88 protein-coding genes are annotated in these 111,759 nt (G+C 75.1%); 33 read left to right on the top strand and 55 right to left on the bottom strand.

From position 1 onward, the window contains the following. The first annotated feature begins 224 nt into the window (after positions 1-224). Both ACFVHB_RS03585 and ACFVHB_RS03580 read left to right on the top strand, forming a co-directional pair. On the top strand, positions 225-806 hold the full coding sequence (locus ACFVHB_RS03585; protein ID WP_380314601.1) for a hypothetical protein: 582 nt from the start codon (positions 225-227) through the stop codon (positions 804-806). A gap of 190 nt (positions 807-996) precedes the next feature. Then, positions 997-1,566 carry a hypothetical protein gene (locus ACFVHB_RS03580; RefSeq protein ID WP_380314600.1) on the top strand — a complete coding sequence of 190 codons (570 nt, stop codon included), beginning with the start codon at positions 997-999 and terminating at the stop codon, positions 1,564-1,566. A 96-nt stretch (positions 1,567-1,662) separates the two neighbouring features. Here the strand turns inward: ACFVHB_RS03580 and ACFVHB_RS03575 are convergent, their stop codons facing one another. Both ACFVHB_RS03575 and ACFVHB_RS03570 read right to left on the bottom strand, forming a co-directional pair. Beyond that, positions 1,663-2,022 carry a hypothetical protein gene (locus ACFVHB_RS03575; protein ID WP_380314599.1) on the bottom strand — a complete coding sequence of 120 codons (360 nt, stop codon included), beginning with the start codon at positions 2,020-2,022 and terminating at the stop codon, positions 1,663-1,665. 5 nt (positions 2,023-2,027) lie between these two features. Further along, entirely contained in the window at positions 2,028-2,966 is a 939-nt protein-coding gene (locus ACFVHB_RS03570; protein ID WP_380314598.1) for a hypothetical protein, read from the bottom strand. Positions 2,967-3,854: 888 nt separating this feature from the next. Between ACFVHB_RS03570 and ACFVHB_RS03565 the strand changes: the two genes are divergently transcribed. Further along, on the top strand, positions 3,855-5,597 hold the full coding sequence (locus ACFVHB_RS03565) for a glycosyl hydrolase family 18 protein (RefSeq protein WP_380314597.1): 1,743 nt from the start codon (positions 3,855-3,857) through the stop codon (positions 5,595-5,597). A gap of 438 nt (positions 5,598-6,035) precedes the next feature. On the opposite strand, the gene ACFVHB_RS03560 is transcribed toward ACFVHB_RS03565, so the two are convergent. The 6 genes from ACFVHB_RS03560 to ACFVHB_RS03535 all read right to left on the bottom strand — a co-directional run bounded on the left by ACFVHB_RS03560 (position 6,036) and on the right by ACFVHB_RS03535 (position 11,981). Further along, on the bottom strand, positions 6,036-7,349 hold the full coding sequence (locus tag ACFVHB_RS03560) for a multidrug effflux MFS transporter (protein WP_380314596.1): 1,314 nt from the start codon (positions 7,347-7,349) through the stop codon (positions 6,036-6,038). Between the two features lie 248 nt (positions 7,350-7,597). Then, a complete protein-coding gene (locus ACFVHB_RS03555; RefSeq protein WP_380314595.1) occupies positions 7,598-8,080 on the bottom strand; it encodes a hypothetical protein in 483 nt (160 codons plus the stop codon). A gap of 276 nt (positions 8,081-8,356) precedes the next feature. Next, positions 8,357-9,256, bottom strand: a complete 900-nt coding sequence (locus tag ACFVHB_RS03550; RefSeq protein ID WP_380314594.1) for an alkaline phosphatase family protein — start codon at positions 9,254-9,256, stop codon at positions 8,357-8,359. 225 nt (positions 9,257-9,481) lie between these two features. Then, positions 9,482-10,258, bottom strand: coding sequence for an ATP-grasp domain-containing protein (locus tag ACFVHB_RS03545; RefSeq protein ID WP_380314593.1), 777 nt, complete (start codon positions 10,256-10,258; stop codon positions 9,482-9,484). A gap of 26 nt (positions 10,259-10,284) precedes the next feature. Beyond that, a complete protein-coding gene (locus ACFVHB_RS03540; RefSeq protein WP_380314592.1) occupies positions 10,285-10,662 on the bottom strand; it encodes an ADP-ribosylation/crystallin J1 in 378 nt (125 codons plus the stop codon). 128 nt (positions 10,663-10,790) lie between these two features. Next, entirely contained in the window at positions 10,791-11,981 is a 1,191-nt protein-coding gene (locus tag ACFVHB_RS03535; RefSeq protein ID WP_380314591.1) for an acyl-CoA dehydrogenase family protein, read from the bottom strand. A 115-nt stretch (positions 11,982-12,096) separates the two neighbouring features. Here ACFVHB_RS03535 and ACFVHB_RS03530 point away from each other — a divergent pair, with 115 nt between their 5' ends. Beyond that, a complete protein-coding gene (locus ACFVHB_RS03530) occupies positions 12,097-12,717 on the top strand; it encodes a GNAT family N-acetyltransferase (RefSeq protein ID WP_380314590.1) in 621 nt (206 codons plus the stop codon). 40 nt (positions 12,718-12,757) lie between these two features. Then, the gene (locus ACFVHB_RS03525) at positions 12,758-13,078 is read left to right on the top strand and encodes a hypothetical protein (RefSeq protein WP_380314589.1); all 321 of its coding nucleotides are present in this window, start codon (positions 12,758-12,760) and stop codon (positions 13,076-13,078) included. Between the two features lie 72 nt (positions 13,079-13,150). On the opposite strand, the gene ACFVHB_RS03520 is transcribed toward ACFVHB_RS03525, so the two are convergent. Next, positions 13,151-13,459: an AzlD domain-containing protein gene (locus ACFVHB_RS03520; protein ID WP_380314588.1), complete on the bottom strand. Its 309-nt coding sequence runs from the start codon at positions 13,457-13,459 to the stop codon at positions 13,151-13,153. Beyond that, positions 13,459-14,244: an AzlC family ABC transporter permease gene (locus ACFVHB_RS03515; RefSeq protein ID WP_380314587.1), complete on the bottom strand. Its 786-nt coding sequence runs from the start codon at positions 14,242-14,244 to the stop codon at positions 13,459-13,461. Before ACFVHB_RS03515 ends, ACFVHB_RS03520 begins: the two co-directional genes overlap by 1 nt. Positions 14,245-14,313: 69 nt before the next feature. On the opposite strand from ACFVHB_RS03515, the gene ACFVHB_RS03510 reads away from it, so the two are divergent. Next, entirely contained in the window at positions 14,314-14,964 is a 651-nt protein-coding gene (locus tag ACFVHB_RS03510) for a helix-turn-helix domain-containing protein (RefSeq protein WP_380314586.1), read from the top strand. Between the two features lie 41 nt (positions 14,965-15,005). Here the strand turns inward: ACFVHB_RS03510 and ACFVHB_RS03505 are convergent, their stop codons facing one another. Next, positions 15,006-16,871, bottom strand: a complete 1,866-nt coding sequence (locus ACFVHB_RS03505) for a cholesterol oxidase substrate-binding domain-containing protein (RefSeq protein WP_380314585.1) — start codon at positions 16,869-16,871, stop codon at positions 15,006-15,008. A gap of 571 nt (positions 16,872-17,442) precedes the next feature. On the opposite strand from ACFVHB_RS03505, the gene ACFVHB_RS03500 reads away from it, so the two are divergent. Next, positions 17,443-18,855: a class II fumarate hydratase gene (locus ACFVHB_RS03500; RefSeq protein ID WP_380314584.1), complete on the top strand. Its 1,413-nt coding sequence runs from the start codon at positions 17,443-17,445 to the stop codon at positions 18,853-18,855. A 245-nt stretch (positions 18,856-19,100) separates the two neighbouring features. On the opposite strand, the gene ACFVHB_RS03495 is transcribed toward ACFVHB_RS03500, so the two are convergent. Further along, positions 19,101-19,571, bottom strand: a complete 471-nt coding sequence (locus ACFVHB_RS03495) for an SPW repeat protein (protein ID WP_360190117.1) — start codon at positions 19,569-19,571, stop codon at positions 19,101-19,103. A gap of 196 nt (positions 19,572-19,767) precedes the next feature. On the opposite strand from ACFVHB_RS03495, the gene ACFVHB_RS03490 reads away from it, so the two are divergent. Further along, positions 19,768-20,310, top strand: a complete 543-nt coding sequence (locus tag ACFVHB_RS03490; RefSeq protein WP_380314583.1) for a PadR family transcriptional regulator — start codon at positions 19,768-19,770, stop codon at positions 20,308-20,310. 254 nt (positions 20,311-20,564) lie between these two features. Further along, entirely contained in the window at positions 20,565-22,265 is a 1,701-nt protein-coding gene (locus ACFVHB_RS03485) for an acyl-CoA dehydrogenase family protein (protein WP_380314582.1), read from the top strand. Positions 22,266-22,447: 182 nt separating this feature from the next. Here ACFVHB_RS03485 and ACFVHB_RS03480 read toward each other — a convergent pair whose 3' ends face one another. From ACFVHB_RS03480 to ACFVHB_RS03470, 3 genes are all read right to left on the bottom strand, one after another. Then, a complete protein-coding gene (locus ACFVHB_RS03480) occupies positions 22,448-23,830 on the bottom strand; it encodes a M28 family metallopeptidase (protein ID WP_380314581.1) in 1,383 nt (460 codons plus the stop codon). A 266-nt stretch (positions 23,831-24,096) separates the two neighbouring features. Further along, complete coding sequence (locus ACFVHB_RS03475; RefSeq protein WP_380314580.1) at positions 24,097-26,451, bottom strand: sensor histidine kinase; 2,355 nt, start codon at positions 26,449-26,451, stop codon at positions 24,097-24,099. 56 nt (positions 26,452-26,507) lie between these two features. Next, positions 26,508-27,179, bottom strand: coding sequence for a response regulator (locus tag ACFVHB_RS03470; protein ID WP_380314579.1), 672 nt, complete (start codon positions 27,177-27,179; stop codon positions 26,508-26,510). A 351-nt stretch (positions 27,180-27,530) separates the two neighbouring features. On the opposite strand from ACFVHB_RS03470, the gene ACFVHB_RS03465 reads away from it, so the two are divergent. Then, positions 27,531-29,810, top strand: a complete 2,280-nt coding sequence (locus ACFVHB_RS03465) for an ATP-binding protein (RefSeq protein ID WP_380314578.1) — start codon at positions 27,531-27,533, stop codon at positions 29,808-29,810. 116 nt (positions 29,811-29,926) lie between these two features. On the opposite strand, the gene ACFVHB_RS03460 is transcribed toward ACFVHB_RS03465, so the two are convergent. From ACFVHB_RS03460 to ACFVHB_RS03405, 12 genes are all read right to left on the bottom strand, one after another. Continuing rightward, positions 29,927-30,145 (bottom strand): hypothetical protein, encoded by a 219-nt coding sequence (locus ACFVHB_RS03460; protein WP_380314577.1) that lies wholly within the window; start codon positions 30,143-30,145, stop codon positions 29,927-29,929. Between the two features lie 186 nt (positions 30,146-30,331). Then, entirely contained in the window at positions 30,332-31,537 is a 1,206-nt protein-coding gene (locus tag ACFVHB_RS03455) for an NAD(P)-dependent alcohol dehydrogenase (RefSeq protein WP_380314576.1), read from the bottom strand. Continuing rightward, positions 31,530-32,099, bottom strand: coding sequence for a VOC family protein (locus tag ACFVHB_RS03450; RefSeq protein ID WP_380314575.1), 570 nt, complete (start codon positions 32,097-32,099; stop codon positions 31,530-31,532). The genes ACFVHB_RS03455 and ACFVHB_RS03450 overlap by 8 nt, the downstream gene beginning before the upstream one ends. 14 nt (positions 32,100-32,113) lie before the next feature. Then, entirely contained in the window at positions 32,114-33,118 is a 1,005-nt protein-coding gene (locus ACFVHB_RS03445) for an SDR family oxidoreductase (RefSeq protein ID WP_380314574.1), read from the bottom strand. Next, the gene (locus ACFVHB_RS03440; protein ID WP_380314573.1) at positions 33,115-33,915 is read right to left on the bottom strand and encodes a cupin domain-containing protein; all 801 of its coding nucleotides are present in this window, start codon (positions 33,913-33,915) and stop codon (positions 33,115-33,117) included. Before ACFVHB_RS03440 ends, ACFVHB_RS03445 begins: the two co-directional genes overlap by 4 nt. Then, a complete protein-coding gene (locus ACFVHB_RS03435) occupies positions 33,912-35,126 on the bottom strand; it encodes a zinc-binding dehydrogenase (protein ID WP_380314572.1) in 1,215 nt (404 codons plus the stop codon). The genes ACFVHB_RS03440 and ACFVHB_RS03435 overlap by 4 nt, the downstream gene beginning before the upstream one ends. Beyond that, the gene (locus tag ACFVHB_RS03430; protein ID WP_380314571.1) at positions 35,123-35,533 is read right to left on the bottom strand and encodes a hypothetical protein; all 411 of its coding nucleotides are present in this window, start codon (positions 35,531-35,533) and stop codon (positions 35,123-35,125) included. Before ACFVHB_RS03430 ends, ACFVHB_RS03435 begins: the two co-directional genes overlap by 4 nt. Then, positions 35,530-36,129, bottom strand: a complete 600-nt coding sequence (locus tag ACFVHB_RS03425) for a hypothetical protein (RefSeq protein ID WP_380314570.1) — start codon at positions 36,127-36,129, stop codon at positions 35,530-35,532. Before ACFVHB_RS03425 ends, ACFVHB_RS03430 begins: the two co-directional genes overlap by 4 nt. Positions 36,130-36,324: 195 nt before the next feature. Continuing rightward, positions 36,325-37,446, bottom strand: a complete 1,122-nt coding sequence (locus ACFVHB_RS03420) for a hypothetical protein (protein WP_380314569.1) — start codon at positions 37,444-37,446, stop codon at positions 36,325-36,327. 262 nt (positions 37,447-37,708) lie between these two features. Then, a complete protein-coding gene (locus ACFVHB_RS03415) occupies positions 37,709-38,095 on the bottom strand; it encodes a hypothetical protein (RefSeq protein ID WP_380314568.1) in 387 nt (128 codons plus the stop codon). Continuing rightward, positions 38,092-38,853: a cupin domain-containing protein gene (locus ACFVHB_RS03410; RefSeq protein ID WP_380314567.1), complete on the bottom strand. Its 762-nt coding sequence runs from the start codon at positions 38,851-38,853 to the stop codon at positions 38,092-38,094. The genes ACFVHB_RS03415 and ACFVHB_RS03410 overlap by 4 nt, the downstream gene beginning before the upstream one ends. Then, positions 38,846-40,219, bottom strand: coding sequence for a sedoheptulose 7-phosphate cyclase (locus tag ACFVHB_RS03405; protein WP_380314566.1), 1,374 nt, complete (start codon positions 40,217-40,219; stop codon positions 38,846-38,848). The genes ACFVHB_RS03410 and ACFVHB_RS03405 overlap by 8 nt, the downstream gene beginning before the upstream one ends. A 347-nt stretch (positions 40,220-40,566) precedes the next feature. Here ACFVHB_RS03405 and ACFVHB_RS03400 point away from each other — a divergent pair, with 347 nt between their 5' ends. From ACFVHB_RS03400 to fahA, 5 genes are all read left to right on the top strand, one after another. Next, the gene (locus tag ACFVHB_RS03400) at positions 40,567-41,916 is read left to right on the top strand and encodes a phosphoribosyltransferase family protein (RefSeq protein ID WP_380314565.1); all 1,350 of its coding nucleotides are present in this window, start codon (positions 40,567-40,569) and stop codon (positions 41,914-41,916) included. Positions 41,917-42,307: 391 nt separating this feature from the next. After that, positions 42,308-43,522 (top strand): 4-hydroxyphenylpyruvate dioxygenase, encoded by a 1,215-nt coding sequence (gene hppD, locus ACFVHB_RS03395; RefSeq protein WP_380314564.1) that lies wholly within the window; start codon positions 42,308-42,310, stop codon positions 43,520-43,522. Between the two features lie 66 nt (positions 43,523-43,588). Beyond that, positions 43,589-44,791, top strand: coding sequence for a homogentisate 1,2-dioxygenase (locus ACFVHB_RS03390; RefSeq protein ID WP_380314563.1), 1,203 nt, complete (start codon positions 43,589-43,591; stop codon positions 44,789-44,791). Next, positions 44,788-45,645 carry a hypothetical protein gene (locus tag ACFVHB_RS03385; protein WP_380314562.1) on the top strand — a complete coding sequence of 286 codons (858 nt, stop codon included), beginning with the start codon at positions 44,788-44,790 and terminating at the stop codon, positions 45,643-45,645. The genes ACFVHB_RS03390 and ACFVHB_RS03385 overlap by 4 nt, the downstream gene beginning before the upstream one ends. Further along, entirely contained in the window at positions 45,642-46,868 is a 1,227-nt protein-coding gene (gene fahA, locus ACFVHB_RS03380) for a fumarylacetoacetase (protein WP_380314561.1), read from the top strand. The genes ACFVHB_RS03385 and fahA overlap by 4 nt, the downstream gene beginning before the upstream one ends. A 165-nt stretch (positions 46,869-47,033) precedes the next feature. Here the strand turns inward: fahA and ACFVHB_RS03375 are convergent, their stop codons facing one another. From ACFVHB_RS03375 to ACFVHB_RS03365, 3 genes are read right to left on the bottom strand one after another with little or no spacing between them, the layout of a single operon-like run. Beyond that, positions 47,034-47,642 (bottom strand): hypothetical protein, encoded by a 609-nt coding sequence (locus tag ACFVHB_RS03375; RefSeq protein WP_380314560.1) that lies wholly within the window; start codon positions 47,640-47,642, stop codon positions 47,034-47,036. Further along, a complete protein-coding gene (locus tag ACFVHB_RS03370; RefSeq protein ID WP_380314559.1) occupies positions 47,639-48,040 on the bottom strand; it encodes a hypothetical protein in 402 nt (133 codons plus the stop codon). The genes ACFVHB_RS03375 and ACFVHB_RS03370 overlap by 4 nt, the downstream gene beginning before the upstream one ends. Next, entirely contained in the window at positions 48,037-53,064 is a 5,028-nt protein-coding gene (locus tag ACFVHB_RS03365) for a caspase family protein (protein ID WP_380314558.1), read from the bottom strand. The genes ACFVHB_RS03370 and ACFVHB_RS03365 overlap by 4 nt, the downstream gene beginning before the upstream one ends. A gap of 154 nt (positions 53,065-53,218) precedes the next feature. Here ACFVHB_RS03365 and ACFVHB_RS03360 point away from each other — a divergent pair, with 154 nt between their 5' ends. Together ACFVHB_RS03360 and ACFVHB_RS03355 are read left to right on the top strand one after the other, a co-directional pair. Next, positions 53,219-54,253: an enoyl-CoA hydratase/isomerase family protein gene (locus ACFVHB_RS03360; protein WP_380314557.1), complete on the top strand. Its 1,035-nt coding sequence runs from the start codon at positions 53,219-53,221 to the stop codon at positions 54,251-54,253. A 97-nt stretch (positions 54,254-54,350) separates the two neighbouring features. After that, positions 54,351-55,130, top strand: coding sequence for an enoyl-CoA hydratase (locus ACFVHB_RS03355; RefSeq protein ID WP_380314556.1), 780 nt, complete (start codon positions 54,351-54,353; stop codon positions 55,128-55,130). A 266-nt stretch (positions 55,131-55,396) separates the two neighbouring features. On the opposite strand, the gene ACFVHB_RS03350 is transcribed toward ACFVHB_RS03355, so the two are convergent. Beyond that, positions 55,397-57,358 (bottom strand): NAD-binding protein, encoded by a 1,962-nt coding sequence (locus tag ACFVHB_RS03350; RefSeq protein ID WP_380314555.1) that lies wholly within the window; start codon positions 57,356-57,358, stop codon positions 55,397-55,399. A gap of 137 nt (positions 57,359-57,495) precedes the next feature. On the opposite strand from ACFVHB_RS03350, the gene ACFVHB_RS03345 reads away from it, so the two are divergent. Beyond that, entirely contained in the window at positions 57,496-58,146 is a 651-nt protein-coding gene (locus ACFVHB_RS03345; protein WP_380314554.1) for an HdeD family acid-resistance protein, read from the top strand. A 103-nt stretch (positions 58,147-58,249) separates the two neighbouring features. Here the strand turns inward: ACFVHB_RS03345 and ACFVHB_RS03340 are convergent, their stop codons facing one another. Both ACFVHB_RS03340 and ACFVHB_RS03335 read right to left on the bottom strand, forming a co-directional pair. Next, complete coding sequence (locus ACFVHB_RS03340) at positions 58,250-59,008, bottom strand: DUF6461 domain-containing protein (RefSeq protein WP_380314553.1); 759 nt, start codon at positions 59,006-59,008, stop codon at positions 58,250-58,252. Positions 59,009-59,078: 70 nt separating this feature from the next. Next, entirely contained in the window at positions 59,079-60,527 is a 1,449-nt protein-coding gene (locus ACFVHB_RS03335) for a CoA transferase (protein WP_380314552.1), read from the bottom strand. A 196-nt stretch (positions 60,528-60,723) separates the two neighbouring features. On the opposite strand from ACFVHB_RS03335, the gene ACFVHB_RS03330 reads away from it, so the two are divergent. Beyond that, on the top strand, positions 60,724-61,467 hold the full coding sequence (locus ACFVHB_RS03330; RefSeq protein ID WP_380314551.1) for an MBL fold metallo-hydrolase: 744 nt from the start codon (positions 60,724-60,726) through the stop codon (positions 61,465-61,467). Positions 61,468-61,582: 115 nt separating this feature from the next. On the opposite strand, the gene ACFVHB_RS03325 is transcribed toward ACFVHB_RS03330, so the two are convergent. Both ACFVHB_RS03325 and ACFVHB_RS03320 read right to left on the bottom strand, forming a co-directional pair. Continuing rightward, a complete protein-coding gene (locus tag ACFVHB_RS03325) occupies positions 61,583-62,875 on the bottom strand; it encodes a cytochrome P450 (RefSeq protein WP_380314550.1) in 1,293 nt (430 codons plus the stop codon). Between the two features lie 184 nt (positions 62,876-63,059). Beyond that, complete coding sequence (locus ACFVHB_RS03320) at positions 63,060-64,337, bottom strand: ATP-binding protein (RefSeq protein WP_380314549.1); 1,278 nt, start codon at positions 64,335-64,337, stop codon at positions 63,060-63,062. 409 nt (positions 64,338-64,746) lie between these two features. Here ACFVHB_RS03320 and ACFVHB_RS03315 point away from each other — a divergent pair, with 409 nt between their 5' ends. Beyond that, positions 64,747-65,679 (top strand): hypothetical protein, encoded by a 933-nt coding sequence (locus tag ACFVHB_RS03315; RefSeq protein ID WP_380314548.1) that lies wholly within the window; start codon positions 64,747-64,749, stop codon positions 65,677-65,679. A gap of 265 nt (positions 65,680-65,944) precedes the next feature. On the opposite strand, the gene ACFVHB_RS03310 is transcribed toward ACFVHB_RS03315, so the two are convergent. Further along, positions 65,945-66,367: a zf-HC2 domain-containing protein gene (locus tag ACFVHB_RS03310; protein WP_380314547.1), complete on the bottom strand. Its 423-nt coding sequence runs from the start codon at positions 66,365-66,367 to the stop codon at positions 65,945-65,947. A gap of 175 nt (positions 66,368-66,542) precedes the next feature. Here ACFVHB_RS03310 and ACFVHB_RS03305 point away from each other — a divergent pair, with 175 nt between their 5' ends. The 4 genes from ACFVHB_RS03305 to ACFVHB_RS03290 all read left to right on the top strand — a co-directional run bounded on the left by ACFVHB_RS03305 (position 66,543) and on the right by ACFVHB_RS03290 (position 71,653). Next, a complete protein-coding gene (locus ACFVHB_RS03305) occupies positions 66,543-67,133 on the top strand; it encodes a sigma-70 family RNA polymerase sigma factor (protein ID WP_380314546.1) in 591 nt (196 codons plus the stop codon). Between the two features lie 430 nt (positions 67,134-67,563). Next, entirely contained in the window at positions 67,564-69,078 is a 1,515-nt protein-coding gene (locus tag ACFVHB_RS03300; RefSeq protein ID WP_380314545.1) for an MFS transporter, read from the top strand. A 49-nt stretch (positions 69,079-69,127) separates the two neighbouring features. Then, a complete protein-coding gene (locus tag ACFVHB_RS03295) occupies positions 69,128-70,483 on the top strand; it encodes a cytochrome P450 (protein WP_380314544.1) in 1,356 nt (451 codons plus the stop codon). A 90-nt stretch (positions 70,484-70,573) separates the two neighbouring features. Then, complete coding sequence (locus ACFVHB_RS03290) at positions 70,574-71,653, top strand: L-tyrosine/L-tryptophan isonitrile synthase family protein (RefSeq protein WP_380314543.1); 1,080 nt, start codon at positions 70,574-70,576, stop codon at positions 71,651-71,653. On the opposite strand, the gene ACFVHB_RS03285 is transcribed toward ACFVHB_RS03290, so the two are convergent. The 4 genes from ACFVHB_RS03285 to ACFVHB_RS03270 all read right to left on the bottom strand — a co-directional run bounded on the left by ACFVHB_RS03285 (position 71,638) and on the right by ACFVHB_RS03270 (position 75,411). Next, positions 71,638-72,567 carry an ABC transporter ATP-binding protein gene (locus ACFVHB_RS03285; RefSeq protein ID WP_380314542.1) on the bottom strand — a complete coding sequence of 310 codons (930 nt, stop codon included), beginning with the start codon at positions 72,565-72,567 and terminating at the stop codon, positions 71,638-71,640. The two genes, ACFVHB_RS03290 and ACFVHB_RS03285, sit on opposite strands and share 16 nt — an antisense overlap. Beyond that, entirely contained in the window at positions 72,564-73,649 is a 1,086-nt protein-coding gene (locus ACFVHB_RS03280) for a FecCD family ABC transporter permease (RefSeq protein WP_380314541.1), read from the bottom strand. Before ACFVHB_RS03280 ends, ACFVHB_RS03285 begins: the two co-directional genes overlap by 4 nt. Positions 73,650-73,652: 3 nt before the next feature. Further along, entirely contained in the window at positions 73,653-74,744 is a 1,092-nt protein-coding gene (locus ACFVHB_RS03275; RefSeq protein ID WP_380314540.1) for an ABC transporter substrate-binding protein, read from the bottom strand. A 199-nt stretch (positions 74,745-74,943) separates the two neighbouring features. Next, complete coding sequence (locus ACFVHB_RS03270; protein WP_380314539.1) at positions 74,944-75,411, bottom strand: hypothetical protein; 468 nt, start codon at positions 75,409-75,411, stop codon at positions 74,944-74,946. A gap of 140 nt (positions 75,412-75,551) precedes the next feature. On the opposite strand from ACFVHB_RS03270, the gene ACFVHB_RS03265 reads away from it, so the two are divergent. Together ACFVHB_RS03265 and ACFVHB_RS03260 are read left to right on the top strand one after the other, a co-directional pair. Then, positions 75,552-76,325 carry a helical backbone metal receptor gene (locus ACFVHB_RS03265; protein WP_380314538.1) on the top strand — a complete coding sequence of 258 codons (774 nt, stop codon included), beginning with the start codon at positions 75,552-75,554 and terminating at the stop codon, positions 76,323-76,325. Positions 76,326-76,467: 142 nt separating this feature from the next. Further along, positions 76,468-77,481 (top strand): transglycosylase SLT domain-containing protein, encoded by a 1,014-nt coding sequence (locus ACFVHB_RS03260; protein ID WP_380314537.1) that lies wholly within the window; start codon positions 76,468-76,470, stop codon positions 77,479-77,481. Between the two features lie 98 nt (positions 77,482-77,579). On the opposite strand, the gene ACFVHB_RS03255 is transcribed toward ACFVHB_RS03260, so the two are convergent. From ACFVHB_RS03255 to ACFVHB_RS03240, 4 genes are all read right to left on the bottom strand, one after another. Further along, the gene (locus tag ACFVHB_RS03255; RefSeq protein WP_380314536.1) at positions 77,580-79,955 is read right to left on the bottom strand and encodes a hypothetical protein; all 2,376 of its coding nucleotides are present in this window, start codon (positions 79,953-79,955) and stop codon (positions 77,580-77,582) included. Between the two features lie 209 nt (positions 79,956-80,164). Continuing rightward, complete coding sequence (locus ACFVHB_RS03250) at positions 80,165-81,709, bottom strand: lipase maturation factor family protein (RefSeq protein ID WP_380314729.1); 1,545 nt, start codon at positions 81,707-81,709, stop codon at positions 80,165-80,167. Positions 81,710-81,941: 232 nt separating this feature from the next. Continuing rightward, positions 81,942-82,400, bottom strand: a complete 459-nt coding sequence (locus ACFVHB_RS03245) for a MarR family winged helix-turn-helix transcriptional regulator (RefSeq protein ID WP_380314535.1) — start codon at positions 82,398-82,400, stop codon at positions 81,942-81,944. A gap of 115 nt (positions 82,401-82,515) precedes the next feature. Next, positions 82,516-84,516, bottom strand: coding sequence for a hypothetical protein (locus ACFVHB_RS03240; RefSeq protein ID WP_380314534.1), 2,001 nt, complete (start codon positions 84,514-84,516; stop codon positions 82,516-82,518). Between the two features lie 92 nt (positions 84,517-84,608). On the opposite strand from ACFVHB_RS03240, the gene ACFVHB_RS03235 reads away from it, so the two are divergent. Further along, entirely contained in the window at positions 84,609-85,754 is a 1,146-nt protein-coding gene (locus ACFVHB_RS03235) for an RNA-guided endonuclease InsQ/TnpB family protein (protein ID WP_380314533.1), read from the top strand. A 34-nt stretch (positions 85,755-85,788) separates the two neighbouring features. On the opposite strand, the gene ACFVHB_RS03230 is transcribed toward ACFVHB_RS03235, so the two are convergent. From ACFVHB_RS03230 to ACFVHB_RS03210, 5 genes are all read right to left on the bottom strand, one after another. Next, on the bottom strand, positions 85,789-89,970 hold the full coding sequence (locus ACFVHB_RS03230; RefSeq protein ID WP_380314532.1) for a DUF5682 family protein: 4,182 nt from the start codon (positions 89,968-89,970) through the stop codon (positions 85,789-85,791). A 4-nt stretch (positions 89,971-89,974) separates the two neighbouring features. Then, complete coding sequence (locus tag ACFVHB_RS03225) at positions 89,975-91,162, bottom strand: AAA family ATPase (RefSeq protein ID WP_380314531.1); 1,188 nt, start codon at positions 91,160-91,162, stop codon at positions 89,975-89,977. After that, positions 91,159-96,570 (bottom strand): hypothetical protein, encoded by a 5,412-nt coding sequence (locus ACFVHB_RS03220; protein WP_380314530.1) that lies wholly within the window; start codon positions 96,568-96,570, stop codon positions 91,159-91,161. Before ACFVHB_RS03220 ends, ACFVHB_RS03225 begins: the two co-directional genes overlap by 4 nt. Further along, positions 96,567-97,442, bottom strand: a complete 876-nt coding sequence (locus ACFVHB_RS03215) for a DUF4132 domain-containing protein (RefSeq protein ID WP_380314529.1) — start codon at positions 97,440-97,442, stop codon at positions 96,567-96,569. The genes ACFVHB_RS03220 and ACFVHB_RS03215 overlap by 4 nt, the downstream gene beginning before the upstream one ends. A 168-nt stretch (positions 97,443-97,610) precedes the next feature. Next, on the bottom strand, positions 97,611-98,339 hold the full coding sequence (locus tag ACFVHB_RS03210; protein ID WP_380314528.1) for a DUF4386 domain-containing protein: 729 nt from the start codon (positions 98,337-98,339) through the stop codon (positions 97,611-97,613). Positions 98,340-98,537: 198 nt separating this feature from the next. Between ACFVHB_RS03210 and ACFVHB_RS03205 the strand changes: the two genes are divergently transcribed. Further along, on the top strand, positions 98,538-99,308 hold the full coding sequence (locus ACFVHB_RS03205; RefSeq protein ID WP_380314527.1) for a TetR/AcrR family transcriptional regulator: 771 nt from the start codon (positions 98,538-98,540) through the stop codon (positions 99,306-99,308). Positions 99,309-99,418: 110 nt separating this feature from the next. Here ACFVHB_RS03205 and ACFVHB_RS03200 read toward each other — a convergent pair whose 3' ends face one another. The 3 genes from ACFVHB_RS03200 to ACFVHB_RS03190 all read right to left on the bottom strand — a co-directional run bounded on the left by ACFVHB_RS03200 (position 99,419) and on the right by ACFVHB_RS03190 (position 102,722). Next, positions 99,419-100,579 (bottom strand): PQQ-dependent sugar dehydrogenase, encoded by a 1,161-nt coding sequence (locus ACFVHB_RS03200; RefSeq protein WP_380314526.1) that lies wholly within the window; start codon positions 100,577-100,579, stop codon positions 99,419-99,421. Between the two features lie 170 nt (positions 100,580-100,749). Continuing rightward, a complete protein-coding gene (locus ACFVHB_RS03195; protein WP_380314525.1) occupies positions 100,750-101,550 on the bottom strand; it encodes an ABC transporter ATP-binding protein in 801 nt (266 codons plus the stop codon). 131 nt (positions 101,551-101,681) lie between these two features. Next, on the bottom strand, positions 101,682-102,722 hold the full coding sequence (locus ACFVHB_RS03190; protein WP_380314524.1) for an ABC transporter substrate-binding protein: 1,041 nt from the start codon (positions 102,720-102,722) through the stop codon (positions 101,682-101,684). Between the two features lie 196 nt (positions 102,723-102,918). Here ACFVHB_RS03190 and fhuB point away from each other — a divergent pair, with 196 nt between their 5' ends. Both fhuB and fes read left to right on the top strand, forming a co-directional pair. Beyond that, positions 102,919-105,093 (top strand): Fe(3+)-hydroxamate ABC transporter permease FhuB, encoded by a 2,175-nt coding sequence (fhuB, locus tag ACFVHB_RS03185; protein WP_380314523.1) that lies wholly within the window; start codon positions 102,919-102,921, stop codon positions 105,091-105,093. A 19-nt stretch (positions 105,094-105,112) separates the two neighbouring features. Next, on the top strand, positions 105,113-106,330 hold the full coding sequence (gene fes / locus ACFVHB_RS03180; protein ID WP_380314522.1) for an enterochelin esterase: 1,218 nt from the start codon (positions 105,113-105,115) through the stop codon (positions 106,328-106,330). Positions 106,331-106,345: 15 nt separating this feature from the next. On the opposite strand, the gene ACFVHB_RS03175 is transcribed toward fes, so the two are convergent. Then, a complete protein-coding gene (locus ACFVHB_RS03175; RefSeq protein ID WP_380314521.1) occupies positions 106,346-106,909 on the bottom strand; it encodes a hypothetical protein in 564 nt (187 codons plus the stop codon). 196 nt (positions 106,910-107,105) lie between these two features. Between ACFVHB_RS03175 and ACFVHB_RS03170 the strand changes: the two genes are divergently transcribed. Beyond that, complete coding sequence (locus tag ACFVHB_RS03170) at positions 107,106-107,438, top strand: hypothetical protein (protein ID WP_380314520.1); 333 nt, start codon at positions 107,106-107,108, stop codon at positions 107,436-107,438. 93 nt (positions 107,439-107,531) lie between these two features. Then, positions 107,532-107,810 carry a GNAT family N-acetyltransferase gene (locus tag ACFVHB_RS03165; protein WP_380314519.1) on the top strand — a complete coding sequence of 93 codons (279 nt, stop codon included), beginning with the start codon at positions 107,532-107,534 and terminating at the stop codon, positions 107,808-107,810. Positions 107,811-107,830: 20 nt separating this feature from the next. Here the strand turns inward: ACFVHB_RS03165 and ACFVHB_RS03160 are convergent, their stop codons facing one another. Further along, a complete protein-coding gene (locus ACFVHB_RS03160; protein ID WP_380314518.1) occupies positions 107,831-108,772 on the bottom strand; it encodes an alpha/beta hydrolase family protein in 942 nt (313 codons plus the stop codon). Positions 108,773-109,063: 291 nt separating this feature from the next. Between ACFVHB_RS03160 and ACFVHB_RS03155 the strand changes: the two genes are divergently transcribed. Beyond that, positions 109,064-109,654: a TetR/AcrR family transcriptional regulator gene (locus ACFVHB_RS03155; RefSeq protein WP_380314517.1), complete on the top strand. Its 591-nt coding sequence runs from the start codon at positions 109,064-109,066 to the stop codon at positions 109,652-109,654. An 87-nt stretch (positions 109,655-109,741) separates the two neighbouring features. On the opposite strand, the gene ACFVHB_RS03150 is transcribed toward ACFVHB_RS03155, so the two are convergent. Further along, positions 109,742-111,532 (bottom strand): ABC transporter ATP-binding protein, encoded by a 1,791-nt coding sequence (locus ACFVHB_RS03150; RefSeq protein WP_380314516.1) that lies wholly within the window; start codon positions 111,530-111,532, stop codon positions 109,742-109,744. Between the last annotated feature and the right edge of the window lie 227 nt (positions 111,533-111,759).

Here is a 111,759-nt window from a genome sequence, read left to right as displayed (position 1 = left end):
CCCACGGGGGTGGACTGCGCCGGAGGGGCGGGCCACAAATTTACTTACCACAACTTTCACCCCACCTATATCAACTTGTGTTCGGTAATTGTCGTTTGCTGAAAGTTGTTCGCCGCCACCTCGGAACCGAGGCCGCGCGGGATCCGGGATCGCCTCCGCACCCCGCGAGCCGCCGCCCTCCCGGGATCTTCCCTTGAGCGGCGCGAACATGACAGTGTGGCGGGATGCGCACTCGTCTCCTCGCCGCCACCCTCACGGCATTCGCCGCGGTGAGCCTCGCCGCCTGCTCCAGCTCGGGCTCCGGCACCGCCACGGCCGGCGCCACCGGCTCCCCCGTCGCGTCCGCGGCCTCCACCGCGCCCGCCGCCACCACCGCGAGCACCCCCGCCGCCGGCGCCACCACGGCACCGGCACCGGGTGCCTCCGCCCCGGCCACCCCCAACGGGCCCGCCTCCGGCACCACCTCGCCCGGCGCCGCGGACGCCCCGAACACCCCGGCGCCGCCCAAGCCCGCGCCGCCCACCGACGCCGGGCTGCCCGCCAAGCCGGGCGACGAGGCCACCGCCAAGCTGGTCGCCGCGCTGGAGGCGATCGACCCGGCGATCGTCGGCGGAAAGCCGGAGCAGGCCGTCGACCGGGCCCGCAACCAGTGCCAGTCGATGTACCAGTTCCCCAAGGACCGGGCCAAGTTGGTCGAGCTGGCCAATCAGCGGTTCACCGACGCCGGCCACCCGCAGGGCTTCGGCACCGAGAAGGCCGAGAAGATCATCGACGCCCTGCGCGCCACCCTCTGCCCGCCGGCCTGAGCAGGCCACCGAGCGGCCGGCGTCCTGAGCGCCGGGCGGACCGCGGCCGCGCGCGACGACGTGCGCGCGGCCGCGTCACTCATTGTTCGAATGCCCCTGCGGCAGTGGATCTGACAGGGTGTACGGTCGGCAGCGGGTGAGCCGGGAAGTCTGGTCGGCATGTCGATGCCGCCTGCCCGAGGGAAACGCCGTGACCGCCGAACCGTTCGCCGCCACTTCGTCCAACGCCTCGCCGGCCCATCCGGCCCACCCGGACCGCCTCGGCCCGCTGGTCCGGGCCGACGGCCGGTGGACCATCGGCGACCCCGAGGGCAAGGCCCACCTCGTCCTCACCCCCGAGGGGCTGGAGCACCACGTCACCGGCAAGGAGTCGCATCCGGTGCCGTGGGGGCGACTGATGGAGCTGAACGTGGCGGTCACCGTCGACTCGTTCTTCAGCAGCCCCCTCGGCGGCCTCTTCAGCAAGACCGCCGGCATCACCACCAACGGCTCCTGCCTGCGCGCCATGGTCCGGCACCCGTACGACATGTGGTCGCCGCACTTCACCCATCACCACGAGTTCTACTCCGCGCGCGAGATCACCCTGCTGCAGTCGCTGCTGGTCATCGTCGTCCACCGGGGGCGCGCCGACCTGTTGGGTGACGACGCCTGGCTGACCACCGCCGTCCGCCGACTGGCGGCGCACCGCCCCCGCTCCAGGTGGCGCAGCGGGGACGACGGCATGGCGCTCGTGGAGTCGCTGGTCGCCCAGGCGCCGTGACCGGCCCGGACGGACGTCGCGGCGTACGGGTGTCAGGGCGGACAGGCGTCAGGGCGGACGGGCTTCGCGGCGGGCGGGCGCCCGCGCGGCCACCGTTCAGGCGAAGCGTGAGCTGCGCACCGGGCCGGCGGAGCGGCAGCGGTCGCGCGGGCCGGTCAGCCAGCGGGGCGCGACCGCGCGGGCGAAGGCGACCAGCGCCTCGTCCGGGTCGGCCGGGGTCTCGCCGTCGCCGGGGTCCGGGGTCGGGTCGGCGGAGCGGATGTCGGCCGCCAGCTCCTCGGCGGTCCGCTCGTCCGGCTCGCCACCGAGCGGCTCCCAGGGCGCGAGGATCGTCTGGCCGAGCAGGCCGCAGACGTCGGCCGCGACGCCGGGCGCCTCCGTCCAGCAGGTGGCGTGCTCGTAGAGCACCTCGCCCGGTGCGCGCTCGTTCAGGCGGGAGAGCAGTTCGTCGTCCACCTCGCTCAGGCCACCACCACGGTGTTCGCCGTGCCCGGCCGGTAGGGCTGGACGGGCAGGCCGAGCAGGCCGGCGGCGGCCAGGCCGAGCGCGCGGTCGGCGCGGCCGGGCAGCAGGGAGACGGAGTGCGGGCGCGTCCCGGTCGCCTCCAGGATCAGCCGCAGCCGCTCCAGGCCCTCGCGGCAGAGCGCGTAGCCGTCCTGGAGGAAGGCGTAGCGGCCGGTCATGCCCGCGTCCCAGCCGTACGGGGAGAGGGTGGCGAGCAGGCCGCCGGTGAGGGTGAAGTGCCAGGCGCGCAGGGCCTGGTGGTGGAGCGGGTCGGGGCCGCCGGGCTGCGCGGTGGCGGCGACGGCCGCGGCGCGGTCGAGCGAGCGGCGCAGCCGGTCGGCGGCGGGCTGCCACTGGCCGGCGTCGGCGGGGAGGCGGTCGAAGGCGGTGCGGGCCGCGGTGGCGTCGCCGGCCATCAGGGTGTTGTAGGCGAGCAGGTAGCGCTCGGGCCAGTCGCGGAGCAGCGCGTCGTGGTCGCGCAGCAGGGTGACGGCCTCGCCGTGGCGCTCCTCGTCCTCCAGGGCGATGGCGAGTTCGGCGATGATCGGCAGCCGCTGGTCGGCCCGGCCGCGGACCTTGGCGAGCAGGCCGCGCGGCGGGGCTCCGGCGGCGCGCAGGGCCTCGGTGAGGGCGGGGACGGCGAGGAAGGAGGCGCCGCGCCCGACGCAGGCGTAGCCGTACTCGTACAGCGCGCCGGGGTGGGCGGGCTTGGCGGCCAGGGTGCGGGCGGCCTCGACGAGGTCGTCGAATCCGCCGTCGGCGGCCAGCCGTTCGACCAGCGGGGCCACCTGGGCGGCCGGCAGGTCACGTGCGACCGAGCGCAGTTCACGCATCGCGGCGCCCGGGTCACCGGACTCCACGAGGCTCCAGGCGGTGTCCAGCGAGGTCGTCGTCACAGGGGTTTCCTCCGGGGCGGGTTGTTGTCGAGGGGAACGAAGGCGGTGGGCGGTGTGGGCCGCGGGCGTGCGGGCGTGCGGGCGCCGGGGCGCGCGGCGCCGGTGCGCCGGCGAGGGCGCGCGGCGCTGACGCGCGGTCGTGCGGTCGCGCACGTCGTGGCGACCGCGGTCGCGGCGGCAGACGCTGCCGTGGCCGTGGCGGCGGCGGTGGTGAACGTGACCGGGCGCGGAACCGGGGGTGGCGGGCGCCGGGCGACGGCCCGGCCGCGGCGGCGGAGCCGGGTGCGGGCGCCCGGTGAGGGGTGGCACGGGGCCGGCCGCCGGTCGTCGGCGGCGGGTGGGGCTCACCTGTTCGGGCGGTGGCCGCCCTTCCTGTTGAGGTCGCGCATGGGGAGGATCATGTCCGAATGCCACCGCGCGCCGCAAGCCGATTGTTCGTCTCGTTCGTCCGGCGACCGCCGGACCGGTGCGCCGACGAACTGTCAGGAGTCTTGACAGAGGAGTGGTCTAGTCCAAACATAAGCATGTCGATCCGACCGGGATGCACTGTGGGGGTGTGACCACCGGCGGCTGAGGCACTGCCCTGCCCTGTTCCGCTCCGCCCCCGTCGCCGTTCTCGTCCCCCGTTCCCGCCCCGTCCTCGCCCTCGCGCTGCCGTCGTCCCGCACGGCGCCCGCGTGCCCGGGCACCGTCGACCGGCCGTTCCGCCCGCTCCATCGCGCCGCCCGTGCCACTCCGGCCACCCGCGCCACCCGCGCCACCACGCCCGCCGGGACCTGTCCGCCAGTCGGGCCGGAACGGGCTCCGCGTGGCCGCGGGAGGTCGGCGCGCCCGCACCCAGAGTTCAGTTCACCAACGTCCTGCCCCACCACGTCTGTTGGAGAATCCATGCGTCTACGCAGAACGATCCAGGCCGCCCTGACCGCCTGCGCCACCCTGCTGGCGTCGGCCGGACTGGTCGCCGCCGGGACGAGCCAGGCCGAGGCCGCCACCCCGTTGCCGAGCCGGGTCTTCGCCCCGTACTTCGAGTCCTGGACCGGCCAGAGCCCGGCCGCGTTGGCCGCCCAGTCCGGCGCCAAGCACCTGACGATGGCGTTCCTGCAGACCGCCACCAAGGGCTCGTGCACGCCGTACTGGAACGGCGACACCGCACTGCCGGTCGCCTCCTCCTCGTTCGGCGCCGACATCGCCACCATCCGCGCGAACGGCGGCGACGTCATCCCGTCCTTCGGCGGCTACACCGCCGACAACACCGGCACCGAACTGGCCGACAGCTGCACGGACGTGAACCAGATCGCGGCCGCGTTCGAGAACGTCGTCACCACCTACGACATCAGCCGGATCGACCTCGACATCGAGGACAACTCACTGACCAACACGGCCGGCATCGACCGCCGCAACAAGGCGATCAAGCTGGTGCAGGACTGGGCCGCCGCCAACGGCCGCTCGATCCAGTTCTCCTACACTCTGCCGACCACCACCGGTGGCCTGGCCGCCAGTGGGTTGGCGGTGCTGAAGAACGCGGTCAGCAACAACGCGCGCATCGACGTCGTGAACCTGATGACCTTCGACTACTACGACAACGCCGCCCACGACATGGCCGCCGACACCCAGACCGCGGCGACCGGCCTCTACAACCAGCTGGCCAAGCTGTACCCGACCAGGACCCCGGCCCAGCTGTGGGGTTCGATCGGCATCACCGAGATGGTCGGCATCGACGACTTCGGCGCGGCCGAGACCTTCACCGTCGCGAACGCCACCACGGTGTACAACTGGGCGGTCTCGAAGGGCATCAACACGCTCTCCTTCTGGGCCCTGCAGCGTGACAACGGCGGCTGCCCGGGCACCGGCGGTCGGGACGACTGCTCCGGGATCAGCCAGGGCACCTGGGACTTCAGCCACATCTTCGCGCCCTTCACCAGCAGCACCCCGGTAGGCAACGACTTCTCGGTCGCGGCGAGCCCGAACTCCGGTACGGTGACGGCTGGTTCGTCCACCAGCGCGACCATCACCACCGCCGTGACGGCCGGCTCGGCGCAGAGCGTCAGCCTCGCCGTCACCGGCGCACCCGCGGGCGTCACCGCCACCGTCACCCCCGGCAGCGTCACCGCCGGCGGCACCGCCACCCTCACCATCACCACCACCGCGGCCACGACGCCCGGCAGTTACCCGCTCACCGTCACCGGCAACGCCCCCTCCGGCAGCCACACCGCCAACTACACCCTGACGGTCACCGGGGGCACCCCGCCCGGCGGCCTCGTGAACGGCGGCCTGGAGACCGGCGGCCTCGCCCCGTGGACCTGCCAGAGCGGCGGCGCGGTGGTCTCCGCCCCGGCCCACTCCGGCTCCTACGCCCTGCAGGCGGCGGCCGGCGCCGGCCAGACCGGCCAGTGCGCGCAGACCGTGACGCTCCAGCCCAACCACGCCTACACGTTGAGCGGTTGGGTCCAGGGCAACTACGCCTACCTGGGCGTGAGCGGCGGGGCCACCGCGAGCACCTGGGCCAACGCCTCCGGGTGGACCAAGCTGTCCGTCCCGTTCACCACCGGCGCCTCGGGCGCCGTCACGGTGTACCTGCACGGCTGGTACGGCCAGGGCAACGTCTACGGCGACGACTTCGCCATCGCCTGACCGGCGGCGGCCCCGCTCCGGGCGGCCCGCTCCCCCGCCGGGGGTGTCGTGACGAGCTCGTCACGGCACCCCCGGCGGCACGTCCCGGAAGCGCGATTCCGGCGGCGACCGCCCGGCGTGGGAACGGGGAACGGCCGCGGGCGGTCCGGTTCGTGCTGCCCGCCCTCCGTGCGCTGCTACCGCCCCTGCCGCGACCCGGGTGACCGGTGACCGACCGGCCCGGCGCACAACTGGCGGCACGACACCGGCTCGCCCGGATCTGTCGGCACGAGCCCGCCCGGCTGCCCGACGCCGCCGCGGTCGCCGCCCGGCTCGGCGAGGACTGAGCCTCGCGGGCGGACCGGCGCACGGGGTGGACGGGCGGACCGGCGCACCGCCTCCACCGCACCCCAGCCGCCCTCCGCCTCCCTTCCCTCCCCCTCCCCCTCCCCCTGCCCGCTAGCCGGCCGGGGCGGCGGTCGGCGCCGGGGCCGGCGAGGGCGCGGCGGGGCGGCGAGGACGGCAGAGCGCCAGGTAGCAGACGGTGGCGAGCAGCGCGCAGGCCAGGACGACGACGGCCAGCAGGACCGCCGACGGTCTGCCGCCCAGGCTGCTGAGCGGGGCGACGACGGCGCCGCAGAGGAAGTTGCCGGTGCCGATCAGGGCGGAGGCCGAGCCGGCGGCCTGCGGGGCGACCAGGCTGAGCGCGTGCGCGGCGGTGTTCGGCAGCACCACCCCGAGGCTGCCCATCAGGACGAACAGCGCCGGGCAGACGCCGAGCAGGCCGAAGTCCCAGACGGCGGTCACCAGGACGAGGGCCACCCCGGCGACGACCGCCGTGCCGAGCCCGGCGAGCATCAGCGCGACCGGGGTGAAGCGGCGGGCGAGCACCCGCCCGTTGAGCTGGGTGACCGCGACGATGGCCAGGGAGTTGACGCCGAACAGCAGGCTGTAGGTCTGCGGCGACACGTGGTAGACGTGCTGGAGCACCGTGGAGGAGCCGCTGATGTAGCCGAACAGCGAGCCGAAGGCGAAGCTGCTGGTCAGGACGAGGCCGAGGAACGGCAGGTCACGCAGTAGCCCGCCCATGGTGCGCAGGGTGCCGGTGAACCCGCCGCGGTGGCGGTCGGCGGCCGGCAGGGTCTCGCGCAGAGCGGCGAAGGCGATCAGGGCGAGCAGCAGGCCGAGGGCGGTGAGGGCGCCGAAGGTGCCCCGCCAGGAGGTGACGCGCAGCAGCTGGGCGCCGATCAGCGGGGCCAGGATCGGGGCGAGGCCGGATATCAGGCTGATCGAGGCGAGGAAGCGGAGCATCGCGACGCCCGCGAACCGGTCGCGGGCGACGGCGCGGCCGATGACGATGCCCGCCGCGCCCGCGGCGCCTTGGAGGAACCGGGCGGCGATCAGCACGGGCAGGTTGGGCGCGAGGACGCAGACGACGCTGGCCAGGGTGTAGACGGTGAGGCCGGCGAGCAGCGGCGGCCGGCGGCCGAACCGGTCGCTGAGCGGCCCGAGGACCAGCTGGCCGGCGGCGACGCCGAACATCGAGAAGGTCAGGGTGAGCTGGACGGCGGCCGGTTCGGCGCCGAGGTCGTCGGCGATCGCCGGCAGGCCGGGCAGGTAGAGGTCGGTGGTCAGCGGGCCGAGGGCGACCAGGCCGCCGAGCACGGCGGTGGTGACACGGCCGGGCGTGGCGGCGCCGGCCCGGCCGGAACCGGCGGGGGTGGCGGGTGCGGTCGACGTCTCACCGGCGGGGCCGGCGGTCGGGCCAGGCATGGGGCTCCTCACGGGACGGTCGCTGGGTTTCCTCGCTCCGTCCTACCCCAGCGGCCCGGCCCGGCGACACCCGGGAACGGCCACGCGGCCCATCGCCGGACGGGCGCGGAGCCGCCCCGCGCGCGTCCGCGTCCCGCGCCCCCGGTGCCGTGGTGCCCGACGTGCCGCAGTGCCCGGGCCGGCCGCAACACCGGGCTGGCCGCAGCACCGGCCTGCCTCAGCGCTTGGCCTGCCTCGCTTGGCCTGCCTCAGTGCTTGGTCTGCTGCGCGGCGCGCATGGCGGCCTGGACGGCGGCGCCGTCCTGCCAGGCGTACAGCTGGTTGCCGGTCAGGGTGACGCTGTAGTGCCCGCAGGTACCGGTGACCTTGGCGGCGACCCCCTCCGGGAACCAGCCCGCCTTGAGCGTGGCCGGCATCGGGTGGACGTTCTTGCTCGGGGTGACCGCGGTGCAGCCCGCGGGCAGCCGGCCGTCCGGCAGGGTGGCGCGCAGCAGGCGGTCATCGCCGGTGGTGGACATCAGGTACCGGACGGAGGAGGCGTTGTCGGGCAGCCAGGCCGGCATCGAGCGGCGGTCGGCCTTGGCGTCGGTGCCGGTGGCGTAGCTGGCCTGCTCCCGGTGGCGCCCGTCGTACCAGTCGGAGACCCGTGGGCCGACCGCGACGGCTGCGACGGCGACGGCCATGCCCGTGCCCGCGACTCCGAGGGCGACCTTGCTCACGATGCCGCTCATACCCCGCCCTGCCCTTTCCTGTCCGGTGCCCCCACTGCCGGTGGCCCGTGCTGGTGCGCTGCTGCTCCCCCGGGTGCCGTCCGGTCCGCGTTGCTCGGGCCCGCGTCCGTCCGGTTCTCCGGGGTGACTCCATCCTGACCCGGCGTGGCCTGCCGGGGCGTCACCTCGAGGTCGTGACCGTTCCTCCGTCCGCAGGGGTACGGTCTCCACCTTCAGGTGTACGGCGGGCACCCCGGAGTCGGGGTCGCCCGACCGCTCCCCGGGCGACGGGGCCGGTCAGACGGCCGGAACAGCCGCCGAGACGGCCGCCGGAACGGGCTCGGCCACCGGGAACGGGCGGCCGTCCAGCGTCCAGTGCGGGTCGATGGGCCGTCCGAGGGCCGCGTACACCTGGGCGGCGACGTCCGGATGGCGGATCTCCCCGACCGGCGGGGCGGCGGGGATGCCCGGGCCGGCGCAGGCCACCCAGGCGGTGCGCTCCTCGACGGTGCGGCCCCCGTGGCCGCCCGCGTCGACGTGGCCGTGGTCGGTGACGACGATGACCGTCCACGCCTCCTGGGCGTAGTCGGCCCGGCCGCGCACCGCGTCGAGCAGCCGGCCGAGGCGCTCGTCGGCCGTGCGCATGGACGCCCGGTACTCCTCACCGCAGCCGAGGAAGTGGGCGGTCTCGTCGACGGCGCCGAGGTAGACGAAGGACGCCTCCGGGTCGGCGGTGGAGAGGACGTGCACGGCCTCCCGGGTGACCTCCTCGTCCACGGTCTCCCAGGCCTCGGGGGTGTCCTCGGCGGGGGCGATGTACGCGAGCCGGCCGGGCGCGCGGAACAGCGGACCACCGGACTCGTTGATCATCAGCGGGTCCCAGCCGGCGGCGACGAAGGTGCGGCGGCGGTCCCCGCGGGCGAGGCGGGTGGCGAAGTCGGGGAAGACGTCGAGCCGGTTGCCGCCCAGGTGGTTGCCCCAGACGCCGTGCTTGGCGGGCTCGACCCCGGTCACGATGGTGGCCCAGCACGGCCCGGACATGGTGGGCGTGGAGTCGGCCACCGTGACGGGCGCCAGGAACCCGGCCTCGGCCACCTCCGCGAGCCGCGGCATCGGGACCTGGTCCAGCAGGTCGTACCGGACGCCGTCGATCCCGACGACGAGGACCCGGGGTCGGGGCGGCGGAGGTGTGAGCATGGGTTCCCTTTCACGAGGTGCGGCCGGCCGCGCCTCGTGGGCGCCGCCGACCGCGACATGCTGCACGGCCCGGGGTACCGGCCGGTGTCGCCCGGCGGAACGGCGGGTGTCCGAGCGGCGTCGGCGGCGCCTCGGAGGACGTCGGAGGGGCGACGACTAACAGATGACAGATTTCAGCGAACAGATGTTGAAAGCTGTCATCTGTTCTCTGTCATCTGTTAGTCGTCAGCTGTCGCCTGCGCGGACGAACCGGCGGTCCGCCACCCGCAGTGCGGCGGCCGGGCCGGCGGCGCGCAGGACCACGTCCAGGACGCGCGCCGGGTCGGCGGCGTAGGAGTGCGCGAACCACGGCAGGTTCGCCTCGACGACGGCCCAGCGTTCGGCCGGGTCGTAGGGGTCGAGCAGCGGGCCGACGTCGAGGGCGACCGCGCTGGGGAGCGTCGTGCCGAGGGCGTCCCACAGGCGGCGGGCGAAGTCGGTGGCGTGGGCGACGAGCGGACCGGGGTCGAGGCGGCCGAAGCGGGCGTACCGGCTGCCGGTGACCACCTCACCGTCGAGGACGAACAGCCGGTACTCGGCGCCGAACGTCACCGGGTCGCTGACCAGGACGGGCGTGTCGGGACCGATCCGTTCGCCGTGGCGCGGGAGCCGGATGCCGTCCGGGTAGACGGCCGGCGGGAGGGACTTGTCGGAGGGCGGCTTCACGAAGGCCGGGCGGGTGAGCGTCCAGGCCTCGGCGAGCGTGGTGAGCTCGATCCGCCGCCCGGTGAACTCCTCGGGGAGCCGGGCGAGCCAGTCGTCCTCGGGTTCGAGCAGGCCAAGGCCGAGCGGCCCGGCGATCCGGGCGGCGGCGAGCGGGCCGCCGTACCAGTGAACGGGGCGCCCGGCCAGCCGGTCGACGGTGGCGGGGCCGGTGAGGACGGCGGTCTCCAGCCCGCGCGCGGCGGCGGCCCCGGCGAGCAGGGCCGTGGTGCTGGTCTGCTGCGCCGAGGTGAGCAGCACCGGACCGCCACCCCTCGGCGAGCGCGTCACCGCGGCGGCCGGAACTCGTGGACGACCTCGATGCGGCCGACGATGTGGCGGTTGAACTCGTCCAACTCCTCCGCGGGCACCCAGAGTTCGAGGATGGTCCGGCCGCCGGCCTGTTGCACCGGGTAGCGGGCCAGGAAGGCGGTGTCCACCTCGAACCGGGTGACGTAACCGACGCCGGAGGCGGGGACGTTCCAGTCGCGGGCGATCCGGATCGCGTAGTCCTCGTTGAGGACCGGGTAGAAGATCGGCTGGTCGGGCAGCCGGGGCGGCCAGGCGCGCCAGTCGGCGGCCTCGACCAGGGCCAACTCCTCGGGCCCGGTGGGCCGCCAGAGGGTGGTGGTGGTCGAGGTGCCGGACTGCGGCTGACTGGTCATGGGAGGGACGGTAGCCGGGCCTGGCTCGGCCCGGCCACCGGGTTTCGGGCAGGTCGCCGGCCCCCGGCCCGGTCGCCGGGCCCGGCCGGTCACCGGGTCTCCGGCCTGCCGCGCGGGCGCGGTGGCCGTCAGCGGTAGGCGGACTCGCCGGTGATCGCCTCGCCGAGGACGAGGGTGTGGATCTCGCTGGTGCCCTCGTACGTCAGCACCGATTCCAGGTTGTTGGCGTGCCGCAGCACCGGGTACTCGGTGGTGATGCCGTTGGCTCCGAGCACCGTGCGGGCGCTGCGGGCGATCTCCAGGGCGGCGCGCACGTTGTTGAGCTTGCCGAAGCTGATGTGCGCCGGGCGGGCCGCGCCCTCGTCCTTGAGCCGGCCGATCCGCAGCGCGACCAGGTAGGCCTTCTCGACCTCCAGCATCATCTCGACCAGCTTCTGCTGCGTGAGTTGGAAGCCGGCGATCGGGCGGTCGAACTGGATGCGGCTCTTCGCGTAGTCGAGGGCGGCGGTGTAGCAGTCGCGGGCGGCGCCGACGGTGCCCCAGAGGATGCCGTAGCGGGCCTCGTTGAGCGAGGAGAGCGGTCCGCGCAGGCCGGTGACGCCCGGCAGGACGGCGTCGGCGGGCAGCACGACCTCGTCGAAGGACAGCTCGCTGGTGACGGAGGCGCGCAGCGACAGCTTGCCGTGCACGTCGGTGGCGGTGAAGCCGGGGGTGCCGGGCTCGACCAGGAAGCCGCGGACGCCGTCCTCGGTCTGCGCCCAGACGACGGCGACGTCGGCGATGCTGCCGTTGGTGATCCACATCTTGGAGCCGGAGAGCACCCAGTCGGCGTTCTCGCCGGCGCCCTTGCGGCGGGCGCGGGTGCGCATGTTGGCCGGGTCGGAGCCGAAGTCGGGCTCGGTGAGGGCGAAGCAGCCGATGAGCCGGCCGGCGGCCATCCCGGGGAGCCAGCGCTGCTTCTGCTCCTCGGAGCCGAAGGCGTGGATCGCGCGCATGGCCAGCGAGCCCTGGACGGAGACGAAGCTGCGCAGCCCGGAGTCGGCGGCCTCCAGCTCCATGCAGGCGACGCCGTAGGCGACGGCGGTGGAGCCGGCGCAGCCGTAGCCGTCCAGGTGCATGCCGAGCACGCCGAGGGCGCCCAGCTCGGGGCCGAGTTCGCGGGCGGGGAAGACGCCGCGCTCGAACCAGTCGGCGAGGTGGGGGCGGATCCGTTCCTCGGTGAACTTCCGAACGGTGTCGCGGATCAGCCGTTCCTCGTCGGTGAGCATGTCGCCGACGGCGAGCAGGTCGGCGGGGTCGATCCGGGTCGGCTTCGCCATTGAAGCTCCTTGTCGTCCTTGTGGTCTTCGATCTTCTAGTCTTCGATCTTCGGCAGGCACGGCGAGTATGGCGCACGGGGCCGGGCTACGGGTGGTCGGGGACGAGGGAGTGAGCATGTACACAGTCGAGCGGTTGACGGCGGACGAACTGGCGGACGCGGCCGGGCGGCTGGCGGACCTACTGGTGGACACCGTCGACGGCGGTTCCTCCCTCGGCTTCCTCGCGCCGCTCGACCACGCCGACGCGGCGGCCTGGTGGCGGGCCCTGGTTCCGGAGGTCGCGGCCGGACGGCTGCTGCTCTGGGTGGCCCGCCCGGGCGGCCGGGGCGGTGCGGACGCGAACGGGCCGGACGGAACGAACGGAACGGACGGAACGGACGGCACCGGGGTGGCCGGCCGGATCGCCGGAACGGTGCAGCTGCGCCCCGCGGTGCCCGCCAACGGCCGGCACCGCGGCGAGGTGGCGAAGCTGATGGTGCACCGGGCGGACCGGGGGCAGCGGCTGGCCGGATCGCTGCTGGCCGCCCTGGAGGCGGAGGCGGCCGGGCGCGGGATCCGGCTGCTGGTGCTGGACACCGAGACGGGGAGCCCGGCCGAGCGGATGTACGGGGCGGCGGGCTGGACGAGGGTCGGCACCGTGCCCGACTACGCGACCGACCCGGCGGGCGTCCCGCACCCGACGACCATCTTCTTCAAGGCCCTGGGCTCCCGGGAACCCGGCGCGTCGATAGGATGATCGCTTCCGCAGGCGGCGGCAGCTGAACCGGGGGTGGGCCATGGCGCGTTGGGCACTGGTCGTCCAGGAGACCACGGGTCTCGGCAACGACCGGATCTGGGGCACCAACGTGCTCGCCGAGATCGAGGGCACCCGCGAGGAGGCCCTCGCCGAACTGAAGCGGCTCGTCCCGTCGTACACGCCGCAGCACCCGTTCAACAGCCGGCAGCGCACGCTGCTCCGGGACGGCGACACCTATCTGTTGATCTCCAAGGGCAGCATGCGCGACTACCACTGCGTGTTCAAGGTCTGGGAGCTGCTGTGGGACAGCAAGCGGCCCGAGATCCAGCAGGAGCGCCTGGCCGGCGGCGCCACCGGCTGAACCCCGCCGGCCCGTTCGGGCGTCTCGGCGGCCGACGGACGGCGGACGGCGGCCGACAGGCGGCGGGTGGCCTCAGGCGACCCCGCAGAGCCGGAGCACGGCCGTGGTCGCGGCGCCCGCCACCACCACGACCGGGAACGGCGCGCGGCGCAGCGCGAGCAGACCGGCGACCAGGACGCCCGACGGGCGCGCCCAGCCGGCGAAGTCGTGCCCCTGGGTGAGGGCGCCGGTGGCGACCAGGGCGACCAGCAGCACGGCTGCGGCCACGGCGAGCAGGTGGCGCAGCCGGTCGGAGAGGGTGAGGCGGTGTCCGAGGGCCGGGCCGGCGATCCGGAAGGCGTAGGTGCCGGCGGCGAGCAGGAGGACGGCGAGCAGTGGCATCAGTGGACCTCTTCGGTGATCGGGGCGGTCGGCCCGCCGCCCGGGGCCGTTCCGCCCACGGGCCGCTGCCCGTTCACCGGGACCGCCTCGGGGGTCGGCTCCGGAGCCCGCCCGCCGGCCGCGCCACGGCCGGCGACCACCAGCCCGAGGAGTGCGAGCAGGACGGGCAGCCCGGCCGGCAGGAACGGCGTGGCGGCGACCGCGACGACGGCGCCGGCCAGGGCGGCGGCGCGGGTGCGGCGGTCGGTGAGCGAGGGCAGGACGAGGGCGAGCAGGACGGCGGGGAAGGCGGCGTCGAGTCCGAGCGCGTCGGTGTCGCCGATCAGGCCGCCTGCGAGGGCGCCGAGGACGACGGAGGCGTTCCAGATCGCGAACAGGGCGACGCCGCAGACCCAGTACGCGGCCCGGCGGCTGCGCCGGTCGGGCTGGAGCAGGGCGAAGGCGGCGGTTTCGTCGGTCAGCAGCTGGGCGCCCAGCAGGCGTCGCCACCAGGGGCCTTCGAGCACGTCGGCGACGGTGAAGCCGAACGGCAGCAGGCGGGCGTTGAGGACCAGCCCGGTGGCGACGGCGGCCAGCGCGCCTCCGCCGGAGAGGACCAGGCCGACGGCCGCGAACTGCGCGCCACCGGCGAAGACGAGGAGGGACATGGCGATCGGCACCCAGATCGGCAGGCCGCCGGAGACACTGATGGCGCCGAAGGAGACGCCCACCAGCGCGTCGGCGAGGCAGACCAGGGCGATGTTCCGGAGGGTGACACGGTCGACTGTTCGGAGTAGCGAACGCATGTCCAGTAGAGTGAACCCGAGAGCTTCCGTTCGTCAAGGCGAACGGATGGACCAGTGGAGCGAACGCGGATGACAGTGAACGACGGCGGGGCGGGCCCGGTGGCGGACGCCCCCGGCACCGGCGCCCCGGGCACGCCGAGCACCCCGGGCACGCCCGGCACCCCCGGGTCCGGCTCGGAGCTGATCGGCCTGATCTCGGCCTCGATCCGGCGCGAGCGCGAGCGGGTCGGCCTGTCGATGGCCGAGCTGGCCCGGCGGGCGGGTATCGCCAAGTCCACGCTCTCCCAGCTGGAGGCGGGCGCGGGCAACCCCAGCGTGGAGACGCTCTGGGCGCTCGGAGTGGCGCTCGACGTGCCGTTCAGCCGGCTGGTCGACCCGCCGCGGCCGGTGGTGCGGGTGATCCGGACCGGCGAGGGTCCGGTCACGCACTCCGAGCAGGCCGACTACGCCGCCACCCTGCTGGCCTCCTGCCCGCCGAACGCCCGCCGCGACATCTACCGGATCGAGGCGCAGCCGGGCGAGGCCCGCGCGTCCGATCCGCACATGCCGGGCACGGTCGAGCACGTGCTGATCGGCGCCGGACGCGCGCTGGCCGGGCCCGCGGAGGCGCCGGTGGAGCTGGGCCCGGGCGACTACGTCAGCTACCCGGGCGACGCCCCGCACGTGTTCCGCGCCCTGGAGCCCGGCACGCTGGCGGTGCTCGTGATGGAGCACGTCTGAGCCGGCGGACGACTGCCCCGGACCAACGGATTGACGATGGATCAGATCTTCAACAGCCGGTCCAGGAAAGGGTTTCCGAACACCCGGTAGGGGTCGTGGCGGTCCAGGACGGCGACCGCCTCGTCCCAGCCGGGGCCACCGCCGTCCCGGTGGCTGGCGGGGATGACGCGGTCGAGCACGTCCGGGTCGGCCCAGGCGGCCTCGTCGGTGTAGGCCCAGCCCTTGGACCACTCGACCCGGACCCCGGCCCGGGTGCCGTCGAAGGTGCACAGCAGGAACTGTTCGAGCTCACGGGCGAAGCGGTGCAGCCCGGGTGTGCCGGGGAGGGCGAGGACGTCGAGCCAGACGGCGGTGTCCCACTCGGGGCGGTCGGGGCGCGGGCGCAGCGCGGAGAGCAGGGGCGGCCGGGCGCCGGGGACGCCGCACCAGGCGGGGTCGTCCAGGCCGGTGACCCGGATCTCCACCGCGCCGTTCACCGGGAACTCGCCGCGCGCCTGGTGGTCGGCGAGCGACTTCCGGTAGTGGTCGGCGAACTCGGCGACGACCCACTGGAGGTCGGCGCGCCGGGCCAGGACGGCGTAGCCGTTGGCGGTGACCCGCAGGGTGGTGGGCCGGACGTACTGCAGCAGGGTGCGGGAGGGGCCCCACAGGTCGGAGCGCAGGCCGCCGGCCAGCAGGTGGGTGAGCACGTCGCCGGTGAGCAGGTCGCGGAGCACGCCGCCGGAGAGCAGGACGTCGGTGAGGTCACCGGTGAGTCCCACCTTGGTGATCAGGTACTGGAGTTGGCCGAAGAGCGGGGCCGATGCCCAAGCGCCGGAGACGATTTGGCCGGCGAGCCGGGCGACCGGTTCCGGGATGCTGTCCGAGAACGGGTAGTTGTACGGTTCGTCGACGGCGCGGGAGGCGAGCGGCCGGTTCGGGGCGACGCTCCAGGTCTTCAGCCAGGGGTACTCGGTGTAGGCGAACCAGATCGCCTCGGCGCGGCCGTCGCGGGCGACGAAGTCGGCGAGGGTGCGGGGGCGGCCGAGCGGGCCCGTACTGCCCGGGCGGGCGAAGAGTTCGCTCGCCGGGACGTCCAGCCGGCTGACGCAGCGCAGCGGCCGGTCGGCGCCGGCCCGGAGCACCACCTCGGTCACGAAGGCCCGGCCGAGGTGGACCAGGAAGGCGGCGCTGTCGGCCTCGGCGCGGTCGAAGGTGCGCAGCGCGTAGCGGCCGGTGGCGGGGTCGTGGACGACCGCGGTCAGTCGGGTGACCTGGTTGCTGAGGGAACCGTAGCCGTGGCCGTCCGGGCGGGCCTCGCCGGTGGCCGGGACGGCGGTGCCGTGGCCGCCGATGGCGAGCACCCCGCCGACGGTCAGTTCGCCGGGCGCGGGGCAGTTGGTGACGCCGAGGCCGCGCGCGGCGAGGTGGGTGAGCAGGGCATCCATGGTGGCGCCGGTCTGGACCCGGACGGTGGTCGGCGAGTCGGCGGTGATCGCGGTGAGGTGGCGGGTGGTGTCCAGCAGCACGACGCGGGCGGCCTCGGGGGTGCCGTCGGCGACGGTGAGCGGGGCCCAGGTGTGCCGGTACCCCTGGGCGCGCAGCCGCCAGCCGTTGGCGCGGGCCCAGTCGGCGAGCAGCGGCACCTCCTCGGGAGTGCGCGGGGCGCAGGTCCAGAGCTGGTCGGCGCGGACCTCGCCGGACCAGTTCTGGTAGACGCGCTGGTAGAGCTCGGTGCCGGCGGGCAGGCCGGGTGGCACCGGGGTGGCGGCCCGGGCGTGGTCCGGTCCGATGGTGCCGCGGAGCAGCCAGCCGGCCCCGCCGAGCGCCGCGGCGGCGCCGAGGAGGCGGCGGCGGCTGAGGCCCGTCGGACGGTCGTCGCCGTCACGCCCGAGGTCGTCCCGGTCGTCCCGCTGCCCTGCCGCCATGCCCGCCCCTGTGTTCCCTCGGTGGCCCGGTGGTCGTCCGTCGACCGCCCGGGCGTCCGGCCGGCCGGCCCTGCCCGTCGGGCAGTCCGCGCGTCTCGCCGTCTGACCGTCGGGGCGGCTGGCCGCCGTCCGACCCGGAGCTCTCCCCCGGTCGGGCCGAGCGTACGGAGCGGTCGGTTCGGGGACGGGGCGCCACCTCGCGATCTTCGCTCGAACGAGTGAATCTTGCCCGGACTGGCGGTGGGCTCGCCGGGTGAGAATGATCACCGCTCCGGGGCTGGACGACCATCGTCCCGGGCGGCCCGGCCGTCCGCTTCGACGCCGCCGCGCCCGGACGAACCACCACGGACGGGCGGATCCACCCGGACGGACGGGGCCGACGAGAAGGCCGGCCACGCCGACCAGGCCGACCGGAGAACAGGCCGGGCCGACGACCGGAAGGCGGGCCGGGCCGACCGAAAACGGGCCGGGCCGACCGGAAATACGGCGGGCCCGCGCGCGGCTGTCGTGATCGAAGACCGCTAACGACGATCGACGCCGGCGTCAGGCCGGCCGGGAGGTGCAGGGCGCGATGGGCGACGAGCAGGGGACCGGGGCCGGGCAGGACTACCGCATCGAGCACGACTCGATGGGCGAGGTCCGGGTGCCCGCCGCGGCGAAGTGGCAGGCGCAGACGCAGCGGGCGGTGGAGAACTTCCCGGTGTCCGGCCAGCGGCTGGAGCGCGCGCACATCGCGGCGCTGGCCCGGATCAAGGCGGCGGCCGCCCGGGTGAACGCCCGGCTCGGGGTCCTCGACGACGAGACCGCCGCGGCGATCGCGGCCGCCGCCGAGGAGGTCGCGCAGGGCCGCTGGGACGCCGAGTTCCCCGTCGACGTGTTCCAGACCGGTTCGGGCACCTCGTCCAACATGAACACCAACGAGGTGATCGCGACGCTGGCCGGCGAACGGCTGGGCCGGCCCGTCCACCCGAACGACCACGTCAACGCGAGCCAGTCCTCCAACGACGTGTTCCCGTCCTCGATCCACATCGCCGCCACCGCCGCCGTCACCCACGACCTGATCCCGGCGCTGGAGCACCTGGCGGAGGCGCTGGAGCGCAAGGCGGCGGAGTTCGCCCACGTGGTGAAGTCGGGCCGGACGCACCTGATGGACGCCACCCCGGTGACCCTCGGCCAGGAGTTCGCCGGGTACGCGGCGCAGGTCCGGCACGGGCGCGAGCGGCTGCTGGCGACGCTCCCCCGGGTGGCCGAACTGCCGCTCGGCGGCACGGCGGTGGGCACCGGCATCAACACCCCCGCCGGGTTCTCGGCGGCCGTGATCGAGGAGCTCGCCCGGACCACCGACCTGCCGCTGACCGAGGCCCGCGACCACTTCGAGGCGCAGGGCGCCCGGGACGGCCTGGTCGAGCTGAGCGGGCAGCTGCGCACCATCGCGGTCGGCTTCACCAAGATCGCCAACGACCTGCGCTGGATGGGCTCGGGCCCGCGGACCGGCCTCGGCGAGATCAACCTGCCGGACCTCCAGCCGGGCTCGTCGATCATGCCCGGCAAGGTCAACCCGGTGCTGCCCGAGGTGGTGCTGATGGTCGCGGCGCAGGTCATGGGGAACGACGCCACCGTGACGGTCGCGGGCGCGAGCGGCAACTTCGAGCTGAACGTGATGCTCCCGGTGATCGCCCGCAACCTGCTGGAGTCGGTGCGGCTGCTGGCCAACAGCGCCCGGCTGCTGGCCGACCGGACGGTGGACGGCATCACCGCGAACGTCGAACGCGCCCGGGAGTACGCGGAGTCCTCGCCGTCGGTGGTCACCCCGCTGAACCGGTACATCGGCTACGAGGAGGCGGCCAAGGTCGCCAAGCAGGCGCTGGCGGAGCGCAAGACCATCCGTCAGGTGGTGCTGGAGCGCGGTTACCTGGAGCAGGGGCGGCTCACCCTGGAGCAGCTGGACGAGGCGCTGGACGTGCTGCGGATGACCCGGCCGTAGTGCCCGGCCCGCGCCCGGGGTGGGGACCGCCGGTCTCCGGGAGCCCACCGGGCCGGGCCAGGCGCCCGGAGCCGGCCGCGCCGCGCACCCGAGACGCCGGCCGGGACGTACGCCGGGGTCCAGGCCGGGCCGTCCACCAGAGACGTACGCCGGGGTCCGGGCCGGGACGTGCGCCGGGGCGCGGAGGGCGGCCTCGCCGCTCCGCGCCCCGGTTTCGGGCTGTCCCAGGGTGCCGGCCCGGAACGTCAGCCCTTGGCCCGGCCTGCCCGGCCGCGCCGCATCGACGCTCCGTTCGACGTCATGGTGGCCATGGAGATCGCGGCGAGCCCCAGCAGGAACATCACGCCGCCCGCGATCAGGCAGGTGACGATGTTCTTGCCGCGGTCGACCTCTCCGGAGACCACCCAGGGGGAGATGATCGTCCACGCGCCGAGCAGCGTTGCCGCCCAGGCCCGTGCGTGGGTGCGCTCGTAGGCCGAGCCGTAGCCGGCCATCAGCAGGCAGTAGGCGAGGCCGACGATCAGGCAGGTGACGGTCAGCGTGCTGAATGCCGTGAAGCCGACGATCCATGGCGAGGCCGCCAGGAACAGGCCCGCGAGAACGGCCAGGGCCTCGACGGCCTGGGCACGCGGGGTCAGGGTGAGCCGCTCGTACTGCTCCCGGAGTTCGACGATGTCCGGATGGTGCTCCATGCCCATCGGGATCTGGGTAGACACCGATACCACCTCCTAGGTCTGGAACATGGAGGGCGCAAGCCCAGTACCATTCTGGCGCCGATCTGCTGTTTTGCACCTTTTCGCCCCGGAAGCTACCCTGCCCGCCCGCCGCCCGGCGGGGGTTCGCGGTGAGCTGCGTCTCACCCCGCCCGGGCGCCCTTGCCTATGCAACTCGTTGCATAGCAGGATGCGGGTCATGGCACTGGAGCACGCGATCCTCGTCTCACTGCTGGAGCAGCCGGGCTCCGGCTACGAGCTGGCACGGCGATTCGACCGCTCCATCGGGCGCTTCTGGACCGCCACCCACCAGCAGATCTACCGGGTGCTGCGGCGGATGGAGGCGGACGGCTGGATCTCCGCCGAGGAGGTCGCCCAGGACGGCCGGCCGGACAAGAAGGTGTACTCGGCCGCCGCGCCGGGTCGCGCCGCACTGGCCGACTGGCTGCGCGAACCGGTCGAACCGGAGACCGTCCGGCACGAACTGGCGGTCAAGATCCGCGCCGCCGCGTTCGACGACCCGGCCGCACTGATCTCCGAGGTCGAGCGCCACCGCGAGAGCCACGCCGCCCTGCTCGCCCGCTACCTGCACGGCGAGCAGCGCGACTTCCCGGACCTCACCGCGCTCGACGCCCGGCAGCAGCTGCAGCACGTGGTGCTGCGCGGGGGCATCGAGTACGAGCGGATGACCCTCGCCTGGCTGGACGACGTGCTCGCCACCCTGCACCGCCTCGCCCGCTGACGCCTCCACGACGCTCCCGCGACGCCCGGCGCCGGCGCCCGACCCGCTCGATCCCGTTCGACCCCCTCGATCCCGTTCGACCCCGCTGGACCCGTCTCGACCAGTCCGACCCGTTCGACCGGCACGACACGCTCGACGCGTTCGGTCCGCTCGACGCGTTCGGTCCGCTCGACGCGTTCGGTCCGCTCGACATCGATCGACACCGATCGACACCGTCCGACCCTCTCGACACCCTCGACCCCCGGGAGCCCGTGATGCTCTTCAACCCGCGTACGTACGACCCCGCGCAGTTCGACGAGCCGACCCGCCGACTGCTGCGCGCGACCGTGGACTGGTTCGAGTCCCGCGGCAAGAAGGCGCTGATCGACACCTACATCGACCGCACCTGGTACGCCGACTTCCTCGAATTCGCCGCCAAGGAAGGTCTGTTCGCGGAGTTCCTGACGCCGTCCTCGGCCGACCCGGCCAAGCGCTGGGACACCGCCCGGATCGCCGAGCTGAACGAGATCCTCGGCTTCTACGGCCTCGGCTACTGGTACACCTGGCAGGTCACCATCCTCGGCCTCGGACCGGTCTGGCAGAGCGAGAACGAGGCCGTCCGCGCCCGCGCCGCCCAGCTCCTGACGGAGGGTCACGTGATGGCGTTCGGGCTCTCCGAGCGCAGCCACGGCGCCGACATCTACTCGACCGACATGATCCTCACCCCGGACGGCGAGGGCGGCTTCACCGCCACCGGCTCCAAGTACTACATCGGCAACGGCAACGTCGCCGGCCTGGTCTCGGTGTTCGGCCGCCGCTCGGACGTCGAGGGCCCGGACGGCTACGTGTTCTTCGCCGCCGACAGCCGGCACGAGGCGTACCACCTGGTCAAGAACGTGGTGAACGCGCAGATGTACGTCAGCGAGTTCCGCCTGGAGGACTACCCGGTGCGCGCCGAGGACGTGCTGCACACCGGCAAGGCCGCCTTCGACGCCGCGCTGAACACCGTCAACGTCGGCAAGTTCAACCTCTGCACGGCGTCGGTCGGCATCTGCGAGCACGCCATGTACGAGGCGGTCACGCACGCCCACAACCGGGTGCTGTACGGCAAGAAGGTCACCGACTTCCCGCACGTGCGGCGGGAGTTGACCGACGCCTACGCCCGCCTGGTGGCGATGAAGCTGTTCGCCGACCGTTCGGTGGACTACTTCCGCACCGCCTCGCCCGAGGACCGCCGCTACCTGCTCTTCAACCCGATGACCAAGATGAAGGTCACCACCGAGGGCGAGAAGGTCATCGACCTGATGTGGGACGTCATCGCGGCCAAGGGCTTCGAGGCGGACACCTACTTCGACAAGGCGGCGAAGGACATCCGCGGCCTTCCGAAGCTGGAGGGCACCGTCCACGTCAACCTGGCGCTGATCCTCAAGTTCATGGCCAACTACCTGTTCAACCCGGCCGACTACGCGCCGGTGCCGACCCGCCTGGACGCGGCCGACGACGAGTTCCTGTTCCGTCAGGGCCCGGCCCGCGGCCTCGGCGCGATCCGCTTCCACGACTGGCGCACCGCGTACGACGCGCACGCGCACGTCCCCAACGTCGCCCGGTTCCGGGAGCAGGCCGACGGCTTCTGCGAGCTGCTGCTCCAGCACGCTCCGAGCGCGGAGCAGCAGGCCGACCTGGACTTCCTGCTGGAGATCGGCCAGTTGTTCGCGCTGATCGTCTACGGCCAGCTGGTGCTGGAGCAGGCCGAGCTGACCGGTCTGGAGACGGACGTCCTGGACCAGATCTTCGACGCCCTGGTGCGGGACTTCTCCGCGCACGCCACCGAGCTGCACGGCAAGGCCTCCACGACCGAGGCGCAGGCCGCCTGGGCGCTGGCGCACGTCCGTCGCCCGGTCGCGGACGGCGAGCGGGCGGCGAAGGTGTGGGCCCGCGTCGAGGCGCTCTCCGGCGCGTACGAGATGCAGCCGTAACGGCAGGCACTGCGGACAGGGGGTGCCGGCGGCGGCCGGCACCCCCTTCTCCCTTCTTCCCCGGGGCCTCGTCCGGGTGTCACCGGGGCCTCGGGCGTCCGGGCTTCGCGTCCGCGGGCCTCGAGCATCGGGGCTTCGGGCCCCAGGCCTCGGGCACCCGGGCGTCGGCTTCGCGGGTCTGCTCAGAAGGTGAGCTTCCAGCTGTCGACGTAGCCGGTGTCCTGCGCCGCCACATCCTGGACCTTGAGCTTCCAGGTGCCGTTGGCGGGCACCGCCGAGGCGTTGACGGTGTAGGTGGTCTGGACGTTGTCGGCCGAGTCGTTCCCGCTGGAGTTCTTCAGCCGGAAGGTGGTGCCGTTCGGCGCGACCAGGTCGATCACCAGGTCGCCGCGCCAGGTGTGCTTGATGTCGACGCCGACCTGGAGGGTGGCGGGAGCGTTGCCGGTCCGGCCGGTCACGGCGAGGTCGGAGGTCACCGCCGGGCCGTTGTCGGGGATCTGCACGTCGGCGGTGCTCTCGAAGACGGTGCCGCCGGGCGGCGTGGTGTCGCCGGCCGACAGGGTCCAGACGGCGTAGGCGATGGCGTCGCTCATCCGGTCCAGCGCGGTGTCGTTGATGTTGGCTGCGGTGTCGCAGGAGGAGTGGTAGCAGCGGTCGAACGGCTGGCCCGCCGTCCCGCCCCACTTGGCGGCCTGGGCACTGGTCTTGGTGTAGTCGGCGCCGCTGAACAGGCCGCCCACCCGGATGCCGGCGTCCTGGAACGGGGCGTGGTCGGAGCGGCCGTCGCCCTCGAAGTCCTGCTCGGTGCTGATGCCGAGGCCGGCGAAGTAGTCGCGGAACAGCGCGTCCAGCGCGCTGTCGTAGCGGTAGGTGAAGTAGCCCGGGTTGGGGGAGCCGATCATGTCGAAGTTCAGGTACGTGTCGATCTTCGAACGCTCGGTGGCGGCCAGGCTGTTGACGTAGTTCTTGGAGCCGATCATGCCGTACTCCTCGGCGCCCCACCAGCCGAACCGCAGGTGCTTGGCGGGCTTGAGGCCGGCGCGGGAGACGGCCAGCGCGGTCTCCAGGATCCCGGCCGACCCGGAGCCGTTGTCGTTGATGCCCGGACCGCCGGTGACGGAGTCCAGGTGGGCGCCGGCCATCACGACGTGCGAGGTGTCGCCGCCGGGCCAGTCGGCGATCAGGTTGTAGCCGGTGGAGCCGTTGTAACTGAAGGTCTGCAGCGTGGTGGTGAAGCCCGCCGCGTCCAACTTGCCCTTCACGTAGTCGATCGAGGCCTTGTAGCCGGCCCGGCCGTGGGCGCGGTTGCCGCCGTTGGCGGTGGCGATCGACTGGAGTTGGGACAGGTGCGCCTTGACGTTGGCGACCGGGATGTCGGGGGCGGCGGTGATGCCGGCGGTCGTGGCGCCGGCGGTCGCGACGTCCGCGACCGCGGCAGGCGCGGGGGCCGCGAGGGCGGCGGGAGTCACGGCGGCGGTGAACAGGGCGGCGGCCAGGGTGGCGACCGCCCCGGTCGGCAGGGCGGATCGGCGCAGGCGGGATCGCCGCGGGGCACGCTCGGTCAACGGAGGCTCCGGTTTCTGGTGGGGCAGAACGGAAGCGTGGAACCTCGCGGACGACGCCGGGTCAGCGGCCGAGCAGGGTACGGGTGTTGCGGGGTTCCGAACGGAGTAGGGGGTCCGTGCGGAACGGGGGCGCGCCCGCGAAGTTGACGCGACCATGATGATTGAGCGAAGCTCCGGCGCCGTCAAGGGGCCCGCGGCGGACAGCTGACGACTGACAACTAACAGCTGACAGATTTCATCATCTGTTATCTGTCAGCTGAACGTCGTCATCCGTCGCCGCGTCCCCCCGCCCGTCCGCCGACGCCCCAGGTCGGACCGCCCGCTTCGGGCACGACCGGTGTGCGCGGCAGCACCGCCCGGACGAGCGCACCGCCCTCGTGGTTGACGGCGGTGAAACGCCCGCCCAACTCCTCGGCCCGCTCGGCCATCGAACGCAGGCCGACCCCCGGACCGCCCCAGCGGTCGACGTCCGCCTCCCGGGCCGGCCACCCGGCACCTGCGGCATCCGCGGCGCCGGCGGCGGCCGGGTCCGGGAATCCCCGGCCGTCGTCCCGGGCCTCGACGACCACCTCGTCCGGACGGACCCGCAGCGTCAGCCTGGCCTCGGTGGCCCCCGAGTGGCGCAGCACGTTGTTCAGCGCCTCGCCGCTGATCCGCAGCGCCGCCACCTCCACGGCGGCGGGCAGCGCGGGCGGCGGGTCGGGATCGAGCACCAGGGAGATCCGGACGCGGTCCCCGTCCAGCCCGGCGACGAGCCGGCGCAGCGCGCCCGCCAGTCCGTCCCGGGCCAGCGCGGCGGGCGCCAACCCCTCGGTGATCCGGCGCAGTTCGACGATCGCCTGTCCGATCCCGGCCGACACCGCGCGCAGCGACCGGGCGGCCGACGAGTCCTCGGGGACGGCCGCGCGCGCGGTGTCGACGCCGAGCCGCAGCCCGGAGAGGGTGGGGCCGAGCCCGTCGTGCAGGTCGTGCCGCAGCCTCCGGCGCTCCTCCTCCCGGGCCAGGACGATCTGCCGCCGCCCGGCCTGGAGTTCCTCGTACAGGCGCAGCGAGGCGATCGCGGGCGCGGCCTGGTCGGCGAGGAAGCTCAGCACCTCGTGGTCCTGGGCGTCCAGGACAGGTTGGCCGGCGCGCGGTGGAGCGTACAGGTCACCGATCACGGCGCCCTCGTAACTGAGGGGGAAGACTTGGCTGTTGGGGCCGACAATGCCGGCCGAGGCGAGTTCGTGCGGGCCGTTGCGGGTGTGCAGGACGACCCGGGCGCCGGGCAGCCCGAGGGCCTTGACCACGGTGTCGCAGAGCAGTGGCGGGGCGTCCGCAGGGCTGACCGCGCGGCTGAGCCGTTCGGCGAGTTCGCGCACCACCTGGTAGGGGCGGGCGCGGTCGCCGTAGTAGAACCGGTCCACGGCGCGCAGTACCCAGCGGGTGGTGGGGCCGAGCAGTCCGCCGATGGCGAGCGCGCCGGCGGCGAGGAGTTGGGCGTCGGCGGTGCTGGCCTGCGGCAGCGCGCGGCGCAGCAGCAGCGCGATGCCCAGGTAGCCGGCGATCAGCAGCGCGGTCAGGGCGAGGGCGCTGAGCATCCGGCGGGTGGCGCGGTCCAGGTAGCGGGAGCGGTCGCGGGTGAAGGCGTAGCCGACCGCTCCGAGCATCCAGATCGCCGAGCCGGTGAAGTAGGCGACGGCGCCGAAGCTCTCCGAACCGCCCAGCCGGAGCGCGAGGTTGGTGGTGAGCAGCCAGATCAGGTACGGGACGAGCACCGCCGCGACGGTGCGGTGCGGCCGCGGCGAGCGCCGCCACCGTACGGCGGCCACCGTCAGGTTGACCGCGACGAGCGCCCAGGAGACCAGGGTGGCCTGCCATTCGTCCAGCGGCAGCCCCTCCCCCTGCGGCACCAGGGCGTCCCCGAAGTACGGCAGCGGCACGGTGAGCCGCACCACGCAGGCGTGGCAGGCGCTCCACAGCACGGTCGCGCCGACGTAGAGCCGCCCCCAACCCCCGGGCAGGCGGCCCTCGGGCAGCCAGAGGGGCAGGGCGACGGCGAGGAAGATGAACAGGGCGACCGAGGCGAGCAGCACGGCCGCGCCCACCGCCTCCACCACCGGCCCGGCGCCCATGGACGCGGCGGCGAACAGGCCGAAGCGCGAGAGGCAGCCGCCGAGACCGGCGGCGAGCATGGCCACGCCGAGGCTGCGGCCGGCCGGGCGGGGGTGGACGTCCGCCGGCGCGGGGTCGGCACGCGTGGCGACACCGGCACGGCCGGGGTCGGGTTCGTCCGGGCCCGCGCGGTGGGCCAGGATCAGCAGGCCGGAGAGCGCGAAGGCGAAGCCGAGCAGCACCGTCTGGCCGTCGTGGAGGAAGAACGGCTCGGCCCAGGCCGCGTCCTGGCGGGTGAGGGCGAGCACCACCCAGCCGAGCCCGCAGAGCAGCGTCAGGCCGCAGGCCGCGGAGGCCCAGGCCAGCCCGGACTGCCGGGCGGCGGCGGCCCGGCCGCGTGCCAGGTCGGCGCGGGCGGCGGTGGTCGCCGCGCCGGCGGCGGTGTCCCCGCCGGCCGTGCCGGCGGCGCCGCCCGTGGTGGCTGTGGTGGTTGTGGTGGCCGGCGTGGTCGTGCCCGGATCGCTCATGCGGGCCTCCTCCTCCGGTTCGGCCCCGGCCTGCGGCGGGCGGCCTCTGTCGCCGTTCAGCTGTCCCCTAGGCCCATGTCGCGGGCCCGGGCGACCGCCTCCGCGCGGGTCGCCACGTGCAGTTTCTCGAAGATGTGGGTGACGTGGTTGCGGACCGTCTTCTCCGCCACCACCAGCTCCCGGGCGATCCGCCGGTTGTCCAGCCCGCGCGCCACCAGGTCCAGCACCTCCGCCTCCCGGGCGGTGAGCGCGGGGAACAGCTGCCCCGCCTCGCGAACCCGGGCGCCCGCCAGCAGCGCGGTGATCCGGCCGGCCACGTCGGCGCCGAACACCGCGCCGCCCGCCGCGACCGTCCGGACGGCGTGCAGCACCTCCTCGCGGCCCGCGCCCTTGACCAGGTAGCCGCGCGCTCCCGCCTGGAGCGCGGCGAGCAGGCTGCCGTCGTCGTCGGCCATCGTCAGCATCAGCACCGGCGGGGCGGGCGGCTGCGCGGCGAGCCGGCGGGCGGCCTCCAGTCCGGAGCCGTCCGGCAGGGAGAGGTCCATCACCACCACGTCCGGGACGGAGCGGGCGACCGCGTCCGGCACCTCCGCGGCGCGCTCGGCCTCGGCCACCACGGCGATGCCCTCGGCGCTCTCCAGCGCGGCCTTGAGGCCCTCCCGGAACAGCGGGTGGTCATCGACGATCAGTACACGGACGGGTAGGGCGTCCTGCGGTTCTTCATCCACACGGCCGACACTACCAGCGACACGCGAGTTACTTTCTGTAACATGCCCGGCCCGCCCCGGGCCGCCCGATACCTCGGCCCGGGCATGCACCTTCCCCCCGGCCCGTGCTCGCACCCCTGCCCGGGCTCACGTCCTCGCGATCCCGGGACGACGCGCGCACCACCGCGCACCGCCGCCCACCGGGCCCCATCCGCCGCCCACCGCCCGCCGCATCGTCCGCCATCCGGGTCAGCTGCCTCATGCGCCCGGGACCGCGGGCCGCCCAGACTGTGAAGGGTGCCCGGCGACCGGCCGCCGGCGGATCACACCCACACCCCCGACACACGCGCTAGCCGGTTGCGAGGCGGTGCCATGACCACCCTGACCTTTCCCCGCCGGGGAACGCCCGCCACCCCGCGGCCGGACGCCGCGCGCACCCGTGACCGGCGCCAACTCACGGCGGCGGCGGCCGTCACCTCCCTCTGCCTCGCCCTGGCCACGCTCTGGAGCTGTTACGTCCTCGCCCATCTGGGCGACCCCGGCGTCGCCGATCCGCGGGACCAGCTCGTCGTCCTGGTGTACGCCCTGCCGTTCGCCGGGGCCGGCATGCTGCTCCACGCGCACCGGCCCGGCATTCCGCTCGGTTGGGTGATGCTCGTCTACGCGCTCGCCGCCATCCTTCCCAAGGCGGCGAGCGCTCCGGTGTTCGTCGAGGTCGGCAATCCCACGATCGTGGCCGTGACCGCCGCGCTCAAAGGCATCTGCGACACCGTCCGCGAGACGCTCTTCTTCGTCCTGCCGCTCTGGCTCCCGTCCGGGCGCCTCACCTCCCGGCGATGGTGGATCTACATCTCCGCGGTCACCCTCTGGCAGACCCAGATGTACCTGTCGTACGCGGGGGAGCCCGAGCTGTTCCACCGGTCCAACCCGCTGGCGGACACCCTGCCCGGGCGGTTCCTGCTGTCGCTCTACCACCACCTCGGCGGCTACGACGACCAGGTCTTCTACGTCCTGCTCGGGGTCCCGGCGGCCGTGCTGCTGGCCCGGCTGCTGCGCGCGGCGCCACGGCACCGGCTGCACCTCGGGTTCATGCTCGGCGCCTACCTGCTCTGGGCCGGCGTCCAGGAGGTCTACACCCGCTACGAGTCCACCGACTCCTACTGGCTGGTCTACGGACTCTTCGCCGGAGCCAATCTGGTCTGGGCGGTGGCCGTCACCCACCTGGTCGTCAAGGACGGCGGCTGGCGGCTCGACCGCGCGGCCCGCAGCATCCTCAGCGGACTGCTCCTGGCCACCGGGCTGACCACGCTGTTCGTGGTGTTCGCCGCCGCGCTGTCCGACTGGCTGGTGCCCGGGCGCGGAGCGGCGGCGCTGCTGCTGATCGCCCTGGTCTTCGTGCTGGGCTCCGGCCTGCCGCGCGCCGCCCGGTGGGCCGTCGGCCTCGTCGACCGGCTCTACTACGGCGAGCGCGCCCAGCCGTACCAGGTGCTGCGGACGCTGGCCGAACGCGTCCGGCAGGTCGTCGACCCCGAACGGCTGCCGGCCGCGCTGTGCGCGACGGTCGCGGAGGAACTGCGCCTGCCCGGGGTCGCCCTCACCGTCAGCACCCGGGCGGGGCTGCGTCCGCTGGCCTCCGTCGGGCGGCTGGAGGGACCCCGGCAGTCGTTCGCGCTGGTCCACCACGGCGACACCATCGGCGAGCTGACCGTCGGACTGCGCGAGGGCGAGGCGGAACTGGACGCCAGTGACGTCGACATCCTCCGGTCGCTGGCCGACCAGGCCTCCCCCGCCGTCGCCTCGCTGCGGCTGCAGGAGGACCTGCAGGCCAGCCGCGAACAGATCGTCGCCGCACGGGAGGAGGAGCGCCGCTGGCTGCGCCGGGACATCCACGACGGCCTCGGGCCCGCGCTCGCCGGGCTGCGCCTGCGGGTCGACAACGCGGGCAGCACCCTGGCCCCCGAGGCCCCGCTCGCCGACACCCTGCAGAGCATCTCGGGCGACCTCGCGACGGCCATCAAGGAGGTCCGGCGGATCACCGACCGGCTCGGACCGGCGTCCCTCGGCGAGTTCGGGCTGACCCGCGCGATCGAGCAACTCGGCGCCACGTTCAACGGCATGGGGCTGACCGTCACCACCGAGGTGACGCCCGAGCCGCTGCCGAACCTGCCCGCCGCGGTCGAGGTGGCCGTCTACCGGATCACCGCGGAGGCGCTGAACAACGTGCTGCGGCACGCCCGCGCCACCGCGGCCGAGGTGCGCATCCGGGTGGAGGAGAAGGCGCTGACGCTCTCCGTCCAGGACAACGGCATCGGCTGCACACCGGCGGGCGCGGGCGCGGGCGCCGGAGCGGGGCGTGGCGCCGGCGGGGCCGACGGGGTCGGCGGGGCCACCGGAGTGCTCGGCGAGGCCCGCGGGCTCGGTGGGGTCGATGGAGTCGATGGGGTCGGTGGGGTCGACGGGGTCGGTGCTCCGGCCGGTGCCGCGCCCGGCGGCGAGCCGGCGCGTGCCGACGACAGGGCTGCGGGGAGCGGGGTCGGGCTGCGGTCGATGGCGGACCGGGCCGCCGAGCTCGGAGGCAGCTTCACGATCGGCCCGCTGGAGCACGGCACCCGGGTGCTCGCGGTCCTGCCCCGCTACCCCTCGCGGGCCTGACGGCTCGGTGCCGTCCAGCGCGGGCCCGGGCCATGGCGGCCCGGGCCCGCACGCGTCTGTCCCCGGCACCGGGGTGGTGCCGGGGACAGACCTGGTGGGCGGAGGAGGATGGTGCGTCAGTGGCAGCCGTGCTCGCCGGCGTCGCACTCCGGAGTGTTGATCGGCGGCTTCACCACCACCGGTCCGGTGGACGCGGAGCCGCCGACGGCGGGGGTGCCCGTGGCCTTGCCACCGAACACGTCGGCGACGGCGCACTTGAGGGCGATGCCGGCTGCGGTGACGCCGGCCAGCAGGGACGCCAGACGGAACGCCTTGGTGGCTGTGCTGGTTGTCATGAGGATTACTCCAGATCTTCCGAGTGGTCGAGCGATCGGCCGCTCATTCATCACTGTGCGCGGGACACCCGCCCGGGCACATGGGCCCGCCGTCCCGTTCCGGTCCCAAAGCGGGCGCGGAAGCCGAGACGGCGGATGTCTTCGCAGCTCAGAGCGAGTCAAGGCAGGTCAGGGCAGCAGGTCGGCTCAGGGCAGGAGCAGGACGGGCTTCACCACCTCGCCCGACCGGGCCGCCTCGGCCGCCTCCTCGATCGCCGCGAACGGGTAGGTCCGCACCAGCCGGTCCACCGGCAGCCGCCCCGCGCGGAACAGGCCGACCAGTGCCGGCAGGAACTGCTCCGGCACGCTCGCGCCCTGGTTCACGCCGACGATCCTGGGCGCCCGGGCCAGCAGCTCGGGGACGTCCAGGGCCACCTCGCTGCCGGCGGCCGGGGCACCGACCACCCCGCACGTGCCGCCGACCGCCAGTGCGGCCACCGCCTGCCGCAGCGCGCGGACGCTCCCGCTGCTCTCCAGCGCGTGGTCGGCGCCCCGGCCACCGCTGAGCGCGGTCACCGCCGCGACCGGGTCCTCGGCCCCGGCGTCCACCACGTCGGTGGCGCCGAGTTCGCGGGCCAGGGCGAGCCGGCCCGGCCGCAGGTCGACCGCCACGATCCGGGCGGCCGGGGTGAGCCGGGCGGCGAGGACCGCGGCCAGGCCGACCGCGCCGGCGCCGAACACCGCGACGGTGTCGCCCGGCCGGGGCCGCAGCACGTGGAACACCGCCCCCGCGCCCGTCTGCACGCCGCAGCCGAACGGGGCCAGCAACTCGAAGGGCGTGTCGCCGGCCCGTACCGGCACCGCGTTGCGCTCGGTCGCCAGCGCGTGGGTCGCGAAGGCGGATTGGCCGAAGAAGTGCCCGTTCAGCGGTGCGTTCCTGCGACCCCCGCCGTGCGCGGCACGGTGGACGGTGCCACCGCCAGTGGCAGCGCCCGTGCCGGCGCCTGTGTCGACGTCCGTGCCGTCCGCGGCGCCGTACACGGTGGCGCTGCCGTCCAGCCGGCGTCCGCCGAACAGGTTGAGGGCGGCCCAGTGCTCGCAGCGCACCGGCCGCCCGGTCCGGCAGGACGGGCAGGAGCCGCAGGAGGCGAAGGTCAGCACCACCGTGTCACCGGGACGCACCCGGGTCACGGCGCTGCCGACCGCCGTCACCGTGCCGGCGCCTTCGTGGCCGAGGACGGCGGGCAGCGGGGAGGGGGTCCGTCCGGCGCGCACGCTCAGGTCGGTGTGGCAGATCCCGACGGCCCGGATCCGGACCAGCACCTCGTCCGGGCGCGGCTCGTCCAGCCGGACGGTCTCCAGCCGGAACGGCCCCCCGGGCTCCCGGACCACCGCGGCGGTGGCCTCAATCATGCCGACCCGCCCCGGTGTCGCCGTCGGACCAAGAACCGTCCGGTGCGAACAGCCGGTCGGCGGTGGTGCGTTCGTAGGGCATGCCGGCCGGCATGGCGAGCACCTCCAGCTGGAGGCCCCACGGGGTGCGGAAGTAGACCCAGCGGTCGCCGTCGATCGGGCCGCCGTCCGCGATGGTCTGCGGCTCGCCCAGCACCTCGACCCCGGGCTGCGCGCGCAGATAGGTGACGGCCCGGTCGACGTCCTCGACCGCGATGGCCAGGTGGTGGCCGCCCCAGTCGCTGTTGGCGGGCAGTTCGCGCCGCTGGCCCGGGGCGGCGTACTGGAACAGCTCCAGGTTGCTCACCGGGCCGAGCCTCAGCATCGCGATGTACGCCACCGCGTCGCGGTGGACGCCGAGTTGGCGGGTCATCCAGTCGCCGCCGGACGGATCGGAGACCGGGCCGAGACGGTAGAGCAGCCGGGCGCCGAGGACGTCGGTGAAGAAGGCGACGGCCTGGTCGAGGTCGGGAACGGTGTAGGCCACGTGGTGGACGGCGTGGGCCCCGGGGATGCCGGTCATCGCGCGCTCTCCTCTCAGAGCCACGGGTTGGCTCGGGTGTCGGTGGTTTCGACGGTGGTGGTCCGGGTGTCGCTGGTTCGGGTAGCGGTGGTTCGGGTGTCGGTGGTCCGGGTGTCGGTGGTTCCGGTGGTGGCGGCTGGGGCGTTGACGGATCGGGTGCGGTGCTGGTGCGCGGGCTGCTCGTGTGCGGCGTCGCGCTGGTTGGCGATGGCGCTCATCAGGCTGAGGCCGCCGTCGACGGTGAGCGAGATGCCCGTGGTGTAGGCGGCGTCCGGGCCGGTGAGGTGGACGATGGCGGCGGCGACCTCGGTCGCCCGGCCGGGGCGGCCCACCGGGATGGCGGGCCTTGCCAGGCGGGCCACGTCACCGTCGTCCGGGACGCCGTTCATCCGGGTGGCGGTCTCGCCCGGGCTGACCGCGTTGACTGTGATCCCGTACGGCGCCAGTTCGAGGGCGAGCACCTTGGTCAGCTCACCCAGTCCGCCCTTGGCCGCGCAGTACGCGGCGCCGCCGAGGATCGGCGTGAACTCGTGGACGGAGGTGACGTTCACGATCCGCCCGCCGCGACCCTGGCGGACCATCCGGCGGGCGGCGGCCTGAGCACAGGCGAACGGCCCGGTGAGGTCCACCGTCAGGATCCGCTCCCAGTCCGCCAGCGACTCGTCGAGTACGGGTGAACGCCGGTTGATCCCGGCGCAGTTGACCAGGATGTCGAGACCGCCGAGGTGGACGGCGGCCCCGTCCACGGCACGGGCGGCCGCCGCCGGGTCGGCCAGGTCCAGCGGCAGCAGCATGGTCCGCCCGCCCGCCAGAGCGGCCGTCCGGCGGGCGGCGGCGCGGTCGGTGCGGTAGCCGATCGCCACCGTGTGGCCGGCCTGGGCCAGCGCGATGGCGGTGGCCCGGCCGATGCCGGAGCTCGCGCCGGTGACGACCGCCACCGACGGCCGTCCCGGACCGCCTCCGGTGGTCCCGGCGGCCGCCGTTGTGGCGTCCGTCGTTGTGGCGTCCGTCGCGTTCATCGGCTCGCCTCCTCGGTGGTCGGGTGGACCTGGTAGCCGGCCCGGGCCAGGCTCGGCGCGCCCAGGTAGCCGTACAGGGCGATGGTCGGCCGGCCCGGCCCGGTCCGGAACCCGTGCCACTCCCCCGCCGGGACGAACACCAGGTCGCCCTCGCGGACCACCACCTCGCCGGCGGCGGTGAGGTGCCGGCCGCCGCCCGCGAGGACCAGGAAGAACTCGTCCGCGTGCGGGTGCCGGTGCAGGTCGTGGCTGCCGTCGGTGGCGAAGACGGAGGACGCGACGGTGACGCGCCGGGCGCCCACCGTCTCCTCGGTGGCCAGCCAGTGGACGTCCATCCCGGCCGAACCGCCGATGGCGGAACCACCCGCCCCCTGACGGACGTCGAGCCGACCCGTCGGCCCCTGGACCGCCGCCCGCCCCGCGGTCGGGGCGGGGGCGGAGGCCGGGACCAGCGGTACCGGCAGCGGTCGCGGCGCGGGCCGCTGTCCGGCGGACGGCCGTGGCCGGACGGTCAGTACGGCCGCCGGTCCGCCGGGCAGTGCGGTGAGCCCGCAGGCGCTGCCGGGCGGATGGTAGAGGCCTTCGCCCGGGCCGAGGACCCGCCCGGCCGAACGGATCCGGCCGGAGAGCACCACGGTCACCGACTCGGCCACCCGGGACGGGTGTTGCTCCACCCGGATGCCGGGCGGCAGGGTCTCGACGACGAGCCCGCCGCGGGCTGACGGCAGGTGGTACGGGTCGATCAGCCGGCGGAACGCGGGGGCCGTGCGCGGCACGGCCGCGGGGACGAGGATCACGTCTCTTCTCCTTGGGCGATGGGGTGGTGGGGGCCGACGGGTCCGCCACGCCGGGCGGGGGCCCCGTCGCCGTCGCGGCCACCGGCGTCGTGGCCGAAGTCGAGCAGGATCTTGGGCGGGCCACTGCGGCCCGCGGCGAGCAGCCGGAACGCCTCCGGCCCCGCGGCCGGCGGCAGGACGGCGGCGATCAGCGGCTCCGCCGCCAGCACGCCGTCGCGGAACAGGCGGAGCGTCCGGTCGTAGTGGTCCAGGCCGTGCCGGACCCCGATCACCTCCAGTCCGCGCAGGGTCAGCTCTCCGGGGACGAAGCCCTCGGCCGGTGCGCCGGCCACGCCGATCAGGGCGAGCCGGCCGCCGGGCTCCAGCAGGTCCAGGCCGAGGCCGAACGCGCTCGCCGCGCCGGAGGCCTCGACCACCAGCGAGTAGCGGCCGCTTGCTTCCCTCGCCTGTTCGGGGGTCAGCGCGCGCCGGGCGCCGCAGCGCCGGGCGAGGTCGCGGCCGGCCGGGTCGATACCGACGGCGTCCACCGATTCGGCCAGCCGGACGGCGAGTTGGACCGCCAGCAGGCCGATGGTGCCGGTGCCGATCACGGCCACCCGGTCGCCGAGCCGGCAACGGGCCTGTTCCAGCCCGCCGACGACGGTGACCGCCGGTTCGACCAACGCGGCCTGCCGGTCGGGCACTTCGTCCGGGATCCGGGAGAGGGCGCGCTCCGGCAGGCCCACGTACTCGGCGGCGGCACCCTGGCGGCCGTAGAGCCCGACCTCGGTGAGGCGTTCGCAGAGCGCGCGCCGACCCCGCCGGCACGTCCGGCAGAGCCCGCAGTGCACCATCGTCTGGCCCACCACGCGGTCGCCGGGCGTGAACTCGGTGACCTCGCTGCCGACTTCGGCCACCGTCCCGCACCACTCGTGCCCCGGGACCAGCGGATAGCCGGCGCGGCCGTCGCGCAGGTAGGAGGCGGTGCCGTGGAGGAGTTCGAGGTCGGTGCCGCAGAGGCCGACCAGGGAGACGCGGACCGTCACCCCGTCCGGCCCGGGTGCCGCCGGACGGGGCACCCGGGCCAGGGCGACGCGGTGCGGCGCCTCGAACCGCAGGGCGGTCATGCTGCGGGCGGTGTTCACGGAGCTGTCGCCGAGGCTGTGGCCGGAGCTGCTCGGGGAATCGATCGGGGAGTTGTTCGGGGAGTCGTTCGGGGAGTCGTTCTTCACGGGCGGATCCGTCGTTCGGCTCGGCGGCGGGCCAGGACCTGCCTGGTCGCGGTGGTGCGGCGGGGTGCGGCCAGGGTCAGGCAGAGCACCTCGGCACCGAGCGGTCCGGCGTCCAGGTGGAGCGGGACGGCCCGGCGGGCGAGCAGCAGGTCGCCGTCGACCGCCAGGTGGTCCGGCTCGCCGGAGCTCCGGCCGACCAGCAGGGAGCCGCGCAGTACGTAGAGAACGGTCTCGGCCTCGGCCTGCCCGGGCATGACGTGCTGGGCGCCGGGGCTCAGCCGCAGGTGGTCGAAGGACTCGCAGGCGCTGGCGAGCATCGACCGGCGCGCCAGGCAGCGCAGCCGGACCCGCTCGCCGTGCGGGCCGAGTATGACGGCGGCCGCGGCCGAGGCGGTGGTGACGATCATCGGGGCTCGCCTCCTTGGGGGCGTTCGGGGTCGTCGGCGGCTACGGTGCTGTCCGCGTCGCCGGGGGCGCTGGGGTCGTCGGCGGCGCCGTCGGGGGCGCCGGGACCGTGGCCGGGGTGGTCACGACCGTCGTCGGGACGATCGGATCCCTCGGGGGCGTCGTCGTCGGCGTCCTCGGACGCGTCGACGTCGTCGTGGTCGGCGGCTTCGGCGTCGGCGTCGGCCTCGTCGGACGTGCCGGGGCTGACCGGGCGGCCGGTGACGGCGAGGACTGCGTGGAAGTACTCCAGACCGGCCGTGCCGGCGCTCAGGACGGTCCGGGCACCGAGCGGCAGGGTCAGTGCGGTGCCCTCGACCAGCGGGATCCCGGCATCGGCCCCCTCCTGCTCCTCGCTCTGCTCCTCGCTGTCGGGAGCGGTGGCCGTACCCGAGCCGGCGGTGACGTAGAGGGCGTGCTCGACGGCTTCGGCAGCGACCTCGATGTAGTGGCCCGGCTCGAGCCACTGCAGTCCGACCACGCGCAGCGGACCGGTCAGGTACCGGCTCGGGTCGACGGCGCCGCGCCGGCGGAGGTCGGTGATGACGGTGCCCGTCATGACGGGGACTCCTTCTGGTCTGCGGCGGTCCGTGCTGGTCCGCCTCTGACCTCCACGGTGTGGCGCCCGTCGTCCCGGCCACACGGGGAGCCGGTCCCGTCCCGGGCCCGCCTGCCCGCCCGAGCCAGGCCCCACGAGCGTGTCCGGGTCGGTCGGGACACCCGGGACGGCCGGGCGGCTCGGACCACCCGCGGGTCAGCCGGGCCGGCCGGCGGAGGCGGGAACGGGCTCTGCGGCCGGGCCTCGGCTGTGCGGGACACCGGGCCGGCCCAGGCTCTCGGCGGCCGCCCGGAGCGTGGCGGCGTCGACCCGGGTGAGCAGGCGGCCCTGGCTGCAGTGCGGCCACCCGAGGCCGTCGAGCAGCAGCAGGCCGGGGCGCGCGGCGGCGGTGAGGGCGACGGCCAGGGCGCGGGCGTCGGTCCCGTCCGGGAGGGCGGTCGCCGAACCGTTGCGCGCCAGCAGCTCGCGGTGCGCCCACAGGGCGGCGCCGTCCAGCAGGCCGAGGTGGGCCGCGACGCGGGCGGCGAGGAGCAGTCCCAGGGCCTCGGCGTCACCAGGCGCGAGCGCGGCGGAGGCGGCGGCGTCCGCGCTGCTCCGCACCGCGCCGGCGAGGCCGCGCCCGTAGCCGAGTGCGAGGGCGGGGCCGTTCTCGAACGGGTCGAAGCAGACCAGCGTGGACCGGGCGTCGGCGCAGAGGGCGACGCAGGCGGCGAGGGCCTGCGGGGTGTAACGGGCGCTCGGGCACAGGATTTTGGCGAGCGCCTCGTACTGCGCCGGGCAGACGGCGAGGACGTGGCGGATGACCTCGACCATGCCCGCCCGGGTCTCGGCGGGCGGACGTGCGGCCAGCACGTCGCTGCGGACCCAGACCAGCGCGGGCGCCGTCCGGGCCTGGTCGGTCCGCGCCGGCAGAGTCGCGGCGGGGCCGGTGCGCGACCCCACGGGCGGGCGCAGCAGTGCGAGCGCGGGGCCGCAGGCCGCGGCGAGTGTGGTCGGCAGCCGGAGGTCGGCCGGGACGGCGCAGGCCCGTTGGCCACCGAGGGCGATCACGACGGTCCGGCCGTCGTGGGCCGGCGGCGGATCGGGGCCGTCCGGCAGCGTGACGACGGTGCACGGGGCCTGTGCGGCCGCGAGCGCGTGGACGCGGGAGAGGTGGTCGGTGGGCGCAGCCTCGTCGGCCACCAGGAGGAAGCGGTCGGCCCGGAACTCGGCGATGCGGTCGGCGAGTTCCGTCCAGGACGGTTCACCGCAGCGCACCCGCAGCGCGAAGTTCGCGGGTCCGGCCTGTATCCGGCGGTCGAACGCGGCGCAGCCCATCGCGGTCCTCCTCCCGTTCGGTCTTCGAGCACGACCATGTCCCGCCCGACGCCCCGGGCGCCTGAGCCCTCGTTCCCGTCCCGGTCGGTCCCGGCCCGGGCTGGGACCGACCGGGAACAGATGTCAGCGAACAGATAACAGATGATGAAAGTTGTCATCTGTTATCTGTTCGCTGACATCTGTTTGCTGTTGTCTGTCTTCTGTTCGCGCCCGGGCCGTCAGCCGTCAGCGTCCGCACCCCCGCGCCCACGCCCGCGCCCGGTCACCCCACCTCCGGCCGGCGAGCCGGCAGCCGGCGGCTCACGTCCGCCGGCAGCACGGTGACGCAGAGCAGCTCCGCGCCGAACGGCCCGCCGTGCAGGTGGACGTCCTGTCCTCGCGGGGCGAGCAGCAGGGCGCCTCGGCCGAGCGGCCGCTGCGGCTGCTCGGGGCAGTCGATCACCGCGACCGTCCCCCTCAGCACGTACCAGGCGGCCTCGGTCCCGTCGCGTCCGGCGAGGTCGTAGCAGGCGCCCGGGCCGAGCCGGATGTGCTCGACCGCCTCGCACTCGCTGTGCAGCATGCCCCGGCGGGCCAGGCAGCGGGTGCGGATGCGCTGGTTGCCCGGCCCGAGCAGGACCTGGGGCCCGGCGGCACTGGCGACGATCACCGCGGACCACCCCCCGCCGCCACGACCTCCGACGTCTCCGACGCGCCCGAGGCCGACACGTCCGAGGCCGACGCCCCCGCAGTCGCCACCTCCAGTTCCGCGTGCACGTACTCCAGCCCCGCCGGGCCGGCCGCCAGCTTCGCCGTGGTGCCGAGCGGCAGGGTGAGCGCCGTCCCCGGCCGCAGCGGCAGCCGCACGGCGCCGGTCGCGGCCCGGCCGCCGCCGGCCGTGACGAAGAGCGTGTGCTCGACGCCGTCGGCGGCGTGGCCGGCCCGCTCGCCCGGGGCCAGCCGGGCGAGGCGCAGCAGACGCAGCGGGCCGCCGATGACGGCGGACGGGTCCACCGGGCCGGTCCGCCGCAGTTCGCGGATCACGGTGCTGCCGACCGGGGCGGGGTCGTCCGCCGCCGGCAGCTCGATCACCAGCCACTCCAGCGCGCCGGCCCCGAGGTTGCGCAGGCCGTGCCTGGTCCCGACCGCCGTCAGCACCGCGTCGCCGGCGCCGACGGGGTACGGGCGGCCGTCGAGCGTGATCTCGCCGTGCCCGGCGAGCAGGACGTAGACCTCCCGCGTGCGGGTGTGCAGGTGTTCCCCACTGACCCCGCCGGCCGGGACGCGTGCCCATTCGACGGCCTCCCAGGCGCCGGTGAGCCCGGCGCGGCGGGCCAGGCAGACCCACTGGGTGACCCCGGCCGCGCCGTGCACACCGTGGACGTCCGCCGGTGCGCCGGTGTCCGCCACCACGACCGCGCTACGCACGGACCTCACTCCCCTCCAGGCCCTCGCGTCCCTCGCGACCCCCGCGCCCCTCACGACCGTCACGCCGGCGGCTCCCGTCCCGCCCGTCGTCCGCCGAACGCCCGTCGCCCGCCGAACGCCCGCGCGGCGCCGGCACCGAGGCCGACCACTGGCGCAACACCCTGGCCCCATAGGCGAGCTCACGGTCCGTCAGATCGTCGACGAACACCCCCGCGCCGATCCCCGACGGCAGTGGCAGCCGCTGCCGGCCGTCGCGGTGCCGGACCGTGTCGGCGAGCGCCTCGCCGAGCGTGACCGGTTCGATCAGCGGGTGCCAGACGGGCAGTTCGAGCCGGCCCATCAGCCGGAGGATCCGCTCGGCCTGGTCCGCGTCGAGCAGTCCGCGCCGCTCGGCGACCACCGTGGTGAGCGCCATGTCGACGCAGACCGCCTCGCCGTGCAGCAGTTCGGGCAGCGCGCGCATCTCGACCGTCGGGCTGAACGAGTGGCCGTAGTCCATCAGCCGCTCCAGGCGGTGCTCCCAGAGGTTGGGCTGCAGCTCCTGGAGCATTCCGCCGACGGCCCTGGTGAGCACCTCTGCGCCGTCGTGCGGGCCCTGGAACCGTTCGTCCAGCAGGTCGCGGCCGTGCACGTCGAGGAGTTCGAACAGCTTCCGGTCCTTGATCAGCGCCACCTTGAGGATCTCCGCGAGCCCGTTCCCGAGGTGCCGGCGGTCCAGGGTGGCGAGGAAGGCCGGGTCGAGCAGGGTGTCGACGGCCGGGTGGTAGGTGCCGAGCCGGTTCTTGTGCCGGCCGTGGTTGACGCCGGTCTTGGCGCCGACGCCCGCGTCGACCAGGCCGATCAGGGTGGTCGGCACCCGGACGAACGGCGTCGAGCGCCGGTAGAGGCCGCAGGCGAGGCCGACGACGTCGGTCAGCACGCCGCCGCCGATCGCGATCACGGGTTCGCCGCGCCGGGAGATGCCGAAGGAGTCCATCCGGTCGGCGACCCGGAACACCGAGTCCATGGTCTTCACCTGCTCGTGCGCGGGCAGGACCAGCAGCTCGAACTCGACGCCCTGGGCGATCAGGTAGCGGCGGATCCGGGCGCCGTACAGCTCGTGGACGCGGGCCTCGACGACGACCAGCCGCCGCCCGGGCGGCCCACCGGCCCGGGCCAGGGCGGGATCGTCCGGATCCAGCACCCCGGGGGCGAAGCGGACCTGGTAGCGGACGGGCAGTGCGGTGGCGACCGTCCAGCCGGTGACCGGATCGCCGGTGGTGTGGAGGCCGTGGCCACTGCCGCCGCCCCCGCCGTACGCGGCGGCGGTGGGGCCGGCGGGGACGGCGGGGTCGACGTGCGGGTGGTGCGGGCTGGGGATGGTCACGCGGGGCTCCTTCTGCTCGGACGCCGGGGCGGACCGGACCGGAGTCCGGTGTCGCCGGGCGATGTGACCACCACGTTCCGGCGCCCGCTGTCCCGGACGCACGGGCGGCCGGGCCCATCCGCGTCCCGGCCCCACCACGGGACGCGCCCACGAAGGCCCCGCCCCATCCGACCCGCACGGCCGACGCCCGGGCCACCACCGAGCCCGCCGCGTTGCCACCGCCGGGCCACCGCACGGCCAGCACCCGGGCCAACGCCCCGCCGGCGCCCGGCCAGCACCCGGGCCGACGCCCAGCCGACGCCCAGCCGACGCCCGGCCGACGTACGGTGGAACTCGGAGGCAGCGCCATGCACGTCACCGCCACCCACTTCCGCAACCGCACCGACGCGGGCCGCCGACTGGCCGCCCGCCTGGGCCACCTGCGCGGCCCCGGCACCGTCGTGGTCGCCCTGCCGCGCGGCGGCGTCCCGGTGGCCGCCGAGGTGGCCGCCGCGCTCGGCGCCCCGCTCGACATCTGTGTGATCCGCAAGCTCGGCGTGCCCTACCAGCCCGAGCTGGGCATGGGCGCGATCGGCGAGGACGGCGTCCGGGTGCTGAACGACCAGGTGATGCGGATCGCCGGCGTCACCGACGAGCAGCTCGCCCAGGTGGAGCGGCAGGAGCGCGCCGAGCTGGAGCGCCGCGCCCGCCGCTACCGGGGCGACCGTCCGCCCGCCGACCTGCGCGGCCGCGACGTGGTCGTGGTCGACGACGGCATCGCGACCGGCTCCACCGCCCGGGCGGCCTGCCTGATCGTCCGGGCCAGGGGCGCGGCCCGGGTGGTCCTGGCCGTCCCGGTGGCGCCCCGGGACTGGACCGAGCGGCTGGCCGGGGTCGCCGACGAGCTGGTCTGCGTGGGTACGCCGTCGCCGTTCTTCGCGATCGGCGAGTTCTACGGCGACTTCTCGCAGACCGGCGACGACGAGGTGCTGCGGCTGCTCGCCGAGGCCCACGGCGAGCGGACCCGTGCGACCGCCGAGGTGGACCGCGAACTGACCGTCCCGGCCGCCGGCGTCCGGCTGGCGGGCCGGCTGACCGTCCCGGCGGGGGCGGTGGGCGTGGTGGTGTTCGCGCACGGCAGCGGCAGCAGCCGGCACAGCCCGCGCAACCGTTACGTGGCCGGGTACCTCAACCGGGCGGGCCTGGCGACGCTGCTCTTCGACCTGCTCACCGAGGCCGAGGAGCCGGACCGGCGCAAGGTCTTCGACGTCGACCTGCTCGGCTCCCGGCTCACCGCCGTCGCCCAGCACCTTCCGGGGCACCCGGACGTCCGGGACCTCCCGCTCGGGCTGTTCGGCGCCAGCACCGGGGCCGCCGCCGCGCTCTGGACGGCCGCCCGGCTGGGCGAGGCGGTGCGCGCCGTGGTGTCCCGGGGCGGCCGGCCGGATCTGACCGGTCCGGGGCGGCTGGCGGAGGTCACCGCGCCGACGCTGCTGGTGGTCGGCGCCCGGGACGACATCGTGATCGACCTGAACCGGCAGGCGCGGGCCGCGCTGCGCTGCGAGAGTGAACTGGCGGTGGTGCCGCACGCGGGCCACCTGTTCGAGGAGCCGGGCACGCTGGACCGGGTCTCCGAGCTGGCCCGCGACTGGTTCCTGCGGTACCTCCCGGGCCCGGGCCCCGGCACCCGCCCCGGCACCGCGGGCGAGCCGACGTGACCCGAACGGACGACCCGACGACACCCGACGAGCCGACCCCACCCCATCCGACGGCCCGACCCGACCCGATGACCGACCCGACGGCCCGACCCACCCCGATGACCGACCCGACCACATCCGACGACCCGAGCCGGCCCGACCCGACCGACGACCGCCCCGCGGGCCCATCCCCGGGCTGACCTGCGAAGCCACCCTCCCCGCAGCACAATTTGTGCAGCCGAACCCGGGATTTCCTGATCAGCTTGTACACATTGAACAGTGAATTCCCGACCTGTTGCCCAACCACCCCGACAGGAGCAAGCTCTCCGCTCAGCCGCACCGCCCACCCTACGCGGCGCGGCCGCCTCAAGCGGATGCCTCAGAGCCGAGGCCCAAAGTGGAGGAACGACCGATGACCCCGCAGTCCCACGCCCTTGAGCTGACCCCCGAGGAGCGCGAGGCCGGCCTCGACGCCGACCAGCTGCGCCGCCTGGTCGGCCTCGTCGAGCACGACCCGGCCACCGACCCGTTCCCCGTGACCGCCCAGGACGCGGTCGTCTTCGTGGTCGGCAACGCCACCCAGACGGCGCAGTTCTACCAGGCCGTGTTCGGCATGGAGCTGGTCGCCTACTCGGGCCCGGAGACCGGCCGCCGCGACCGCAAGGCCTTCGTCCTCCGCTCCGGCTCCTGCCGCTTCGTGATCAAGGGCGGCGTGCTGCCGGACAGCCCGCTGCTGGACCACCACCGCCGCCACGGCGACGGCGTCGTCGACCTGGCCCTGGAGGTCCCGGACGTCGACAAGTGCATCGAGCACGCCCGCGCGACCGGCGCGACCGTCCTGGAGGAGCCGAACGACGTCTCGGACGAGAACGGCACCGTGCGCCGCGCGGCGATCGCCACCTACGGCGAGACCCGGCACACCCTGATCGACCGTTCCCGCTACCACGGCCCCTACCTGCCGGGCTACATCGCGGCCGAGAGCAAGGTCAAGCACCCGGAGGGCTCGCCGAAGCGCCTGTTCCAGGCCCTCGACCACGCCGTCGGCAACGTCGAGCTCGGCAAGATGGACGAGTGGGTCTCGTTCTACAACCGGGTCATGGGCTTCGTGAACATGGCCGAGTTCGTCGGCGACGACATCGCCACCGACTACTCGGCGCTGATGTCCAAGGTCGTCGCCAGCGGCAACCACCGGGTGAAGTTCCCGCTCAACGAGCCGGCCATCGCCAAGAAGAAGTCGCAGATCGACGAGTACCTGGAGTTCTACACCGGCCCGGGCTGCCAGCACATGGCGCTGGCCACCAACGACATCCTCACCACCGTGGACGTGCTGCGTTCGCGCGGCGTGGAGTTCCTCAACACCCCGGACTCGTACTACGACGACCCGGAGCTGCGCGCGCGGATCGGCAAGGTCCGGGTCGAGATCGACGAGCTGAAGAAGCGCGGCATCCTGGTCGACCGCGACGAGGACGGCTACCTGCTGCAGATCTTCACCAAGCCGATCGGCGACCGCCCGACCGTGTTCTACGAGTTCATCGAGCGGCACGGTTCGCTGGGCTTCGGCAAGGGCAACTTCAAGGCGCTGTTCGAGGCGATCGAGCGCGAGCAGGACGCCCGCGGCAACCTGTGAGCGTCGGGGAGCTGTGAGCACGGTCGGCTGAACACGGTCGGCTGACGGTCGAGGAGGAGCAGGGAGATGGCGTACTACCGGCAGCTGGGCAGCATCCCGCCCAAGCGGCACACGCAGCACCGCACGCCCGAAGGCGGGCTGTACTACGAGGAGTTGATGGGTGAGGAGGGGTTCTCCTCGGACTCCTCGCTGCTCTACCACCGGGGCATCCCCTCGGCCGTCGTGGACGCGGTGCCGTGGGAGCTGCCGGACCAGTCGACGGTGCCCAACCATCCCCTGCTCCCCCGCCACCTCAAGCTGCACGAGCTGTTCGCGGGCCAGGAGTGGAAGTCCGCGGACGTCGTGACCAGCCGCCGCCTCGTCCTCGGCAACGGCGACGTGCGGATCTCGTACGTCGCCGCCGGGGCCCCGAGCGAGCTCTACCGCAACGGACTCGGCGACGAGTGCGTGTACGTGGAGTCCGGCGCGGGCACGGTGGAGACGGTCTTCGGCTCGATCGAGGTCGGCCAGGGCGACTACGTGATCATCCCGCGTGCCACCACGCACCGCTGGGTGCCGTCCGGTGACGAGCCGCTGCGCGCGTACTGCATCGAGGCGAACAGCCACATCACCCCGGTCAAGCGCTTCCTCTCCAAGTACGGGCAGCTGCTGGAGCACGCGCCGTACTGCGAGCGGGACCTGCGCGGCCCGGTCGGCCCGCTGCTGGTGGACGACGAGGGCGACGTCGACGTGCTGGTCAAGCACCGTGGCCCGAACGGGATTTCGGGCACCCGGTACACCGTGCCGCACCACCCGTTCGACGTGGTCGGCTGGGACGGCTGCCTCTACCCGTACGCGTTCAACGTCCGGGACTACGAGCCGATCACCGGCCGGATCCACCAGCCGCCGCCCGCGCACCAGGTGTTCGAGGGCAACGGGTTCGTGATCTGCAACTTCGTGCCCCGCAAGGTGGACTACCACCCGCTGTCGATCCCCGTCCCGTACTACCACTCCAACGTGGACAGCGACGAGGTCATGTTCTACTGCGGCGGCGACTACGCGGCCCGCAAGGGCTCGGGGATCGGCCAGGGTTCGATCTCCCTGCACCCGGGCGGCCACACCCACGGCCCGCAGCCGGGCGCGTACGAGCGCAGCATCGGCGTGGAGTTCTTCGACGAGCTCGCCGTCATGGTGGACACCTTCCGTCCGCTGGAGCTGGGCGAGGGCGGCCGGGCCAGCGAGGACTCCAACTACGCCTGGACCTGGGCGGGTCGGGGGCCGCAGCGGTGACCTCCGCACGCTCCTCCGGCGCGGGGATCCCCGCGCTCTTCCAAGGCCTCTTCGACGACGCTGCCGTGTTCCCGCCGGGGAACCTGCCGGTCGCCGAGGCGGTACCGGCACACCGCGCGCACCGCTCCGCGTGGTACGCCGCCGCGGTCGGCCCGTTCCTCTGCGGAGCGGGCCGGCTGGGCGAACTGTCCGGCGTCGCCGACGCCGGCCTCCGGGTCGGGCTCGTCCTGCCGGGGGGCAGTGCCGAGCTCGGCCCGGCACTCGCCGCCGCCGCGCCGTTCGAGGTGGCCGGCGTCGAACTCGCCACCCGGGACGCGAGCGAGGCGGTGGCCGCGCTCGACCTGCTGCTGCCGCCGCACGTCCCGGCCGCCGTCGAGCTGCCGCGCGAACTGCTGCGCGGCGACGCCCTGGACGAGGTGCTGGACGTGCTGGTCGACAGCCCGTACCGGGCCAAGTTCCGCACCGGCGGGGTGGTGGCCGGCGCCTTCCCGGACGAGGAGGAGCTGGCCGGCTTCCTCACCGGCTGCGCGCAGCGCGGGCTGCCGTACAAGTGCACCGCCGGCCTGCACCACGCCGTCCGGCACACCGACCCGGTCACCGGCTTCGAGCACCACGGCTTCCTGAACGTGCTGCTGGCCGCCCAGGAGACCGACCGCGCGGCCGCCGCCGAGGTGCTGGCGGAGCGCTCGGGCGAGGTCCTGGCCAAGGCGGTCCGCGAGCTGACCGGGCATCAGGTTACGGTGATCCGGAACTCGTTCACCGCGTTCGGCACCTGCAGCATCGCCGAACCCCTGGACGACCTGGCCGCCCTCGGCCTGCTGTCGCCCGACCAGCTCTCCCAGGAGGACCGTTGACCACCCCCCGCAGCTGGCTCGCCAGCGCCCAGGACTCGCCGTTCGGCGTGCACAACCTGCCGTACGGCGTCTTCACCGCGGCGGACCGGCCGGGCCGGCGCCGGATCGGCGTCCGGATCGAGGAGTTCGTCCTCGACGCCGGAGCCGCCGCCCGCGCCGCCGGGGAGCCGTCCGTCCTGCTGGACGCCGACACGCTCAACCCGCTGCTGGCCGCGGGCCGTCCGGTCTGGACCGAGGTCCGCGCCGCGCTGACCCGCTGGCTCACCGACGAGTCCTTCCGGGACGCGCTCTCGCCGCTGCTGCTGCCGGTGGCCGAGGTCGAGCTGCACCTGCCGTTCGAGGTCGCCGACTACGTCGACTTCTACGCCTCCGAGCACCACGCCACCAACCTCGGCCGGATCTTCCGCCCCGGCTCGGACCCGCTCACCCCCAACTGGAAGCACCTGCCGATCGGTTACCACGGCCGGGCCGGCACGGTGGTGGTCTCCGGCACCCCGGTGGTCCGCCCGCACGGGCAGCGCAAGGCGCCGGCCGACGCGGTGCCGTCCTTCGGCCCGACCCGCCGCCTGGACATCGAGGCGGAGGTCGGCTTCGTCGTCGGCACCCCGTCGAGCCTCGGCACCCCGGTCACCCTGGGCGCCTTCCGCGAGCACGTGTTCGGCGTCTGCCTGGTCAACGACTGGTCCGCGCGCGACATCCAGGCCTGGGAGTACGTGCCGCTCGGCCCGTTCCTCGGCAAGTCCTTCGCCACCTCGGTGTCGCCGTGGATCGTGCCGCTGGACGCCCTCGAGCACGCGCGGGTCAGCCCGCCGGCCCGCGACGTCGAGCCGCTCCCCTACCTGGACGACCGGAACGGCGAGCCCTGGGGCCTGGACCTCGCGATGGAGATCCGCCTGAACGGCCACCCGGTCTCCCGGCCTCCGTTCGCCACGATGTACTGGACGGCTGCGCAGCAGCTCACCCACATGACGGCCAACGGCGCGTCGCTGCGCACCGGGGACTTCTTCGCCTCGGGCACCGTCAGCGGCCCGGAGGCGGACACCCGGGGCGCGCTGATCGAGCTCACCTGGAACGGCGAGGAGCCGCTCAAGCTGCCCGACGGCAGCGCGCGCACCTTCCTGGAGGACGGCGACGAGGTCACCATCAGTGCCACCGCCCCGGGGCTCGACGGCACGGTGGTCGGCTTCGGCGAGGTGACCGGCCGGGTCGTGCCGGAGGCCTGACCGGAACGCCGTCTGTTCAGACCAAAGGCCCGTCCGGGGCGTGGGCCCGTCCCGGATGTAGGCCCGTTCGGCGTGTGGTGCCGGCCGCCCTGGTGGTGGCCGGCACCACGTGCTTGCCGGGGTGTCAGCGGTTTGCCGGCGGGTGCCGGCAGGCGTCAGCGGGTGTCAGCCGGCCGGGCAGGAGGCGGCGGGCTCCATGCTCACCAGCGAGCCCTGCGGGACCGCGGTCGTCGCCGCCCCGCCGTCCTCGCCGCGCACGACGATCCGCTGCGGGTCGGCGGAGAGCAGTTCGCCGCACACCTCGCCGGTCACCGTCCGCAGCCGCACCAGGTGCTTCGCCGCGGGCTCGGTGGTGCTCCACGCCAGCGCGAGCGTGCCCACGACCAGCAGCAGCCCGAGGCCGCAGCAGACGGCGGCCCTGGCCAGGGCACGGGTCACCCTGGCGACCTCGGCCTCGGTCCACCGGCGGAGCGCCTGCCCTCCGAGGACGATCTCCGGTCCGGGTACCCCGTGGGCCGCCCGGACCGCCAGCAGCGATCCGGTCAGCAGCAGCAGGAACGCAGCGACCAGCAGCCCCGTCGCCGTGCTGCGCGCCCAGGCCGGCAGGTCGTCCAGGTTGTCACGCCCCTTGAGCAGGCCGAGGACGGCCAGCAGGGCGGTCAGGCCGGCCAGCCCGTTGCGCCAGCCCTCGGCCTGCCGCCGCAGTTCCGGCAGCCGGGTGAACTCCAGGTCCCGGGCGAGCTCGGCCCACTTGCGGTCGGCGCGCGCGCTCACGGCTTGATCCGCCAGCTCGCGCCGCAGCCGACGAACACGGCGTCCGGCGGCAGCTGCGGGTGCGCGTGCCCGCACTCGCAGAAGTGCACCTCGCCGGTCAGCGGGTCCTCGTCGGCGGCCGCGGCGCCACGCCCGGTCAGCACGTCGAACAGGCCCTTGGTGCCGGTGCCCGGAAGGCCGACGGGGAACCGGGTGACGGTGCGTCCGTGGCAGCGCGGACAGGTGCCCTCCACCACGACCGCGCGGCCGTCCGGGGACGGCTGCTGCGTGAAGCCGTCGGCCGGGGTCTCGCCGAGGTCCTCCTCGGCGTAAACCAGCGCGTGCTCGTGCGCCGGCGCCGGGGATGGCGGGGGCGTCGGGGGCGTCGGGGGCGTCGGGGGCGTCGGGGCTGAGGTCACTGCTTCTCCTCCGTGTCGGTCACGTCCTCGGCATCCGCCACGGACGGCAGCTCCAGCCCGAACAGGTCCGCGTACAGGGCGAGTCGGGCGCGCACCCAGCCGGCCGACGCACCGACCCCAGCGGCGGCGAACGCCAGCCGCTCGGGCGTGACCTGCCGGCCGATCGCGGGCAGCCGGCCGTCCAGCCCCTCGGAGAGGACCGCCAGGTCCTGCCAGAGCGGCAGCACGTCCGGGACGCGGTCACCGTCGATCCGCGGCGGCACGGCCTCCAGGGGCAGGTACGGCGCGATGCGGTGCCAGGTCCGGGAGAGCGGCTCGCCGAGCCGCCCGGCGATGCTCACCAGGTCCAGCGGGACCAGCGGCCCACCGGGCTCGGACACCCGGTACTCCTCACCGACCGCCAGGAGATCGCGGGCGGTCGGCACCTCGTCGGGCAACCCGGCCAGGGCGTCCGGCGTGAGCTCGGGCACCGGTGCCCCGATCCCGCGCAGCGGCGCCAGCTCCTCGTAGGCGGCGCGGGCGCCGACGTGCCGGGCGTGGGCGTAGGCGGTCAACCGGGCCGCCGTCAGCGGCGCCCACTGCGGGCTTTCGATCCACTCGTCGTACTCCTCACCCGGGTCGACGAGCGCCGTGACCTGTGCCCTGGTCGGACGGAAGTCCTTCAGGGCCGTCGGCAGCGGCGGCGGGGCGAGTTCCGCCGGCAGGCCGAGTCGTCGGACCTCCTTGCGCGCCGCGCCCCAGAGGTACGACAGGCCGGACTGCAGCGCGCTGCTGCCGGTGAACAGCACCGCCGAGGACGGCGGCACCGGGTAGTCCGCACCGAAGAAGGAGGGATCGTTGCCGGAGAACGCGTAGCGGCTCGGCACCGGCAGGTCGTCCCAGGCCGTCAGGAGCTCCCGGGCATCGGGGAGGTTCACCCCCGCATCGCGCAGCTCGTCCGCGGCGAAAGCCGCCTCGTCCCACGACGTCTGACTCGGAAGGGCGAAGGCGAGGTCGCGGAGTGAGACTCCGCCCTCCAGCCGGACGCCGGCCCGGTGAAGCGCCAGGGCGAGCTCCGCGGTGCCGGGCTCGGGCAGGTAGTCGTGTCCGGGGCTGCCGTCGGTGTACCTCCGCCGGTGGGAGAGGCCGAGGTCGCCGGCGATGTGCGCCAGGACACTGTCCGCCTCGATCAGCGGGATCTCCCACTCGGCGGCGAGGGCGATGGTGGCCGCCCAGGGCAGCTCCTGGCGGCCGTCGTCCGCCCGCACCCGGTGGTCCTTCAGAATGCCGCGCAGGTCGGACGGCAGGGCCCGCCACCGCTCGACCACCTCCGGAACCGGGGTGTGCCAGCCCAGCCAGGCGAACCGGGCCAGCCGCCGCTGGGCCTCGACCGGGGTGACGCCGAGCGTGTCGCAGACCTCCGCGACGTCCCATTCGCCCGCCACCGGACGCCAGTTGCGGCCGTCCTCGTGGAGATACAGCAGCGCCAGCTCGCTCTCGGTGCAGACGTGCTCCCCGTGGTGCTCGGGTGCCTCTCCGAGGGGTTTGCGCAGGAAGGGGGCGTAGCGACCGCAGCGTTCCGCCAGTTCACCGAGCGGGCTTCCCCGGTCGGCGGACGCCCGGACGAGACCGCGGAGGTCCTGGGGGGCATGGCGGTAGTCATTGCGTCCCTGAGTGCGGAACTCCGGGACTCGCGGGGAAAGACCGGTCAGGATGGACCAGTCGAGGTAGTCGGGGACCCACTCGAAGTCGCCCGCACGGACGGCCGGCCCTGCCAGCGAGGGGTGGACGATCCGCAGGCCGCGGAGCGCGCGGAGGACTTCGGCGACGGTGCGGTCCTGATCGTGGGCCACCCGCACCACCGAGCGCCAGTCCTCGTCCACGCTTTCCGCGACGGCGGCGGCGGCGCAGCCCGGCTCCGGAACCGGGTAGCCCTCGATGGACACCGGCGCGGCATCACGCTTGCCCGGGTAACTCCCCGGATCCGTGCCCAGGACCCTGGCCCGCCAGGTCCGCACGTGGTGTGGGAGGTCATGGGAGCGGATGCCCTGGGTGGTGAACCAGCCGACCGCGTCGAGGGGGAAGGTCACGCCGTGCGCGCTCTTGACCCGGATGCCGCGGCCGCGCAGTTCCTCCCAGACCGCCCGCGCCGCGCGGAGGTTCGCGGCCTCCAGTTCGTGGAGCCAGTCGAGGTCCAGGGCCGGCCAGTCGGCCAGGGCGGCCGCTCCCAGCCGCCACTGCCGGGCCTCCCAGGCGAGGTCGTACGCCTCGATCTTCTGCCGGTTGACGCTCAGCCGGGCGGCGTTCGGGCCGGTGAGGTTGAGCACGTAGCCGAACGGGCGCTTGTCGGCGGCGATTCCGTCGCAGAGGACGGCGCCCTTGCCGCGGACCCACCACAAGGTCCCCGGTACCGCCTCGACCGCCGTCGCGGCCTCGATCCGGCCGCCGGACCGGAGGACCCGTGGTTCCCAGACGTGGGCGGCTCCGGCGGCGTCCGTCACCTCCAGTCGGAACTCGCTCACGTGGACCAGCGACCTCAGCAGACCCAGGCAGGTGTCGCCGCGCAGCAGTTCGGGGCGCTTGAGGTAGAGCCGCACGGCGGTGCCGCCGCCGGGGAGGGCCTCTCCGGCGGCGTCGTCCACCTCCTGGATGCGGAAGAGGCTGCCGCTGCCGGGGATCTCGACCCGGAGTGCTTTCGGCCCCGGGCGGCCGTCGGGTCCGACCGGGCGGGTGACCACCGTCATCTCGTCCGCGAGCATGAAGTAGCTGAAGACGCCGATGCCGAACCTGCTGTTGGGGTAGAGCCGCAGCGAGCGGTCGTGGCGCAGCCAGGCCGCCTGTTCGCGCCGGAACTCGCGGGACTGCTCGAAGCGGCTGCCGGCCCGGGTGAAGGTGCTCTTCAGCTGGTCGACCGTCATGCCGACGCCGTTGTCCCGGCACTCGACCCAGCGGCCGCGGGCGTCCTCCCCGGTCGTGAACCGGATGGTGCCGTCCCACCCGCCGGTGCTGAGCCCGCGACCTTGCAGGTACGTCTCGCGCATCTGCCGGTAGCGGCAGGCGTCCATCGCGTTCTGGTAGAGCTCGCGCAGCGCCAGCTCGGGCTTGCCCTCGTAGAGGTCCTCGCCCATCAGCAGCCTGCGGACCTCGGTCTGGGCCAGTGAGAACCTCAGCAGCGGCACGTCGTAGGCCCGTCGGCCGCCGTTCTCGCCCGGCCGCAGGCCGCGGTCGGTGATGCGCGGCGGCAGGCCCTCCAGCAGGGCGGCTTCCGGTCCCGGCCACTGCCGGGCGAGTTCGCGGAGCGCGCAGGAGGTCTCGTCCGCGTCCTCGACGAGCGTGCCCAGGGCGGCGTGGATCGCGGGGTGCGGGCAGATCGCGTCCAGGTGCAGGGTGCCGGCCGCGGGACCGCCGTCCTCGGACTGCCAGACGACGTCCGACCGGAAGAGCGCGGTCACCCGGCCGGGGTGGACCGGGTCGGAGACGGCGAGGTGTTCCAGGACGACGTCGGGGAGGGCGCGCGCGTCCAGTGCCAGCAGCGCGGCGACGCGGAGCAGGGCGGCGAGCGGGCGGACCCGGAGCCGGTGGGCCTCGCCGCGCACCGCGTAGCGGTCGGTGGACGGCCGGCCGCGGCCGTCCACCGGCACACCGAGCGCGGGGCCCGCGGCGACCGCGCGGAGGGCGGCGGCGAGTTCGTCGGCGCGGCCGGACGCCCCCGGGCTGCCGGCGCCCAGTAGGGCGGCGGCGAAGGAGTCGGCCGGGGCCGCGGGCACCGGGTGCTCGTCGATCTCGAACCGCTCGGCGATCCAGCGGTGGACCAGCCAGAGCAGCGCGGCTTCGTGACCGTCGGAGGGACCGTCCCACCACGCGTAGTGGCGCAGCTTGTCGGCGGCCTGGGGGAAGCGGTCGAGCAGCTGCTCGTAGTGCCGTCGGTGGTCCCCGCCGTCCGGCCGGTGGTGGGTGAGCCGCGGGTGGATCTCGCGCGCCTGGCTGAGCCGTTCCGCCCGGGCCGCCTCGTGCAGGAGGACGCCGGCGATCAGCGCGGTGACCTCCAGTGCGGAGAGCTCGGTCTCCTTCGGGAGCAGCCGGGGCAGGCGGTCGCGCAGCAGCCGCACCGGGAAGTCGTCGTCGGCCCAGGGGTCGGGCATCCGCCGTTGGGCGTGGTCCACCTGGCGGCCGACCGTCTCGACGAGCGTGACCAGGCACTCCTGGAAGGCCGGGACGCTCCCGGCTCCGGCCGGCGGGACGTGCGCCCACAGGGCGGGCTCCGCCACGGCCTCGCGCCAGGACTCCAGCAGCCGGCGGCCGCTGGTCACCACGGTGTCCCGGGTCCGCGCCTCCAGGTCCGTCCCGTAGTGGATCCGGACGCTCTGCCGGCGCCTGCTGCGGTGTTCGGTGAGGCGTGCCGCGGTCCGCAGCACCTCGTCGACCGTGGACGCCTCGGTCAGCGGGCCGAACGCCTCCGCGAGGGCTCCGGTGAAGTGGCTGCCGTGCTCCGTGTAGGTGCTGCGTCCGCCCGGCTCGCACCCGGTCGCCACCACGAAGCCGCCGCCGGGCGGCCCGTGGACGATCCGGGTGCCGAACTCCCAGGCGCCGTCGGCCTCGGGCGCGCGGCAGGCGTCGATCAGCCACAGGACGGTACCCGCCCGGCAGGCGGCCAGGTACCGGCTGATGTCGGCGTCGAGGAGCGACTCCGTGATGTACGGCTGGTCCCAGCCGGCGGGGTCGTCGAGCGGCGCCCGGCCGTCGGCGGGCACCAGGTAGTCGGAGTCGCCGATCCGGACGCCGTGCCCGGTGTAGTGGAGCAGCAGCGTGCTGCCGGGCGGTGCGGTGCGCGAGATGGCGGTGAGCCGGTCGGTGATCGCGTTGCGGGTGGGGTCGCGCAGCGTTTCGACGGTGTAGCCGGCGGCGAGCAGGGCCGCCTCCAGGCCGCCGAGGTCCGCCGTGACCGGCTCGCTCAGCGACGGGAGGCAGTGCGCGGCCGCGGGGGCGTCGCCGACCCCGATCAGCAGCGCCGTGCGCGCCGTCCCGTCCCCACGCCCGTCGTCCATCCCGCCCCCTCGCTCCCCACCCATGCGAAGCTCCCATGATGGCAGCACCTGACCGGCTCCCTTGCGGTGGCGGTGGTCGGCGCCGGAAGATCGTCCGGAAGCGGCACCGGGGATCCGGTGCCATCGCGGACACGGACGGACGGGAGCGGGCCCGATGAGCGCAGAGGTACGGGTAGGCACGGACGGCCGGGCGGGGCGGATCGTCCTGGACCGCCCGCGGGCGCTCAACTCGCTGACGCACGGGATGATCGACGCCGTGCGCGAGGCGCTGGAGGCGTGGGCGGCGGACGGGTCGGTGGAGCACGTGGTGCTGACCGGCGCCGGCGAGCGCGGGCTCTGCGCGGGGGCGGACATCCGCGCGATGCACGACGACGCCAAGGCGGGCGGAGCCGGCTTCCGGCGGTTCTTCCGCGACGAGTACCGGCTCAACGCGCTGATCGCGGACTACCCGAAGCCCTACGTCGCGCTGATGGACGGCATCACGATGGGCGGCGGGGTCGGCCTCTCCGCCCACGGCTCGGTGCGGATCGTCACGGAGCGGTCGGTGGTGGCGATGCCGGAGACCCGGATCGGGCTGGTGCCCGACGTCGGCGGCAGCCGTCTGCTGGCCCGCGCCCCGGGCGAGTTGGGGACCCACCTCGGGCTGGCCTCGGTGTCGATGAGCGCCGGCGACGCGCTGCTCTGCGGCTTCGCCGACCACTTCGTGCCCTCGGCGGCCGTGCCCGCCCTGCTCGCCGCGCTGGCCGACCGGCCGGTGGACGAGGCCCTCGCCGAGTACGTCGCGCCGGCGCCGGCCGCGCCGCTCGCGGAGCAGCGCGGCTGGATCGACGCCTGCTACGCCGCCGACACCGTGGAGGAGATCGTCGGTCGGCTGCTCGGCTCGGGCGTCCCGGAGGCGAAGCTGGCCGCCGAGGAGCTCGCCGACCGGTCGCCGACGATGTTGAAGGTCACCCTGGCCGCGCTGCGCCGGGCCCGGGCGCACCGCACGCTCGGGGAGAGCCTGGCGCAGGAGTACCGCGTCTCCTGTGCCGCGCTGGGCCACCACGACCTGGTCGAGGGCATCCGCGCGCAGGTGGTGGACAAGGACCGGAACCCGCGCTGGTCGCCGGCCACCCTGGCCGGGGTCGACGAGCGGGCGGTGGCCGGCTTCTTCGAGCCGCCGGCCGACGGCGACCTGCGGTTCGGGTGACGACCGTCTCGCCTGTCGAGACTGGCGCTCGGCCGGTCCGTCCGCGATCGTATCCCCCGTCAGTGTGCCGCCGAGCAGCGAATGGGAGTCAACGGCGATGACCGAGACCTACGAGACGATCCTGGTCGAGCGCAAGGGGCGGGTCGGGCTGATCACGCTCAACCGGCCGGAGGCGCTGAACGCGCTGAACACCCGGCTGATGAACGAGGTCGTCGCGGCCGCCACCGCCTTCGACCGGGACCCGGAGATCGGGTGTCTGGTGATCACCGGGTCGGAGAAGGCCTTCGCGGCCGGTGCGGACATCAAGGAGATGCAGGGCAACCGGTTCCCCGACGTCTACCTGGACGACTGGCTGGGCCCGTGGGACCGCCTGGGCGAGCTGCGCAAGCCGGTCGTGGCGGCGGTGGCGGGCTTCGCGCTGGGCGGCGGCTGCGAGCTGGCCATGCTCTGCGACATCCTGCTCGCGGCGGACACCGCGAAGTTCGGGCAGCCGGAGATCAAGCTCGGCGTCATCCCGGGCATCGGCGGCTCGCAGCGGCTGACCCGGGCGATCGGCAAGGCGAAGGCGATGGAGCTCTGCCTGACCGGCCGGATGATGGGTGCCGAGGAGGCCGAGCGGGCCGGCCTGGTCTCCCGGATCGTCCCTGCCGACCAGCTGCTCGCCGAGGCGCTGGCCACCGCCGAGAAGGTCGCGGAGATGTCGACCCCGGCGGCCATGATGCTGAAGGAGAGCGTCAACCGCGCCTTCGAGACCACCCTCGCCGAGGGCGTCCGCTTCGAACGCCGCCTGTTCCACGCGGCGTTCGCGACGGCGGACCAGAAGGAGGGCATGGCCGCCTTCGCCGAGAAGCGGCCGGCCTCCTTCACGCACCGCTGACGGGCGCGGGGCGGACGAGCAGCGGATGACGGGTGACAGCTGACAGATGATGAAATCTGTCAGCTGTTATCTGTTCGCTGAAAGTTGTCAGCTGTCAGTTGTCAGCCGTCGTCGGCCGTCCGGGTCGGCGTCTCGGTGCCGGAATGCCGGACGCCGGATGGCGGAGGGCGGAGGGCGGAGGGCGGACGCCAGACGCCGGATGGCGGATGACGGACGCCAGGCGCCGGATGGCGGAGGGCGGATGACGGATAGCGGGTGCTGCCGCCTCAATCGTCGGTCACCAGCGCCGTGTTGAGGCGGGCCAGGCCGCCGCGGGTGGCGGCCACCACGATGCGGTCGCCCGGGGCGAGACCGCGGGTGCGGTCGGCGTGGTTCCACTGGTAGGCGTGCGGGCTGCGGGCCAGCCGGACGGCGATCACCCGGACGCCGCCCGGGTCCTCCAGGTCGTGCCGGTTCATGCCGACCAGACCGGTGCCCTCCTCGGCCCGCAGTTCGGCGATCAGCAGCACGTGCCGGAAGACGGACAGGGTCCCCAGCACCTCGCGCCCCATCAGGGCCGCGGCGAAGGCGGGCGCGGCCAGGTAGGAGGTCGAGCGGGACGCCGCGTTGTCCAGGGTGGCGTAGACGTGCCGAGCGAAGTTGTCGTCGAAGAGCCGGACCACGACGCGTACGTCGGGCCGGCCCGCGCGCGCCTCCAGGGCCGCCTCCAGGTTGGTGGCGTCGTCCCCGCTGACCGCGACCACCGCCCGGCTGTGCTTCAGCCGGGCCCGGCGCAGCTGTTCCGCCAGCGGACCGTCGTCGACCACCACCGGTACGCCGAGCGCGCGGACGGCGGAGATGCCGCGGGCCTGCGGGTCGCGCTCCAGGCCGACCACCGGCACGCCCAGGCCGTGCAGTTGGGCGACGACCCGGGTGCCGACGTTGCCCAGCCCGGCGACGATGACGTGGTCCCGGGTGCCGGCGCCGGGGTTGCGCGGCTGGCCGCGCCGGCCGGAGGCGAGCACCTCGACCATGATGGCGGTGGCGACCGGCGCGAAGGTGATGCCGCAGAAGGTGATCACCACTTGGGCGACGCGCTGCCAGGTGCCGCCGGTGCCGGTGCCGGCGGCCGCGTCGGCGGGCTGGTCGGGCTGGGCCGCGCCGGCCAGGTCGAGCAGCGAGACGTAGAGCGACCAGCCGAAGTCCCGGTTGAGGTACCAGAGCAGGCCGAAGGCCATCAGCACCGCGGCGAGCGCGGTGATCAGCACCAGCCGGAGCCGCGCGCTGGTGAAGAAGCGCAGCGTGTCGAGCAGTCGCCAGCGCAGTCGGCGCACCCAGGAGATCCTGACCGGCGGTTCGCTGGGCAGGGCCTGCAGGGCGGCCACCCCGCCGGGCCCCTCCGGCTCGTCCGGCTGTTCCGAGTCCGGTCGCGACTCCGGCGTCCGCCCGGGGTCCGGCTCGGATTCGGCAACGGACGCGGCGCCGGCCCCGGGCGCGGCCTCGGCCTCAGCCCGGGCCCCGCCCCCTGCCTCTGCCCCTGCCCCGGCGCCGGGCGCTCCCTCCGGCGCCCGCCCGGCGGCGGTGCCGCGCCGGACCGGGCCGTCGTCGCCGAACTCGGCGGCGAGCCGGACGAAGGAGGCCGAGTCACCCTCCTGCTCGGGCAGCAGGCGGATCCGGCTGAGGTCCTGCCGGTAGATCTGGTCGGCGACGATGCAGATCCGGCCGGAGTCGATGTCGTCGTCGTGGGCGATGTGTAAGAAGCGGTCGCCGACCTGGACGGAGTTGGGGCGGGAGAGCGCGGCGGCGGCGAAGGCGGGTGCGGCGGTGGCGGAGCCGGAGAGCGCGGCGGCGTTCTTCAGCAGGCGTTCGATGTTCTCGCCGAGCCGCTGGTTGAACATCCGCAGCACGATGCGGATGTCGGTGTTGTGCTCCTGGGCGCTGAGCGCGGTGTGGATGTTCTCCTGGTCGCTGCCGTCGACCAGGGCGATCCCGCGCGCCGTCTCGACCCGGACCGCCCGCAGCGCCTCCTCCGTGATGCTGCTGCACTCGACCACGGCGGCGACCCCGGGCAGCTGCTCGATCTGCGGCGCGTGGTCGCGCGTGCGGTCCGGGACGAGCACCACCACCGGGACTTCGTAGTGTTCGACGAGCTCGAGGACCAGGCGGTGGGCGAGCGCGTTGCCGCCGCAGACGATGTAGTGCTGGCTGATCGGCTCGACCGGACGGGTCCCCCACCCTGCAGAAGTCATATCGCCGGATGATATCGACGGCACATGGTCCGCAGGTGTCCGTCCGGTGACCGAGGGGAGAGCAGTTCCTCCCCGGGCCGTCTCCCCTGAACGGGTGCTTCCGGCGGGCGGGCCCGGCCCACCGGAACGATCATGAGATGCACGCCCGCCCGCCACCGGCCGCCGTCGGCCGTCAGGAGTACGCCACCATGGTCTCCCCGATCATCGACCCCACCGGTTCCCCCATCCAGGGCCCGCTCGGAAGGCTCGCCAAGGCCGCCTGGCAGGTGCTCCTGGTCGCCGGGCTCGCCTCGCTCGCGCTCGGCATCATCGTCTTCGCCTGGCCCGAGCAGACGCTGCTGGTGGTGGGCGTGCTGTTCGGCCTCTACCTCCTGATCATCGGGATCGTGCAGCTGGTCGCCGCCTTCGGCACCCACGCCACCACCGCGCTGCGGGTGCTGGCCTTCATCAGCGGCACGATCTGCGTCCTGCTCGGCCTGCTCTGTTTCCGCAGCGCGGCGCAGTCGGTGCTGCTGCTGGCGATCTGGATCGGCATCGGCTGGCTGTTCCGCGGCATCACCCAGATCGCCGCGGCGATCTCGGACGACGCCATGCCCGCGCGCGGCTGGCAGGCCTTCGCCGGCGTGGCCAACACGCTGGCGGGCGTGCTGCTGATGGTGTGGCCGGTCGGGTCGATCACCGCGCTGACCATCCTGGCCGGGTGCTGGCTGGTGATCCTCGGCCTGATCGAGATCGTGACGGCCTTCCAGGTCCGCCACCGGGCCAAGCGGATCCCGGCCGGGGTCTGAGCCGGGAACCGCAGAGCCCGGAGCCCGGAGCCCGAAAGCCCGGAACCACGACGCTAGGACCCCGAAGCCCCGGGGCCGGGAACCCGCGGCTGGAAGCCCCCGCCTACGGCACGGGGGCGTAGCCGAGCCGGAAGCCCGCCGCGTCCAGCCGTTCCGGGGTGAGGCGGACGTCCGTCAGCCGCTCGGCGAGCGCGAACGCCGCCTCGGTGTGCAGCCGGGGCCGGGCCTCAACGGCATCCGAGCCCGCGTCCGAGCCCGCAACCGAGCCCGCGTCCGAGCCCGCAACCGAATCCGCGTCCGCGCCCGCATCCACGCCCGGGTCCGCATCCACGCCGGAGTCCGCACCCGCGTGCTCCTCGTCGGTGAGGTCGAAGCCGCAGTGCGCGAGCAGTTCCGCCATCCCCGGGGCCTCGGCGTCCTCGCCGTGGCGCTGCGTGGGGAAGAGCGGCTCGAAGTACAGCCGGTTCACCGCTCGCTCCTGCCAGTGGAAGCTGTCCACGGCGTTGCAGTTGCGGAAGTGCGAGACCAGCCGGGTGCCCTCGGCGAGCCTCGGGAGCGCGTCCCACAGCGACCCCAGGTAGCCGTTGACCTCGACCGCGACGGCCCAGCCGTCGAACTCGGTGACGGCGACGAGCATCAGGTCCTCGTCGCCGTCCGGGGCGTGCTCGTCCTCGCCGTCGTCGAACGTCTCCCAGGCCTCGACCACCGCCGCCAGGCCGGTGACCGAGCGGCCCGGGACGGCGTCGAACCGGCGCAGCAGCTCGTCGGCGGAGATCCCCTGGACCTGCGTCAGGCAGTAGGCCTCGGCGAGGTCGGGGTAACGCTCTTCGAACCAGGTGAAGTCGGTGGCGTGTGCAGGCATGTCAGGGATGCTGCCAGATCCCTCCGACAGCGGCCGCACCCGGGGCACCGCCGGTTCCCGCTCGGCCCGGTCACAGCCAGACCGGCTCGTCGGTGCCCCAGCGGCCGGGTGGGCGGGACCAGTCGGCGGGAGCGCCCGCGTAGGTGACGGGCGGGAGGGCGTGGCGCAGCCGGCCGTACGGGGAGTCCGTCTCGGCGAGGCTGTGCTCGGGCGCATACGGCTCGTCGTTCAGCGGGGGGACGGGGGTGATGCGGTGCTGGAGCCAGGAGGCGGTGCCGGCCAGGGAGAAGCGCAGGTGGCGGCCGCCGGGGCGGTCGGTGCGCTGGTCGGTGAGGGCGCGCAGGACGCCGGCGGCGATCAGGTAGCCGGTGCCGTGGTCGAGGGCCTGGGCGGGCAGGACGCCGGGGCGGCCGTCGGGAGCGGCCTCGGTGGCGGCGATGCCGACACCCGCCTGGACCAGGCTGTCGAAGCCGCGGCGCGCGGTCCACGGGCCGGTCCAGCCCCAGGCGTTGAGCTGGGCGACGATCAGGCCGGGGCGGCGTTCGAGCAGGGCGTCGGGGGCGAGGCCGTGGGTGTCCAGGGCGCCGGGGCGGTAGCCGGAGACGACGACGTCGGCGGTGGCGAGCAGGTCCTCGAAGGCGGCGCGGTCGGCCGGTTCGGCGAGGTCGAGGCGGGTGGAGCGCTTGCCGAAGCCGGTGTCGGCGTGGGCGTCCTCGGCCTCGGGTAGCCGGGGCGAGTCGACGCGCAGGACGTCGGCGCCGAGCAGGGCGAGGGTGCGGGTGGCGACGGGGCCGGCGATCACCCGGGTGAGGTCGAGGACGCGGATGCCGGCGGCGGGGAGGGTGGCGGCGGGCAGCGGCCGGGCGGCGGTCTCGCCGATCACGCGGATCTCGGCCAGCGGGTGTGCGGTGTCGCGCGCCGGCGCGACGGCGACGGCGAGCGCCCCCGCCTCGTAGGCGCGTTCCTGGATCCACGCGGCCGGGTGGTCGCGCAGGGTCTTGGCGAGTTGTTCGGGCCCGGTGTCGGCGGGCAGTTCGAGGGCGCTGAGCAGGCGGGTGCGGTGGTGCGGGTAGTTGGCGTGGGTGCGGACCCAGCCGTCGGCGGCCTGCCAGAAGCCGGACAGCGGCGCGAAGCTGACGGGGGTGCGGCCGTCGATCCGGAGGTGGCGTTCGCTGACGAAGGCCGTGGCGACGGCCGCCTGGTCGATCCGGACGGCGGGCACCTCCGCCACCGTTGCCCCTTCACCGCCCCGGCCGCGCACAGCGGACAGCTCGGCGGCGGCGAGCGAGCACGCGGCGACGGTGGCCCGGGCCAGCTGCCGCACCGGGAGCCGCGCGGGCAGGACCGTGTCGGGGCCGTGGAAGGAAACCCGTTCCAGCAGCTCGGCCCGCCCGTCGAGGGCGGCCCAGGCGTGCGCGGTGGGCTGGTCGTACGCGCCGTGCGGGCCCTGGGCGGACCGGTCGGAGGCGGGCCGGCCGCCGGAGGGCTGGTCGGAGGCGGACGTCGGACGCTCTGTCATGAGCGCATTCTGCTCCCGTCCGCCGGCACGCGCCGTGACCCCCGCCACCACCACCGGCCGCCCGGGCGGTGCCGCCGGGCGCGCTCCTGACGACGAGGCGGGCGAAAGCCGTCCGGGGCGACCGGACCGGCGGATAGGGTGCGAACGGCGGGGGCCGCGGGGAGCCTCCGGACCGTACGGGGAGCCAGGAGCCGGCATGCACGCGATCCATCGTCTCGACCTCGGCTACTTCGTCCGCCCGGCCGCCGAGGTGGGCGGGCCCGAACCGCGGGTGGAGCCGGTGCTCGCGTACCTGGTGCGGCGGCCGGAGGGGCTGCTGCTGTTCGACACCGGAATCGGCGGTGGCGATCCGGAGACGGAGGCGCACTACCGCCCGGTCCGTCGTCCGCTGCCGGCGGCGCTCGCGGCGGTCGGCGTCGCGCTGGCCGACATCGACCTCGTGGTCAACTGCCACCTCCACTTCGACCACTGCGGCGGCAATCCGCTGCTGGCGGGCACACCGGTGCTGGTGCAGGCGACGGAGCTGGCGACGGCCCGGCGCGGTGACTACACCATCGACGCGCTGGTGGACTTCCCCGGCGCGGTCCACCGGGAGCTGGACGGCGAGGCGGAGGTCTGGCCGGGCGTGCGGGTGGTGCCGACCCCGGGGCACACGGACGGCCACCAGTCGCTGGTGGTGGAACAGCCGGACGGCGGCGTGGTGGTGCTGGCCGGTCAGGCGTACGACTTCGCGTCCGAGTTCGGCTCGGCGGTGCTGGCCCGGCGGGCGGCCGCCGAGGGCGTCGCACCGCCGCTGCCCGGCTACCGGCCCTGGCTCGACCGGCTGGGCCAGCTGGGCCGGCTGGGCCGGGGCCGGGGCGACGCGCTGACCGGAGGCGGGCCGCTCCGGGTGCTGTTCGCGCACGACAACGCCGTCTGGGAGCCGGCCGAGCAGGCCTGACCCACCCCACCGGCTCAAGGGCCCACCTGCCCACCGGCCCACCTGCCCACCTGCCCCGCCGGACGTCGCGCCCCGCGCCCCGGACCCCCGCGCCCCGCGCCCCGCGCCCCGCGCCTCAGAACGTGAACCGCAGCGAGCGGACCCGGTGGTCGAAGTTGGACGGGACCACGTCCGGTTCACCGACCGAGCGGGCCTCGGGCAACCGGGTGAACAGCTCGCGGAAGAGCACCTTCATCTCCTGCCGGGCGAGGTGCGCGCCGAGGCAGTAGTGCGGACCGCCGCCGCCGAAGCCGAGGTGGGGGTTGGGGCTGCGGGTGATGTCGAACGCGTCCGGATCGGTGAAGACGGCCTCGTCGCGGTTGGCGGAGGCGAAGTAGAGCACCACCTTCTCGCCCGCGCGCAGCAGGGTGCCGTCGGGGCCGCCGAGCCGGTGGTCGACGGCCAGGGTGCGGCGGAACTGGATGATCGGGGTGGAGTGGCGGACGATCTCGTCCACCGCGCCGCCGAGCCGGCCGTCCAGGTCGCCGAGCAGCAGGGCGCGCTGCTCGGGGTGGACGGTGAGCAGGTGCAGGCCGTGGGCGAGCGCGTTGCGGGTGGTCTCGACGCCGGCGACCAGGAGCAGGGAGAAGAAGGCGCCCAGTTCCCGGCCGGTCAGCCGGCGGCCGTCGACGTCGGCGGTGACCAGGGCGGAGATCAGGTCCTCGGTGGGACGGCGGCGCCGTTCGCGGCCGAGCTCGGCGACCATGCCCTGCATCCGGGCCAGTGCCAGCAGCCCGCGCCCGGGCACCCGGAGCCGGCGGCGCAGCGGGCGGGCGACGCCGGTGTGCTCGGAGGCGTGGTTGACCTGGTCGAGGATGGCGCGGCGGGGTTCCTCGGGGATGCCCATCATGTTGCAGATCACCTGGAAGGGGAGTTCCGCGGCGACGGAGGTGACGAAGTCCTCGGGCCGTTCGCGTTCCACCCGGTCGACCAGGCGGGCGGCGACCTCGCGGACGTCGTCCTCGACCCGGGCGATCAGCCGCGGGGTGAAGGCGCGGGAGACGATGCGGCGCAGCTGGGCGTGGCGGGGGTCGTCCAGGTTGACCATCGAGTCGCCGAAGAGCAGCCGGACCCAGCGGGCGGGTTCGGGGGTGGTGACGCCGGGGCCGCTGAGGAAGACGGCGGGGGTGCGGCCGGCTTCGACGACGTCGGCGTGCCGGACCAGGGCGTGGAAGCCCCGGCCCGGGCCCTTCGGCGGGCGTTCGCCGAAGAAGACCGGGCCGGGCAGGCCGCGCAGGGTGGCGAAGGCGGCGGCGCGTTCGGCGGCGGGCAGGCGCCAGAAGGCGGGGTCGGCCGGGCCGACCGGGAGGGGCGGGGTGTCGACGGCCGCCGGGTCGGTCGCCGTGCCCGTGGCCCCGATGGTCCCCATGTCAGGTCTCCTGTCCGCCCGGTGCTCCCCACGGTGCACGCGTGTGCACATTTAGTGAGCAGGCGGCGGGTGGTGTCAAACCGCACCGACCGTAGGACAAGCGGACCATTCAAGGGGTTGCCGGCCGGCGTCGGACGCCGCCCCGCGCTCAGACCCGCGCTCAGACCCGCGCTCAGACCCGCGCTCAGACCCGCGCGTGCGAGGTGATGTCGGCGCCGAACTCCTCCACCATCGCCGGCGTGACGGTCGGCCGGGCCGCGCGGATGGCCGTCAGGTAGTCGGCGGTGCTCGCGCCCTCGGTGCCGTCCGGCGCGGTGAGGTCCCGTTCGAAGGCCGCCTGGGCGGCCACCCGGGCGGCGTGCTCGATGTCCGCGGGGGTGAACAGCTCGCTCGCGCCGACCAGCGCGTCGAGCTCCACGTCGGCGCGCCCGGCCGCGTACCGGGACCAGATGGCGGCGCGGGCGGCGGCGTCGGGGGTGCCGATCGGGATCAGGTAGTCGAAGCGGCCGGGGCGCAGGAAGGCCGGGTCGAGCGAACGGATCGAGTTGGTGGCGCAGACCAGCAGCCGCTCCTCGCCCTCGCGGAATCCGGGGATCAGCTTGAGCAGCTCGTTGGTGACGCCGTGCATGCCGCCCTGCACCCCCTGGGCTCCCTCGGCGCGGACCGGGGCGATCTCCTCCACCTCGTCGATGAAGACCAGCGCCCGCTCCAGCCGCGCGATCCGGCCGAAGGCGTCGCGCAGCGCGGCCGCCAGGTTGCCCTCGTCGGCGAGCCGGGACGGCAGCAGTTCGACGAACGGCCAGCCGAGCCGGGAGGCGATCGCCCGGGCGAAGGTCGTCTTGCCGGTGCCGGGCGGGCCGAACAGGGCGATCGCGCGCGGCGGGCGCACGCCGTGCCGGGCCGCGCGCTCGGGTTCGGCGAGCGGGAGGACCACCCGGCGCTCGATCAGGTTCTTCTCGGTCTCCATGCCGGCCACCTTGGCCCACAGGTCGCCGGGGAGCAGCCGGCCGCCCAGCTCGTCCAGCAGGCCGCTGGCGGCGCCGGCCGGCGGCTCGTCCTTCTCGAAGTAGGCGGCCGCCGGGCGCCGGGTGTAGCCGGCGTTGCGCAGGCCCTCGCCGAGCAGTTCCTCCTCCGGCAGGACGTAGGCGATCCGGCGCACCCGGCAGGCCACCAGCCGGCGCTCCAGTTCGCGCAGCAGCGCGCTGGGCAGGCCCCGGCCGCGCCAGGCCGGGGCGATCGCGATCCGCATCACCCAGGCGCGCTCCCCCGCCACGGTGGCGAGGGCGGCGCCGATCGGCTCGCCCTGGTGGACGGCGACCACGGCGGGCTGGCGGGAGGTCAGCGCGCCGATGCACTCGGCGAGCGAGAACACCGACTCCTGGCCGAGACCGGCCGTGGTGTCGATCAAGTGGACCACCGCCGCGAGATCGTCCTCGCGATAGTCGTGAATCAGCCAGTGCACCGGCCCGCCGCCTCTCCGTCCCCACCGGCTCCGGGCCGGCCGTCCGACCGGCGGCGTTGCGCCGCGCGGTGCCCGAACGGTACGGGCGGGCGGGGGCGGCGGTCCCGTGCCGGAACGGACAACCCGGGGCCCGGCAACCGTACGAACCGCCTCTACCGCGCGGGCGCGGCAAGGGAAACCGCCGCCGGGGCGGGACGGCGGCGGAACCGGAGCGGGGCGGGGCGGAGCCGGCGCGGGACCAGCACGGGTACCGGACCGGTACCGCGGCGGGCGCCCGGCGGGGACCGGGTGGACAGCCGGACGGGGGCCGGACGGACCGGTCCGGGCGGTCCGGCCGGGCATGGTCTCACGGGGTGGAACCGGCCAATACCCGAGGGGGCGGTACGGGCCGGCGGGGGCGGGTGCGACGATGAGTGTCATCGTGATGACCGACCGGATCCGCTCGCTGCGCGCCGTGGTCTTCGCCGCGCTCTGCGTGGCGCTGGCCGCCACGGCGCACGTCGCCATGGCCGGCTCCGGGGTGTCCGCGCCGGTCCTGACGGGCGCGTTCGCGGTCACGCTCGGCCTCAGTTGGCTGCTGGCCGGCCGGCGCCGCGGGCTCGGGGTGATCAGCGCCTGGATGGTGGCGGCGCAGACCGCGCTGCACCTGACGTTCGAGCAGGCCGGGGCGCTCGCGGCCGGCAGCGGCCTGGGCCGGCTCGGGACGACGGACTGGGCGAGCCTGCTGCTGTGCAATCCGGAACGGGCGCCCGCCGGGATCTCGCCGGCCGACCTGGCCCGGATGGCCGGGATCGATCCTGACGTCCCGCCGGCCGGGAGCCTGCGGGCCGCGGCCGGCGGACACCACCTGGGCACGCACGGCGGACCGGTGTCCGCCGACGCGGCCGACCACGGCATGTCGGGGATGAACGGCATGTCGGGGATGGCCGGGATGTCCGGCGGACCGGGAGGCTCGGGCGGCGCGACCCTGTCCGGCGGCACCGGCCTGTCCGGTGGATCCGGCATGTCCGGCGGTACCGGTATGTCCGGGCACGACATGGCGGCGCACGGGATGTCCGCCGGGATGATCGCCGCCCACCTGCTCGCCGCGTTCGCCTGCGCGCTGCTGCTCTGGCGCGGCGAGGCGGCGCTGGCCCGGCTGTTCGAACTGCTCGCCGCGCTGGGTGCGGTGCTGGCCGGTGCGCTCCTGGCGCCGCTGCTCGCCCTCTGGTGCCGTCCGCGCGGCTACCGGCCGCCGGCCTCGCCCAGACCCGCCGCCCACCGGGTCCGCCCACCGCGGCTGCTGCTGCTCTCGCACGCCGTGGTCCGGCGCGGCCCGCCGTGCGCCGCGCCCGTCCGCTGACGCGCCCACCGTCCGAGGTCCGACGCCGTCCCGGCGTCCGCCGCGTGGTGGGCAGGTCGCCCTGCGCCGTGCCGTGGCCGATCGGCCGCGCCGCCAGGGCCCGGGCCCGCGCCCGCCGCCACCCCGGCCGGGGTGCCGCGGTGTGCGCACCGCCCCACCGACGCCGAGCGTGCCGCCCGCAGCGGCACGGCTCCCAGAGCCCTCCCCCTCAGGACCTTCCATGCCTGACCACGACGGCGCAACGGCCTCGACCGGCGCCCCCGTCCTACTCCACCGGCCCGCTGTTCCCCTGCCCGGAACGGCCGGCCGCCCCGAAGCCCCCGCCGTCCCCGGCCCCGTCCGCGTCCCCGGCTCCTCCCGGGCCGCCGGCCCCGGCCGCGTCGCCAGCCCCGTCCACGTCGCCGTCCCCGGCCCCCGGCCCGGCCCCGGCCGCGTCGTCGGCCCCACCGAGGCCGCCCCCGCCGAGGCCCCCGATGCCGAGGTGGGTGAGGAGCCGCGCCGTCCAGTCCTCCGCCGGGCCGGCCGCACCGGCCGCGGGCAGGACGCCGCGCAGCCGTTCCGCCCGCTCCAGCCACTCCCGGCAGACCGCGCACCGGGCGACGTGCTTGTCCAGCCGTCGGTCCGGGACGCCGGTCGGCTCGCCGTCGAGGCGGGCGGAAAGGGCGGTACGGAACTGGACGCATCTCATCCGACCATCGTCCCGCATCGGCCCAGGTGCCGGACCCGTCGGGGGCACGGCCCGGGCCCGCGCCCGGCCCACCGCCCGGCCCACCGCCCGGCCCACCGCCCGGCGGACGGTCCGGTGGACGGCCGGGCATCCGGCCGGCTGCCCGCCGGGCCGCACGAGCGGACGGGAGGCCGCCGTGGATGACGAGCAGCTGACCGCGCTGGCGCTGTCCGCCCGCGAGGGGCGGGCGGCCGACGTCGAGGCCTTCGTCCGGGCCACCCAGCGGGACGTGTGGCGGTTCGTCGCCCACCTCACCGACGTGCAGTCCGCCGACGACCTCGCCCAGGAGACCTTCCTCCGGGCCCTGCGCAGCCTGCCCGGGTTCGCCGGGCGCTCCTCGGCCCGGACCTGGCTGCTCTCGATCGCCCGGCGGACGGTCATCGACCGCTACCGCACGGCCGCTGCCCGGCCGCGCTGCGCCGCCCTGCCGGACTGGCAGGAGGCGGCCGAACGCCAGGGCACGCCGCCCGCGGCCGGGTTCGAGGACGGGGTCGCGCTCGGCGACCTGCTCGACCGGGTGCCCGCGCAGCGCCGGGAGGCCTTCGTGCTCACCCAGGTCGTCGGGCTGAGCTACGCCGAGGCCGCGCTGGTGGCCGGCTGCCCGGTCGGCACCGTCCGCTCCCGGGTGGCCAGGGCCCGGGAGGAACTGATAGCCCGGCTCCGGGCGGCGGAGACCGGTGAGACTCCCCCTCCGGGGCCGACCGCCGAGCTGGCGGCGGCCTGCTGAGCACCTCCTGACGAACGCGGCCTGACCAACGCGGCCCAACGAACGCGGCCGGACTGACACGGCCCAACGAACGCGGCCGGACTGACACGGCCCAACGAACGCGGCCCGACGAGCGTGCGCGAGCGGGGGTGGTGGGTGCCACGGCACCCACCACCCCCGTCGCCGTCCCACCGCCACTCCCTCCCCTCACGTCCCCCTCGGGACGGTCCTCTCCCCCGGGTGCACCGCCTTCCGCACGGCGGGGAGTGCTCGTCCACCGGTACAGACCACTCCCCCGGCGCGAAAAGGATCGGCCACGAACGGCGGGATCCGGCCAACCCGGAAAATTCCTTCATCTGTTCGGAACTGGAGCTCCCGTGCGCCCGACTGCTGTACCGGACCCCGCCGCCGAGGTGGTGTCCGGCACGCAACGGGGAATCGGAGGAGAGCCATGTCAGCGCAACAGCCGCTGGCCACCGGAGGCCTGACCGAGGATCAGGCGCAACAACCGGCGGACCGGTGGAGCCTGGTCGTGGCCGCGGGGCTGCTCTCCTTCGTGGCGATGCTCGACATGAACGTCGTCAACCTGGCCCTCACCGACATCGCGGACGGCCTGCACGTCTCCCCGACCACCGCGCAGTGGGCCGTACTCGGCTACCAGCTCCCGCTGGTGGCCCTGCTGCTGCCCGCCGGGCGCTGGCTCGACCAGGTGGGCAGCCGCTCCGCCCTGCTGCTGGCGGTCACCTGTTTCGCGGCCTGCAGCGTGCTCGCCGCCCTCGCCCCGTGGGCGAGTTGGCTGGTGGCCGCGCGGCTCGCGCAGGGTGCCTTCGGCGCCGTGCTGTTCGTGCTGATGCCGGTCCTGGCCGCGACGGCCGTCCGGCCGGAGCTGCGCGGCCGGGCGATGAGCGTGCCCGCCACCCTCGGCCCGCTCGGCGCCGTCACCGGGCCCGTCCTCGGCGGCGTGCTGCTGGACCACGTCGGCTGGCGGGCGATCTTCCTGGTCAAGCTGCCGATCTGCCTGGCCGCCCTGGTGATCGCGTACCGGAACGCCCCGCGCGGCGGGCGGCTGCGGCTGCCCGACCGGGGCTCGCTCGGCGACGCCGCGCTGATCGGCTCGGCGGTGGCCGCCGTGCTGCTCGGGCTCACGCTCGCGCCCGACGCGCCGGTCTGGCTGCTGCTGGCGCTACCCGCCGCGCCGCTGGTGGTGTTCTGGCTGCGCCGCCCCGGCGGGCGGCCGGTCGCCGGCGTGCTGCGCGAGTCCCGCACCGCCGCCGTCAACGGCTCGGTGCTGGCACTGGCCGCCGGCTTCGCCGCCAACCACTACCTGCTCGCCCAGCACCTGCGCCGCGACGACGGGATCAGCGCCACCACCACCGCGCTGACCATGCTGGCGTTCCCGCTCGGCATGGTGGTGGCCGGCCGGTTCGGCGGCCGGCTGGCCGACCGCTGGGGCGCCCGGCCGACCGCGCTGACCGGCGCGTCCGTCACCGCCCTCGGCATGCTGCTGCTCGTCCCGCTGGACACCGACTGGTCACCGCTGGACATCTCCTGGCGGCTCGCGCTCGCCGGCGTCGGCATGGGCCTCAACGGCGGCCCGGTCCAGGCCCTGGTGATGTCCGCCGCCCGGCCCGAGCAACTGGCCACCGCCGGCTCGGCCGTCCAGCTGGCCCGCAGCCTCGGGTTCGCCCTCGGGCCGGCCCTCGCCACCGCCGCCACGCTGTTCGGCGACGACGCCGCCACCACGGGCGCCCGCGCCGGACTCGTCCTCGCCACGCTGGCCGCCGTCACGGCCGTGGCCCTGCTCTCCCTGCACCACCGCTCCACGGGCACCGCCCGCGGCACGCGCACCACCGGCCCTGCCCGCACCACCGGCACCACGGGTGGCACCCGGGCCGCCGGCGCCACCGGACCCACCGGAACGGCCGGCGCCACCCACACCAACCCCACCGACCGCGCCGGTCGCTGACGCTTCGTCACCGCGCGCGCCCCACAACCCCGACCGGAGGAACACTCGCATGACCGACACCGTCCACGATCCGACCGCGGGGAGCCCGGCCGACGACGCGCCGCGCTGCCTGTTCGGATACGACCGGCTCCCCGACCAGGCGCCGCTCCCCGACCCGGTGCCGCTGCTCGGCCCGGAGTACAAGAGCGACCCCTATCCGCTCTACCGGCGGATGCGCGAGGCCGGCCCGGTCCACCGGGTGAAGTTCCCCAGCGGGATCACCGCCTGGCTCGTCACCGGCTACAAGGCCGCGCACGAGACCCTCAACGACCCCCGCCTCGGCAAGAACCACGCCCTGGGGAACGAGGGTTGGCGCAAGCTCGCCTCGATCATGCCGGAGCCGCAGCACTCCCAGCTGCAGGTCCACCTGCTGCACCAGGACCCGCCGAAGCACACCCAGATGCGCCGGCTGGTGCTGGACGCCTTCACCCCGCGCCGGGCGGAGGCGCTGCGCCCGCGCATCCAGGAGCTCGCCGACGCCCTGATCGACGAGCTGCCGGCGCACGGCGGCGCCGACCTGGTGGCCGGCTTCGCGGCCCACTTCCCGTTCCGGGTGCTCGCCGAGGCGATCGGCCTGCCCCAGGAGTTGGCCGTCCGCTTCGACCGCGACTGGGGCAAGGTCGTGCAGCCGGTCGGCCCGCTGGACCCGGGACGGCCCGCCTACGAGGGCCGACTGCGCGGCCTGCAGGGCTACATCGCCGACGTGGTGGCCCACAAGCGCGCCCACTACGACCCGGCCGGGCCCGACGTCGACCTGCTCGGCCGGCTCGTCGCCGCCTGCGACGCGGGCGAGTTGAGCCCCGAGGAGCTCGACTCGATGGTGTTCCAGCTGCTGGTCGCCGGACAGGAGCCGGTGACCAACCAGATCACCACCATGCTGATCACCCTGCTGCGCCGGCCCGAGCAGCTCGCCCGGCTGCGCGACGGCGTCGCGGCCGACCCCGGCCTGCTCACCCGCGCGATCGAGGAACTGCTGCGCCACGACGCCGCGTTCGAGCTCACCACCTGGCGCTTCTTCGCCGAGGACAGCGACCTGCACGGGACCACCGTCCCGGCCGGCGACTCCGTGATCGTCTCGCTCTGCGCGGCCAACCGCGACGGCGAGCAGTTCCCGGACGCCGACGCGCTCGACTTCGACCGCACCCCCAACGCCCACCTGGCCTTCGGCCACGGCATCCACTACTGCCCCGGCGCCGCGCTGGCCCGGGTCGAACTCCAGGTCGCCATCGGCACCCTGCTCGCCAGGCTGCCGGGGCTGCGCCCGGCCGAGGCGCCGGGCGAGGAGATCGACGCGCTCACCTGGGTGCCCGCCGTCCTCGCCCGGGGGGTGAACAGGCTGCCCGTCGCCTACGACCAGCGGGTGTGACCCGCCCAGACTCCCCGGCCATCCCCCCAGCGTCCCGGCGACCGATGCCGGGGCGTGGCTACGCCTGCCCAGAAACCCGAATTCCGTTCCGTGGAGGACCACATGCCGCCCGCCGGCACCGTTTCCGCCGAGTCCCAGAACCTCGACCAGTCCGCTTCGGTCGAGCAGTCCCCGTCCGTCGAGCAGTCCGCTCCCACCGCCCCTTCCGCCCCGACCGACCCGTCCGCCGGCGCCCGGCCCGGCGCGATCACCGACCCGCGGGAGGTCGCACGCGTCTCCGCCGAGATCGTCGACCTGCTGCTGCCGCACCGCCGCGCCTCCGACCCCGAGCTGGCCGTCACGCCCGCCGACTTCCCGCTGCAGCTGGAGCAGTTGGCCGACTTCATCACGGCCGGCGACCAGATCCTGTTCACCCTGCCCGGCTTCCCGTGCAAGTCGCCCAACCTCGCCAAGGTGCTCGGCCACCTGCCCGACGAGGGCGAGCGCCTCTCGCTCACCTTCCTCAACGGGCTCTGCGAGGAGATCGGCAAGCTCTACGCGCCCGGCGCGCAGATCCTGATCTGCTCCGACGGGCACATCTTCGGCGACCTCATCCACGTCCCCGACGACCACATCGACGAGTACTCCGACGAGCTCTCCGCGATGATCGAGCGCGAGGGCCTGACCCACCTCGCCACCTTCGACCTGCGGGCCGTCCTCGGCGACCTGCCCTTCGACGAGAAGCGCGCCCGGGTGCACGCCCAGTACGCGCCGACCAAGGAGGAGCTGCGCGAGCAGGTGATGACCGACGAGGAGACGCTGAAGCTCTACCGCGGCATCACCCGCTTCCTCACCGAGGACACCTTCGGCTTCGAGGGCACCAAGTCCGCCCTGCAGCGCGACTGCCGGCAGCGCGCCTACGGCGTCATCCAGCGCAGCCGCGCCTGGGGCGACCTCATCGCCGAGCAGCACCCGCGCTCGTTCCGGCTCTCCATCCACCCGCAGAAGGCCGGCGTGCTCAAGTTCGGCATCCGGCTGCTGGACCACGCCGACGTGTGGATGACGCCGTGGCACTCGTCGGTGCTCCACCGGCCGGACGGCGGCTGGCAGTTGCTGCGCAGCGACGACGCGGCGAAGGTCGGCCGCCTGGTCGAGCGCAACGGCCGCCCGAGCCACTACGAAACCTCCTGAGGTCGCGCCAGTTCCCTCGGGTGGTCGGGCGCATCCGGGTGGTCGGGCGCGCCCGGAGCCTCCAAGGACTCCGGCAGGTCCGGGGACTCGCTGGGCTCCGGGGACTCCGGCGAGCCCGGAAGCCCCGGGAGGTCCGACGACGAGGCGGGCGTGCGGTGGTCGAACGCGATCAACGGGTCACCGGTGAGCGGATGTTCGACCACCGCCGCCCGCACGCCGAACACCTCGGCGAGCAGCTCCGCGGTCAGGACGTCGCGCGGCACCCCGGAGGCCACCAGGGTGCCGCGGTGCAGGACGTGCAGCCGGTCGCAGACCGAGGCCGCCGCGTTGAGGTCGTGCAGTGCGACCAGGGTGGTGCGGCGCTGTTCCCGCAGCAGCGCGAGGAGTTCGACCTGGTGCCGGACGTCCAGGTGGTTGGTCGGTTCGTCCAGCACCAGGACGTCCGGTTGCTGGGCCAGGGCCCGTGCCAGCAGGACGCGTTGACGCTCGCCGCCGGAGAGCTGGGCGAACCGCCGGCCGCCCTCCGCCGTCATGCCGACCCGCCGCAGCGCCTCGGCGACGATCCGGTGGTCCTCGGCGTCGTCCGCCGCGAACGCCCGCTTGTAGGGGGTGCGGCCCATCGCCACCACCTCGCGGACGGTCAACTCGAAGTCCCCGCCGCGTTCCTGGGGCAGCGCGGCGATGTGCCGGGCGGACTGCGCGGGGGTCAGCTCGGACAGCTCCCGGCCGGCCAGCAGCACCCGCCCGGCGCTCGGCTTCAGGTGCCGGTAGACGGTGCGCAGGAGGCTGGACTTGCCGCTGCCGTTGGGCCCGACCAGCCCGGCGATCTCGCCCTCCTTGGCGACCAGGTGGACGCCCGCGACCACCGTCCGCCCGGACAGGGCGACGCTCAGGTCCTCGACCGCGATCCTCAATTCCGCTCCAGTCGTCGGTCCAGCAGGTAGAGCAGGGTGGGCGCGCCGAGCAGGGCGGTGACGACGCCGATCGGGAGTTCCTGGGTGTCCAGCGCGGTGCGGGCGATGGTGTCGACGACGACCAGCAGCACCGCCCCGGTGAGGGCGGACAGCGGCAGCAGCCGGCGGTGGTCGCCGCCGACGAGCAGCCGGCACACGTGCGGCACCATGAGTCCGACGAAGCCGATCGCGCCGGAGACGGCGACCAGCACGCCGGTCAGCACACTGGTGACGACGAAGACCTCGCGGCGCAGCCGGGTGACGTCGATGCCGAGCCCGGCCGCGGTCTCGTCGCCCATCAGGAGGGCGTTCAGCCCTCGGGCGCGGGCCTGGAGGAGGGCGAGTCCGAGGGCCACGGCGGCGGCGGGGACAACGAGTTGGGCCCAGACGGCGCCGCTGAGGCTGCCCATCAGCCAGAACAGCACGCCCCTGGTCTGCTGTTCGTCGCGGGTCTGCAGGACGAGGTAGCTGGTGAAGCCGGTGAGGAACTGGCCGATGCCGATGCCGGCCAGGACCAGGCGCAGTGGTGAGAAGCCGCCGCCGCGCCGGGCCAGCAGCCAGACCAGGGAGAACGCGCCGAGTGCGCCGAGGAAGGCGGCGAGCGAGATGGTCAGGCCGAGGGCGCTGCCGAAGGCCAGTTCCAGGCCGAGCCCGCTGCCGAGGACGATCACCGCGACGGCGCCGAGGGAGGCGCCGGAGGAGATGCCGAGCAGGTAGGGGTCGGCGAGCGGGTTGCGGACGAGGGCCTGGACGGCGGTGCCGACCAGGCCGAGCCCGGCGCCGACCATGGCGGCCAGCAGGGCGCGCGGGACGCGCAGCTGCCAGACGATGAGGTCCCGGGTGCCGGGTTCGGGCGTCCGGCCGGTGAGCCGGTGGGCGACCACCGACCAGACCTCGCCGGGCGGGATGTCCACCGACCCGAGCGAGACGGCGGCGGTCAGCGCGGCGACCAGGGCGAGGACGAGCACGGCGGCCAGCGGCCCGGCGCGCAGGGTGCGCGTCCGGGGCCGCTTGGCGGGGGCGGTCGTGGTGGCCGATGCCACGGTCTACTGGCCGTTCTTGACGAGGGTGGGGTGGACGGTGGCGGCGATCTGCCGGACGGTGTCGGCGTTGCGGACCCCGGCGATGGTGGTGACCTCGGAGCCGATCCGCAGGAACTTGCCGTCCTTGACGGCCTTGAGGCCCTGGGTCGCGGGGAAGCCCTTGAGGAAGGCCTCGGCGTCGTCGAAGGCCTTGCGGTTCTCCTCCTCGGTGCCGCGGGTGCGGACGGCGAGCTGGATCCAGTCCGGGTTCTTGGCGACGACGTCCTCCCAGGAGATCGGCTTGAAGTCGGCGTCGCAGTCGGCGAAGACGTTGCGGGCGCCGGCGAGGGTGATCACCGCGTTGGCGACCTGCCGGCCGCAGACGGCGACCGGCTGCTTGGTGCCGGCGTCGAAGTCGAAGAGGAAGTAGCCGGGCCGCTGGTCGGCGGGGACGGCGGCGGTCGCGGTGCGCACCTCGCCGATCTGCTTCTCCATCCCGGCGACCAGTTCCTCGGCCTTGGCGCCGGTGCCGGTGACGGCGCCGAGGCGGCGGATGTCGTTCTCCACCTCGGCGAGGTCGGTGCGCGCTCCCTTGGCGGCCTTGGGGGTGCCGGCGCAGGCGGTGGAGAGGAGGAACACGTGCTTGATGCCGGCGGCCGTGAACTCCTCCTCGCTCGGCGCGGCGCCCGCCGCGCCCATCATCGGCATGGCGCCGAAGGCGTCGACGTAGAGGTCGGCGCCGGAGCCGAGCAGCTTCTCCTTGGCGATGCCCATCTCGCCCAGCACCGGCACCTTGGCGCCCTGGTCGGCGACCGGCGCCGGCAGACTGCCCTTGCCGGGCGGGAAGCCGGTGCCGATGACGCGGCCGCCCGCGCCGAGTTCGAGCAGCATCTCCAGGCCGGCCGCGTTGCTGGTGACGATCTTCTCGGGCGACCGCTGGACGGTGGTCTCCTTGCCGGCGCAGTCGGCGACCTTGACCGGGAAGGCGCCGGCCGCGGCCGCCTTGCCGTCACCGCCGCCGCTCCCGCTGTCTGCGCCGCCCCCACCGCCGCTTCCGCAGGCCGTGGCGAACAGGGCGACAGCGGCCGCGATACCGCAGAACACGCGAGGGCGCATGACAACTCTCCTGGTCAATGGTCGTGCTCGGGCTCGTCCAACGAGTCCGGACCAGGTAGTCGGCCACCGCCCCCGCCCGGTTCCCGGGACTTTCCGTGCTGTTGGGGCGGCGTGCGGACGGGCCGGTCAGCCGCCGCGGCGCCCGCCCCGGGGCGGCGGGCCGGGAGCCAGTGGCGACGGGCCCGGGGCGGCGGGCCGGTCAGGCCCGGTGGCGCCGGGGCGGCGGGCCGGCCAGCCGCTCGAAGGCCAGGCGCACGGCGAGGCGGCCGACCTCGTGGAACGACCGGTCGCGCGAGTCGACGGCGTGCACCCCGGTGCGGCGGACCACGACGGCCACCGCCACCCTGCCCCCGGCCAGCCGGTCGGCCAGCTCCTCCCGCATGCCGGCGGCCACGGCCGCGTGGAAGCCGGCCAGCTCGTCCGGCTCGGGCGAGCCGGTCACGACGGCGTCGCCCGCCACCTCGAAGGCGAAGCCGTCCTCCCCGGGCTCGAAGTCGACCGTGACGACGGCGAGGTCGGCGGGGCACCCGGCCTGGCGGGCGTACACGGCGCGGACGTCCCGGATCGGATGGGGAGGGAAGGCCGCCGGCTCGGGTCGGTGGGTCATCGGCTCGGACGTCAGGGCCGCCGGCTCGGGGCGGTGGGTCATCGGCTCGGCGTCGTCCATGGGGTGACGGTAACCCACCGCCGTCCGGGGGCTTCCGGGTACGGCGGTGGAGGCCGAGCTTGACGCCCGGCTCCGGGTGGGCCCAGGGTGATCGGGTGGCGCCACGCGATCTCCCTCCCCGTGCTCCCTCCGGTCCACCCTTGGACGACCTCGGGCTGCCCGTGCCGCTCGGGGCCGGACGGGGACCGGTCCGGCGGGTGGTGTCGCTGGTGCCCTCGCTGAGCGAGGCCGTCGCCGTCAGCGCGCCCGGGCTGCTGGTCGGCGTCACCGACTGGTGCACGCACCCGGCCGATCTGACAGCAGAGCGGATCGGCGGCACCAAGAACCCCGACGTCCGCCGGATCACGGCCCTCGCCCCAGACCTGGTCGTCGCCAACGACGAGGAGAACCGTCGTCCGGACCTCGACGCGCTGCGGGCCGCCGGCCTGGCGGTCTGGGTCACCGACATCCGCACGCTGGAGCAGGCGTTCGACTCGCTGCACCGGCTGCTGACCCTCGGCTGCGGCCTGCCCCGCCCGGCCTGGCTCGACGCCGCGGAGGCCGCCTGGGCCGGCGTCCGTCCGCTGCCGCGGCCCCTGCGCGCCGTCGTGCCGATCTGGCGCCGCCCCTGGATGGTGCTCGGCCGCGACACCTTCGCCGGCGACCTGCTCCGCCGCCTCGGCGTCGAGCTGCTCCACGCCGGCCACCCGGACCGCTACCCCGCCATCCCGCTGCCCGAACTCCTGGCCGTCGAGGCCGAGTTGGTGGTGCTCCCGGACGAGCCCTACCGGTTCACGGCGACGGACGGCCCGGAGGCGTTCCCCGGCATCCCGGCGGCCCTGGTCAGCGGGCGCCATCTCACCTGGTACGGCCCCTCGTTGGCGGATGCGCCGGAGGTGCTGGCGGCCCAGCTGGCCCGGCGGGTGCGGGACTGAGGGGCGGCCCTGCCCGCCGGGGCGCTTCGTACCGGCCCGGGGGCCCGGGCCCCGGCGGCCGGTGCGGTCATCCGATCATCGTAGGATGTCGCCTTCTCGCCGGGTGGGCCGGCGAACGCATGGGGGGCTGAATCCTATGAAGGTGCGCGCTTCGCGGCAGGCGCTGGTGCTGGTCTCGGCGGCGGCCGTGTCCACGGCGCTGCTCACGGGCTGTGGCAGCAAGAAGGCCGACGACACGGCCGGGGGGACGCCGACCACGGCGGCGGCCACCGCGGCGGACGCCTCGCCGTCCGGGACGCCCACCGGCACCGCCTCGGCCGACGCGACGGCCAGTGCGAGCCCGAGCGCGAGCGCATCGCCGTCCCCGACGGTGAGCAAGTCGGCCAAGCCCAGCCCCACCGCCTCGGCGAGCACCGCCAAGCCCAGCACCACGAAGCCCGCCGACCCGGCCCCGAAGGCCGCTCCGGCCCCCGCTCAGGCGGTGGTCGCCCCGGCGCCCGCGCCGACCGCGAAGCCCGGACCGGTCGCACCCCCGCCGCCGCCCGCGCCCGACACCCCGCACGTCCCGCCGCTGCAGAGCGGCTGCACGCCGAGCAAGCCGCAGCCCGACGAGGCCAAGGAGGCCGTCTCCGCCGCACTCGTCGCGGCCGCCGGCCAGTCCCGCACGCTCTACCTCACCAGCGGCGGCACCGACAAGCTCCCGGCGCTGCCGGTCAACCTGGTCAAGGCGATCGCCTGGCAGGAGAGCGGCTGGCAGTCCGGCATCCTCGCCTGCGACGGCGGCATCGGCACCATGCAGATCATGCCCGCGACCGTGAGCTGGATGAACAGCAAGTTCAAGACCGACTCCGACCCGAAGACGCTGAACGGCAACGTCCAGCTCGGCACCCAGCTGCTCGACTGGCTGGTCGCGTACTACGGCGACTCCTCCTTCGGCGGGAAGTACGACCTCTCCCCCGACCCGGCCACCGGCAAGACGCCGCTGCTCGACCTGGTCATCTCCGCGTACAACGCCGGCGCGGGCAACGTGCACTACAACACCGTCACCGACCCGGCCACCGGCACGACCACGGGCAGCCTGGTCATCCCGAACCCGAGCTACGTCGCCAACGTCAAGGCGCTGATGGCCAGCGCGCCCTGGAACAAGGCGGGCTGAGCACGCCGCTCCTCGCGGGCGGACACGGAGAAGGGCCCGGCGGGGGCGGCTCACGCGCCGCCCCCACCGGGCCCCTTCGTTCTGCCGTCGCCCGGGCGTCAGCCGCGCGCGGCGGTGACGGCGGCGCCCAGCGCCTCCTTGATGCGCGGACCGAGCCGGGCGAAGCCCAGCTCCTTCATCGCGGCCCGCAGCAGCTCCTCCTCACTGCGCGCCACCCCGTCGCCGTCCACCCACCGCACCACGGCGAGCAGTTCGTCGGCGGAGTAGGCGGTCACCGGACGGCCCGGCGTGAAGTCGGGCTTCGCCGGCCGCCCGGCGGAAGCCTCGGGCTCGGCCTCGGCGGCAGGCTCCGCGACGGGCTCCACCTCGACGGCGGGCTCGGGCTCGACGGCCGGCTCGGCTTCGGCGGCAGGCTCCGCGACGGGCTCCACCTCGACGGCGGGCTCGGGCTCAACGGCCACCACGACCTCGGCCTCGGCGGCCGCGGCGGCGGGCTCCTCGGCAACGGCCGGCTCAGCCTCGACGGCGGCCTCGACCTCAGCGGCAGGCTCAACGACCTCGGCCTCGGGCTCCACCTCGACAGCGGCCTCGACCGGGGCGTCAGCCTCGACAACCTCAGCCTCTACCTCGGCGACGGACTCGACGACCTCGGCCTCGGGCTCCTCGGCAACGGCCGGCTCAGCCTCGACGGCGGCCTCGACCTCAGTGGCAGGCTCGGCGACCTCGGCCTCGGGCTCGACCTCGACGGCGGCCTCGACCTCGGCGACGGGCTCGGCGACGGGCTCGACAACCTCGGCCTCGGGCTCGTCGGCGGCAACCGGCTCGACATCAGCCTCGGCCTCGGCGGGGGCGTCGGTCTCGAGGGCTTCCGGCTCCACCTCGGCAACGGGCGCAACGTCAGCCTCGGCGGCGACCTCGACCTCGACCTCGACCCCGGCCTCGACCTCGACCTCGACCCCGGCCTCGACCTCGACCCCGGCCTCGACCTCGACCTCGACCCCGGCCTCGACCTCGACCTCGACCTCGACCCCGGCCTCGACCTCGGACCCCTCGGCTGCGGCCGGCTCGACCTTCACGGGGACGACGTCGACCAGGTCGTCGGCGGCCGGGGACGGCGCCGGGAGGTTGATCACGAGCGGCTGCGCCTCGGCGGGCTCCTCCTCGGCCGTCAGCTGCTCGGTGTCGAGGTCCGACGCGCTCTCCGGCTCCGCCTCCGGCTCGGCCGTGACCTCCGCCGTGCCCTCCGTGCCCGTGCCCTCGGCTTCGCCGTCAGCACCGACGGCGTCCTCGGCCTCGACAGCGTCCTCGGCCTCCGTCAGGACCTCCGGCTCGGTCGCGGCCTCGGTGTCAACCTCCGCCTCAACGGCCTCGACCTCGGCCTCGGCCTCAGCCTCGACCTCGACCTCGACCGCCGCCTCGACCGCAGCGGCCTCAGCCTCCGGCTCCTCCTCGACCGCCGGCTCCTCCCGACCGGTCAGGCCGTCCCGCTGGCCGCCGGCCAGGGCCTGGCGGGCGTTGAAGGCGGCCTCGGCGGCGCGGCGGTCGGCGCGCGCGGCGGTGAGCTCGGCGAGCAGCTCGCCGAGGCCGGCCTCCTCGAGCGTGGTGCGCAGGGCGCGGATGGTGGGGAGGCGGTAGAGGGTGCCCTCGTCGGCGGCGAGGCGCTCGACCAGGTCGATGAGCTCGCCGAACGGCAGCGCGTCGAGGTCGTGGCCGGGCAGCAGGCGGGCGAGGTCACGCAGGCCGGTGCCGATGGCCTCGAAGGTCGCCGCGGTGCGCTCGGCCAGGGCGCCGTCGGCCGGCGGGACGGGCAGCGTGCCGTTCGGGGAGAGGACGGCCCAGGCGCGGCGCTCGATCTCGGCGGAGGCGAGGGCCTCGTGCAGGTCCTCGGGGCTGGCCTTGCGGCCGCCGACGGCCAGCGCGGCGGCCTGCTTGCGCAGCGATCGCACCTTGAGGAACGACAGCTTGACGCCGCGCTCGCGGCGCCAGGCGCGGTCCGCGGTGGCGGCGACGAGCGCGTCGAGGTCGGCGTCGTACGCGGCACCGCTCAGGACCGTGGAGGTCTGGTGGACGCGCTGGAGGGTTTCGGCGAACAGGCCGGCGATGGCCACCGTGCCGGGCTCGTCGAGCTTGGCGTCGGCGGCGAGGGCGGTGACGGCCTCCCAGGTCTGCTGGAGGTCGCGGCCGCGCAGCTCGGCGAGGACGGTGGAGGCGGCGCGGGCGTCCTCGGGGGTGGCGACGGTGTCGACCGCCGCGTACCAGGCGTGGGTCTCGGCGCTGAGCGTGAAGGCGCCGAGTTCGGCGTAGCGGCCGAGGTCGTCACGGAGGTCGCTGTCCGCCGCCTGGCCACGGGTCTGCTCCAGGTCCGTGGCGTCCTTGGCGTCGTTGGCGTCGGCGGCGGCCTTGCTGGCGGCGTCGGCGGCGTTGGCACCGGCGGCGTCGGCCGCGTCGGTGTTGCGCGAGTGAAGCACTGTCATGTGAGGTCCGGTTCTGGGCGACTGCGGCGGGGCGGGCGGCGAGGGGGACGGCGGACCGGGTGCGCACTGGTGACCCCGGCGGAAGGGGCTGGCGGGTGCGCGGTCGGGCTGCCGGTTGTGGAGGCCAAGAATACGGGTGCCCGTTCGAGCCTTGCACGCACCCACCGCCTGACGGACCGGTGTGGCGTCGCACACCGCCCGGCCGGCCGCTACCCGGGAGGGCCGGGCGGGTGGTGCGGCGTGGGGCCGGGCGGGTGTCCGTGCCGACGGCGCAGCCCGTCCAGTGGCACGGTGCGGGAGCGGCGGCCGAGCGGCGGCCGGTAGCCGGAGCGGGCGAGGGTGGTGAGGCTGACCGGTTCGAGGTACTCGTGCAGCGCGGTCCGGTGCCACCAGGCGCCGGTTTCGCGCAGTTCGCGCCAATCGGTGAACCGGTAGAGGTGGAGGGTCGCCCGGACGTGGGTCGGCGGGGCGTCGGGGAAGGGGTTGTGGCGCAGCAGCCGGAGGGTGTCGGGGTCGTTGGCGAGCAGCCGGGCGACGAAGGGCAGGAACCAGGGCCGGGCGTAGGCGGGTGAGATGCCGGCGAACCACATCAGCCAGTCCAGCCGCAGGTGGTACGGGGCGTACTGGCGCGGGAGGCGGCGCACGTCGTCGGGTTTGCCCTTGAAGCCGTACTCGTGCCAGACGGTGTGCCGGGTGACGAGGGGCTCGTCGGTGCCCTCGACCACGACCTCCTGGCGGATCCGGTTGACGCTGCCGAAGGCGCCGTAGGTGTTGACCAGGTGGAGGCGGTTGAAGGAGCGGTTCATCACCTGCCGGCGGGAGACCATGTTCCGTACCGGCCAGTAGCTGAGGACGGCGACGGCGGCGGTGAGGGCGATGACCAGGGCCTCGAACCAGACGGGGGTGCCGGCGTACGTGTGCGGGTGGACGGGCAGGCCGAGCCGGGCGGGGTCGACGGCGGCGAGGGCGAGCGTGATGGTGAGCCAGTTCAGCCAGGCGAAGTTGCCGGAGGCGACCAGCCAGAGCTGGGTGATCACGATGACGCAGGCCGCGTAGGTGGGGACCGGCTGCGGGAGGAGGAGGCCGACCGGGACGAGGAGTTGCGTGACGTGGTTGGCGGCCGCCTCCACCCGGTGCAGCGGGGCGGGCAGGTGGTGGAAGAACCAGCTGAGCGGGCCGGGCATGGGCTGGGTCTCGTGGTGGTAGCGCAGGCAGGTGAGGTCGCGCCAGCAGCTGTCGCCGCGCAGCTTGATCAGTCCGGCGCCGAACTCGACCCGGAAGACCAGCCAGCGCAGCAGCCAGAGCACCGGGAGGGGCGGGGCGACGTCCTCGTTGCCGAGGAAGGTGGCCAGGAAGCCGGTCTCCAGCAACAGGGACTCCCAGCCGAACGAGTACCAGGTCTGCCCGACGTTGACGATCGAGAGGTAGAGCACCCAGAGCAGCGCCCAGAGGAGCATCGACGTCCACAGCGGGACGGCGTCACCGAGTCCGCCGACGAGCGCGGCGGAGACTGCGGCGCCGGTCCAGGCGACGGCGGCGAAGAAGCGGTCGCTGTAGTGGAGGTGGAAGAGGCCGGGGGCCTCGCGGAACGGCACCCGGGCGAGGAAGCGCGGAACGGGCAGCATCCCGTCGGCACCGATGAGGGCGCGGAACTGGGCGGCGGCGGCGAGGAAGCCGGTGAGGTAGACGGCGGCCAGCAGCCGTTGCACGAGCAGCCTGCTCGACCAGTACTCGGGGGCGGCGAACCAGTCCATGCGGCCCATGCCTACCACCGGCCCGAGCCGGCGGGCGGCCGCGCCGTTCTGCGGCGGCGGCGGTTCACCCGGGCGGCGCGCCACGGCACCGGCCCGCGCGCCGCGGCCGCCGGTCGGCGTGGGCGGCGGGCGGTGCGGGCGGACGTGCGGGCGGCGCGGGCGGCGCGGGCGGCACCCGGGTTCAGGGGGTGGCCGGGCTCAGGGCGTGGACCGGCTCAGGGGACGGCCGGGCTCAGGAGGCGGCCGGGGTGGGCTCCAGCTCCCCCAGGGCGCGCACCAACGGGGCGAGCTCCGGTAGCTCGGTGGCCTGCGCCAGCGTCGCCTCCAGGGTCGCGTCGTGCACCGGGCGCGCCGCCTGGAGCAACTGGCGTCCCTGCGGGGTCAGTTCGGTGTAGATGCCGCGACGGTCGTCCGCGCAGAGGTAGCGGCTGAGCAGCCCCCGGTCCTCCAGGCGGGTCACCAGGCGGGTGGTCGCGCTGCTGCTCAGCGCCGCCGCGCGGGCCAGCTGCTGCATCCGCATGTGCCAGCCGTCCTGCCGGGAGAGGGCGTCCAGCACCGTGTACTCGACCACCGAGAGCTGGTGCTCGGACTGCAGCGCCTTCTCCAGCGCCGCGTCGATGAGCCCGTGCAGCGCGGCGAGCGTACGCCACCCGCAGGCGCGGATCTCGGCGGCATCGTCGTGGATACCCATGGCTCGCACTCCCGTTCCCGTGTTCCCGGCCCCGTCACGCTCTGCGGTGCGACGTCGTCCCGTCCCTCCAGTATGCCACTCGACGCCTTTTACCTGCCTGTGCAAATACTTCTCCTCACGGCTCCGGTACGACGTGTGCCCAACCGCCCGCGCAGAGCGCCGAGGCCAGGGCCTCCCCGTAGCAGGCCGCCGCCAACCAGGCGCCGGCGAACGCGTCGTGGTCGTCGGCCACGATCCGGCCGAAGACGTCCCTCGGCTGGTCCCCCGCCGTGGCCCGCAGGCCGTCCAGCAGCGCCGCCCCCGTGGCCAGGCCCGCCGCCCGCAGCTGGGTGGCATCGGCCCCGGCCGTCCCGGAACCCAGAGCGAGCGTCTGCCGCCCACCGGTCACGGCCTGCTCGACCCGGCGGGTGAGCAGGTGCACCGGGGCCTCGGGGACGGCTGCGGGAGCGGTCTCGGCGAGCGCGCCGGGGAGCGGCTCGGGAAGCGCGTGCGGTTCGGGAAGCGCGTGCGGTCCGGGAAGCGCGTGCGGTCCGGGAAGCGCGTCGGGCACAGAGAGGTCGGCGGTCTGGAGCCGTTCCAGGCCCAGGTTGACCCGGTCCGCCCGGTCGGAGGGCAGGGCCAGCGACGGCTCGCCCACGCCCCGCTCGCCCGGGGGCGTGCCGACCGCGAGCAGTCGCAGCTCGGGGCGGGCGGCCCGTTCCAGCCGGCCGATCACCCGCAGGCGCAGCCCCGGCGCAGTGGCGAGCAGCGCCAGGTTGCCCCGGTACGCCAGGCCCGGGTGGTCGTGCGCCGCGCGCAGCGCCACCACCAGGCCCCCGCAGTCGGCGAGCAGTTGCGGCACGCCGGCCGGACCGTACGGCACGGCGCCGAGCAGCGTGACGTCCAGGAAGAGCAGGTCGCTCCCGGCCGGCCGGCTCTCGTACGGCAGCGCCGCCGCCGACAGCGCCCGCTCCACCTGCGCGGCCGGCGGCTCCGCCCAGAGCCCGGCGACGGGCTCCGCCGTCCACGCCGCGCCCGGCGCCCGGACCGCCTTCACCGCTGCTCCCGCACCGAGCCGCCCGGCCGCCGACCTGGTCGCGCCCTGGACGGCCAGCCCGGCCCGGGTGAACGCACGGTGGCTGAGCAGCGTGTCGCCCAGCCGGACCGCCCGGTTCCCGGCGCCGACCGCCTGCGGGGCCGCGGCCGTCGCATCGGCGTGCGGCATGACCTCGGCGACGGTGCTCAACCGCCCGGTCGCGTCCACCGCCCAGCTGAGCACGCCCGCGTGGGTGGCCGTCAGCACCGGCTCGGCGAACAGCCCGTACAGCCGCAGCCCGCCCGCCTCCGCGTACGCCTGGCGGGCGGTCCCGCGCAGGTCGGCGAGGGCCGTGGTGGTGGCGGAGGCCGTGGTGGCGGTGGCGGCGGTGAGGGCCGTGGTGAGTTCGAGCAGCTCGCGCAGGGCCGTGACCAGGTCGGCCAGCCGGTGGTCCGGCTCGCCGGAGCGGGCCGCGCGGACCCGCGTCACCACGGCCACCGCCGCCGCGGCCGGCCGGTAGAGCCCCGCGAGCCGGGCGCGGTGCCCGGCCCGGAGCAGTTCCGCCTGCAGCACGGCCCCCGCGCCGCCGACGCCCGCCGCGAGGACGGCGGCGGCCGCCCGGTGCAGGTGCCGCGCGGCGGCGGCCTCGGCCGGGGTGAGCGGTGCCTCCCGTTCCGGCGCGGGCTCCGGTGGCGCCTTCGGGGTGGGTGCGGGCGCGGATGCGGGGGTGCTGGCGGGTTCGGGCGCGCTGGCGGGTTCGGGCGCGCTGGCGGGTTCGGGGGCGGGCTCGTCGTCGGCGAGGCGGCAGACCGTGACCGCCGCCGCCCGGTGCACGCAGGCGGGTGCCAGCAGGCAGCCGCAGCGGACGTCCGCCTGGTCGGCGATCACCCCGCCGGGCGCGTAAAGAAGCAGCTCGGACTCCTCGTCCACCGCGACCCGCCAGTCGTCGCCGGACCGCTCCACCGGACGCGCGGCCAATGTGGCGGCCGCGCCGTCGAGCCGCTTCTGCAGCCGGGCGGACAGCCCGGCCACGACCTCGGCGACCACCTCCGGCCGTACCGCCGGCCACGCGGCGCCCGTCATCTCCGTCGGACTCGTCATCGGATGCCTCCAAGGAAGCCCGGGCCTGCAGGCCGGGTAGGAAATTGAATCGCCCACAATTGGGAACCTCCGGCCGAGGGACGATGGACCGGGTGCACGGGCAGTCGGATCAACGTCAATGTGCTACGGGTTCCCTAGTAGACGGCACGTGGACGCAGCATCAGGAGCGGGTCAACTACATTGCGACGTCGGCGATGTTGACGGCTTGGAAGAAGACGGAGGAACTTGCCTACCTCAATGAGGTGTCGTCGGTTCCGCTGCAGCAGGCGCTTCGGCACTTGCAGGGGGCCTTCGCCAACTTCTGGGCCAAGCGGGCCAAGTACCCGACGTTCAAGTCCCGAAAGAAGTCGCGCAAGAGCGCGGAGTACACGTCGTCCGCATTCCGCTTCCGTGGCGGCCAACTGACCTTGGCGAAGATGGACCAACCACTCAACATCATGTGGTCCCGAGGTCTGCCTACGGACGCCTCGCCGTCCACAGTGACCGTTTCGCAGGACAGCGCGGGCCGCTGGTTCGTCTCCATCCTGTGCGACGACCGGCCGTCGATGCCCAAGCCACCGCATGCCGCCGTGGGTATCGACGCTGGTATCACCAGCCTGTTGACGCTCTCCACTGGGGAGAAGATTGCCAATCCTCGCCATGAGCGCAGGGGCCGCAAATGCCTGGCCAAAGCCCAGCGGGAACTTGCCCGCAAGGCCAAGGGAGACGGGAAGAACCGGGCGAAAGCCAGACTCAAGGTCGGCAGGGCCTACGCGAAGATTACCGACCGTCGCAGGGACTTCCTGCACAAGCTGACCACTCGACTCGTTCGTGAGAACCAAACGATCGTGATCGAGGACCTGACCGTCCGCAACATGCTCCGCAATCGGACACTCGCCCGCGCCATCAGCGATGCGAGCTGGACCGAGATGCGCTCCATGCTGGAGTACAAGGCCGACGGGTACGGGCGTGACCTGGTCGTCGTGGACCGCTGGTTCCCCTCGTCCAAACTGTGCTCGGCCTGCGGCACCATGCAGGGCAAGATGCCGCTCAACGTCCGCGAATGGACGTGCGACTGCGGCACGACCCACGACCGGGACGTGAACGCAGCCAAGAACATCCTGGCCGCCGGGCTGGCGGTTGCAGCCTGTGGAGACAGTGTAAGACCTCAACGGAGCACTCCGAACGGGCAGTTGTCTATGAAGCAGGAACTAGTCCCACCGCCGCGCACACGCGCAGCGGCTCAGCCGCGAGGCTGAGGGGAATCCCCGCCCCCCAGGGGCGGGGACGAAGTCAACGGACCTTCTCCCCCACCCAGCGGGCCAGTTCGAGCGGGCTCAGCGCCGCCACGGGCATCCCGGCCACGACCAGTTGGCCCGCGACCGCCTTCGAGTACCGGGCCGTCCCGGTGTCGTCCAACGCGGCACAGCCGATCAGGTGACAGCCCGAGTCGACCAGCGCCCGGGTCTGCGTGAGCAGCCCGCCGATCGGGCCGCCCTCCTCGAAGTCGCTGATCACGGCGACCAGCGTCCGCGAGGGCACCGTCACCAGCTCACGCGCGTACTTCAGCCCGGCCGCGATGTGCGTCCCGCCGCCCACCCGGACCTCCAGCAGCAGACCCAGCGGATCCTCCACGCGCTCGGTCAGGTCGAGGACCTCGGTGGAGAAGGCGACGAAGTGGGTGCTCAACGACGGCACCCCGGCCAGGATCGAGGCGGTCAGCGCCGCCCAGATCGTCGACGACTCCATCGACCCGGAGACGTCCACGACCAGGATCAGCCGCCAGTCCGCCGCCTTGCGGGCCCTGGTCCGGAACACCGGCCGTTCGGGGACGATCACCGTCCCGCCGCTGCCGTCCTCCGCCGGGCGGGCGGTGACGAGGTTCGCCCGGATCGTCCGGTCCAGGTCCAGCCCGCCCCCGGGACGGCGGCTGGGCCTCGGCACGCTGATCCCGGTCAATGCCGGACGCAGCCTGGTCGCCAGTTCCCGGGTCAGCTCGTCCACCAACCGCCGCACCAGCGGCCGCAACCCGGCGATCCGCGCCTCGGGCAGACCGCCGGCGTGCTCCAGCACGGACCGCAGCAGCTCGACCGACGGCCGGACGGCGCCCGGGTCGATCGCCTCCAGGGCGTCCGTCCGTCCCTGGGCCGCGGCCGCGGCCAGCACCTCCTCCCGGAGGCCCGGCCCGAACAGCGCGGACAGCTCCTCGCCCCACTCCCGCACCCCCGGATACGGCGCCTCCCGGCCGCCCCGCCCGTCGACGCCCGGCCCGGCCCCCTCCCCACGGCCGGTCCCGTACAGCTCGTCCAACGCGGCCGCCACCCGGCCCGCCCGCCCCCGGAAGCCACCCGTCCCCGGCCGCCCCAACAGCAACCGCCACCGCTCGGCGGCGGCGAGGGCGTGGGTGTCGGCGGTGGAGGTGGGGGTGGGCGTGGGCACGGTTGGCGCGGCAGGTACGGCCGTGACGGCTGCGGCGGAAGTGCCGGAAGCGGCGGCGCGCCCGGGAGGGGCTGGGGCGACGACGGAGGCCGGCGCGGGCGAGGCGGGAGCGACGGCGCCGGAGGCGGCAGCGGCACCGGCCGCCGACGCGCCCAGCGCACCGCTCACAGCGGGGGCCGACGCGGGCCCGGCAGACACAGGCGCGGCCGCAGCAACACGCCCGGCAAAGGCGGAAGCCGGACCGGGCGCGGCGGGAGCGACGGCACCGGAGGCGGCAGCGGCACCGGCCGCCGACGCGCCCAACGCACCGCTCACAGCGGGGGCCGACGCGGGCCCGGCAGGCACAGGCGCGGCCCCAGCAGCCCGCCCGGCAAAGGCGGAAGCGGCGACGGGCGCCGGCCCGGGTGAGGTCGGCGGGTGGGCGGGCGGGTTGGCAGCTGCGGGCGGCACGGCGGTCGCGGTGACCGTGGTGCGGGCCGCCGGGAGGAGGTTGCGGTGGGTGAGGGCGGCCCGGGCTGCCAGGTCGGCGCGGGTCCAGGCGGCGAGCAGGGCGGGCGCGACGGTGTCCGGGAGGGCGTGCAGGCGGGTGCCCAGGCGTTCCTCGACCAGGGTCAGGAGCCGGTCGCGGGCGGCCGGGCTGAGGGTGTCGAAGCCGCCGCGCAGCGCGGGGAGCCGGTCCAGGAACGCCGTGTCGGGCAGGGCGGTGACCCGCTCCAGCACCGGCTCCAGCACTTCGGGGGCGGAGGCGAACAGGCCCTCGGCGGCCGTGAGCAGGCCGACCAGCGAGCGCCCGAGCGTGTGCCGGGTGTCCGGGCCGGTGGCGCCGTCGACCCAGGAGGCCGCCCGGCCCCCGAACGCCTCCGGGTCGTCCTGCCCGAGCAGCACCCGCACCGCACCCGCCGCGCCCCGGACCAACGGACTTCCCCCGTCGGCGAGTTCGGCCAGCGCGTGGCGGAGCCTGACCCCGCCCGACCGGTCGGCCCGGCGGGCCAGTTCCACCAGCGCCCGGGCGTCGGCGGGGTCGTCCGACCCGCCCAGCCCCGCCAGTTGGCGCACCGCGGCCACGGTCAGCGGCTCCACGGCGGCCGCGAGCACGTCGGCCCGGGCGTCGTCGCCGCTCGGCGCGAGGCCGGGGACGTGGCCGGCGCGGAGGCGGTCCAGGAGGGCGAGGGCGTCGAGGAGTTCGGGGAGGGTGGCCGACTGGGGCAGGACGGTGGTGAGTTGGGCGAGGCGGGTGTCGGCGAGGGCGGGGAGGCCGCAGGCGGCGGCCTGGGTGAGACCGGTGAGGACGTCGCGGGCGGTGGCTCCGTCGGCCTGCTGCTCGCGGCGCAGGCGTTCGCGGAGGGCCCCCTCGGCGGCCTGGGCGGGGGTGACGCCGCGGGTGCCGGCGACGCCGAGCATGGCGGCGGTGGCCGGGGTCCACTGGACGCGCCAGCGGGTGCCGAGGGTTTCGGTGCCGCCGGCACCGGTGGCGGCGACCGGTTCCGCGTACGGGACGTCGCAGGCGGTGAGGCGGTGGAGGAGCAGTTCGCGCCGGCGGTCGAGGGGTGAGCGCAGCGGGTCGAGGCGCAGGTCGCGCGGGGCGGTCCCGGCGGTGTCGCCGGGACCGGGCAGGCCGAGGTCGGCGAGGAGTGCCTCGACCGCGGGGGCGAGGCCGCTGCGCGGGGCGGCGGGGGCGGCGCGGCCGGTGCGGGTGCCGACCAGGACGCGTTCCAGCGCGCGGGCGACGGCCCGGCCGCGGCCGAGCGGTTCGCCCTGGGCGAGGACGGTCTGGACGGCTTCGACGAGTTCGCCGCGCCCGGGGGCGGCGAGGCCGCGCAGCCGGGCGAGGTCGCCGGCGAGGCGGACGATCTCGCGGGCGTCGGCGGGACCGCAGGGGTGGTCCTGGGTGCGCAGGGCCTCGCAGATGCGGACGGCGGTGTGGGTGAGCGCGTCGGCGAGGCGCTCCGGGTCGCCACCGGCCTCCAGGACGGTGTGCTGCCACTCGGGATCGCGGATGCCGGCCGGGTAGCCGGAGCGGGCGTCGAGCAGGGGGTAGGTGTAGGGGATCAGCGAGACGACGTGGCCGCCGTCCGGCACCGGGTCCCAAGCCGACCGGACGTCAGCCTCGCCCGGCGGGACGTCAGCACCGCTCGGCGGGACGTCGGTGCGGGCCGGCGGGACGTCCGCAGCGGGCGACTCGGGCGGCGGGTCGAGCAGCGCGGGTGCGTGGAAGGCGCCGACCACGGCGGCGACCCGCCGGCCCCCGGCCGTGGCGGCCCGGACGCGGTCCCGCATCCAGGCCTCGCGCCGCAGGTCGTAGGGGTCGACGCCGGTTCCGTCGGCGGCGTCGCGGCGCATGGCCCAGCCGACCAGCAGGGCGGCGCGCCGGACGGCCTCGGGGGTGGAGCCGGGGGCGGCGGTCTCGACCAGGCGGTCCCAGAGGTCGTCGTCGGCGGCGCGCCCGGTGAGGCGGTGGCGCAGCGCGTCGGTGACGCCGGGGCGGTCGTCCGCCGCCGGGTCGCCGGCCGGGCGCCAGGACGGCCCGCGGTGGGCGAGCGGCAGGTCGCAGGCGACCGCCTCGACGCCGTTGCGCCGGGCCCAGCGCAGCGCCGCCAGCTCCGGCGAGAAGTCGGCGAAGGGGTAGAAGGCGAGCCCGGACGCGCCGTCACCGGCCTCGTCGCGCTCCCCGGCGGGGGCGGCGGCGAGGGCGACGGGCGCCTCGGTGGACTCGTCGGCCAGCCAGTCCAGCCAGGGCTGGAACTCGGCGGGCAGCTCGACCAGCACCACCTCGGGCCGGGCGGCGTCGAGCAGCGCGGGCACGACCGCGCTGAGCGAGGGCGCGTGGTGGCGCACCCCGATCAGGTACGGCCCGGGCGCGTCGGTGCCCGCGGCGGCCAGCCGGGCCGCCTCCGCCCGCACCGCGCCGCGCGGGTCGGTGCGTACGTCGGCCGCGGCCCCGCGCGGGTGGGCGGGGCCGGCCGCCACCGCCTCGCGCGGGTCGGCGGACCCGGCCGGTCGTGCTCCGCGGGGCGTGGCCGCGCTGCTCGTCGTCATCGCCTCACGCCTCCAGTGCCGAGCGCAGGTCCCACAGGGTGCGCCAGGTGCCGGCGCCCTGTTCGGCGCGGCGGCGGACCGGGCCGTCCCAGTAGCCGAGGAGCCGGGCGGCGTCGGCCGGGTCGTCCTTGCGGACGACGCCGATCAGCTGGCCGGGGAGCTTGCCGAGCAGGTCGCCGCCGTCGGGCAGGTAGGCGGCCGAGACACCGAGGGCGGTGGCCACCGAGACGGCCTCGGCGGTGCTCATCACGGTGGACGGGCGTTCGACGTCCCAGCCCTCGGTGGAGCGACCGGTGCGCAGGTCACGGAAGGCGGTGACGAGCGCCTCGAGCACCGCGTCGTCCACCGCGTACGGGGCGCCGGCCCGGGCGACGGCGGCGGTGGACTGGCGGCGGACCAGTTCGACCTCGGCGGCGAGGCTGCCGATCGGGCCGACCGTCTCGAAGTTGAACCGCCGCTTGAGGGCGGCGGACATCTCGCTGACGCCCTTGTCGCGCAGGTTGGCGGTGGCGATCAGGGTGAACCCGGCGGCGGCGTGCAGCTGTCCGTCCGGGCTGCCGGCCAACTCGGGGACGGCGACGCGCCGTTCGGAGAGCAGCGAGACCAGGGCGTCCTGGACCTCGGGCAGGCAGCGGGTGACCTCCTCGACCCGGGCGACGGCGCCGGTCGTCATCGCGGTGAGCACCGGCGAGGGCACCAGGGCCTCCCGGCTCGGGCCCTTGGCGAGCAGCAGGGCGTAGTTCCACCCGTACTTGAGCTGGTCCTCGGTGGTGCCGGCGGTGCCCTGGACGGTGAGCGCGCTGGTGCCGCAGACGGCGGCGGCGAGCAGTTCGGAGAGCATCGACTTGGCGGTGCCGGGCTCGCCGACGAGCAGCAGGCCGCGCTCGCCGGCGAGGGTGACGACGCAGCGCTCGACGAGCGCCCGCTCGCCGACGAACTTCTGCTCGATGGCGAGGCTCCTGCGCCCGGCCTTGAGCTTCTCGCCGTCGCTGCCCATCACGAAGGTGACGACGGCGCGCGGGGTGAGCCGCCAGCCGGGCGGGCGGGGGCCGGAGTCGTGCGCGGCCAGGAACTCCAGCTCGGCGGCGTACTTCTCCTCCGGCGGGACGATCTGCCGCACGGCGGGGTGGCCGACCGCCGTGCCGTTGACGGCCGCGTCGTTCACGGCGGGGTTGTTGACGGTGGTGCTCATCGGCGGGCCTTCCTGCGCTTGCCGGTCTGAAGCTCTTCGTAGCCGGGGGTGTCCCCGTCGCCGATCCGCTGCCAGGCCCGGGCGAACAGCTCGGGGACGGACAGGTGCGGCAGGACGGCGTGGTGGGTGGGCAGTTCGTACAGGCCGGCCTTCCAGGTCTCGGCGGGCAGGCCGGGGGCCTTGGCCTCCTGCCAGCCGCCGGGCAGGAAGAGGCTGCGGCCGGCCCGGGCCCGCTTGGCCTCCAGCACCAGGGTGGTGGCGGCGAGTTCGGCGCGGGCCCGCTTCAGCCGGGCGGGCTTCCAGCCCGTCCAGCGGGCGACGTTGCGGTCGGTCGGGTCGGGCAGGGCGAGCAGCTGGAGGTAGAGCGCGGCGGCGTCCTCGCCGAGGCCGTGTGCCCGGGCCACCTCGGCGACCAGACCGGGCACGCTGAGCAGCGGGTTCTGCGCCCAGGCGGTGGGGGCCGCGTCGGACGGTGTTCCGTCGGCCTCCACGGCCGCGGCGGCCCCGGCCCCGTCCGTCTCCCCGGCCCCGTCCGTCTCCCCGGCCCCGGCCCCGGCTGCGGGGTGCACGGGCGGCGCCACCAGCCGGTCCAGCTCCCCGCTCAGGACCGCCTGCAGGGCGAGCCGTTGGCTCCCGAACCAGTAGCTGTCGGAGAGTCCGTCGAGCAGCTCCAGCAGCGGGTCGTCGGCGCCGGTGAGCCCGGCCGGGCGCAGCCAGGCCTCCTCCTGGTCACCGTGGCCGGGGGCGAGGACCAGCGCCTCGCCGCAGCGGACCAGGCCGTCGGCGTCGGCGCCGCCCTCGGCCGGCAGGCCATACCGGGTGCGCAGGAGGGGTGTCAGCTGCTGGTTCTTGACGGTGCGCTTGAGGTCGTAGTCGAGCAGCAGCCCGGGGTCCGCGAGGCGGGTGCGCAGGGCGGTGGCGGCCTGCGGCAGGAGCGGGCGCAGCGGGCTGTCGGCGGGCAGGTGGTAGGCGAGCCAGCGGAGGGCGTCGACGGCTCCGCCGAGGCCGTTGGCGCCGGGCAGCGCCGCGGGGTCGTCGGCGTGCAGGCGGAGCGGGCCGCCGTCCTGGTCGGCGCGCAGCCGGTAGCCGGTGGTGCGGCTGAGCCAGGCCGTCCGGGCGGGGTTGAGGACCGCCTCGATCTGGCCGACGGGGACGCCGGTGACGGCGGCCTGGGCCTCCTCGGGCAGGGTGACGAGGGTGCCGAACCGCTCGGTCCAGCGGGCGGCCCCGGCCTCGGTGTCGGGCCCGGCGGTCCAGAGGTCCTCCGGTTCGGCCGGCAGCAGCGCGGACCAGACCTCGGCGAGCGCGCTCCGCTCCCGGTCGCGCAGCCAGTCGCGGGCGGCCCTGGCCTCGGTGGACTTGAGGCCGTACTCCTTGAGGCGGTCGGCGGGGAGCACGGCGCCGTACCACTGGAAGAGGGTGCTGGTGGGGCTGAGCAACAGGGTGGCACGGGTGGTGCCGATGCCGGTGCGGGCGGCGAAGGCGGCGGCGTGGGCGGGGTCCCGGTCGGGGGCGCCGTGCGCGGCGAGCTGCTGCCGGAACCGCGCCACCCAGGCCGCGCTGATCCGCTCCTCGGTGTTGCGCTCGGCTGCCGTGCCGAAGTGCGCCACGGGGCCGAACGCGCCGCTCGGGTCGTGGTCGACGGCGAGCCAGTGCACCCGGTCGTCCCGGTGGTGACGGCAACCGAGGACGATCACCGTCCGGTCGCCGTGCCGCAGCACCTGGCCGGCGCGCTTGGGGTGCTTGTGGTTGTGGGTCGTGTCGTTGAGCGGCTCGGTGAGGGTGACCTCCCGCAGGGTGGCGCCGCGGTCGGCGAGCGGGCCCTTCGTCAGCTCGTCCAGCAGCAGCGCCAGGCTGGACCGCTCGGCGCTGCCGGTGAGCGGGGCGGCCGCGGCGTAGGCGAGGGTGCCGAGCCGGCCGAGCAGGTGGAGCCAGGCCTGGTGGTTGTCGCCGCCGCTCAGTTCGATCCGGAGCGGGGTGGCCCAGTCGTCGGTGCCCGCGGGCACGGCGGGCGGGTCGGCGAGGACGGCGGTGACGGCCCGCAGGTTGTTGAGGACCCGCCAGTGCTCGCCGCCCTCCCAGCTCGGGCCGAAGCCGTCGACGCCGGGGAGCAGCAGGCCGGCGGCCGTGCGCAGTTCCTGGTCGCGGCCGTGCGCGGGCCGGTAGGCGTCGGCCCGGGCGGCGCCGCTCTTGGGCCGGGCGGCCTCGGGCTGCGGGACGAACCGGGCGACCCGGTCGAGCAGGTCGGCGGCGGCCCGGGCGAGCCCGGCGACGCCGGCCCGCAGCAGCGGGTGGCCGAGGCCGGGCAGCGCCTCGCCGACCGCGGCGACCGGCACCCGGCTGCGGGACTCCTTGCCGTTGGCCAGCAGGCGACGGCGCCCCTGGACGGTGAGCCAGCGCTGCTCGTCGGCGGCGGCCGGTTCGGTGTCGACCGGCCAGGCGGCGTCGATCAGCCGGGCGGCCTGCTCGTCGGTGACGGCGCGCAGGGTGCGCGAGCCCTCCTCGTCGCGCGGTCGCAGGGCGTGCCAGTGGGCGAGCGGCGGGACGTACGCGGTGCCGGACGCGTCCAGGCCGCCGGGGCGGCAGGGGCGCAGGTCGGCGGTGGTGCCGGCGTCGCCCGCCGCTGCGCTGCGGGCGGAAGCGGCGTGGGCGGAAGCGGCGTGGGCGGAAGCGGCGTGGGCGGAAGCGGCGTGGTCGGAAGCGGCGTGGTCGGTGCCGGAGCGGTCGGACGCGGTGCGGTCGGACGCGGGCAGGGTGAGGGTGAGGCTGCCGCCCTGCTCCTCCACGACCAGCGGGTGGGCGTCGCCGGGCAGGGCGAGCCGGCCGACCGGGAAGCGCCGGGCGTGGCCGCCGCGGCCGGGCAGCACGAGGGTGGTGCCGTCGGCGGTGCCGGTGGTGACCCGGCCGCCGTCCACCCGGACCCAACTGCCGAGCACGACGCCGTCGGTGCCGAGCGGGGTGTCCTCCAGTCCCGGCTGCATCGGCAGCAGCCGGGTGCGCCGCGTGTCGAGCCGGCCGGCGGCCGCGGTGGCGGCGACCCGGGGCGGCTCGGCGGAGCGGCCGAGCGCGCCGGTGGCCGGGTCCAGTTCGACCAGGTGATCGCCGTCCTGGCCCCAGCGGACCGTCCAGTGCCCGGTGCCGTCGCCGATCACGGCGTGCTCGGCGGGCGCCCGGGTGTCGCCGGCGTGCAGCGGGCGCTCGCCGGTGGTCCGCCCGCCGCCGGGCAGCGGGAGGCTGGGGACGCCGGGCTCGTCGTTGCCGCCGTAGTAGCGGACGATGGTCTCGCCGCCGAGCTCGAAGGTCTCGGCGGGGCGGCCGGACCAGTAGGCGCGCTGCTTGCCGTCCCGGTACCAGGCGACCAGCAGCTCGCCGTCGACGTAGCGCAGCCGGGGCCGCTGCCACCGCTCCAGCTTGTCGGGGATGCGCAGGGTGTGTTCGAGCACGATGCCCTGCGGACCGACCACCAGGGCCTGCGCCCCGCGGGCCAGGACCAGGTGCGGCCAGGCCTCCTCGGTGAACAGGTCGTCGGGGAGGGTGCGGCCGGCCGGACCGCCGGGCGCCTCCCCGGGCTCGACGCCGAGCCGGGCGAGCGCCTCCTCCAGGGCGGGCCAGCCGAGTTCGTCGAAGATGCCGTTGCGCAGCGTGCGGGCGAGCAGGCCGGTGACGTCGAGGCCGGCGATCCGCTCGGCGGCGGCCGGGTTCTCGGCGACGATGGCGGGGCGGCTGGTCCGCAGCGAGCGCAGCAGGTCGGTGGCGCTCGCCAGGCCGCGGGCGGCGAGGAGTTCGTCGGCGCGCTCGTCGGACCACTCGACGAACAGCTCGCGCAGCACCGGCAGGGCGGGCAGCTGCTTGGCCACGGCGGCGTCCCAGACGCCCGGGACGGCGGCGCGCAGCGCGGGCCGGAACCGGGGGTCGGCGGCGAGCGCGGCGAGCGGGCGGCTGTCCGGGCCCGAGACGTGCACCCAGTCGGTCAGGCCGAGGACGAGGCCCTCGGCCGGGTCGGCGACCGGGACGCCCTCGGCGAGCAGCAGGTCGAGCACCTCGATCCGGGTGGTGCTGTTGCGGCGGGCGGTGAAGACGTCCACCGGGACGCCGTCGGCGCGCAGCCGGCCGGCCATCCGCGCGACGAGGGCGACGGTCTCGGTGCTGATGCCTCGGGTGCGCCAGCCCCGGCCGAGGTGGCCGAGCCAGCGCTCCAGCCAGGCGGCGGGCGTCTCGGCGGCGGGCGCCTCGGCGGTGGACGGCCCGCCGGTGGCCGCCCCGGCGGCGGGTGCGCCGGGGCCGGCCGGGCCGGTGAGCAGCTGCTCGGCGCCGCTCTCGGCGAGGACGGCGAGCCAGGAGGCGTCCTGGGCGTTCTGGTCGCTCACGCCGGCCGGGTCGGGCAGGATCTCCAGAAGCCGGGCGCGGACGGCCGCGTCGCTGCGGCCGAGCTCGACCACGGCACCGTGCCAGGACTTCCAGAACGCGCCGGGTGCCCGGTTGACGGCCGGTGAGGCGAGCAGTTCGGCCAGCAGCGCCCGCTCGTGCTCGGTGCGGTCCAGCCCGGCGGCCCGGATCAGCGCGCGGGCGTCCTCGGCGACCCCGGCGTACGGGGCCATGCCCGCCGCCGAGCGCTCGGTGCAGAGCTGGCGGAACCGCTGCCAGGCGGTCAGCGGGTCGAGCCGACCGCTCAGCTCCTTGACGTACTGGCGCAGCGACTTGACGGTGAGGGCTCCGGCCAGCGCGAACTCCAGGAAGACGGCGCGCAGTCGCTCCTCGTCCACGGTGAGGTTGTGGGTGCGCTCGGCCTCGCGCGCCTTGCCGAAGTAGGTGGCGGCGTAGGTCTGGTTGCCCTGGGCGAGGAAGATCCGGCCGACCTCCTCGCAGTAGGTGGGCAGGAAGTGCGGCACGGCGCGGCCGAGGCGCACGGCGAGCGCCTCGAAGCCGTCCTTGGCGTGCCCGGGCTTGGACTTGACCTGCCGGGCGAGCCGTTCCATCTCCTTGACCAGGGCGAGCGCGTGGTGCCCGTTGGCCGGGTCGTGGACCAGCGCCCAGGCCGGGAAGCCCAGCGCCTCCTGGCGGACCTGGCCGACCACGGCCGGCTCCGCGGCGGGCGTCAGGCCGAGGAACTCGACGGCGAGGTCCTCGGCGGGGCCGAGCGCGCCGGGCACCAGCCGGACGATGCGGCGCCCGTCGAGCACGGGGTGCGCGTAGCTGCGGGCGGTGAGCACGTCGGCGGGGCTGTCGGGCTGCCCGGCGGCGGGCAGCGTGCCGGGCGGGAGGACCGCTCCGGCGTCGAGCAGACGCTCGTTCAGCCCGGTACCGGCGGTGGCGGTGGTGGCCTTGGCGGACTTGCCGTCGGTGGCCTCGGCGTCCGGCGCCTCGGTGCTGGCGGCCGTGGTGTCGGTGGCGATGGTGGTGGTGCTCATGCGGCTTCCTCCCCGTCGATCGTGCGGCCGGCGTGGAGTGCGGCGGCCATCCGCATGCCCTCGGACCAGGCGACCGGCCCGACGTGCGCGAGCGGCAGGACCTTGCCGTCCGGGCCGGTCCAGCTGAGCGCGCCGGTCTCGCAGGCGTCGTACTCGTAGTAGTCGCCCACCCAGACCCGGGCCTCCAGCGCGGCCCCGCCCTCGACCACGGGCAGCACGGCGTGACCGCCGCGCACCCGGTAGCCGAGCCGGGCGCAGCGGCCCAGCAGCTCGCGCAGCTCCTTGTAGCGGCCGCCGGCGTAGGTGGTGACCTCGGTGCCGGTCGGGGTGCCGGCCCCGGCCTCGGCGTCGTCCGGGCGGTACCAGACCTCCCGGTACAGCTGCTGGACCTGCTGCGTGACGCCGAGTTCGACGGCGAACTCGCGCAGCTCGTCCAGGTCGTCCAGGAGGACGGGGTGGGGTATCCGGATCTCGCCGTCGGTGAGGCGCACGGTGTCCCCGTCGAGGTCGACCAGGCCGAGCCCGCGCTCGGCGTCGGCACCGCGCAGGAACCCGGCGACCGAACCGTCCGCGCCGGTCACCACCAGGTCGCGCAGCACCTCCTGCCAGGCCTCGTCGGCCCAGACGGCGGTGACCACGGCGGCGGGCACCGGCAGCGACCGGACCATCCAGCGCTCGGCGTCCTCCAGGCACCGCCGCCGGTGCGCGGCCAGCCACTCGGTGAGCTGCCGGAGCCCGGTCACCACCGGATCGTCGTTCAGCTTCGACGGCACGGCCTTCAACGGGCGGCCCGCCGCGTTGCGGCACACCACCTTGCCCTCCGGGTCGAGCGCGACCTGGTAGCCGCCCGCTCCCGCTTCCACCCACGCCACGCCGCTCTCCTCCCAGCTGGTCAGTGATGGGAGGAACGTAACGGGACACTCTGACAACGCGACCACCCGGGACCGGCGCCGTCCGTGACGGTCGCTCGGCGGGCCGCGGCGGCGGCGGTGGTGCGCCGTCGAACGGGTCGGCGGCCGGGCCGCCGGGGTGGCCGGCCCCTACGCCGGGAGACCCTTCGCGAGCGGAGACGCGGCCGGCGGGATCGGGGCCGGCGGGATCGGGGCCGGCGCACGGAATCCGCGGAGGATCATGCGGAGGGCGACCGCCAGCTCCCAGGCGAACACCGGGACCGCGGCCAGCGACCCCCACCCCGACAGTTGCCCGTAGCAGCCGAACAGCACGGCGACGGCCGAGGCGAAGATCAGCGGGCCGCCGACCAGGCCGAGGACCGCGATGGACCGGGGCACCAGCCCCGACCGGTACATCAGGTGGGCCACCAGCACGGTGTTCGCGCCCAGGACGAAGTTGGGCCCGAGCAGGAAGGTCCAGTCGTGGACGGCGACGAGGGCCCGTCCGACCGTACGGAGGGTGGCCGCGTCCGTACCGGCCGCGGCACTCCGACGCAGCGTCACGACCGCGAGGAGGCTGACGACGCCCACGCTGATGACGGCCGCCTCCAGGGTGCGCAGGCCGAGGTAGCCGATCGCGGCGCCCTCGCCGTACCGCCTGACGACGGGGAACAGCGCGATCGCCGTGCCGACCACGGCCAGCGCGAGGACCACCTCGAAGAGCGCCCCCAGGAGCACCCGGCCGTCCGGGCCGGGGCCGACGACGAAGTCGGGGTCACTCAACACCGGGCCGTAGAGGACCAGCCCGCCGATCGAGGCGACATGGGTGACCAGGAAGCAGACGCCCGCCGCTGTCGCGAGCCTTCTCGAGGGGACCACAAGAACTCCTTCACCGACACGGGCGTCGTTCGCCGGCTCCGGCCCGCGCCACGCCCAGCCCGAGGTGTACGGCGTACACCTTCGCCGGTGACGCTAGGGTGTACCGCGTACACCTGTCAAGGAAGGGGTCGACCCCGGGTCGGCCCGCAGTCGGCCCGCAGTCGGCCCGCAGTCGACCCGAGGAGAGGCGGCCGGGAGATGGCCCAGCAGACGGACGGCACCACGCGCCGGACCGCGCTCAACCGGGAACGCGTCCTGCGCGCCGCCGTCGCGCACGCCGACCGGTCGGGCATCGAGGCGCTGAGCATGCGCAGCCTCGCCCAGGAGCTGGGCGTCGTGCCGATGGCGCTCTACAAGCACGTGGCGAACAAGGACGAACTCCTCGCCGGGATGGTCGACATCGTCATCGCGGAGATCGGCGAGACCGCGGAGACCGGCCAGAAGGGGGAGGCCGGCCAGAACGGCGGACCGGACGAGGGGTCCGCCCCCACGGGGGACCGAGCGGACTGGAAGGGCGCGGTCCGCCGGCGCATCCTCTCGGCCCGGCGGGCGCTGCTGCGCCACCTGTGGGCCGCGCGCGTCATCGAATCGCGCGCCTCCCCCACCCCCGGGGCCCTCGGCTACCTCGACGCGCTCATCGGAACGTTCCGGTCCGGCGGTCTCTCCGCGGACCTCACCCACCACGCGATGCACGCCCTGGGCAGCAGGGTGTGGGGCTTCACGCAGGAGCTGCTGCCCGCCGCGCCGGACACCGACGGCGAGGCACGGGCCCGGGCGGCGGCGCTCGCCGAGCTGGCCCTCCGGTACCCCCACATCGCCGAGATCGCCGCGGGCGGGACCCATGACGACGACACCGTGGTGGGCCGGGGGTGCGACGACCAGTTCGAGTTCGAGTTCGCGCTCGATCTGCTGCTGGACGGTGTCGAGCGGCTGCACCGGCAGGGCTGGACGTCCGCCGACCGGGCCTGACCCCACGCCCGACCCCGGACCGGCGCGGGGCGGCGGGCGCGCGGGGCGGCGGGCGCGCGGGACGGCGAGCGGCCGCCCGGTACGGCGGACGCCCTACCCGGACCCGGGGCCTACGGGATCGCGAGGCGCAGGATGCGGTCGTCGTCCGGGCCGGGTTCGCCGCGCCCGTCGGTGTTGTTGGTGACCAGCAGCAGGGTGCCGTCGCGGTCGGCGACGACGGTGCGCAGGCGGCCGTAGGTGTGGTCGAGGAACGCCTGCGGGTCCCCGGCGAGGTGGTCGCCGTCGAGCGGGACGCGCCAGAGCCGGGCGCCGCGCAGCGAGGCCACCCAGACGGCGCCGTCGGCGTAGGCGATACCGCTCGGAGAGGCCTCGGAGGGCGGCCACTGGACGACCGGATCGATGAACTCGGGGCGGTTGCCGACGCCCTCGACCTCCGGCCAGCCGTAGTTGCCGCCGGGCCGGACCAGGTTCAGTTCGTCCCAGTCGTCCTGGCCGAACTCGGCGGCCCAGAGGCGCCCTTGGGGATCCCAGGTGAGGCCCTGCACGTTGCGGTGACCGTAGGAGTAGACGGGCGAGCCCGGGAACGGGTTACCGGGTGCGGGGGTGCCGTCGGGGGCGAGACGGAGGATCTTGCCGCCGAGCGAGCCCTTGTCCTGGGCCAGCGAGCCCTTGCTGGTGTCTCCGGTTCCGGCGTAGAGCAGGCCGTCCGGGCCGAACGCGATCCGGCCGCCGTTGTGCCGGGGGCCGCGCGGAATGCCGCTCAACAGGAGTTGGACGTCGCCGAGTTGCCGGGTCGCGGGCCGCGTCGGGTCGTACGGGAAGCGGACGACGCGGTTGTCGTCGGCGGTGCTGAAGTACGCGTAGACCAGGTGGTCGGTGGCGTATCCGGGTGACAGCGCGAGGCCGAGCAGACCGCCCTCGCCGCCGGAGACCACGCCGGGGACGGTGCCGGCCTCGGTCTTGGCGCCGTCCGTCGCCGCGACGCGGATGATCTTCCCGTTGTCCCGCTCCGAGACCAGGAGGTCGCCGTCCGGCAACACCACGAGCCCCCAGGGCGCCTCCAACCCGGAGGCGACCGTCGTCCGCACCACCACCGACGGGGTCTCGGCGGGGGAGGCGGGGGACGCGAGGGTGGGGGTGGCGGGGAGCGGCGAGGGCGCGAAGGTCCGGACGGTCGAGGCCGTGCCGGTGCCGGAGGGGGTGGCGGAGGAGCAGCCCGCGGCCGGACCGAGCAGCAGGGCGAACAGCAGGACAGCGGAACGGCGGAGCACCGGTGGGCCTCCCGGAGCGCGGCGGGTGCGGATGCGGCGCCACCCAGCAGACCACATCCGCCCACCGCACGGACCGCAACCCGCCGCCGGGGCCCCGGACGGAGCCGCCCGCCGCGCCGGGCGCCCCCACGACGGGCCGGGGAGGGCGGCCGGGCAGGCCGGTCCCCCGGTCAGCCCGTCGTCGACACCGTCCTGGTCCCGGCCCTGGGCACGATCACCGGTGCGCCGTCGCCGGGGGCGGCGAGCACGTCGCTGTCGATGTCGTACAGCGCCCGAACCAGCGGCGCGTCCACCACCTCGCGCGGCGCCCCGCAGGCGACGACCGTGCCGTCGCGCAGCGCGACGACGAGGTCCGCGTACCGGGCCGCCGCGGCGAGGTCGTGCAGCACCATGACGACGGTGCGCCCGCCCGCGGCGACCTCCCGGACCAGCTCCAGCACCTCGACGGCGTGGCCGAGGTCGAGCGCGCTGGTCGGCTCGTCCAGCAGGACGACGGGCGCGTCCTGTGCCAACACCATGGCGAGCCAACAGCGTTGACGCTGGCCGCCGGAGAGGCGGTCGAGCCGGCGGTCGGCGAACGCGTCGACGCCGGTGGCCCGCAGCGCCTCGGCGGTGAGCCGTTCGTCGTCCGCCGACCACTGGCGGAACAGCCCCTGGTGCGGGTGGCGGCCGTAGCGGACCAGCCCGGCGACGGTGACCGCCTCGGGCGCCTGCGGGCTCTGCGGGAGCAGCGCGACCCGGTGCGCGGCCTGCCGGGGGCGCAGCCGCCAGATGTCCTGACCGCCGACCAGCACCCGGCCGGCGTCCGGGCGGTGGAGCCGGGCGATCGACCGCAGCAGGGTGGACTTGCCGCAACCGTTCGGGCCGACGATCGCCACCACCCGTCCGGCGGGCAGCGCGAGGTCGACGCCGGTCAGCACCGGGCGCCCGGGGCCGTAGCCGGCGGTGAGTCCTTCGACCGTCAACTCCATGAGCGTCTCCTCCCCGACGGACGGGCGATCAAGTAACAGGTGACACGTAACAGATGACAACTGACAGATTACAGATAACAGATAACAGATTTCATCAGCTGTCATCTGTCAGCAGCCTCCCGTCACAGCTGCTACTTCGCGCCGAGCGCCTTGCCGATGTCGCCGATGACCACGTCGGCGGCGAGCGGGCCGCCACGGGTCGACCAGACCGAACCGTCCACGGTGACGGTGCGGTTGTTCTTCACCGCGCCCAACTCCTGGTAGGCGGGCTTGGACTGGACGTCCTTCAGCGCGGCCTTGCCGTCGTCGGTCAGCGTCGACAGGAACAGCCAGTCGCCGTCGATCTCGTTGATCTTCTCCAGGCTGAGCGCCGGGGTGTGCGCGTTGCCGTCCTTGTCCTGGGTCTTCGGGCGGGTCAGGCCCATGTCCAGGGCGACGCCGCTGGCGAACTGCTTCTTCTCCATCCAGCTCGGCCCGGTGGGGTTCCAGCGGACGATGGAGACGGCGGCGCCCTTGTTCGCGCCCAGCTCGGCGCCGGCCTTGGCGGCCTTGGCGTCGTAGTCGCCGATGACCTTGTTGGCCTGCTCCAGCTTGTTGACGGCGTTTCCGATGCCGCGGAAGGAGAGCTTCCAGTCGTCGGTCGGGGCCATCGTGACCAGGGTCGCCGGGGTGATCTCGCGCAGTTGCTTGAGCATCTGCTCGTCCTGCATGTCGCCGGCCAGGATCAGGTCCGGCTTGGCGGCGATCACCTTGTCCATGACGGGCTGGAGCAGGTTGCCGACCACCGGGATGCCCTGGACCTTGTCCTTGAGGTAGGCGGGCGGCTCGTTGAGGCCCTGGCCGTTGGTGATGCCGACCGGCTTGACGCCGAGGGCGAGCACCGCGTCCAGATCCTCCTGGGTGAGGGTGACGATCCGCTTGGGCTCGGCGGGGATCTCAACGGCCTTACCGGTGGCGTCCTTGACGGTCCGCTTGCCGCCGCCGCCGTTGCCGCCGGCCGCGTCGGCGGCCGGACCGCCGGAGGCGGAGGCCGCGCCCTTGTCGGAGGAGCCCTTGCCGGAGGGGCCGGAGGACCCGCAGCCGCTGAGCAGGAGCGCGGCCGCTCCGGTGGCGGCCAGCGCCTGGACCGCCCGGCGGCGGGCGAGGTGGAGCGGGCTCTGGTCGGTCGACATGTGTGCCTCCGGGCAACGGTGTTGCAGACGTGGTGCGAGCGGTCGGGCGCGAGCGGACGGTTCAGGCGCGTGGCGCGAGCAGCCGGCGCCCGCACCGGCGGACGGTGTGGCGCGGCGCGGCACGGCCGGATCCCGACGATCCGGCGCAGGCCCGACCGGGCATCCGCCGCGATGACCATTAGGTTAGCCTTACCTTATGACATTGTCGCAAGCGGGTGCCGCCGTGCAGGCCCGCACCGAGCCCGACGCCGAGCCCGACCCCGGGGCCCCGCCATCCGGCCCGGCCCGCCGCACCACCCGGCTCACCGTCGTCGGCATCCTCGCGGCCCTGCTCGCCCTGACGGCGCTCTCGCTCTCGGTCGGAGCCGGCGAGGTCGGCCCCGGCCGGGTCCTCGACTACCTGCTGGACCGAGGCGGTGCCCGCGGCGACAGCCGGCTCGCCCTGGTCGTCGGCGACCTGCGGCTCCCCCGTACCCTCACCGCGCTGCTGGTCGGCACCGCACTCGGGGTGGCGGGGGCCCAACTCCAGTCCGTCACCCGCAACCCGCTCGCCGAGACCGGCCTGCTCGGCGTCAACGCGGGCGCCTCGCTCGGCGTCGTGGCCGGCATCGCCCTGCTCGGCGTGCAGACCTCGTACGGCTACCTGGCCTTCGCCTTCGGCGGCGCCGTGCTGGCCAGCACCCTCGTCCTGCTGATCGCCGGCAGCCGGGGCGGCGGCTCGCCGATGCGGCTGGTGCTCGGCGGCTCGGCCGTCGGCGCCACCTTCGGCGGGCTCACCGGCGTCCTGATCGTCAACTCGCCCGAGGCGTACGACCGGTACCGGGTGTGGGTGCTCGGTTCGCTGGCCGGCGTCGAGGGCTGGACGACGCTGCGCCAGCTCGCCCCCGTCCTCGGTGCCGGGTTCCTGGTGGCCGCGTTCACCACCCGCCCGCTCGCCGCGCTCGCCCTCGGCGACGACCTCGCCCGCGGCCTCGGCCACCGCCCCGGCGCCACCCGGGCCGCGGTCGCCACGGCCGTCACGCTGCTCACCGCCTCCGCCGTCGCGCTGGCCGGCCCGATCTCCTTCCTCGGCCTGCTCGCCGGCTTCCTCGCCCGCGCCGCGGCCGGCCCCCGGGTCGGGCGGCTCACCCTGCTCGCCGGGCTGGTCGGCGCGGCCGTCCTGACCGGCGCGGACGTCCTCGCGCGGGTGGTGGCCCGGCCGTTCGAGGCGCCGGTCTCGGTGATCGTCGCCCTGATCGGCGCCCCCACGCTGATCGCCATCGTCCGCTCCCGGAAGACGGCCGCGCTCGGCATGACCGACACCGCGCCCACCGGGTCCGCGCCCTCCCGCGCGGAGGGCGGGGCCGCCAAGCCCGACCTGGTACTGCGGCGCGGCGCGCTCTCCGTCCTACTCCCCCGGCGGTCCGCGCTGGCCGCCGCCGGCCTGGCCGCCGCCCTGCTCGCCGCCGTCGTGGTCTCCGCGCACGCGGGGCAGAGCGAGCTCGACCTCGGCCGCACCTTCCGGGCCGTCTTCGGCTACGGCGACCGGCTCGACGTGCTGCTGGTGCAGAAGTTCCGGCTCGGCCGGATCGTCGCCGGTCTGGCCGCCGGCGCCGCGCTCGGCCTGGCCGGCTGCCTCACCCAGACCCTCGCCCGCAACCGTCTCGCCACCCCCGAGCTGCTCGGGGTCAACGACGGCGCGACCGCCGCCGTGCTGTTCTCCGTCACCGCCTCGGGCACGTTCGGCGCCTGGTGGGCCGGTCCGCTCGGCGCGCTCGCGGCCGTCCTGGTGGTCACCCTGGTCGCCGGCGGGCTCGGCGCCCGCGGCTACCGGGTCCTGGTCGTCGGCCTCGCCATGTCGGCGCTCGCCTCGGCGGTGATCCAGGTGGCGATGGCCCGCCGCTCGCTCAACTCGGCCGGCGCGCTGTACGTCTGGACCTCCGGCAGCCTCAACGGGCGCGACTACGCGGTGGCCACGCCGGTGCTGACCGGGCTGGCGGTCCTGGTACCGCTCGCCCTCGTCGTCGCCCGTCGCCTCGCCGTGCTGCGCTTCGACGACGACGTGGCCGCCTCGCTCGGCGTCGACCCGGCCCGGGTCCGGCTCGCCTGTCTGCTGCTGGCCGTCGCGCTGGCCGGGCTCGCCGTCGGCGTCTGCGGACCGGTCGGCTTCGTGGCGCTGGCCGCGCCCGTGATCGCCGGCCGGCTCGCCGGGCCCGCCCGGGTGCCGGTGCTCGGCGCGGCCCTGGTCGGCGCGGTGCTGGTGGTGCTCGCCGACACGCTCGGCCGGGTGCTGATCGGCGGCGTGGAGATCCCGGTCGGCATCGTCACCACCGTCCTCGGCGGCCCGTTCCTGCTCTGGGTGTTGCTCGGCCGCAAGGGCAACCCCGCCTAGACCCCTGGGAGTTACCGACATGCAGAGTGAACCCGGCTTCGCCGACGGCGGGTTCTGGGCTCGGGTGGCGGCCGAGGGCGCACCGCTGGTCGAGCCCGATCCCGACGACCCGGCGTACCGACTGGTCACCTTCGTCCACCGCGACGAGGACCCGGCCGACCCGTGCGACGCCGTGCTCGCGCTGGTCCACACCGTCACCGACAAGGACCGGCACGCGGGCGACCTCACCCCCCACCTGATGGAGCGCCGGCCGGGCGGGTGGTCGCGCACCTACCGGCTGCGCGCCGACCACCGGGCGTCCTACCAGCTGTACCCCGTCCGGGGCGACGTCCCCGGCACGGCGCGCGCCGACTGGCTGCGGGTGCTGGACGAGGCCCGTCCGGACCCGCTCGCCCGCGGCCCGCGGCTGCCCGCCCGCGACGGCCGCCACCCGTCCTCGGTGCTCGCCCTGCCCGAGGCGCCCGCCCAGCCGTACGCGCGGCGGCGGGACGGCGTGCCGCGCGGGCGGACGGTGGCCGCCGAGGCGGCCGGGCGCCGGGTCGACGTCCACCTGCCGGCCGGGGCCGGTGCCGGGCCGCACCCGGTGGTCGTGCTGCTCGACGGCGAGATGTGGGGCGAGGTGCTCTCCGTCGGCGACACCCTCGACAACCTCGCGGCGGACGGCGTGATCCCGCCCGTCGTCGCGCTGCTCGTCCACACCATGGGCCCGGGCCGTCCGGACGACCTGAGCTGCAACCCCGACTTCGTGGACCTCCTCGCCGACCGGGTGCTCCCGTGGGCGGCCGCCGAGTACGGCACGGCGCTCGCGCCGGACCGCACCGTGATCGCCGGGCAGAGCGCGGGCGGCCTGACCGCCGCCTTCGCGGCCTTCCGCCGGCCCGACCGGTTCGGCAACGCGCTGTCGCAGTCCGGCTCGTTCTGGTGGCCGGACGGGACGGAGTTCGACGAGGGCAGCGAGTGGCTCACCCGGCAGTTCGCGGCGGGGCGGCGTCGGGAGGCGAGGTTCTACGTCGAGGTGGGGCTGCAGGAGTGGATGCTGCTGCCCCAGAACCGGCACCTGCGGGACGTGCTGATCGCGCGCGGCTACGACCTGGCGTACCGCGAGTTCAACGGCGGCCACGACTACGCCTGTTGGCGCGGCGGCCTGGCGGACGGGCTCGCCCACCTGCTGGGTTCGCCCGGGCGCGCGGCGGCGGATCTCCCGCAGACCGTCCGGGCCGGGGGCGCGGCGGAATGATCCTCCGGCGGGCCCTCACCCCTCGGGAGTCGCAAGACGGCCGGCGGGCCGACGGGCCTTGTCGGCGCGCACGCTCCACCAGACGGAGCCGAGCAGCATGACGCCCGGGGCGATGCCCGCGACCGCCGCGATCACGGCGGCGGAGGCGCCGCACACCGCCAGGACGAGACCGGCGCCGCCGCAGGCGGACATCGCCGCCGCGAGCAGCCGGATCGACGGCATCCGCCAGACGACCGCGAGGCCGAAGAAGTGCAGGCCGACCACCAGCGCGATCCAGGCGACCGAGGCGCGTGTGGCGTGCAGCACGGGGTTGATGAGGACGAGGCCGGCCAGGCCGACCACCACCTCCGCCGCCACCACGAGGCGGTAGCCGCGGCCGAAGAGCGGCGCTGCCGCGCGGTCCGCGGCGGCCCGGGGCGTGCGGCCGCGGCGCAGCGCGATGAACAGCCCGACGAACGTGCCGATCGCGAGCACGCGCAGCGGAACGCCCACGGCCGTCGGCAGGTTGCCCGCGCTCGCCACGACGAAGACGAGCCCGAAGATCGCGCCGATGAGCCGGCCGGTCTGGTTCGATGTCACACGCGCAGTCTCGCCGATGTTGATCATCATGCCAAGCGCGGCCTCCCGCCCCCGGGCCGGAGCACCCCGGCCGCGCGGCTGCCGAGTCGGTCCGGCGCGCGCGGCACCGGTGTGTTGGAGCCATGGTTCGTGAGCGATCGTCCATTAGTGTGCGTCCGAGGTGACAGCTGACGTCACAGCGACGAAAGGACTGATCATGGTCGAGAACTACACCGATCTGCCGGCGCCGGAGTCGGTGCGCATCATCGACTTCGACGAGGCGAAGGTCGTCCCGGGGATCGTGCCGGCCACCTTCATCCTCATCGTCACCGGGGTGATGCCCTACCAGAACATGACGGTCCGCCTGTCGCCGCGGGTCTACATCGAGCGGCCGGACTACTGGGGCATCGAGGTCGTCGGCTCGCTGCCCGGCATCGGCATCCCCGCCACCGCCCCGTACACCGTGTCCCTGCCGCTGGACGGCGTCCTCGGGACAAGGGGGATCGAGGTGATCGGGGCGAACCGGACCGAGCAGATCGCCGTGCCGTAGCCGCGCCCGGCCGCTCCCTCAGGATCCGCGCCCGACTCTGAGACCGACTCGGCGGCCCGGCTCAGCCGCCCGGTTCAGCCATGCGGTTCAACCATGCGGTTCAACCGCCCCGCTTCGCGGATCCCGGGGAGGGGGGCGGCGCATCCGGGGGGCGGCGCCCGCCACGTCGGCCACACCGGGGTCCTCCGCCCGTGGCGGGGGCGCGGGCTGGCGCGGGCACTCAAGACCCACGCCGCCCACCGGCTGGTCGCCGACGGCGCGCGGACCGCGCACACCGAGGCCGAGGCGGCCAACGCCGCGATGGTCGCGGTCAGTTCGGCCCTCGGCCACCGGTGGGGACGGGGCCACCACCGACTGGTCACGGGCCTCTGACCCCGCCCGGCGGCGGCCCGTCACTTGCTCTGCAGCGCTCCCAGCGGGTCGGGGTCCCGCTCCAGCGCGGTGACCGCCGCCTTCCAGGCGGTGTCCTCGACGCGGAGGGCGCTGCGCAGGAAGGCCGTGGTGAGCCGCTGGACCAGGGCGACGCGTGCGGGGTTCTCGTCCGTCGTCTCGGCGACCTCGTACCCGGAGACGCCGCCGAGCGAGTGCTCCGCCCCGAACAGCGTGAGCAGGCTCTTGCCGCCCGGGCTGTGGGTGTAGGGGTCGGTGAACCAGTCCGGCCCGCGCGTGGAGAGGTGGGACTGGTCGCGGTCCCCGGCGACGATGAGGGCCGGCGCGGTCATGGTGTCGAAGGACGGCCGCAGGAAGGGGAAGTGCTCGGCGGCGAACGGGGTCAGGTCGTCGCCCAGGCCGGTCAGGGCGAGCAGCACACCCGCCTTGACCCGCGAATCGGACAGGTCCTCACCGGGGACCCCGTCGGCGTCGAGGACGCGCGCGCCCAGCAGCGCGCTCGCGGTCTGGGCTCCCCAGGAGTGGCCGGCCACGGCGACGCGACCGCGGTCGAGCCGCCCGGCGAGGCCGGGCACGGAGGACTCCAGCACGTCGAGGCCGTCCAGTACGCGCCGGAGGTCCTCGATGCGCAGGCGCCAGATCCGCGGCGTACGGGGGTCCTCGGCGGAAATGCCCAGCGACCTGGAGTCGAGGTGGGTGGGCTGCAGGACGGCGAAACCGTGCGCGGCCCAGTGGTCCGCCAGTGGCGCGTAGCCGTTCATCGACCAGCCGAAGCCGTGTGAGAAGACGATGACGGGCAGCTCGCGGCCGGTAGCGGGCGCGGACACCCGGACCTGGAGGTCCTCGCCGCGGCCCGGAGCGGGCAGGACGACCGGCTTCACGGATATCACCGGGGTCGGCGCGCTCGCGCTCTGCTGCGGGTGCGCGGTGTTCGAGTCGGACATCGACGGTCCTTCCGTTCGGTTTCTTCGCGTGCTTGGGGGCGCGATCGGCGGTGATCGGTGGCGATCGGCTGCGACCTGCAGCAGCCGGGTGGCGAGCGTGGGGTGACCGGCCGCGATCGATGACGCGCGACGACGGTCGCGGCGTCAGGAGCCGGTGGCGGTGGCGGTGGCGATGGACGGCCTGGCCGCCGGTCCGGCGGCCTGCCATCATGAGTGAAACGGAACCTCGTTCCGGAAATGACGATACGGAACAGCGTTCCGCTTTGCAAGGCTCACGGAAGGAGCGCCACGGTGAACGACAGCGGCCAGAGCACGGGAAGCGCGGCCGGGCCCAGGCGCAAGGACGCCCGGCGCAACCAGCAGACCCTGCTGGACGCGGCCGCCGCGGTCTTCGTCGCCTCGGGCGTGGAGGCGCCGGTGCGCGACATCGCGGCCGAGGCCGGCGTGGGGGTGGGCACGATCTACCGCCACTTCCCCACCAGGGCGGACCTCGTCATCGCCGTCTACCGTCACCAGGTCGACGCCTGCGCCGAGGCCGGCCCGGCCCTGCTGGCGGCCGGCCCGACGGCCCACGCCGCCCTCGAACGGTGGGTCGGCCTCTTCGTGGACTTCCTGGTCACCAAGCACGGCCTGGCGTCCGCGATGCAGGCCGACAACGCCGGCTTCGAGGCGCTGCACGCCTATTTCCTCGACCGCCTGCTGCCGGTGTGCGCCCAGCTCCTCGACGCCGCTGCCGCCGCCGGTGAGATCCGCGCCGGTGTCGACGCCTACCAACTCATGCGCGGCATCGGGAACCTCTGCATCGGTGCCGACAGCGACCCCCGCTACGACGCGCGGCAGCTGGTCGCGCTCCTCGTCGCGGGGCTGCGCCTGCCACGCTGACCCGCGGCCCCCGTGAACGGCGTGCGCGCGGCGACCCCCGCCCCCGCTTTACCGCCCCCGCTCTACCGCCCCCTCTACCGCCGCTGGCTACCGGCCGCCGAGCAGGGAGGGGCCGGCCTGGCTGGCCACCAGTTCGCGGTACGGGAGGCAGCGGGTCAGCAGCGTGGGGTGGTCGGCGGCGTCCACCACCGTGCCGTGGTTCATCATGATCACGTGGTCGGCGCGCTGGACCGTGGTGAGCCGGTGGGCGACCACGACCACGGCCCGGTGGCGGGCCAGGTGTTCCACGAGCTCGCGGAAGCGCAGCTCGTTGAGCCCGTCCAGCTGGCTGGTGGGCTCGTCGAGCAGGACGATGTCGGCGTCGCTGAGCAGCGCCCGGGCCAGCGCCATCCGCTGGCGCTGGCCGCCGGAGAGGTCCGACTCCCGCCCCAGCACGGTGTCGAGGCCCTGCGGGAGCCGGGCGACGTCCTCGGTCAGGCCGACGGCGGCCAGCGCCCCCACCAGCTCCGCGTCGCCGGCCGGCTCCGCGTCACCGGCCTCGCCGGCGGGCCGGCCGAGCCGGAGGTTCTCCCGGGCCGTGGCCTCCAGCAGGGTGAACGCCTGGTCCACGTAGGCCATCCGGGCGCGCAGCGCGTCCAGCGGCCAGCTCCGGGCGTCGTGGCCGAGGACGCTGACCGTCCCGGCGGAGGGCCGGACGAAGCGGCCGATGAGCGCGAGGGCGGTGCTCTTCCCGGCACCCGAGGGCCCCACGACGGCCGTCAGCCCGGTGCGCGGAACGCTGAAGGAGACGGACCGGAGAGCGGCCTCCTCCGAGCCGGCATGGGTGTAGGAGACGTTGCGGAAGACCACGGCCGGGGCGTCCGGCGCCGGGGTGGGGGCGGTCCGGCCGGCGTCGTCGGAGTCGGTCTCCAGCGGCATCGCCAGCAGTTCGTTGCAGCGGTCCCGGGCGGCCAGCCCGGCCTGGAGCCGGCCGAAGCCGGTCGCCAGCGTGTTCACCGACGGGACGGTCTGCAGCAGGTAGAGCAGGAACGCGGCGAAGGCCGCCACCCCGAGGTCGCCGGCGGCCAGTCGGGCGCCGCCGGTGAGGATCACCGCGATCATCGCGAACTGGTTGCCGAGCGTCAGCACGGCCGGCACCAGGGCGCCGAGCCGGGCCCCGGTCAGCGAGACCGCGCGCAGCCGCTCGGCGTCCTCGGCCAGGACGCGGTCCGCCACCGGTTCGGCCCGGTACGCCTTGATGGTGGTGAGGGCCTCCAGGTTCGCCGTGAACCGCTGGGCGATCCGCCCGACCGCGTCCTGCTGCCCGGTCACGTTGGACCGCATCCGGCGCAGGATCAGCAGCACCAGGACGGTCAGGACGGCGAGCGCGGCCACGGTGACCGCGGTGAGCACCCAGTCGATCCACAGCATCACGGCGAGCGTGGCGGTGACGCTGAGCGCGGCCAGCGGGAGCTGGGTCGCCACCTCGACCACCTGGCGCAGCAGCTGCGCGTCGGAGGTGACGCGCGCCGCGAGGTCGCCGGTGCCGCTGGCCCGCACCACGGGCAGCGGCAGTCGCAGCGCGTGCGCCATGATGCCGATCCGCAGGTGGTAGGTCATCCGCTCGCCGATCCGGGCGAGTTGGAAACCGGAGAGGGCCTGGGCCAGCGCCCCGCCGACGGCGGCCGCGCCCATCATCAGCAGGCCGGGGGTGAGCGAGCGGTGGGCGGAGAAGTCACCGACGATCTTCTGGACCAGCAGCGGGAGGGCGAGTCCGGCGGCGGTGGCCGCCACGGCGAGCAGCAGGGCGACGGCGAGCCGGACGGGCTGGGCGGCGAGTTCGCGGCGCAGCCGGACCGGCGGCGCGGGGTCGGCGGCGTTGGGGGGCTGGTCGGCCACGGGGTGCCTCTCTGCTGGGTCGGGCGGTTCGCTGCGGCCGGCCGGCGGGTGCCCGGCCGACGACGGACCGGGCCGCAGCGGTGACCGCTGCGGCCCGGTGGCCGGCCCGGGGTGCCGGGGGAACCCCGCCCGCCCCCCAAGCGGGCCCCCCCCCCGGGGGGGGGGGGCGGGGAGGGGGCCACCCGCGGTGTGGCCCGGGGGGGGGGCGCGGTGTTGGGCGGGGGCTT

Origin of the sequence: Kitasatospora sp. NPDC127111, from assembly GCF_042677465.1 — a bacterium.
GTDB lineage: Bacteria > Actinomycetota > Actinomycetes > Streptomycetales > Streptomycetaceae > Kitasatospora.
The sequence above is the reverse complement of the archived record's forward strand: the minus strand, read 5'-3'. Positions and strand labels throughout refer to the sequence as shown.

Bases quoted from the DNA above. Each gene is read 5' to 3' on its own strand.
- ACFVHB_RS03585 (WP_380314601.1), top strand. From the start codon at position 225: ATGCGCACTCGTCTCCTCGCCGCCACCCTCACGGCATTCGCCGCGGTG.
- ACFVHB_RS03565 (WP_380314597.1), top strand. From the start codon at position 3,855: ATGCGTCTACGCAGAACGATCCAGGCCGCCCTGACCGCCTGCGCCACC.
- ACFVHB_RS03560 (WP_380314596.1), bottom strand. From the start codon at position 7,349: ATGCCTGGCCCGACCGCCGGCCCCGCCGGTGAGACGTCGACCGCACCC.
- ACFVHB_RS03555 (WP_380314595.1), bottom strand. From the start codon at position 8,080: ATGAGCGGCATCGTGAGCAAGGTCGCCCTCGGAGTCGCGGGCACGGGC.
- ACFVHB_RS03550 (WP_380314594.1), bottom strand. From the start codon at position 9,256: ATGCTCACACCTCCGCCGCCCCGACCCCGGGTCCTCGTCGTCGGGATC.
- ACFVHB_RS03540 (WP_380314592.1), bottom strand. From the start codon at position 10,662: ATGACCAGTCAGCCGCAGTCCGGCACCTCGACCACCACCACCCTCTGG.
- ACFVHB_RS03535 (WP_380314591.1), bottom strand. From the start codon at position 11,981: ATGGCGAAGCCGACCCGGATCGACCCCGCCGACCTGCTCGCCGTCGGC.
- ACFVHB_RS03530 (WP_380314590.1), top strand. From the start codon at position 12,097: ATGTACACAGTCGAGCGGTTGACGGCGGACGAACTGGCGGACGCGGCC.
- ACFVHB_RS03525 (WP_380314589.1), top strand. From the start codon at position 12,758: ATGGCGCGTTGGGCACTGGTCGTCCAGGAGACCACGGGTCTCGGCAAC.
- ACFVHB_RS03520 (WP_380314588.1), bottom strand. From the start codon at position 13,459: ATGCCACTGCTCGCCGTCCTCCTGCTCGCCGCCGGCACCTACGCCTTC.
- ACFVHB_RS03515 (WP_380314587.1), bottom strand. From the start codon at position 14,244: ATGCGTTCGCTACTCCGAACAGTCGACCGTGTCACCCTCCGGAACATC.
- ACFVHB_RS03510 (WP_380314586.1), top strand. From the start codon at position 14,314: ATGACAGTGAACGACGGCGGGGCGGGCCCGGTGGCGGACGCCCCCGGC.
- ACFVHB_RS03505 (WP_380314585.1), bottom strand. From the start codon at position 16,871: ATGGCGGCAGGGCAGCGGGACGACCGGGACGACCTCGGGCGTGACGGC.
- ACFVHB_RS03500 (WP_380314584.1), top strand. From the start codon at position 17,443: ATGGGCGACGAGCAGGGGACCGGGGCCGGGCAGGACTACCGCATCGAG.
- ACFVHB_RS03490 (WP_380314583.1), top strand. From the start codon at position 19,768: ATGGCACTGGAGCACGCGATCCTCGTCTCACTGCTGGAGCAGCCGGGC.
- ACFVHB_RS03485 (WP_380314582.1), top strand. From the start codon at position 20,565: ATGCTCTTCAACCCGCGTACGTACGACCCCGCGCAGTTCGACGAGCCG.
- ACFVHB_RS03475 (WP_380314580.1), bottom strand. From the start codon at position 26,451: ATGAGCGATCCGGGCACGACCACGCCGGCCACCACAACCACCACAGCC.
- ACFVHB_RS03465 (WP_380314578.1), top strand. From the start codon at position 27,531: ATGACCACCCTGACCTTTCCCCGCCGGGGAACGCCCGCCACCCCGCGG.
- ACFVHB_RS03460 (WP_380314577.1), bottom strand. From the start codon at position 30,145: ATGACAACCAGCACAGCCACCAAGGCGTTCCGTCTGGCGTCCCTGCTG.
- ACFVHB_RS03455 (WP_380314576.1), bottom strand. From the start codon at position 31,537: ATGATTGAGGCCACCGCCGCGGTGGTCCGGGAGCCCGGGGGGCCGTTC.
- ACFVHB_RS03450 (WP_380314575.1), bottom strand. From the start codon at position 32,099: ATGACCGGCATCCCCGGGGCCCACGCCGTCCACCACGTGGCCTACACC.
- ACFVHB_RS03445 (WP_380314574.1), bottom strand. From the start codon at position 33,118: ATGAACGCGACGGACGCCACAACGACGGACGCCACAACGGCGGCCGCC.
- ACFVHB_RS03430 (WP_380314571.1), bottom strand. From the start codon at position 35,533: ATGATCGTCACCACCGCCTCGGCCGCGGCCGCCGTCATACTCGGCCCG.
- ACFVHB_RS03425 (WP_380314570.1), bottom strand. From the start codon at position 36,129: ATGACGGGCACCGTCATCACCGACCTCCGCCGGCGCGGCGCCGTCGAC.
- ACFVHB_RS03420 (WP_380314569.1), bottom strand. From the start codon at position 37,446: ATGGGCTGCGCCGCGTTCGACCGCCGGATACAGGCCGGACCCGCGAAC.
- ACFVHB_RS03400 (WP_380314565.1), top strand. From the start codon at position 40,567: ATGCACGTCACCGCCACCCACTTCCGCAACCGCACCGACGCGGGCCGC.
- hppD (WP_380314564.1), top strand. From the start codon at position 42,308: ATGACCCCGCAGTCCCACGCCCTTGAGCTGACCCCCGAGGAGCGCGAG.
- ACFVHB_RS03390 (WP_380314563.1), top strand. From the start codon at position 43,589: ATGGCGTACTACCGGCAGCTGGGCAGCATCCCGCCCAAGCGGCACACG.
- ACFVHB_RS03365 (WP_380314558.1), bottom strand. From the start codon at position 53,064: ATGGACGACGGGCGTGGGGACGGGACGGCGCGCACGGCGCTGCTGATC.
- ACFVHB_RS03360 (WP_380314557.1), top strand. From the start codon at position 53,219: ATGAGCGCAGAGGTACGGGTAGGCACGGACGGCCGGGCGGGGCGGATC.
- ACFVHB_RS03355 (WP_380314556.1), top strand. From the start codon at position 54,351: ATGACCGAGACCTACGAGACGATCCTGGTCGAGCGCAAGGGGCGGGTC.
- ACFVHB_RS03350 (WP_380314555.1), bottom strand. From the start codon at position 57,358: ATGACTTCTGCAGGGTGGGGGACCCGTCCGGTCGAGCCGATCAGCCAG.
- ACFVHB_RS03345 (WP_380314554.1), top strand. From the start codon at position 57,496: ATGCACGCCCGCCCGCCACCGGCCGCCGTCGGCCGTCAGGAGTACGCC.
- ACFVHB_RS03340 (WP_380314553.1), bottom strand. From the start codon at position 59,008: ATGCCTGCACACGCCACCGACTTCACCTGGTTCGAAGAGCGTTACCCC.
- ACFVHB_RS03335 (WP_380314552.1), bottom strand. From the start codon at position 60,527: ATGACAGAGCGTCCGACGTCCGCCTCCGACCAGCCCTCCGGCGGCCGG.
- ACFVHB_RS03330 (WP_380314551.1), top strand. From the start codon at position 60,724: ATGCACGCGATCCATCGTCTCGACCTCGGCTACTTCGTCCGCCCGGCC.
- ACFVHB_RS03325 (WP_380314550.1), bottom strand. From the start codon at position 62,875: ATGGGGACCATCGGGGCCACGGGCACGGCGACCGACCCGGCGGCCGTC.
- ACFVHB_RS03315 (WP_380314548.1), top strand. From the start codon at position 64,747: ATGAGTGTCATCGTGATGACCGACCGGATCCGCTCGCTGCGCGCCGTG.
- ACFVHB_RS03310 (WP_380314547.1), bottom strand. From the start codon at position 66,367: ATGAGATGCGTCCAGTTCCGTACCGCCCTTTCCGCCCGCCTCGACGGC.
- ACFVHB_RS03300 (WP_380314545.1), top strand. From the start codon at position 67,564: ATGTCAGCGCAACAGCCGCTGGCCACCGGAGGCCTGACCGAGGATCAG.
- ACFVHB_RS03295 (WP_380314544.1), top strand. From the start codon at position 69,128: ATGACCGACACCGTCCACGATCCGACCGCGGGGAGCCCGGCCGACGAC.
- ACFVHB_RS03275 (WP_380314540.1), bottom strand. From the start codon at position 74,744: ATGCGCCCTCGCGTGTTCTGCGGTATCGCGGCCGCTGTCGCCCTGTTC.
- ACFVHB_RS03270 (WP_380314539.1), bottom strand. From the start codon at position 75,411: ATGGACGACGCCGAGCCGATGACCCACCGCCCCGAGCCGGCGGCCCTG.
- ACFVHB_RS03255 (WP_380314536.1), bottom strand. From the start codon at position 79,955: ATGACAGTGCTTCACTCGCGCAACACCGACGCGGCCGACGCCGCCGGT.
- ACFVHB_RS03250 (WP_380314729.1), bottom strand. From the start codon at position 81,709: ATGGACTGGTTCGCCGCCCCCGAGTACTGGTCGAGCAGGCTGCTCGTG.
- ACFVHB_RS03245 (WP_380314535.1), bottom strand. From the start codon at position 82,400: ATGGGTATCCACGACGATGCCGCCGAGATCCGCGCCTGCGGGTGGCGT.
- ACFVHB_RS03240 (WP_380314534.1), bottom strand. From the start codon at position 84,516: ATGACGAGTCCGACGGAGATGACGGGCGCCGCGTGGCCGGCGGTACGG.
- ACFVHB_RS03230 (WP_380314532.1), bottom strand. From the start codon at position 89,970: ATGACGACGAGCAGCGCGGCCACGCCCCGCGGAGCACGACCGGCCGGG.
- ACFVHB_RS03225 (WP_380314531.1), bottom strand. From the start codon at position 91,162: ATGAGCACCACCGTCAACAACCCCGCCGTGAACGACGCGGCCGTCAAC.
- ACFVHB_RS03220 (WP_380314530.1), bottom strand. From the start codon at position 96,570: ATGAGCACCACCACCATCGCCACCGACACCACGGCCGCCAGCACCGAG.
- ACFVHB_RS03205 (WP_380314527.1), top strand. From the start codon at position 98,538: ATGGCCCAGCAGACGGACGGCACCACGCGCCGGACCGCGCTCAACCGG.
- ACFVHB_RS03195 (WP_380314525.1), bottom strand. From the start codon at position 101,550: ATGGAGTTGACGGTCGAAGGACTCACCGCCGGCTACGGCCCCGGGCGC.
- ACFVHB_RS03190 (WP_380314524.1), bottom strand. From the start codon at position 102,722: ATGTCGACCGACCAGAGCCCGCTCCACCTCGCCCGCCGCCGGGCGGTC.
- fhuB (WP_380314523.1), top strand. From the start codon at position 102,919: ATGACATTGTCGCAAGCGGGTGCCGCCGTGCAGGCCCGCACCGAGCCC.
- fes (WP_380314522.1), top strand. From the start codon at position 105,113: ATGCAGAGTGAACCCGGCTTCGCCGACGGCGGGTTCTGGGCTCGGGTG.
- ACFVHB_RS03170 (WP_380314520.1), top strand. From the start codon at position 107,106: ATGGTCGAGAACTACACCGATCTGCCGGCGCCGGAGTCGGTGCGCATC.
- ACFVHB_RS03165 (WP_380314519.1), top strand. From the start codon at position 107,532: ATGCGGTTCAACCGCCCCGCTTCGCGGATCCCGGGGAGGGGGGCGGCG.
- ACFVHB_RS03160 (WP_380314518.1), bottom strand. From the start codon at position 108,772: ATGTCCGACTCGAACACCGCGCACCCGCAGCAGAGCGCGAGCGCGCCG.